The following is a 115343-nucleotide window of genomic DNA, read 5'->3' as shown; positions in this document are numbered from 1 at the left end:
GAGTTCCGGGGGCTCGGGCGACCGTAGCCTCGCGACGAGCTGTGGGTGCGCGATCTCGTGCCGGTGCCGGGCCCCGTCCGGCAGGTCGACGCCGCCCGGCCGGATGCCACCGATACGATGACCGCATGACGAACCGGGCCCTCATCGCCATGCTGACCGCCGGGGCCCTGGCCCTCACCCTCTCCGCGTGCACGAGCGGCGACGACGACCCGACGCCGACGGTGTCGAGCTTCAGCCCGACGTCGACCGCATCACCGTCGGCTCCCGACACGGGGGCCGAGACGGTCGCCCCCACGGCGCCGACGGACGACCCGAACGACACCGTCGAGACGCCTGTCCCCGTGCCGTCCGACCAGGCGGACGGCTGGACCGACGCCCGCGCCTACGACGCCTGTCGGAACGAGGCCACGAGGTCGCAGGGCGCGGACTACACCTGGAACGACCGTTCGTCGCAGACCCTCGTGCAGGGGCCCGGGGGGCGCACCATCGACGTCGCCGGGCTCTACACAGGAGGCGACGTCGGTGTCGCCAACGTCACGTACCGGTGCACGGTCGGTGGAACTCCGGACTCACCGCAGTTGAGCGGGACGGTCGTCCGATGACGGCTCTTCGTGTCGGCGTGATCGGTGGCGGCCAGCTCGCCCGCATGATGATCCCGCCCGCCGTCCACCTCGGCATCGAGATCAGCGTCCTCGCCGAGGCCGAGGGCAGTTCGGCCAGGCTGGCGGCGACACAGGTGGGTGACTACCACGACGTCGACGTCGTCCTCGATTTCGCCCGCACGGTCGACGTGGTCACCTTCGACCACGAGCACGTCCCCCAGCAGGTCCTGGCCGCCCTCGTCGACGCGGGTGTGCCCGTGCACCCCGGGCCGTCCGCGCTGGCCGTCGCGCAGGACAAGATCGTCATGCGTCAGCGGCTCACCGAGCTCGGGCTGCCCGTCCCGGACTGGGCGGCCGTCCACGATGCCTCCGAGCTCGAGGCGTTCCTCGCCGACCACGGAGGCCGGGCGGTCGTCAAGACCGCGCGGGGCGGTTACGACGGCAAAGGCGTGCGCGTGGTCTCGGCCGCGCACGAAGCCGACGACTGGTTCGGAGCCCTGGCCGAGGACGGCAACGGAGGCGCGCTCCTCGTCGAGGAGCTCGTCGAGTTCCGGCGTGAGCTGTCGCAGCTCGTGGCCCGTCGGCCGAGCGGCGACATCGTCCCGTGGCCTCTCGTCGAGACCGTCCAACGCGACGGGGTCTGCTCCGAGGTCTTCGCCCCGGCGCCCTCGAGTGCCGGTCGCCTGGCCGACCTGGCCGACGAGATCGCCCGGACGGTGGCCGAGCGGCTCGACGTCACCGGGGTCCTGGCCGTCGAGCTCTTCGAGACGACCGACGAGCGCCTGCTGATCAACGAACTCGCCATGCGGCCGCACAACACCGGCCACTGGACGATCGACGGGGCGACCACCAGCCAGTTCGAACAGCACCTCCGGGCCGTGCTCGACCTGCCCCTGGGCGACACGGGCTGCCACCGCCCGTGGAGCGTCATGCTGAACGTGCTCGGCGGACCGGCGACCGGGTCGATGGCCGACCGACTCCCCGCTCTCATGGCCGACCAGCCGGCGGTCAAGGTCCACGACTACGGCAAGGAGCCGCGGCCCGGGCGGAAGGTCGGTCACGTCACCGTGGTCGGCGACGACCTCGACGAGGCCGTCTTCCGGGCGCGCGCCGCTGTCGAGTTCTTCACCGACTGACGGCTATCCTCTAGTCCGTGTCCGACCCGAAGAGCACCGACGTGCGCCCGAACGACCCCGCCGTACCCGCGAAGGTCGCCATCGTCATGGGCTCCGACAGCGACTGGCCCACCATGCAGGGCGCGTCGACGATCTTGTCCGAGCTGGGCATCCCGCACGAGGTCGAGGTCGTCTCGGCGCACCGCACGCCCGACAAGATGATCGCCTTCGGTCGAGACGCCGCCGGTCGAGGACTGTCCGTCGTCATCGCCGGGGCCGGGGGAGCAGCGCACCTGCCCGGCATGATCGCCTCGGTGACGACCCTTCCCGTGGTCGGCGTGCCGGTCGCGCTGGCCAAGCTCGACGGTCTGGACTCGTTGCTCTCGATCGTGCAGATGCCGGCGGGCATCCCTGTCGCGACCGTGTCGATCGGTGGCTCGGTCAACGCCGGCCTGCTCGCGGCCCGCATCATCGGCACGCACGACCCGGCCGTCGCCGAGCGCTTGGCCCGCCACGCCGAGTCCCTCGCCGGTCTGGTCGAGCAGAAGAACGCCGACCTGCGCCGATCACTGTGAGCACGTCCCTGCCCGTGCGTCACCCCGACGCCACCTCCGAGCCCTTCATGACGAAGCGAGCGTGGGTGCTCGTCCTGTTGAACGTGGTCGTGCCCGGCTCGGCCCAGGTGCTCGCGGGCAACCGCCGACTCGGGCGATGGGGGCTCGCCTCCACCCTCGTCTTCTGGGCGGTCGCGGTCGTCGTCATCGTCCTGGCGTTCGCCTTCCGCTCGCCCCTGATCGAGATCGCGACCAACGTCGTCGCCCTGACGATCGTCCAGGTCTTCCTCGCGTACTACGCGGTGTTGTGGGTGGTGCTGACCGTCGACACGTTGCGCTTGGCCCGCATCGTCCGGACGGCCCCCTCGGCGCGGGGATTCCTCGCCGGAGCGATGGTGCTCTTGATGGTGCTGACCGTCGGGCCCGCCGCCTACGGGGCCTACCTCGCCGGGGTGCAGCACGGTCTGCTGAACAGTCTCTTCACCTCGAGGGCCGACGCCGCACCTCCTGTGGACGGTCGCTACAACATCATGTTGCTCGGCGGTGATGCGGGGGCCGACCGCACGGGGCTGCGTCCCGACAGCATCTCGGTCGCCAGCATCGACGCCGAGACCGGTGCGACCACCATCGTGGGAATCCCGCGGAACCTGTACGACGCGCCCTTCGTCGCGGGATCACCGCTGTACGGCGACTACCCCGACGGCTACGACTGCGGCGACGACTGCCTCGTGAGCTTCCTGTACACCTACGGGGAAGAGCATCCCGACCTCTACCCCGATGCCGAGTCGAGGGGCAGCAACGCCGGGGTCGAGGCGATGCGCGACGCCGTCGAGGGCATCACGGGCCTGACGGTGCAGTACTACGCCCTCATCGACATGCAGGGCTTCGTCGACCTCATTGACGCGCTCGGTGGCATCCAGGTCGACGTGCAGCAGCGCATCCCGATCAACGGAGGCGTCGACGGCAACGGTCAGCCGATCAACGTCGACGGCTGGATCGAGCCCGGTGATCAGAAGCTCGACGGGTACCACGCCCTCTGGTACGCCAGGGCACGGCACGGTACCAGCGACTACGACCGCATGGCTCGTCAGCGCGAGGTGCAGCAGGCGCTCCTGTCCCAGTTCCAGCCGGCGACGGTGCTGTCGAAGTTCCAGGCGGTCGCGTCGGCCGGTGTGCAGACCGTCGACACCGACATCCCGCAGGGTGCCCTGGCCGCCTTCGTCGACCTGGCCGTCGAGGCGAAGTCGCAGCAGATCACGAGCCTCGAACTCGTGCCGCCCACCTACGACAACGTCTACCCGGACTACGACGCGATGCGCACCGCGGTGGCGCAGGCCACGACGTCCGTCACCGCACCCTGACGACCCGTCTCAGGCCGTGCGTCGAGGCCGATCGGCGGAAGCCGACCGGGTGAGGAGGCGCCCACCTGCGGCGCGGGTCACGCGCGTCGTGACCCGGGCCTCAGGGTTGCTCAGAGGTCGGCGTGCAGCTGCCACACCTTGTCGGCCGAGTCCCGCCAGCTGAAGGCGCGCGCTCGGTCGATCCCGGCGATGCCGAGACGGGTCGACAGTTCGACGTCGGAGACGACCTGGAACATGGCCTGGGCGAGACGCTCCGGGTAGCCGGCGGAGTCTTCCCGCGGCACGCTGACTGCCGCGTCCGCTGCGACCTCGAGGAGGGCGGGGGCATCCGAGACGATGGTGGGCGTGCCCAGGCTGAACGCCTCGACGACGGGCAGCCCGAACCCCTCGGCGAGACTGGGGAACACGAAGACGGACGCGCGCTGCAACAGGACGGCGAGCTGCTCGTCCGACACGAAGCCCATCGTGCGGACCTTGTCGGCGGGGAGCCCTGCCGCGGCGACCAGGTCGGCCACCTTGACGTCTCCCCATCCTTCGGGGCCGACGATCAGCAGAGGCAGGTCGGGGGCGTCGGGGTGTGCGAGGGCCCGGATGAGGGGCTCGAGGCCCTTGCGCGGTTCGAGGGTGCCGACGCTGAGGGCGTACCGTTCGGGAAGGTCCAGGGCATCGGCGACCTCGTCGGCGTCCGCGGGGACGGCGAGCTTGGGGCTCACGGCGCCGCCGATGACGCGCAGGCGGTCGCCGAAGGGGAACAGCTCGGAGAGCTCGCGAGCGACGCTGTGCGTCGGTACGACGACGCCGTCGGCGTGCTTGAAGGCCCGCTTGGTCATCGCCTTGTGCCAGCGGACGCCACGAGGGGTGAGGGTCTCGGGGTGGGTCCACGGCACCGTGTCGTGGATCGTGACGACGGTCTGCGTTCCCGGGTCGAGTGCGCGGTCGTGACGGTAGAGGGGAGCGAGCAGGCTGGTCGCGTGGACCATCCCCCGGCCGGGAAGGCCGACGACGCCGCCCTGCCACGCCAGCGACAACTCACGGCGACCGAGTGGCGACTTGGCGACACGGGACAGCCCCGGGAGCAGATCCGTCAACCGGTCGTAGTCGGTCTGTGGGTGGGCCGCCACGACACCCTCGACGTCGCAGCCGCGGGGGGCCGTCTCGACGAGGGCTCGGGTCAACTCTTCCGTGTAGCGCCCGATGCCTCCGGGGATGGGAGCCAGGATCTGGTCAACGACTACTCGCAGCGTGGTCATCGGTCTGCAACACTCCCCTGCTCGCGGCCTCGGCCAGCGCTTCTCTCCACGGACGCATGGGCGTCAAGCCGGCCCGTGCCCACGCGTCGTGGCCGAGGACGCTGTAGCTCGGTCTCGGTGCGGGACGGACGAAGGTGGAGCTGTCCGTCGGCAGGACCCTGGCCGGATCGAGTCCGGCTTCGTCGAAGACGGCCCGGGCGAACTCGAACCAGCTCGTACTGCCGGAGTTGGTGCCGTGGTACACGCCGGCCGGAGCGTCGGAGTCGAGCAGCGCGACGATCTGGGCCGCGAGGTCGGCCGTCCAGGTCGGCTGGCCGAGTTGGTCGTCGACGACCTTGACGGTGTCGTGTGAGCCCGCGAGCTTGACCATCGTCTTCGCGAAGTTGCCCCCGTGGGCACCGTACAGCCACGCCGTGCGCACGATGAAGGTGCCCTCCGGGTTGGCGGCGAGGGCGAGCTTCTCTCCCTCGGCCTTGGTGCGGCCGTAGGCGCTGACCGGCGCGATCGTGGCGTCCTCGGCATAGGGCGATGCGGCGTCGCCGTCGAAGACGTAGTCGGTCGAGACCTGGACGAGCTTCGCCCCGACGGATGCCGTCGCCTCGGCCAACAGACCGGCGGCGGTGCCGTTGACGGCCAATGCGGTTTCTTCGTCGGTCTCGGCCGCGTCCACGGCGGTGTACGCGGCGGCGTTGATGACGACGTCGTGTCCCTGGACGGCGGCGAAGACGGCATCCCGGTCGGTCACGTCGAGGTCGGCACGGCCGAGGACCGTGACGTCTCGCCCGAAGAGCGCTTCGAGCAGGTCGGTGCCGAGCATGCCCCGGGCCCCGGTGACGAGGTACTTGGAGTTCTGGGCGGCGGCCATCAGAGAGCGGCGCGCTCTTTGAGCGGCTGCCACCACTCGCGGTTGTCGCGGTACCACTGGACGACCTCGGCGAGACCCTTCTCGAAGGGCACCTGGGGCTCGTAGCCGAGCTCGTCGCGGATCTTCGAGATGTCGACGGAGTACCTCAGGTCGTGGCCCAGACGGTCCTGGACGCGGTCGACGTAGGACCAGTCCTTGCCGGTTGCCTCGAGCAGCATCTCGGTGAGTTCTTTGTTGGTGAGCTCGGTGCCGCCGCCGATGTTGTAGATCTCTCCGGCGCGACCACCGACGAGCACCATGGCGATGCCACGGGTGTGGTCGTCGACGTGCAGCCAGTCGCGGATGTTGTTGCCCTCGCCGTAGAGCGGCACGTGGACGTCGTCGATCAGGTTCGTGACGAAGAGCGGGATGACCTTCTCGGGGAAGTGGTACGGGCCGTAGTTGTTGCTGCAGCGCGTGATGGAGACGTTGAGGCCGTGGGTGCGGTGGTAGCTGCGGGCGAGCAGGTCGCTCCCGGCCTTCGAGGCGGAGTAGGGCGAGTTGGGTTCGAGCGGACGGTCCTCGGCCCAGGAGCCCTCGGCGATGGAGCCGTAGACCTCGTCGGTCGAGACGTGCACGAAGCGCTTCAGGTCGTTGCGCAGGGCGGCGTCGAGCAGCTGCTGCGTTCCCAGCACGTTCGTCTCGACGAAGATCGAGGCGTCGCGGACCGAGCGGTCGACGTGGGATTCTGCGGCGAAGTGGACGACGGCGTCGACCTCGGGGAAGAGCGTGTCGAGCAGGGCGCCGTCACGGATGTCGCCCTTGACGAACGTGTAACGGGGGGAGTCGGCGACACTCACCAGGTTGGCCTCGTTGCCCGAGTAGGTGAGCGCGTCGAGGACGACGACCTCGGCCCCTTCGAGGCCCGGGTAGGCGTCTTCGAGCGTGCGGCGGACGAAGTTGGAGCCGATGAAGCCGGCTCCGCCGGTGACGAGGATTTTCACAGGTGTTCCTTGCAGGTCGGTCGCGGAAGAGTCGGTCGATCTTAGCCGACGGGGACGGCTGACCGAGTGGTCCGGAGGCCCTCGACGCGGACGTGCCCCCTGCCTCTGGGGGTAGACCGATGGCAGGCCGGCGTGCAAACGTCGTTCCATGCGCCCTGAAACCTCTGTGCCCTCGGCACGTGACCTGGGCCCCGTCCTCGGCCGCCGGGGGCTCCTGAGCCTCGCGGCCGTCGCCGGTGCGGGTGCCTCGGGACTGCTCTCGACCCAGTCCGGTCGGGCCGCCACGACGCTCGGCGAGACGTCCGACGGCGTCCAGACGATCGAGTCGGCTCTCGCGCAGGCCGCGACCCAGGCGTGGGGAGGCCAGGCCAACGGCCGCATCCCGTCGGGCCTCCTGGTCCCCGTGCCCGCGTCGGTAGGCGGATCGGGCTTCCTGCGGGACGACGCCGCTCGGCAGTACTTCGCGATGGGCCTCGCCTTCCAGGCGGCCGTCGGCCGTCCCCTGCAGATCACCGAGGGCTACCGCTCGTACGACCGTCAGGTCGACTACTGGAACCGCTACCAGGCGGGCACCGGCAACCTGGCCGCCTATCCGGGCACCTCGAACCACGGTTGGGGCATCTCCTGCGACTTCGGCGCCGGGGTCGACGCGGCGGGGTCGTCGGCGAAGCGGTGGATGGACGCGAACTGCGGGCGATACGGCTGGGCGCCGACGGGCAACACGTTCTCCCGGCCCGAGGCCTGGCACTTCGACTACGTGGCGGCGTACCCGGGTCCTGCATCGGCGGTCCGCGACACGTCCGGGCTCGTCGCGGTCCGCGTCCCGGAGTCCATGCCCGGGGTCGGGACGAGCTACACGGCTCTCCTGGGCATGCGGTCCTTGCGTCACTTCACCACGATCGGGCAGGTGAACGCCGTCCGAGCCGTCGGCATCCCCTACTTCGACGTGGTCTCCCGACGAGACTTCGAGGGCTTGCTCGACGCGATGTCCATCCCACGTTCTGCGCTCACGACCAACGCCGACTACTGGCGTCCCTGACCTCTAGGAGAAAACATGCTCGTCCTGCACTGCTACGACAACCTGCCCGAGGTCGGCCGGGGCTACGTCTGCGTCGTGGCGCCACGCATGCTGCGGCACGTGACCACCGAGTCGACGGTCACCGCCCTGCGTGCCGTCGGCATGGCACCACGAGACATCAACGGCCAGGGGTTCTACGACATCCTCGCGTCGTTGTCCATCCCACGCTCCGAGCTCAAGACCAACGCGGACTACTCGCGGCGGTGACCGGGGCTGCAGTGCGCGAGCCGCGATCGGCGCTTCCGTGCCCCGCGCCGGCTCTTGGTAAGCTGCCCCGGTGCAGATCCGCGAACTGAAGATCCCAGACAGCTACGAGATCACCCCGAAGCAGTTCGGTGACGACCGGGGCGTCTTCCTCGAGTGGTACCGCTTCGACAAGCTCGCCGAGGTGGTCGGGCACCCCGTCCAGCTTCGTCAAGCCAACACCTCCGTCTCGAAGCGCGGTGTCGTCCGAGGCATCCACTTCGCCGACGTCCCGCTCGGCCAGGCCAAGTACGTCACCGCGACGCATGGTGCGGTCCTCGACTACGTGATCGACATCCGGGTGGGCTCCGCCACCTACGGCCAATGGGACTCCGTGCTCCTCGACGACGTCGACCGGCGCGCCATCTACCTGTCCGAGGGCCTGGGGCACGCGTTCGTCGCGCTGACCGACGATGCGACGGTCAGCTACCTGGTCTCCGACACGTTCCACGCCGAGCGCGAACACGGGATCGACCCCCTCGACCCCGAGATCGGCCTCGTCTTCCCCGAGGGTGCCGGTGAGCCCCTGCTCTCACCGAAGGACACCTCTGCGCCGACGCTGGCCGAGGCGGCGGTCGCCGGGCTCCTGCCGACGTGGGACGACATGCGCGCCTACTATGCGTCCTTGGATGCGGCACACGCCGCCGGAGAGGGCGAATGACATGAAGGGCATCATCCTCGCCGGCGGGTCCGGCACGCGTCTCTGGCCGATCACCAAGGGCATCTCCAAGCAGCTCATGCCCATCTACGACAAGCCGATGGTCTACTACCCCTTGTCGACCCTGATGATGGCAGGCATCCACGAGGTGCTCGTCATCACCACGCCCGAGTACAACGACCAGTTCCGGGCACTGCTCGGCGACGGGTCGCAGCTGGGCATGACCATCGAGTACGCCGTTCAGCCATCGCCCGACGGCCTGGCCCAGGCATTCGTCATCGGCGAGGACTTCATCGGCGACGACAGCGTCGCCCTGGTCCTCGGCGACAACATCTTCCACGGCGTCGGACTCGGCTCGAACCTCAAGAAGAACGCCGACGTCCAGGGCGCGACGATCTTCGCCTACCACGTCGCCGATCCCAAGGCCTATGGGGTCGTCGAGTTCGACGAGGCGTTCAAGGCCGTCTCCATCGAGGAGAAGCCCCTGGCACCGAAGAGCAACTTCGCCGTCCCCGGTCTCTACTTCTACGACAACGCCGTCGTCGGGATCGCGAAGACCATCGAGCCGAGTGCTCGGGGAGAGCTCGAGATCTCGACCGTCAACGAGCGTTACCTCGAGGCCGGCGAACTGCAGGTACAGGTCCTCGACCGCGGCACCGCGTGGCTCGACACCGGCACCTTCGAGTCGATGATGCAGGCGTCCGAATACGTCAGGGTGATCGAGGATCGCCAGGGTCACAAGATCGGCTGCATCGAGGAGATCGCCTGGCGCAACGGGTGGATCGACGACGAGCACCTGGCCGCGTTGGCTGCTCCGCTCGCCAAGAGCGGATACGGTCTCTACTTGCAGAAGCTCCTCGCCGACTGACGTCGGCTCGCCGACCACCGACGACACGAGACCGACCGGAGGGTTCCGGTCGGTCTCGTGTCGTCGGTCGTCGTGTGGCCGGCCTCACGCCTCAGCTGGCTCGAGACGGAGCCGCTCCACCTGACCGGAGCCGACCGTCGCCCCAGCCGGACCGACGGACGCTGCCCACGACGTAGGCCGGTCCCACCTGTCGTTGGAAATGGTAGAAGACGTCCTTCAAGGGTTTGAGGGCGTGGTACTGGTTCAACTCCTCGGACACGAGGCTGATGTCGGTACGCGCCTTGACGACACGCCAGCCCTTGGCGTGTGCGAAGAACGACATCCACTGATCCTCGAGGAACGCGAACCGGCGGGGGAGGCGAGCGAAGAACGCGTCGTCCGACACCAGTTCGCAGTCGTACACCGTGCCGCCCGTGCCGGCGTGGTCGGCGGGGGAGCCCGGAGCGATCTCGGCGCGGGCCCAGTACGATCCGTGCTGACTGAAGGCCCACCAGGAGACCACGGATCGGGACTCGTAGTCCGCCAGGAGATCCGTGACGAAACGGGATGAGACGTCCTGGTCGTCGTCCAACATCACGACCGGTCCGCGGTACCCGGCGTTCCACAACAGACGGGCGGCGACGAAGCGGGCGAGACCGCCGATGTTCACCGGGCTCTGGACCAGATCCACGCTGACCAGGCTCCCAGTCGCGGCGCCACGGACGGCTTCTGCGTAGCGAGCCGCGTCGGCCGCGTTGTTGTTCCACAGGAGGAGGCGGACCGGACGCTCGGCGTCGAGTGCCGCGAGCATGTCGAGCACGTGAGGCAGCCGGTCCGGTCGGTTCCACAGGCACATGACCATCGGGATGCCGGCCGAGTCGGGGCGGCCCCAGGCGCCACTGGTCGACACCGAGACGCCCGTTCGCAGGAACTCGCCGATGACGGCCTGCCAACGGCTGTCCCGTCGTCGTTCGGCCGCCACGCGTGCGGATCGGAGGCCACGGTCGTAGACGCGCTCGACGCGCAGCATCCGGGCGACCGCTCGGGACGCGCGGCGGAACCGACGGTTCATCTCGTGCGTCGGGTTCGTTCGCGGACTCCGTCGACGAGCTTGACGATCCGGCGGTTCTTCATCGCCCCGACCTCCGCACGCGTGCGAGCGAGCTCGTCCTCCAACCCGGCGGCGTGTCGACGGAGTCGAGCGGCCTCGTCCTCGGCGTCCGAGAGGGCCTGCGCGGCCTGGTCGAGCCGCGCCTCCTGCCGGGAGATCTGTTCGTCGCGGCCGACGAGCGAACGGCCGAGCCCGCCGAGGTACCGGTCGACCGGCTCGGTGAACGGGACGTCGGGCGGGTAGGGGCCGGAGGGCGGCACCACCGCGAGGAACTCGACGAGCGAGCGATCGAGGCGGAACGGACCCTCGGCGGCCTCGGCATCCGTCACGTGCCGGGCGGCGTAGTAGGACAGGAGCGTGCCGTCGAGCAGGCGACGGTAGTCGCGCATGCCGTGGTGATTGGGACTGGGGGTCAGATGAGGGCTGGCGAGGTACCCGAGTCCTGCGCTCTCGACCTTGCGCCGGAACTGCGTCCAGGAGCGCCACGGAAGGTGGAGCACCTCGAGTTCGAGCCCCTGCGCAGGTGCACCTGTGCTGGCGATGCTCACCACGTGGTTGCCCTGTGCGACGGTGACGTCGGCGTCGGCGACGTGGACCGCGTTGGTGGTCGGCTGGGCGAGCACGCCGACCGCCCGGAGTTCGTCGTTGGTGCGTTCGTCACGCCACACGAGCCGGTCGATGCCGGGACCGTCGAGCGCGACGGGCCCGACCATGTTGACGACCGGCACCGAGAACGAGCCCAGGCCGGTGTCGAGTCGCGCGAACACGTCGGCCAACCGCAGCGAGCGGTCCCGGGGGATCAGGAACTCGTCGGCGTCGGCGTTGACGACCCAGTCGGCACCGTGGACGGTCGCGGCTTCTCGGGCCATGCGCGTCACGACGGCACCCTGTTGTTTCCGGTGCTCGGGGTCGTGGTGCAGGACGATCGTTCCTGCGGCCTCGAATTCGGTGAGGATCTCTGTGGTGCCGTCGGTCGAGGCGTTGTCGGTGACGATGATCACGTCGACGCCCTGAGCCACGTGGTAATCGACCCATCGGCGGATGATGTCCGCCTCGTCGCGGACCATGGCGGTGACTGCCAGCGTCATCGTTTTCCCGTCGGGTTCGGGGTGGACGCCCGGCGGGGGAGCCCGCCGAGCCGGAAGCGAGCCTCGAGAGCGACGCGGAGTGCGGCGCGGACGGGCCAGAGGTACCACGCGCGGTACTTCGACGCGAGGAAACGGTAGGCGCTGCGGTGGTGCTCACGTCGCATCGCGTCCGACGACTCGCGCGTCGAGTGGGCGCCGACGTGGACGACGGTGGCGGCGGGCTCGTAGACGCTCCGGCGGCCGGAGAGGCCGATGCGATAGCCCAGGTCGACGTCTTCGAAGTACATGAAGTAGCGCTCGTCGAACCCTCCCAACTCGTCGAACACGTCGCGACGCACGAGTAGGCAGGCACCGGAGAGCCAGCCGGTGTCGCGCCGGGCCTCGTGCTCGCCTTCGCGCCGGTACGAGCGAGACCAGGGGTTCGTCGGCCAGAGGTTCGCGAACAGCGCGTGACCGAGGCCTGTTCGCAACGAGGGGATCTGTCGAGCGGAGGGGTAGGGCTCACCGTCGGCTTCGACGATCGCCGGGCCGACCGCGGCGATGTCGTCGCCGGAGCGGAGGGTGTCGAGCAGGACGTCGACGACGCCGGGGGCGAGGACGACGTCGGGATTCGAGATCAGGACGTGGTGGACCGAACTCGGCAGGTGGGTGACGGCCCGGTTGACCGCCGTGCCGTAGCCGCGATTCGCCCCGACCTCGACGAAACGACCACCGGCGCCCTCGGTCGTCGTCCGGGCCGCTTCGACGTCGTTCGACGCGTTGTCGGCGACGACCAGACGGGTCGGCTCCGCCGAGGCGGACTCGGTCGACGCGAGGAAAGCGCTCAGGTAGCGGCCGGAGTTGTAGCTGACCGTGACGATCGCCACGGTGGGCTCGTCGGAACGGGTGGGGGTGGTCATGGTGTCGTGTAGGCCTCGTCGTGCGCGAGCGCGCACCGCGCCCAGGTGAAGAGTGTGGCACGTTCTCGTGCCAGGGCACCGAGGCGGGACCGCTCGTCGGGTGAGGAGAGCAACGCCGACAACGCCGTCCTGAGCGAGGTGACGGTCGCCTCGGCGTAGGCGACGGCGTCGCCACCGACCTCGGGCAGAGCCGTCGACCGCGTCGTCAGGACGGCAGCGCCCGTAGCCATCGCCTCGAGCACGGGCAACCCGAACCCTTCGCCCGTGCTGGGGTACGCCACGACGCTCGCCCCGCCCAGGAAGGCGGAGAGGTCGTCGAGGGGGAGGTAGCCGAGGTGCCGGAGCGCTGCTCCGGGACGGTTGCCCGCCTCGGTCAAGGTCCGCGCGGCGTCCGCGTCCCAGCCCAGACCACCGGCGACGAGGAGCGGAGGAGCGTCGGGCCCGAGGAGGCGGTGGGCCTCGATGAGGGACGGCACGCTCTTGCGGGGTTCCACCGTCCCGAGGAAGGCGATCCACCCCGGGTCGGTCGTCAGCCCGTTCACCTCGGCGAACGCCCGGACCTGGTCGGTCGACGGAGCGTGGAAGACCGCCCGGTCGACCCCGTGGTGCGCGACGACGACGGGTGCCCTCGACGGGCCGACGTGACGGTCGAGTTCGGCCGCCGTGCTGGCGCTGGGCACGACGACCGCACGTGCCCGACGTCGAGCAGCCTTCGTCCACACGGAGAAGAAACGCCGCTTGCCCATGGAGTGGTCGCCGGGGCTGCTGAAGAAGGTCGCGTCGTGCAGGGTGACCACCGTGCGTCGGCTGAGGACAATCGGGAACGTGTAGTGGGGCGAGTGGAGGGTCTGGACGCCGAGGCGGTGGGCCAGGACCGGGAGGGCGATCTGTTCCCAGGCGAGCCGCATCGGCCGACGGGACACCAGCGACGGAGCCGCGACGTAGCGGTGGGTCGGTGCCTGCTCGCGGAGCCAGTCGAGATCGTCGGGCTTGACCACGACCGTGACGACCGTTCCCGTCTCGCCGAGACCCGTCAGGAGCCCGGCGATGTATCGCGCGACGCCGCCCTTGGTCGGAGGGATGGACGTCGCGTCGAGCAGGACCGTCCCCGGGCCGCGTCCGCTCAGGATTCGAGCTCTCGGACGGTGGCCGGGATGCGGACGACTCCGGCCGCGTACTCGTCGTCGGCCATGACGAACCGCGCGGCCTGACGCTGGATGGCGATGTGTGACCCGTCGGCCGCGGCGAGGAAGCTGTGGACGAAGTAGGGCCCGCCTCCGAACTGGATGTCGTCGAGGCGGTACTCGACGCTGGCCGTCCCGTCGAGGGGGGCGTGTCGGAGACCCATCCGACGACTGTCGGTTCCGTAGACCTGCGTGCCCAGGTTCGTCTCGATCTTGAACCCCGAATGCCACGTCTGCAGGGGCGTGCTGTGGCTGTAGTGCATGCGGACCACGAGGGTGTCTCCGGGCTGAAGCTCTTCGCCGGCGGCGCGTCCCTCGACGAAGACCTCGGTCGCGGTGACGCGGCCGGGCGCCGCCTCGACCTCGGGTTCGGCGGCTTCTGCCTCGGCGATTCGCCGACCCTCGAGGATGTCGCGGAAGTTCTTGACCGCGTCCGCTGCCGACCCGGCGAACTTGACCTCACCTCGGGAGAGGACGACCGCCCGGTCGCAGAGCTCTTGCACCTGCCCGAGCGAGTGGCTGACGAGGATGATCGTGCGGCCCTGTCGCTGGAACTCGCGGATCTTGTCGAGGCATTTGCGTTGGAAGGCTTCGTCACCGACGGCCAGCACCTCGTCGACGAGCAGGACGTCGGGATCGGTGTGGATGGCGACCGCGAAGGCCAGCCGCACGTACATGCCCGACGAATAGAACTTGACCTGGGTGTCGATGAAGTCGCCGATGCCCGAGAAGGCGAGGATGTCGTCGAAGCGGTCCTCGGTCTCGGCCTGGCTGAGACCCAGGATGGAGGCGTTCAGGAAGACGTTCTCCCGGCCGGTCAGGTCGGGGTGGAAGCCGGCGCCCAACTCGAGCAGGGCGGCGAGTCGACCACGACGTTTGATCGACCCGGACGTGGGCTCGATGATGCCGCCGATGGCTTTCAGCAGGGTGCTCTTGCCGGAGCCGTTGGGGCCGAGGAGACCGATGGTGCTGCCGGCGGGGATCTCGAGCGAGACGTCCTTCAACGCCCAGAACTCCTCGCTGTGCCGACGACCGGCGCGTCCGAGGGTGACGAGACGCTCTTTCAGCGAGTTGTCCTTGCGGATGACGAACTTCTTCGACACGTTCTCGATCGACACCACGGTGGGCGAGCCGGCGGGGGAATCGGGTGAGGCCAGAGGGGTCGACAACTGATCGGTGCTCATGGGTGCGGGACGTCCGTTCGGGTCTAGAGCTCTTGGGCGAAGTTGCCCTGCAGGCGGGCGAAGACGCGGTGGAACGCGTACACGAGCACCAGCCCGATCAAGGCGGCGACGCCCATGCGCAGCAACAGGTCGGCCGGGTACGACGAGTCGTCGCCGGCGATCCAGAAGGCACGGTGGAATCCGAGCACCGCGAGGGTGATCGGATTGTCGGTGTAGAGACCGAGCAGCCATTCACGGCCACCCGTCAGGGCGTTCGAGACCATCGTCCAGGCGTAGACGATGGGTGATGCCCACATCGCGAGCATCAACAACACCTCGACCAGGTACTGCATGTCGCGCAGGTAGACGTTCAACGCGGCGAGCAGGAGTCCGAACGCCGTGCCATAGATCAGGATGAGGAGCACCGACGGGAAGAAGTACAGGATGTCGAGGTGCGCCGGGAAGCTGCCCGTGACGATCGTGGCCCCGACCAGTACCACCATCTGGATGCCGAAGTTGAAGAGGGCCGAGCCGATGCTCGCCAGGGGGTAGATCTCTCGAGGCGTGTAGACCTTCTTGATCAGGCCACCGTTGCTGACGATCGACGACGTCGAGCCCGCGATGATCTCACTGAACAACCCGTAGATCGTGAGGCCAGAGAAGATGTAGACCGCGAATTCGGGGATGTTGCGCGCGGCGCCGAGGATCTGCCCGAGGACGACGTAGTAGATGATCAGCTGGGTGATGGGGCGGATGAGGGTCCAGAGGAACCCCAGCGCGCTGTCCTTGTAGCGCGACTTGAGGTCGCGTCGGATCAGCAGGTCGAGGAGCTGCCGGTGCGAGTAGATCTCACGCACGATGCCGAAGGTGCCGCCGAAGACCTTCGACGGCTGGCCCGCGACGACCATGGGCTCTTTCGCGAGGCGCTCGAAGCGCTCGCCCGACGTACTGCTCGGTGTCGTGGTGGTCATGGGCGTGGACCCCTTCGTGGTCAAAACTGAAGCACTATACCCCGGTCGGCTGAGGCGGACCGGTTCACGGGAGGGCGGGAGCCTACTTGCCGTACTTGCTGGCGCGCATGGTCGCCAGACGGTTCTGCACCTTGCTGCGCAGCACCTCGATGCCGCCTCCGTCGGTCACGTAGTGGCGGGCGAGCGCGATGTCGCGCGCGACGCCGTGACGGCGGTTGGCGATCTCGTGGAACTTCTCCTCGCTCGACCTGGCGACCTTGCCGCGCAGCGCCTTGACGGTCGTGACCGCCGTGCTCTCGAGGGCACGGTCCGGTGCGACGTGCGGGTCACGGCAGAACTCCACGAGCGGGGAGAGCGCTTTCTCCCAGGTGAAGTCCTCGCGAACCCGGGACACCGCGTCCCGGGTCGCCGCCGTCACCTCGGGATCGTAAAGAACGGACTCGAGCGCGTCGGCGAGTGCTTCGACGTCACGCTCGGGGACGGCCACACCCATCCCCTCGGCGCCGACGAGATCGCCGAAGCTGTCACCCCGGGTCGTGACGATGGGCAGGTTCGCCCACATGTAGTCGAGGATGCGCGTCCGGAAGGAGAACGTCGTCTCGATGTGGTCGTAGTGCGTGCTGACGCCGGCGTCGGCCTCGAGCAGGTAGTTGGCGCGGTCGTCGAGGGCGACCCACTGCTCGTTGAAGAACACGTTCTTGCCGGCGACTCCCAGCTCGGCGGCGAGCTGGCGGGTCCGCGCGACGATGGCCATCTCGGGCACGTCGGGGTTGGGGTGGGCCACCCCGAGGAAGAACAGGCGGACGTCCGGGCGCCGTTCGGCGAGCAGGGCGATGGCACGGATCAGGGTGAGCGTGTCGAACCAGTTGTAGATCCCGCCGCCCCAGATGACGACCTTGTCGTCTTCGCCGATGCCCGGGACGACGCCCCGGATGGCCTTGCGCGTGTGCGCAGGGGGAGTGGAGTCCATGCCGAACGGGGCGATCGCGATGAGCTTCTCGAGGTTTTCGTCAGCCGCGTAGTTCTCGGGGTTGATGCGCCCGAGGCCGGCCAGCTGCCCGAGCCAGAAGAGACGCTGACGCTCGGAGGCGCAGAGGAAGAAGTCGGCTCGGAGCAGCTGCTCGTTGAGGACGTCGGTGGCCGAGGCGACCTGGTTCTTCCACTGCGCGAGGCCCCACTCTCGGCCCTGTTCGAGCTGTTCGAGGTGCATCGGGTCGTAGAGGTCCGCGACCATGATCTTCTTCGACCTCTTGAGGGTCGTGAAGTGGTGCAGGGCGTGGCCCTGGAAGACGATGACGTCGGCCCACTCTTCGTGCGCCTTCATCTCGTGCTCGTTCTGGAGGCGGACGCGATCCACCTCGAAGAGGTCGGACTTGCGGGCCGCGACGTTCCAGGTGAGGAGCCGGACGTCGCTGTGCTCGGAGAGGGCCTCGCTGATCTTCCAGGCCCGCATGGCCGGCCCGGCCATCTTGTCGCCGATGGCATCACCCGTGATGACGAGCACCTTCGTCCGCTGGGTGTGCTCGCGGATGTCGAAGGCGTCGACGATGGAGCGGAAACCCTCGAGGTAGTAGGGGTCGCCGAAGAGCGGCTTGAAGATGTCGCCGAAGAGCCGGAAGACTTCTCCGTCGGTCTTGGTCCGGCGTGCCTGCAGGTCGTCTCGCGCGGCCTGCAGATCGGGCAGCTCGGCGACGAACTGGTCGAGTGCGAAGAGGCCCGCCATGGTGTCCTTCGACACGGGGGTCTCGGGGTCGAACTCGTCGGCCGCCCCGACGAAGCGGCGGATGTCGAACATCTCGGAGTCGAGGCCGCTCTTGGCCACGGCGCGGCGGGCGAGCAACGCGAGGGCGCCGGGCAGGAATTTCGCGAGGCTCTCGTCCGAGAGGTTCTTGAAGAGCAGCATCAGGGCGTTGCGCTCGAGCAGGTACATCTCTCGGTGCTCGCCGAAGCTCTTCATCGAGCCGTGGTGCTTGTGGAAGACGATCGACTGCGGTGCGAATCGGACCCGGTAGCCCAGGATGTTCAGTCGCCAGCCGAGGTCGACGTCGTCGTAGAACATGAACAGCTTCTCGTCGAAGCCACCGACTTGCTCGAAGACGGACTTGCGCACGAACAAGGCGGAGCCCGTGCCGAAGAGCAGGTCTTTCGGGGTGTCGAACTGGCCGTCGTCGACCTCGGTGACGCGGTCCTTATAACCCATGCCGAACCAGGTGAGGCTGCCCTGGACGAAGTCGATGGCCTTGCCGTCCCAGTCCAGGACCTTGCTGCCGACTGCCGCGACCCGAGGACTGACGTTGAACTGGTCGAGCGCCTCACGGATCCATCCGGGGTGGGGCTTGGCATCGTTGTTCAGGAACGCCACGAACTCGCCCTTGGCCTTCTTGGCGCCGAGGTTGCTGCCACCGGTGAACCCGAGGTTGTCCTTCGAGACGACGATCTTGACGTTGGCGTGGCCACCGAGCTCGGCCTCGAGACGCTGACGGCTGTCGTCGCCCGAACCGTTCTCGACCACGACGATCTCGAGCTGGTCGGTCGGCCAATCCACCTCGGTGAGGCGGGCGACGCACTCGAGGGTGTCGTCCGTCCCGCGGAAATTGACGATGACGACCGAGACGACGCTCGACGTGGAAACAGGCACGGTGGGTACTCCCAAGGACGGTGGTGCGGGCCGGTGGGCCCCGCGAGTGCGCTCCCACTATACGAGGGCGTCACCGGCACCCGCCCCCGGCGCTGTCAGAATGGTCGGATGGACGCATCCGTGATCGTCGTCAACTGGCGTCAACCCGAACTCACGCTGCGCTGCCTCGAGTCGCTCGTCGGCCAGCGAGCGAGCGCCTCGTTCGAGATCGTCCTCGTCGAGAACGAGGCGTCGCCTGGCGGCACCGAACCGTTCCGGCGCCTCGTTCCCGATCTCGTCGTGGTGGAAGAGGCGACCAACGCCGGCTTCGCGGGTGGGGTGCGTCGAGGCATCGAGGCCTCGCGCGGTGACGTCGTCGTGCTGCTGAACAACGACGCGGTCGCCGAACCCGGCTTCGTGGAGGCGGGCCTCGCAGCCCTGCGCGCCGGCGGACCTCGGGTGGCCGCCGCCTCGGCCACCGTGACGCTCGAGGGCGGTTTCGTACGCGCCACCGCTCGGGACGAGGGTGCGCTGGTCGACGGCCGCGGGACGGCGTGGCTCCGGTCGTCGGCTCCCGAGGCCGTCGGCCTGCTGAACGGAACCGGTGTCGAACTCGCCCCCGACGGCAACGGTCGCGATCGAGACTGGCTGCGGCCCTCCGACGACGTCGTCGACCATCCTGCCGACCCCTTCGGATTCTCGGGAGGGGCGGCCTTCGTCCGGCGGACGGCCCTCGAGGCCGTCGGGGGCTTCGATGAGGGGCTCTTCATGTACTACGAGGACCTCGACGTCTCGTGGCGGCTCCGGCTCGCGGGCCTCGAGATCGTGCACGCCGCCTCGGCCCGGACGATCCATCGACACGCGGCGAGCTCGGCCGGTAGCGGTGCCCTCGTGCGGCGACAGAGCATGCGGAACCGCCTGCTCGTCGTCGTCCGCAACGGTTCGGCAGGGTTCGTGGCGCGGGTGACGCTGCGGACCCTCGCGCGCCTCCTGATCGATCTGGCCCGCCCCCGCGGGGCCCAGCTGTCACGTCGGGACTGGGGCTCGGTGTGCCGTGGGCTGCCGTCGGCGGTCGCCGGGGCGCTCGTCTCGCGTCGGCGCTCGGGCGTGACGAGGGGTGAGCGTCGGCGTGTCGAGCAGTCGCTGAGGTCGATCGACCACTGACCCGTCTTCGGGGGACAGGGCCTTCCGGTCGGGGTACGGGAGGCTAAAGTCGGAGGACTGGTCGGGCTTCGCATCCGGTCTCCCGCTCGAACGACGAGGTACGCCGCCAGGGGGCGGCGGTGGGGAGGCGCCTCGACCGCGTGCCCCAGGGAGGCCACCCGTGTCCAGAAGGATCATCGCGATGGCTGCGGCCGTCGCCGTCGCCGCCGGTCTGTTGACCGGCTTGTCATGGGGGGCGTCCTCGCCGCCGGCCCAGGCTCTCTCGGGGGCGGACTTCGACCCGGGCAACATCATCACGGACCAGGTGTTCTTCAATTCGGGGGCGATGTCCGAATCGCAGGTGCAGTCCTTCCTCGCGTCCCGGATCGGCAGCTGCTCGAACTCGAACTGCCTCAACGTGAAGCGCCTCGACACGGCGTCGCGTCCGGCCGACGCCATGTGCAACGCCTATCAGGGGGCGAGCCAGGAGCCGGTCTCGCGGATCATCGCCAAGGTCGCCCAGGCCTGCGGCATCAACCCGCAGGTGTTGCTGGTGACGCTGCAGAAGGAGCAGAGCCTGGTCTCGGGTTCGATCGCCAGGGCCCCGTCCGATGCCCGGCTCGAGCGTGCCATGGGGTACGCCTGCCCGGACAGTGCCAACGGTGGCTGCGATCCGTCGTTCGCCGGGGTCTACAACCAGCTCTACAAGGCGTCGTGGCAGTTCAAGCGGTACGCCAACCCGGCCGGGACGAGCAACTACTTCACGCAGTACGCACCCGGTGGCAATCGGACCGTGCTCTACAACCCCAACGCCGCCTGCGGATCGAAGTCCGTCTTCATCAAGAACCAGGCGACCGCCAACCTGTACTACTACACGCCCTACACGCCCAATGCCCCGGCGCTTGCGAACCTCAACGGGACGGGCGACTCGTGCTCCGCCTACGGCAACCGCAACTTCTGGGTGTACTTCACCGACTGGTTCGGCTCGACGACCGGCGGCAACGGTCCGCAGGGCGCGCTCGACTCGCTGACGACCGGTCTCGAGTCCGTCTCGGTCAACGGGTGGGCCTTCGACCGCGACCTGCCCGCGCCCATCGGGGTGCACGTGTACGTCGACAAGACCGGGTACCCCTTGACGGCGGACCGGTCGCGACCCGACGTGGGTGCTGCGTACCCGTCCAAGGGCAACAACCACGGCTTCCAGGGCACCGTCCCGGCGTCCCCCGGCGTCCACGAGGTCTGCGTCTACGCCATCGGCCTGCGCGGCAACGGCAACACGACCCTCGGTTGCCGGACCGTCACGATCGCGTCGGCGTCCCCGGTCGGTGCCGTCGACTCGGTCGTCGCCGCTCCTGGCGGAGTCCGCGTCAACGGATGGGCCCTCGACCCCGAGAGCACCGCCTCCATCGCCGTCCACGCCTACGTCGACGGCGTCGGGTACCCCCTACGCGCCTCCGGGCAACGACCCGACATCGGGCGCGCGTACCCGGCGAACGGGGCGGCACACGGTTTCACGGCTGATCTGCCCGCCTCGGCGGGCGCGCGCTCGGTGTGCTTCTTCGCCATCAACCAGGGCGCGGGGGGCAACTCGAACCTCGGCTGCAAGACGGTCACGGCGGTCGGCTCGACACCGGTGGGAGCGCTCGACGTCGTCTCGACCTCGGCGAACGCCATCACGGTCGCCGGATGGGCCCTCGACGGTGACACCACTGCGTCGATCCCCGTCCACGTGTACGTCGACGGCGTCGGACGCGTCACGACCGCGTCGAACGCTCGCCCGGACATCGCCCGGAACTACCCCGCCTACGGAGCAGCGCACGGTTTCAGCTCGACCGTGACGGCGTCGGCCGGGTCCCACTCGGTCTGCGTCTACGCCATCAACCAGGGCGCGGGCACGAGCAACACGACGTTGGGATGCCGGACCGTCGTGGTCGGCGGCGCGCTGCCGGTCGGCAACTTCGAGTCGGCCGTCGGGACGACCGGAGGGGTCCGGGTGAACGGTTGGGTGGTCGATCCCGACACGGCTGCGCCGTTGCCCGTCGCGTTCACCGTGGATGGTGCCGCCGCCGCCACGGTCGTCGCCGACCAGAGCCGTCCCGACGTCGCGCGGTCGTACCCGACCTCGGGTCCGTTGCACGGCTTCGGGGTGGTCGTCCCCGCCGCTCCCGGTTCTCGGACCGTGTGCGGCACGGCCAAGGACTCGTCGGGCGTGGGGCAGCTGAACCTCGGCTGCCGGACGGTGACCGTTCCCTGACCGTCTGAGGCCCCCTGGGGCGAGACCACGAACGGGTGGCAGCCGACGAGGCTGCCACCCGTTCGTGCTTCCACCCGGCCGGGGTGGATCGCCTCGCGGCGTCAGGCGGAGGGGGGCCCCACCGAGGAGGCGCGATCATCGACGGCGGGTTCCGCCAGCCGCGTGTCGGCACGATCCGAGGCTCCGAGCGACGGGGCGTCGGTCGCTGGAACGTCGTCCATCGGCGAGAACGCCGCCCGGCCGAGGAGCACGGCACCGCCTACGAGGGTCACGAGCAGGACCGCAGCCCAGATGTACCACCCGCCCGGTGGCAGCCACTCGGGATCGGTGAACATGCGCGACCAGCCATCGGGCATTCCCAGCACGTAGCGCTGGAGATTCCAGACGTAGGTGTGGAACTGCATGATGGCGAGGATGACCAGGACGAAGCCCGCGAGGCGGCGGGCACCAGGCAGGGTGAACGCAGTCGGGAAGGCGTCGTCGAGGGCGATTCCTCCGGCGATGACGAGAGGGCAGACGATCGCCAGCAGGTAGCGTGCCTGCCAGATGTAGCCGTAGTCGGCCGCTGCGTAGCCCTGCATGAGCGGCGGGATGAACAGGAACGCCAGGATGAGCAGCAGGACGGTGCGACGCGGTCGGCCCCGGCCGAGGAACAGCCCGGCGACGGCCAAGGCGAACATCAGCCCGCCCCAGATGGCCACGGTGGTGAAGGGTGCGGGGACCTCTTGCCAACCGAAGATGCCGACGTAGCCGGTCAGGTTCTCGAACGTCAGGAAGGCCATGGTCCGGAAGGCGAGACCGAAGCCCGTGCCTGTGCCCGCGCTCTCGGTCGACACGCTGAGGCTCGCCGAGAGGACCGTCCAGGCGAGGCTGAAGGCGGTCCCGACGCCGATCGCGACGACGCCGACCCAGAAGGCGCGGGATCGGAGGAGGCGCTTGACGAGTTCGAGGTCGAACAGGGTCGCCAGGACGATGATCAGGACGTAGAGCGGGCCGATGCTGCGGCTGTTCGCGAGGGCGACGGCCGCGACGGCGACCATGGCGATGCGCACCGGGGGGACGCCGTCCTCACGCCATCTCTGGGCCAGCAGGCTCAGCCAGGAGAACAGCATGACGGCCGAGGCGATCTCGAGACTGTTGGGATTGATGCCGCTCGCCAGGAAGAGGACCTTGGGGGTGATCGCGACGGCGAGGGCGAGGAGGGCGAACCCCCGTCGCCTGAGCTGTGACAGGGCGACGACGGCGAGGGCCAGGAACGCGGAGACGAGCATCACGCTCACGCCCCTCATGCCGTAGTAGGAGGCCTTCCCGTCGAGGACGAGAGACGGGAGGCCCACGACGGCGTAGTAAGCGGGGTCGTAGGAACCCGCCGAGGTCGTCACGGTGGTCTCGACCTCGGAGTCCGGGACGAGCATCTGGCACTGGGCCGACTCGGCGTTGCGGAAGGCGAAGCACGGCAGGTCGTGGGCTATCGCGATGTACTCGGGGACTTCGACGTCTGTCCATCCACCCTTGCCGGTGGGCGTGCCGGACCATTCACCCCGAACGACGGCTGCGGCGTGGATGGTGTGCGCCGGCTCGTCGGGGAGCGACATCAGGGGGTTGGCCATGGCCCAGGTACCGCCGAGCAGGCAGAACGCCACGAAGGAGAGCAGGAAGGTGGTGAGGGGGCGCCGGGACCTGCCCTTCGAACGGGAGGGCTGTGAGGCGGTGCGGGTGTCGACGTTCATGTGGTCCTCAGATCGCGGGATCGGCAGGCACCCCGAGGGCGTGAACTGCACGGGCGGCCCCGACGATGATATCGATGGTGGGCGCTACCTCGATCTGGCTGACCGTAGGCTGACGCCATGAGTGTGAAGGGCGCGACCGCGACGACGGTGGAGCGGAAGAACGGTGCGATGGCCTCGGCGGCCCTTCTCTCGACCGTCGGGATCGGCGCTCAGGGCGTCAGCCGTCTCGTCTACACGGTGTTGATCGGACGTACCTTCGGCACGGAAGCACTCGGGCACGCCTCGACCCTCTTGTCCCTGTCGATCTTCGTCGCCCTGCTCTGGCCGACGGCGGCCGGGAACACCGCCTCGCGCTTCCTCGCCCTCGCCCTGCACCGCCGCGTCTCCGATGCCGCCCTCGTCCGTGTCCTCGGACGGACCATGCTCGCCTCGTCGTTGCTCCTGGGCGCGGCCACCGTGCCCGTCGCCATGGCTCTCGGCAACTCTCCTCTCGTGGCCGTGTCCGCCGCCGGGCTCGTCGTCGGCTACGGGCTCTACGCCTACGCCCGCGGCGGTCGGCTGGGGCGTCACGGCGCCGCCCGTGTCGCGCTCTGGGACTCCGTCTCGGCCGCAGGCGCGCTCGGCTTGTTGATCGTGGTCTGCCTCACCGGTCAGGGCACCTGGGTGCTCGTCCCCCTGACCGTCGGCTACCTCGTCTTCGCCGTCGCCTGCCTGCCCCGTGGCAACCGTCTGGCGGGACCCGAGCTCGAGGTCTCGCCCGTCCTCGGTTTCGCCCGATGGAACGTGGTGGCCGGGTTGACGACCAACGGCCTGCTCCAACTGGCCATGATCTCGGCCCAGGTCTGGGCTCCGGGCGACGCGGCCGGGTTCTTCGCAGCAGCCTTCACGCTGGCCACTCCCGCGTCCATGCTCGGCCAGGCCGTCAGTCAGATCGTGATCCCCGCGTTCGCCCACCGGGCGACGAGTTCGTCGCTCCGCCACCGTGGGCCGTTGTCGTTGTTCCTGGCATTCGCGGGGGGGTCGGCTCTCCTCTTCGGAGCGATGGTCCTGCTCGCTCCGTGGTACCTGCCGCTGTTCTACCCGACCGAGGGCGACGCGGCGGTACCCCTGTTGCGATTCCTGATGCTGGGTGTCTACGTCTTCACCGTCGCGCTCATCCCGGCGGCCCTCATGCTCGCCGCCGGTCGGTCCCGCGAGGTGGCCCTCAGTTCGGTGGCCGGGTTCGTCGCGGGCGTCACGGTGATGGTCGCGTCGGGCCCGACGGCGGGAGTGTCGTCCGGCAGCATCGGCTTCTTGGTCGGCTCGACGGTCAACCTCGTGGTCGTCGTCCTGTTGTCGGTCGGCCGTCGCCCGTCGGCGTCGTCACCGGACGTGGATCAGAGCAGCGAGCGCGCAACCCTCCAGTAGAGGCGCATCGACGCCTGCAGGAGGCCGGCGCCGGCGGGGAGCGGGAACACCTGCTGGTCCAGGGTGGCCGAGAGCAGCGGGGCCAGGTCTCGGTCGGACACGACCCTCCGGCTCTGCACCCACCGACGTCGTTGTCGTATCCACGCGGCGTTGTCACGTACCCAGGCATCGGCCCGCTTCTTCTCGGCAGCCCACCCCTGGCTCCGGGCCACCAGGGTCATGACGAGTCCGAGGGCGGTGACGGGCAGCCAGGTCACGACGCGCAGGCGTCGACCGTAGGCGGTCCGCAGGAAGATCTGTCGGTTCTTCTCGAGCAGGAACATCTTGAGGGGGTTCCGGCTGAACTCGTAGTGGTGGATCACCACGGCGTCAGGGACGTAGACGACGGTCAGTCCCGCCTGCCAGGTGCGCCAGCTGAGATCGACGTCCTCGTGGTAGGCGAAGTACTCGTCGGCGAATCCCTCCAGGCGCGTCCAGAGGTCGCGACGCAGGGCGAGGCCTGCACCGGAGGCGGAGGCCACGAGGGTCTGGGCGGCGTGGTCACTCGCCGGTTCGTTCATGCCGCCGGCCCAGCTGAGGCCGACGACGTGGACGGGGTTGCCTGCCGAGTTCATGCGTCCGGGATCGGATGCCAGCCGGATGCTGCCCGTCGCGATGCCCACGCCGGGGCGGGAGGCCACCGCCACGAGCTTGGCGAGGGCGTCCGGTGCGACCTCGGCGTCCGAGTTGACCAGGGCCAGGAACTCGCCCTCCGCGAAGCGGGCACCGTGGTTGACACCGCCTGCGAAGCCGAGGTTCTCGTGGGGGGTCACGATCCGCAGCCGTGGATCATCGGGCAGGTCGCGGACGGCGTCGCTCGTGCACCCGTTGTCGACCAACACGAGGTCGACGTCGACGCCGGTCGAGTCGAGCACCGAACGGACGGCTCGGTCCAGCACGGCCTCGTCACCATAGGCGAGCGTCACCACCGTGACGCGGGGCGACGCGGTCATGAGCGGCCGGCCCGGTCGGTGGGCTCGTCGGTCCGCAGGCCCGCGTCGGGTTCGTGCCCGGTGGCATCGCCCTCGGGGTGCGACGTCGTCACGCCACGGCCGGTGGCACCCACGTCGTCCGCCGAGGCCTTCCTGTCCGCAGCGCGGTCGAGACGGGAGACGCGCTCGTCGAGGAGGGCCACGTGTTCGGCCAGGGTGCGCGACTTCTCTTCGAGGATGGTCAGCTCGGCGCTGTGTTGCACCGAGACGAGGAAGAGGACGACCACGCAGACGAAGAACCCGAGGTTCGTGGGCACGGCGATGCCGAGCAGTCCGGCCAGGCCCGTCAGGACGTGCGGGAAGACGGCGATGAGCAGCGCGAGGGTGCCCGCGACCATCCACCACAGGGCGTGGCGCTCGCGGACGCGGCGACGACGCAACAACTCGAAGACGACGACGAGCACCAAGAGGGCCGAGACGATGCCGAAGACGTAGGTCGTGACGCTCACGCGGCGACCCCCGCGTCGCTGCGCAGGGACAGGGGCGGCCGCCACAGCGCGATGACGAGGGCGAGGCACGCTCGTCCGAGGTACACGGCGGCCTTGGCGGGATCGTGTGACGGGATGCCGCCGGCCCGGACCCGCATGGACACCGGCACCTGGGTGAGGCGGCAGCCGGCCCGGGCGGCGAGCACGAGTGATTCGACGGTGTCACCGAGGTACTCGGCAGGGTAGTGCTCGGCGAAGATCTCGACGGCCCGCGGGCCGGCCCCCCGGAATCCGGAGGTGGTGTCGGTCAAGGGCGTGTGGGCGATGCGGCTCACGACCGTGGCGAGCACGACCATCGCCCAGCGGCGCGGCCCGCGCGCCTCGTAGTCGCCCTCGCCCGCGAACCGGGCGCCGATGGCGACGTCGTGGGACTCCAGGGCCTTCAGCAGCAGCGGGACCCCTGCCGGATCGTGCTGCCCGTCCGAGTCCACCTGCACGACGTTCTCGAAGCCGTTGGCCCGCGCGAACTTGAACCCGGCACGCATGGCCCCCCCCGACACCGAGGTTGAAGGGCAGATCGAGGACGGTCGCGCCCGCGGCACGGGCCACCTCGACGGTGCGATCCCGCGATCCGTCGTTCACGACGAGCACGCTGATGCCGGGCAGGGCGCCGAACACCTCTCGGACGACGTCTCCGACCGCGGCCTCTTCGTTGAAGGCGGGCATGACGATGAGCGTCTTCTCCAACGAGACCATGCAGTGATGCTAACAGTCGACCCGGCCGGCACCCGGCGCGCCGGGGGAGCGCGCCCGGACGGGGATGCAGGAGAATCGTCCGGTGACCCGAGCGCTTCCGAACACCACGACCGACCGGTCGGCGGACTTCGTCGACGACGATGCCGCCGACGCGCGACGAGCGCCCCGCCTCGTCCTTGACGTCGGCACGGCTGCCGCGCTGGGTGTCGTGGCGGCCCTCGTGTCGTGGTGGCGCCTCCCCGAGGCGGCGAGGTCGACCCTCTGGGCGGAGGACGGCCCGATCTTCCTCTCGCAGCGGCTCGACCTGGGCCCCTGGGAGTCCCTCGTGACCCCCTACGCCGGCTATCAGCACCTCGGCGCGCGCCTGGCGACCGACCTGGCGGTTCTCGTGGGCGATCTCGGGGACGTGGCCCACGTGATCGCTGCGGTCTGCTGCGGGGTGGTCGGCCTCGTGACCGCGCTCGTCTTCGTCCTCAGTCGTCAGTACGTCGTGTCCTCGGCCGCCCGGGTGGCGATCGCCGCCGCGACCGTGCTCGCCCCGATCGCCCCGATCGAGGTGTCCGGCAACCTGGCCAACCTGCACTGGTACCTGCTCTGGCTCTTGTTCTGGGCGGTGCTGCACGTGCCGCGCACCTGGTGGGGCAGCGGCCTGCAGGCGGGCGTCGTCCTCGTCTGCGCGCTCACCGAGGTCCAGTCGCTCCTGCTGGTTCCCCTCGTCCTCGTCACCGTCCGGCACCGACGCTCGTGGCCGGTGTCCGGTGCCCTGCTCGTGGGGGTGGCGGTGCAGCTGTGGACCTCGTGGGCCTTCCCCCGTCCGGCGTCGACCTACCCCGCACCCGATCTGACCGACCTCGTCCTCAGCTTCCTGGCTCAGCCGGTCATGTCGACCTTCGTCGCGTCATCCGGAACGGCCTCCGACCTGCTCGTCGAGACGTCCTGGGGCATCGCGGTACTCGTGCTGGCGGGCATCGTCCTCTGCGCCGGCTGGGCCGCCGTGGCGGGGCGGCGTCGACGTCTCTGGCTGGTCCTGGGTCTCGTCGTCTACGCACCGCTCCTCTGGGCCGCCGGCATCGTCGCGAACGCGAGCGGGCTCACCGAATACGGTCTGAACGGCCCGGGCTGGCTGGCGACGTCCGGCTACCTGAGGTACGCGCTCGTGCCGTCGATGCTGCTCCTGACCGCCGTCGCCCTCGCCGCGGACGCGTTCCTCGCGCGGCGCCGCGCCGTGACGACGGTCGCGGGCGCCGTCCTCCTCGCCGCCTTCGCCGGGGCCGTCCTGTGGCACCCACAGCTCGACCACGTGCTCCGCAGCGACTACGGCCCGTGGCAGTCGAACTACGACCAGGTCGTCGACCAGTGCCGCAGCGGGGACGTCGTGCTCGACGACGGCAAGGCCCTCGTGCCGATCGCCCCGACCGGCTGGTTCGTGGCAGCCGACTGCTCGACGCTCGACGAGCGCGGATGAGGCCCTGGCGCAGCCGTGGAATGATGGACGCACCCTGCCGCCCCCGTACCGAAAGCCACCCGATCGCATGACCTCCTCCGCGCACACCGGCGCCGGCGCCCTCGTCGTCCTCCCCACCTACGACGAGGTCGAGAACCTCCCGCTCATCCTGGGGCGCCTGTTCGCCGCGGCCCCCGAGATCGACGTGCTCGTGGTCGACGACGGCAGCCCCGACGGCACCGGTGAGTTGGCCGAGACGATGGCCGCCACCGATCCCCGCATCCACGTGATGCACCGCACGGGCAAGCTCGGGCTCGGTTCCGCTTACGTCATGGGCTTCGGCTGGGGCCTCGAGCGGGGCTACGACGTCGTCGTCGAGATGGATGCCGACGGCTCGCACCCGCCCGAGAAGCTGCCCGAGATGATCGCCCTGGTCAGCGCGTCCGGCCCCGGCACGCCGAGCCTCGCGATCGGCTCGCGGTGGGTTCCCGGCGGCTCGGTCATCAACTGGCCGGTGTCGCGCCAGGTCCTGAGCCGCGGCGGCAACCTCTACGCCCGCCTGGCCCTCGGGTTGCAGCTCAAGGACGTCACCGCCGGTTTCCGGGCCTACACGCGTGAGGCCCTCGAGGCGATGGACCTCACGGGCATCGACTCGAAGGGGTACTGCTTCCAGGTCGACATGACCCTCCGCGTCCTCGACGGCGGGGGGCGCGTCGTCGAGGTGCCCATCGAGTTCCGCGAACGCGAGCTCGGCGAGTCCAAGATGAGCCAGGCCATCGTCGTCGAGGCCATGCTGCGCGTCACGCAGTGGGGCTTCCGACGCCGCCTGCAGACCCTGCTCGGCAACCGCCCCGGGCCGCGCTGGGTCGTCGAGGACTGAAGCGGCGCGCCGGGTCGCGACCGGCGACCGACGTCCGCGACGGCACCCGACCGAGCCGCGCCTCCTACCGGCGGTTCGCCTGCGGCAGCCGTGACCGCCACGACCGCTTGCGGGCGGCGATCGTCGCGATGGCGACGAAGGTCATCAGGGTTCCCTCGAACAACACGAAGCTCTCGGCGACGGCGGTGACCCCGATCAGCACCAGGACGAGCGCCGGCCAGACGTACGCCACGATCGGGTGACCCGACGCCGTGATCCAGCTGCGCACGAACGCCAGGGTGCCGGCCACGACGAGGAGCAACCCGCCGACCAGGCCCAGTTGCAGCCAGATGTCGAAGAACGCGTTGAGCCCCGTCTCGTGCGGTCGGCCGCTCGGCGCGATGATCGTCGAGTACGGGAAGATCCCGGTCGGCCACTGCCCGACGAAGCCCCACCCGACGATGTCGTGAACCGTGGCCAGTTCGCGGATGCGCGCCCAGAGCAGCGACCGCACCGACAGGTCGTTGGTCGCGTCCACCGCGTCCAGGAGGCGCGAGCGACCCGCGTAGGCCAGCGCACCACCCAGCACCACGATCACCGCGAAGACCGATTGCAGGAGCGACCGTCTCGACTCGGGGGCCCGGCGCAGCGCGTCGAGCGCCACTCCCGCCACGATCAGGACGATGACCGCGATCGCCGTCGCGGGGGAGCGGGCGAAACCGAGCGCCGTGAGGGCGAGCACGCCCGAGGCGACGGCCTGCCGCCGAGGGACCGACCGGGTGAGGAACTCGACGGCGAACGTGATGACCGCGAGCGTCGCCAGGAAGCCCAGGTAGTTGCGGGTGCCCGAGATGCCCTGGATCGGACCGCCCGCGGCGAGGTTGCCCTGGATTCCGAGGAACGCGATCGGTTGGTCGATCAGCAGCCCGCTCAGCACCTCGAGCGACAGCGACACGACGAGCAGGATGCGGAGCGCGTCCCCGAAGGCCCGCACCACCTGGACCAGGTCGCGGCCCAGGGCCAGGTACAGCCCGAGGGCGCCGAACCCGACCGCGTAGGCCACACCGCCGACGGTGACCCAGGTGTACTCGCTCCAGAAGACGCTGAGGGCCATGAAGCCGAACAGGGCGATGAGCGACACCGGCAGGATGCCGTGCCACTCGATGTGGTGTCGGCCACCGACCAGGGAGAGGGTCGCGAGCACCACGAGGGTGCCCAGGACGGCGAGCGAGCCCGGCCACCCCATCAGGGCGCGGACCGACTGGGTCGAGAACGCGTAGAGCACGATGGCGACCGAGAGTGCCTGCGAGAAGTGCCCGCCCGCCGAGAAGCCGATCCAGGCCGAGAGGTACCGGCGCAGGGGATCGCGGCTGCGGTCGAACCCGTGGCCGTGGCCGGACGTCACCGGTCGTGGCCCGTCCAGCCGAAGGGGTCGCGGCGCGTCACGAGCACGACGACCACGAACGTGGCCCAGCCCCACTCGACGATCAGCCGGGACTCGGTCAACCCATGGACGAGCAGGGCCGTCACGAGCAGCAAGGGCAACAGGTCGAGGGCCGACCACGGCGCCGCGACCCCGCGCGAGAGCATGCGGCGGTCGACGGCCCACCACCACGATCTCAGGACGACGCCGACGATCGTGAGCCCGAACAACGCGAGGCCGATCCAGCCCAGCTGGAACCAGACGTCGAGGTACGCGTCGTGCGCCTGCAGGTAGACCACGCCGTTGCGCTCGGCGAGGTCGGTGAACGGTTCGACGAACGGGAACCAGTAGCTGACCCAACCCCAGCCCACGACGGGGTGCTGGACGCCGAGGTCGTAGACGGCCGACCAGATGTCGGTGCGACCCGTCAGGTCGCCGCTCTTCCCCAGCAGCGCGAGCAGCGGGCCGCGGGCGAGGACGACCACCGTGACGGCCGCCAGCACGACGAGCGCCGCCACGCCGAAGACGGGACCCCGGCGGCCGGGCTCACGGCGTCGGGTCGCCACCACCAGCAGCGACACGAGGCCGACGGCCACCGCGACCACCGCGACGGTCGCCGACCGGGTCAGCACCAGCGCGAGCAGCGAGGTGACGAGACCGACCACCGCCGTGCCGCGACCGATGGACCGGTCCGCCGCCTGGACCGCCGTGACGATCAGGGCGAACAGGGCGATGATCGCGAAGATGTTGCTGTTGCCCTGCAGCCCCTGGATGCGACCGCCTTCGAAGAGCACGTCGCGCGACCAGAACCACGCCGCGGGCCGATCCGTGCAGTCCAGGTACACCGGGCAGACCGGCTGGCGGACGACGAGTCCGACGACGACCTCGAAGAGCAGGGAGGCCACGACGTGGATGCGCAAGGCCCGTCCGAGGGCGGTCACGATGGTCGGCCACGAGGCGACGACGGTGACCGCCAGGGCGCCCACGCTCGTCATCAGCGTGAGGACGATGCCGATCGCGGAGCCGGCGGGGTACTGCGACCACGCGATCGAGACGACCGCGAAGAGCAGGAAGAGCACGAGGAGGCGCGGGAGGGTCCGTACCCGGGGTGGATGCCGCACGACGAGGACGACGGCGGCGACGACCATCGCCACGCAGGCCGCCCCCCAGCCCCACCAGCCGGTGCCGTTGCGGAGGACGTCGCCACCGAACAACACGAGGAACGCCAGCGTCGCGAACGTCGTGGCTCCGCGCGTCGGCGCCGTCCGGGCGGGCCGCGCGGGCAACGTCGTGGTCATGGGCACCAGGCTAGACGACGGGGGAGGCGCGGAGGAGCGACCGGGGGCCGCCCCTCCCGGATCAGACGAACGCCGCCTGGCCCGTGATGCTGCGGCCCACGATGAGGGTGTTCATCTCGCGGGTGCCCTCGTAGCTGTACAGCGCCTCGGCGTCGGCGAAGAACCGGGCCACGTCGTACTCGAGCACGATGCCGTTGCCGCCCATGACCTCGCGGGCGTACCCCACCGTCTCGCGCATGCGGGCCGTGGTGAACGCCTTGGCGAGCGAGGCGTGCTCGTCGCGCTGGGTGCCCTCGTCGAGCATCTGCGAGCACCGCACCACCATGCCGATCGAGGCGGTGATGTTGCCGATGCACTTCACCAGCAGGTCCTGGATCAGCTGGTGCTTGGCGATGGGCTTGCCGAACTGCACGCGCTCGTTGGCGTACGCCAGGGCGGCCTCGTAGGCGCCGATCGAGTTGCCCACGGCCGCCCAGGCGACCTCGGCCCGCGTCAGGCGCAGCACGGCCGCCGTGCTGCGGAACGAATCGGCCTGCTGCAGTCGGTGGCTCTCGGGCACGCGCACGTCCTCGAGGGTGATGTCGGCGTTCTGGACGATGCGGAGGCTCTGCTTGTCCTCGATCTTGGTCGCCGTGTAGCCGGCGGTGTCGGTCGGGACGATGAAGCCCTTGACCTGGCCGTCCTCGGCGCTCTTGGCCCAGATGATCGTGATGTCGCTGAACGTGGCGTTGCCGATCCACCGCTTGGAGCCGTTCAGCACCCAGTCGTCGCCGTCGCGGGTGGCGATCGTGCGGAGTCCCTGGGCCGAGTCGGACCCCGACAGCGGTTCGGTCAGGCCGAAGGCGCCCACCAGGTCACCGCTCGCCATGCGGGGCAGCCACTCGGCACGCTGTTCGGGCGAGCCGCCGACGCCGATCGAGCCCATCGCGAGTCCGTTCTGCACGCCGACGAAGGTCGCGACGGACGCGTCCACGCGCGCGAGCTCGAGCGCGACCCAGCCGCGGAAGACGGCGGAGTTCTCGAACGGGCGCGTCTCCTCCCACGGCATGCCGAAGAGGCCCAGGCCGGCGAGGCCCTTCACGATCTCGTGCGGGAAGGTCGCGTCGGCCCAGTGGCGGTTCACCCCGGGCTTGACCTCGGTCTCGAGGTAGTGGCGAAGGTCGGCCAGGACGCCCTTCTCGCGGTCCGAGAGGAGGTCCTCGTAACCGTAGAAGTCGCTGACGAGGGAGGTGAACGAGGTGAGGGTCGCTGATGACATCCGTGCTCCATTGCTTCGTGTCGGGACGACAGGAGCCTAGGCAGCGCCCCAGCCGCCGCCAAGGGGTTGGTAGCTTTGATCAACGCCCCGGCGTCGTCGACCTCACCGCTTTGTAGGGGGCGACCAAGCACGACCTCCGACAAGCAGGTAAAGCCATGTTCCTCGCCATCACCAACACGCCCCGCGACTACGCCTGGGGCTCGACGACGGCCATCGCCGACCTGCTCGGTCGTCGACCGAGCGGCCGCCCCGAGGCCGAGCTGTGGCTCGGTGCGCACCCGGGTTCGCCGAGCGTCGTCGTCGCCCCGGCGGTCGTGGGTGGTGCCGACACCCTCGCCGACTGGTTCGCCGCCGAGCCGGGCAGGGCGCTCGGCCGCGACCGGGACCACCTGCCGTTCCTGCTGAAGTTGCTCGCGGCCGACGGCCCGCTGTCCATCCAGGCGCACCCCACCCCCGAGCAGGCCCGCGAGGGCTTCGCGCGCGAGGACGCCGCGGGCATCCCGCTCGACGCCCCCGAGCGCAACTACAAGGACTCCTCGGCCAAGCCCGAGATCATCGTGGCGTTGAGCGACACCTTCGACGCCCTCTGCGGGTTCCGCGAGCCGGCCCGGACCCTGGCCGACCTCGACCTCCTCGACGACGGCTCGGGGCGCCTCGACCTGCTCCGCCGACACCTGGCCGAGTCCCTGCGGTCGACCCTGGCCTTCCTCTTCCAGGGCGACGACGACTCGTCCGCGGCCATCGCGGCGGTGAGCGAACTCGCCGCCGCCCACCGGGCGGACGGCGCGGGCATCGCCACGGTCGTCGACCTGGCCGAGCGCTACCCCGGCGACCCCGGCGTGGTCGTCTCGCTGTTGCTCAACCGGGTGACGCTGCGTGCCGGGGAGGCGCTGTTCCTGCCCGCCGGCAACGTGCACGCCTACCTGGGCGGCTTCGGCGTCGAGCTCATGGCGCCCTCCGACAACGTGCTGCGCGGCGGCTTGACCCCCAAGCACGTGGACGTCCCCGAGCTGCTGAAGGTGCTCGACTTCGAACCACTGCCCGTCCCCCGTCTCGACCCGACCACGGTCGCCCGGGGGGTCGAGCGCTTCGCGCCTCCCGGCACGGGCTTCGCCATGCTGCGGGTCGACGCCGAGGGTCCGGGGGCCGTCGTCGAGATCGGCGGTCCGAGCATCGTCCTGGTCACCGCCGGAGAGGTCCACGTCAAGGGTCAGGACGGCACCATCCGGCTCGGTCGTGGCGAGTCCGCGTTCGTCACCCCCGACGAGGTCCGACTCGCGATGACCGGCGGCGGCACCGCCTACGTGGCGACGCCGGCCTGAGCCGGGCCGAGCGGCCGGGTGGAGCCGTCCGCTCCGCGTGACGTCCGGCTCCGCGCGCCCCACCCGGCGCTCGTGCTGGCACCCGTGACCCGTCGGGCACCCGATAGGTTGGCCCCATGTCATGGTTGGTCACCGGCGGTGCCGGGTACATCGGTTCTCACGTCGTCCGCGAGCTCACGGGGGCGGGCATCGACGCGGTCGTCCTGGACGACCTCTCGTCCGGCCTCGAGGCCTTCGTGCCCGCCGACGTCCCGTTCGTCCGGGGTTCCCTCCTCGACCGCGAGCTGATCGAGCAGACCATCGACCGGCACGGCGTGACCGGCGTCGTCCACGTCGCGGGCTACAAGTACGCCGGGGTCTCGGTCCAGCGGCCGTTGCACACCTACGACCAGAACGTCACGGGGACCGCCCGCCTCCTCGAGGCCATGTCGAGCCGGGGCGTCGACCGGATCGTGTTCTCGTCCAGCGCGGCCGTCTACGGCACGCCGCCGACCGAGCTCGTCACCGAGGACACGCCCAAGGCACCCGCGTCCCCCTACGGCGAGAGCAAGCTGATCGGCGAGTGGCTGCTGCGCGACCAGGGGGTGGCCGAAGGCCTGCGCCACACCAGCCTGCGCTACTTCAACGTCGTGGGTTCGGGTCGGCCCGACCTCTGGGACGCCAGCCCGCACAACCTCTTCCCGCTCGTCTTCGCCGCGCTCGCCGAGGGCCGCGTCCCGCGCATCAACGGCGACGACTACGACACCCCCGACGGGACGTGCGTCCGCGACTACGTCCACGTCGCCGACCTGGCGGTCTCGCACGTCGCGGCGGCCCGCCGACTGGACGCGGGCGAGCCGGTCGAGCCGGCCTACAACCTCGGTTCGGGCGGCGGCGTCTCGGTCGCCGAGATCATGACCGCGATGCGCGAGGGCACCGGCATCGACTTCACGCCCGAGATCGCCCCGCGTCGTCCCGGCGACCCCGACCGCATCGTCGCCGACGGCAGCCTGGCGGCGCGCGACCTCGACTGGGAGATGCGGCACACGCTGCTCGAGATGGTCACCAGCGCCTGGCAGGCCGCGCCTCGCGGTTGACCGTCCGCCACGTACCCGACATCACCCGTTCCCGTCGAAACGTCCCCCGACACGCCGGGGCTCCCTTGCCCCTGATCGGGGGGTGGAGGGTTTATTGGCCCTCGACTTGACGGATGGGTAATGACACCGGTGTAATTACCTTGTCGCGTACATTCACGGGCGATCGACACGAGGGGAGATGCGCTGTGGGCATCCACGAGAACCGCGCCGGCGTCCCGGACAACTGGCACGTCGACCCGATCCAGCTGGGCGTCCCCGGCATCGGATCGTCGTCGCGCACCATCGTCGCCGACGACGAGAACCAGCTGGCCTGGCAGGCGGACTCGCTCTGCGCCCAGACCGATCCCGAGGCGTTCTTCCCCGAGAAGGGCGGCTCCACGCGCGACGCCAAGAAGATCTGCGCCTCCTGCGACGTCCGGGCCCAGTGCCTCGAGTACGCCCTGCAGAACGACGAGCGCTTCGGCATCTGGGGCGGGCTGTCCGAGCGCGAGCGTCGCAAGCTCCGCAAGCGGGCCTGACCCGCGCCTCCTCGGCTTCCGACGGCATCGACCCCTCCGGGTCGGTGCCGTTCCGTCGTGATGGCCCGAGGCCGCGGGGACCAGGAGGCGCGGGTCGGCACGTCTCGCCCGTCGCGTCGGCGCGCCGAGCCGGTGCCCGCGCCGGTGCGACCTAGGCTGCACGAGTCATGCAGCCGAGAGTCACAGCGATCCTCGTCGCCCCTGGTGGAGCGACCTACCTCGACCGAACCCTCGACGGACTGTCGCGTCAGACGCGGCCCCCCGAGGCATTGGTGGTGGTCGACACGGGCGGCAAGGACTCGGCCGCGGGTCGGCTGTCGCTGAGCGGCGCCGCCCAGTTGGCCTCGCTTCCCGACGCGAAGACGTTCGGTGCCGCCGCCGCGCACGGCGTGCGACTCTCCGACCCGGGCGACGGAGATCCCGACGAGTGGGTCTGGCTGCTCGGGCACGACAACGCACCCGCGCCCGAGGCGCTCGAGCGCCTCATGACGACCGTCGAGGTGTCGCCCTCCGTCGCGGTCGCGGGCCCCAAGCTGATGCGGTGGGGCCAGCCCGGTGTCATCGCCGAGTTCGGCGAGACCGTCACCCGGTACGGCGCCTCGCTCGCCCGCGTCGAGAACGAACTCGACCAGGGCCAGCACGACGTCACGGACGACGTGCTCGGCGTCGCGGCGGGGGGCATGCTCGTCCGTCGCACGGTCTGGACCGCCCTGGGCGGCTTCGACCCCGCGCTGCCGCACGTCGACGCCGCACTCGACTTCTCGATCCGTGCCCGCCTCGCCGGTCACCGGGTGGTCCTCGTCCCCGACGCGAAGGTCGACAGTGCTGGGCCGCCGGAGGAGTTCGGCCACGGGCCCGTCGGGCACGCCCGCCGGGCGCGCCTGCACCGTGCCGCCCAACTGCACCGGCGCCTCGTCTACTCGGCGGCCGCCCTGTTGCCGCTGCACTGGCTCAGCCTGGTGCCGCTGGCGGTCGTGCGCAGCGTCTGGCACCTGCTCACCAAGAACCCGGGAGCCGTGGTGGGCGAGTTCGCCAGCGCGTTCCGGGCTGCCTTCGGCGGCTCGCACGTGCGATCGGCTCGTCGGGCCCTCGCCCGGACCAAGAGCGTCGGCTGGAGCTCGGTGGAGCCCTTGCGCGCGTCCCGCGCGATGCTCCGAGAACGACGGGTCACCGAACGTGACGCACAGGTCGCCGGCGTCGAGGACGCACCCGACCCCCGGGCGAGCTTCGTCCACTCGGGCGGCCTCTGGGTCGTGCTGGTCGCCGCCGTCGTCGGTGTGGTGGCGTTCCTGCCGCTGCTCGGCAACCCGGCCGTCACGGGTGGGGGACTCCTGCCGCTCAGCACCTCGGTGGGTCAGCTCTGGTCGTCGGTGGGCTACGGCTGGCGCGAGATCGGCACCGGGTTCCTCGGCCCCTCGGACCCGTTCGCCGCGCTCGTCGCGGTCCTCGGCAGCCTGACGCCCTGGTCGCCGTCGACCGCGGTCCTCGGGGTCTACCTCGTGGCCCTGCCGCTCTCCGCGCTGGGCGCGTGGTTCGCCACCCGCCGCGTGACCCGCCGCACCTGGGTGCCGGCCGTCGCCGCGGCGCTCTATGCCCTCTCGTCCCCGCTGCTCTCGGGTCTGCAGTCCGGTCACCTCGGTGCCGTCCTCGCGCACGTGGCGCTGCCGTTCCTCGTCTGGGCCATGATCGGGGCCGCGAGGTCGTGGACGGCCGGGGCCACCGCCTCCTTGCTGTTCGCCGTCGTCGCGGCGGCCGCTCCCTCGCTCGTGCCGGCCCTCCTCGTCGGTTGGCTCGGGTCGATCGTCAGCCGCCCCCGCGGCACCCATCGCCTCGTCGCGGTGCCGCTGCCCGCGCTGGCCCTCTTCGCGCCCCTCGTCGTCGCCCAGCTGCAGCGGGGCACGTGGTGGGCCGTGTTCGCCGACCCCGGTGTCCCCACGAGGTCGGACCCGGCCTCACCGCTGCAGCTGCTGCTCGCGTCCCCCGAGACGGGCCTCAACGGCTGGACGGCGCTGATCGCCGGGACGGGTTTCTCGTCCGCCACGCTCGCCGTCCTGGTCGCCGTCGCGATCGCCCCGTTGGCGCTGCTCGCCGTGGCCTCGCCGTTCGTCGGCTCGCAGCGCCGCGCTGTCCCCGCCCTCTCGCTCGCCCTGCTCGGCTACCTGACGGCCGTCGCCGCGACCCACGTGTCCGTCACGGGCGTCGGCAGCGACACGACCACGATCTGGGCCGGCAGCGGACTGAGCCTCTACCTGTTGGGGCTCGTCGGCGCCGCGGCCGTGACCCTCGACCGGCTGCCCCGGGTCGCCCCGCCGGCCGGCGCCCTGGTCGCCGTGCTGGCGGTCGCCGCTGCGGCCCCCACGGTGATCGCGTCGTTCGGCCCCGTGGCCGACGTCCGTCCGAGCTCGGGGCGCATCCTGTCGGCCTACGTCACCGCCGAGGCCGAGGCGACACCCGACGTCGGGACGCTCGTCCTCACGCCCCAGCCGGACGGCTCGCTCGCCGTGTCGCTCGAGCACGGTCAAGGAGCGACGCTCGACGACCAGTCGACGCTCGACTCGACCGCCCCACGCCTCACCTCGGTCAACGAGGACCTCACCGTCCTGGCCGGCAACCTCGTCAGCCGCAGCGGTTTCGACCCGACCGACGACCTGCGTCGGCTGGGCGTCGGGTTCGTGTTGCTGACGGCCACCGACGACGACGGCGACGCCGACCGGCTCGGCCAGCGCGCGGGCGAGGCGCTCGACGCCGACGCCGACTTCCTGCCGGTGGGCGACACGTCCAACGGCCTCCTCTGGCGTTACGTGGAGGCGCAGGACGAGCGCGAGGCGCGTCCGGCTGCGGGACCGCTGCGACCGATCGTCCTGATCAGCTGGGGACTCGTCTTCGGTTCCGCCCTGTTGCTCGCCATCCCGACGTCGCCGCGACGACGTCGATCCCGGGCCGGGACGCCCGAGGCCGAGCAGCCCGCCACGACCTTCGACGAGGAGCGAGATGAATAAGCGATCGGTCTTCTCCACGACGGGACGCGTCGCGGTCGGCGTCGTCGGTCTGGCCGTCGCCGCCGCGGTAGTCGGCGGTGCCACGGTCGTCCGCCTCCCCTCCTTCGAGACGGTGCCGGCGGGGCAGCTCGTGACGCCCGTGCCCGTCGACCAGCAGCGGGTCTGCACCGGTGCCCTGTTGCAGCTCTCGGACGCCGAGGGGCAGCAGGCCACGACCGCCAGTTCGGTGGGTCGAGCGGCCGTGGCCCGGGAGTCGAGCGAGGGCGACGTCGACGTCGACGAGCTCGCCGGTGCCGACGGCAGCGACTCGCGACCGTCCGTGGTCACGGCACCCGTCGAGGGCACCGACGTGCCCCTCGTCGCGGCCGCCCAGAGCCAGTCGGTCGATGAGGGCGACCTGCGCGGCTTCGCCTCGGCACCCTGCACCGAGCCCACCAGCTCGACCTGGCTGATCGGCGGTTCGACCGAGACGGGACGCGTGTCGCTCATCAGCCTCGTCAACCCCAGCGACGTCAACGCCACCGTCGACCTCGACATCCGTTCCGAGACCGGCGAGGTGAGGGGCCCCGGAATCGACGGGATCGTCGTCGCGCCCCGCAGCCAGAAGGTGGTCCCGCTCTCGGGCTTCGCGACCGGACTCGTCTCGCCGGCCGTCCACGTGTCGAGTCGCGGCGGGCAGATCGTCGCCACGCTCCAGCAGAGCGTCGTCCGCACCCTCGAACCGGGTGGGGTGGACATCGTGACGGGCTCGGCCGCGCCGTCTCGCGAGTCGGTCGTCACGGGGATCGTCGTCCGCGACTCCGCCAACCTCGAGGGAGCACTCGCCGACCCGTCGTCCTCCGACCTCCAGTCGGTGCTGCGCGTCCTCGTCCCGGGCCAGGGTCCCTCGCAGCTGAGCGTCTCGTTGGCCACCGACGACGGCACCGGCACCTCGTTCGAGACCAGGGTCGAAGGCGGGCGCGTCACCGACGTCCCGATCGACGGGCTCGAGGACGGCGTCTACACGGCCACCGTCCGGTCGTCGACGGCCGTGGCCGTGGCCGCCCGGACCTCCACGGTCGCCGCGGACGCGGGAGGCGTCGACCTCAGCTGGGCCGCCTCGTCGCCCCGTCTCTCCGGTGACACCGAGGTGGTCGTGCCCGACGGCGAGGGCGGACGCCTCTGGCTCGCCAACCCGGGCCAGGACGCCGTCACGGCCGAGGTCACGGTGGGCGACGGCGACGAGCGGGACGTCGAGGTACCCGGTGGGTCGACGGTCGGCGTCGACGTGCAACGGGGCGACGCCGTCCGGCTCGGGAACGCCGACGACCTGCGCGCGGGCGTCAGCTTCTCGGCCCCCGGAGCCGTCGCCGCCTGGCCGGTGACCTCGCCGCTGCCGGCGTCCACCCCGGTGACCGTCTACCCCTGACGTCGGGGGCACACGCCCCGACGACCTCGACGACCCCGTCGCGCGTCAGCCGTCGCGCCAGCGGTCGGGAGCGAGCTCCCACGGGTCCTTGCCGAGGAGGTCCGCGACGGCCCGGAACACGTAGCCCTCGACGAGCACCCGGTGGTTCCATTCGTCCTCGGCGGCCCCCCGCCGGTCGTGCGAGGGGGCGAGCCGTTCGATCGGCAGGCGGTACAGCACGACCCGGCCGGCGGCCCGGTCGACGGACCACCGTTCGACCCGGGTGCGGTCCGGTTCGGCGGGGAGGCCGGCGACCTCGAACGACGTGTCGGCGAGCTCGTCGGGCCACGCCTCGCGGAGGTAGTCGGCGGTGGCGGCGACGATGTCGTCGAAGAGGTCGACCCTCGTCCGCAGGAAGGGCAGGTGGGGCCCGGCGGCGGACGACCGCAGCCCGCGTCCATGGCGGTCGCGCCGACGGGAACGGTCGGTGACGCGTGCGCGGCGGGGCCTGCTCATCAACCCATCGTAGGCCCGCCCAGGAGGCGCGGGTCGGCCCCCGAGGACCCTCGCGATAGTCTGTCGGGCAGATGAACGGTCGACCCTGCAGCAAGGTGACGTGCCACGACGAGGCCGTCGCCACGCTGACCTACGTGTACGCCGACTCGATGGTCGTGGTCGGGCCCTTGAGCGACCGCGTCGAGCCGCACGGCTACGACCTGTGCGCCCGCCACGCGGGCTCGTTGTCGGTCCCGCAGGGCTGGGAGGTCCTGCGCCGGGTAGTTTTGGGTCATGACCTCTGAGAACGCCCCCGTCGACCTGACCGCCTTCGTCAAGACCTACGACGTCCGGGGACTGGTGGGCACCCAGCTCACCGACGAGGTGGTCGAGGCCTTCGGTGCGGCCTTCGCCGACGAGATCGACGGCGCCGGCCACGACCTGGTCGTGGGTCACGACATGCGGGACTCCTCGCCGGGCTTCGCCGAGGCCTTCGCCCGCGGGGCCCGGGCCCGGGGTGCGAACGTGGTCGCCCTCGGCCTGTGCTCGACCGACGAGTCGTACTTCGCCTCCGGCTCGCTCGACGCCCCGGCGGCCATGTTCACCGCGAGCCACAACCCGGCCACCTACAACGGCATCAAGATGAGCAGGGCCGGCGCCCAGGGCATCAGCCTCGACACGGGGCTGTCCTCGATCCGTGACCGCGCCTCCTCGTTCCTGGCCGACGGCATCGAGGCCGTCGCCGAGCCGGGCGCCGTGCGGGAGCACGACGCGTTGCCGGGCTACGCCGCGTACCTCCGCGGTCTCGTGGACCTCGCGGGCATCCGGCCCATCAAGGTCGTCGTCGACGCCGGCAACGGCATGGGCGGGCTCACCGTCCCGGCCGTGCTGGGCGAGGCCGCCGGGCTGCCTGAGCTGCCGATCGAGATCGTCCCGCTGTACTTCGAACTCGACGGCACCTTCCCGAACCACGAGGCCAACCCCCTCGACCCGGCCAACCTCGTCGACCTGCAGAAGGCCGTCCTCGAGCACGGGGCCGACCTGGGCCTCGCGTTCGACGGCGACGCCGACCGCTGCTTCGTCGTCGACGAGAAGGGTGACGCCGTGACCCCGTCGGCCGTGGCGGCGATCGTCGCCGTCCGCGAGATCGCGCGCGTCCGGGCCGCCGAGCCCGACGTCGAGATCTCGGTGATCCACAACCTCATCACGTCCCGCGCGGTGCCCGAGGCCATCGAGGCGGCCGGCGCGACGCCGGTGCGCACCCGCGTCGGCCACTCGCTCATCAAGGACGAGATGCGGGCGACCGGGGCGATCTTCGGGGGCGAGCACTCGGCGCACTACTACTTCCGTGACTTCTGGAGCGCCGACAACGGCATGTTGGCCGCCATGCACGTCCTGGCCGAGTTCGGGTCGCAGGCCGAGCCCCTCTCGACCCTGACCGACCGGTACACGCCCTACGCGGCGAGCGGCGAGATCAACTCGACCGTCACCGACGTGCCGGCGGCGTACGCCCGCATCGTCGAGGCCTACACCGGGGTCGGCGAGTTCGACGAGCTCGACGGCCTCACGGTCAGTGGTTCGTCCGACGACGGGTTCTGGTGGTTCAACGTCCGGCCGTCGAACACCGAGCCGCTGCTGCGCCTCAACGCCGAGGCGGCGACGCCCGCCGGCATGGAGCGCGTCCGCGACGACGTGCTCGGGCTGATCCGCGGCTGACGGTCGGCCGGGTGCGGCCGGGCGGGCGGAGCGGTTACCCCCTGGGGGTATCCTGGCGGGACCGGTCGACACGGCGTGACCGGACGACACACGAGGAGGCGCGGGTGGCGCAGCAGGGTGAGCACGCGACGGCGACGCACGTCGGCTACAGCGGCGACAAGGAACAGATCGTCAAGCGTCTCCGCCGCGCCGAGGGCCAGGTCCGGGGCATCCAGCGCATGGTCGAGGACGACACGTACTGCATCGACGTCCTGACGCAGGTCAGTGCGGCGACCCGTGCCCTCGAGACCGTGGCGCTCCAGTTGCTCGAGGACCACCTCGCCCACTGCGTCGCCCAGGCGGCCCGAGAGGGAGGCGACGTCGCGGACGCCAAGGTCCGCGAGGCCTCGGCGGCGATCGCGAGGCTCGTCCGGTCCTGACGCGGAGGCCGGGGTCGGCGGCGACGCGGGTCAGCGCCGGGGGAAGCCCCGGACCGTCTCGGTCAGCGCCGGGGTGAGGCGATCGAGCAACGCGGACTCGCGAGCCAGGGCGGCGGACTCACGCCGACGCCGGAGCGCCGAGACGCCGGCCAGGAGGAACTCCGGGTCGCCGGACGGCACGGGCGAGACGTAGGGCGTGGTCTCGGCCGCCAACTCGTCGGCGACGCGTCGCCGACTGGCCGGGGAGAGCTGCGGCGCCTGCTGCAGGAACGACGCGATGCGACGGGCCAGGCCGTCGGGCAGGCGCCCCACGTCCGCGATCTCGGCCCACCCCTGCAGGTGCGCCGGCACGCCGTAGACCACGTGAGCGGCCTTGGGCACGCGTTCGTTGCGACTGTACGTGCCGGCCATGAGGTCGCCGAGACGCCGCGACGAGCCGTTCAGCAGGGCGACGACGACGGCCAGGCCGCCACTGGTGAACACGATCTCGAGCAGCCCCACCAGCGCTCGGGTGAGGGCGTGGCGCAGGCCGATCGCCCCTCCGTCGGTGCGGACGATGCGCGCGCCCACGGCGAGTCTGCCCAGGGACCGCCCGTGGCTCGCGGTCTCGACCACCGTCGGCACGACGATGAAGCAGATGGCGATCGACGCCACGAGGAACGCCTGTGACAGGGCGTCGTCGAGCACCCCGCCGTCGTTCAGCAACGAGACGAGCACCAACGCACCGACGAGCAGCAGGGCGTAGGCCAGGTAGTCGATGAGCACCCCGGCCGCGCGCAACACGAAGCTCGTCGGTCGGAGGTCGAGAGCGACCGCCTCGCCCGTGACCAGTTCGTCCCCACCCGCCGTGAAGGCCTCGACCTGGTCGGGTCGCAGCACCACCGGGGAGGCGCCTCGTGCCTTCGTGCGGGACATGCCTAGTATCTAAGCAGAATGGACATCGACGCCTACGCCGCCGCTCACGGCCACGACTGGGCCGAGCTCGAGCGCCTCGCCCGGCGCGGGCGACTGAGCGGGCCCGAGGCAGACGAGCTCGTCCGCCTGTACCAGTCGGGGGCCGGGCAACTGTCGGCGCTGAAGACCGCCACCGGCGACTCGGTCGTGGCCGACCGGCTCTCCATGACCCTGTCGCGAGCACGCCTGCGGTTCACGGGCGCGGGTCGCAACCTGTTCAGCCAATTGCCGACCTTCTTCGTCGTGCAGCTGCCAGCCGCCCTCTACCGCGTGCGGTGGCTGTCGCTCGTGTTGACGCTCGTGACGGTGGTCGTCGCGGCCGTGTTCGCGACCTGGGCCGCGAACACACCCGCGCTGCTGGCCTCGTTCGGCAGCGAGGAGTTCCGCCGGCAGTTCGCCGAGCAGGACTTCGTGAACTACTACTCCGAGAGCGCCTCGACGTCGTTCACCGGCCAGGTGTGGACGAACAACGCCTACATCGCCGCGCAGTGCGTGGCGTTCGGCATCACCGGGGTCTGGGTTCCCTACGCGATCCTCAGCAACGCCATGAACGTCGGGATCTCGGCCGGGCTCATGGCCGACCAGGGGCGGCTGGACCAGTTCTTCCTGTACATCGCTCCGCACGGTCAGCTCGAGCTCTACAGCATCTTCGTCGCCGGGGCCGCCGGTCTGATGATCTTCTGGTCCTGGGTGGCACCCGGTGCCCGCACCCGGGGGCAGGCGTTGGCCCAGGACGGACGCGCGCTCGTGACCATCGCGGTCGGGTTGATGCTCTCGTTGTTGGTCTCGGGCGTCATCGAGGGGTTCGTCACCCGGCAGGCCTGGCCCTGGCCGATCAAGATCGGCATCGGCACCGTGGCCCTCCTGGGGTTCCTGGCCTATCAGTGGCTGCTCGGCGGACGGGCCCACCGGGCGGGACAGACCGGCGACCTCGACGAGTTCGAGGCCGGGGCCACACAACTCGTGGCCGACTGATCCCGCGTCGTCGGCCACCGAGCCTGCGTCAGAGGCGGCCGGCCGCCTTGAGCGCGAGGTAGCGGTCGGCGAGGGCGGGGGGCAGGTCGGCCGGCGCTCCGGTCACGACGTCGGCGCCGACCTGACGCAGGGCGGCGGCGACCCGGCCCTGGTCGAGTCGGGCCCGCTCGGCCGAGGCGGCCCGGTAGACCTCGTCGCGGGTGCCCCGTCGCACCACCGTCTCGTCGAGGGCCGGATCGGTGACCGACGCGACGACCACGAGGTGCTGGCGGGTCAGTTGGGGGATCGCCGCCAGCAAGGAGCGGGAGGCGCCGGGGCTGTCGACGGTGGTCGCGAGGACGACGAGCGCCCGACGGGACGTGACCGAGCGGACGAGGGCCGGCACGGCGGCCCAGTCGGTCTCGACCAGTTCGGGCTCGACGGGGGCCATGGTCTCGACCATCGACGAGAGCAGGGCGGGCCCCGTCGCGCCCTGCACCCGACCCCTGACCCGTCGGTCGAAGAGGACGACGTCGACCCGGTCGCCCGCCCGCGAGGCCAACGCCCCGAGCAGCAGTGCCGACTCGAAGGCCGTGTCGAGCCGCGGTTCGTCGTCGATGCGGGCCGCGGAGGTCCGCCCCGTGTCGACCACGACGACCACCCGACGGTCGCGCTCGGGCCGCCAGGTGCGCACGACGAGGTCGTCGCGGCGTGCGGTCGCCCGCCAGTCGATCGAGCGGACGTCGTCCCCTCGCACGTACTCGCGCAGGCTGTCGAACTCGGTGCCCTGGCCGCGGATCATCACGCTCGTGCGCCCGTCGAGTTCTCGGAGACGGGCCAGACGGGACGGCAGGTGCTTGCGCGACGAGAACCGCGGGAGCACGCGGACCGCGCCCGGCACCTCGTGCGTCGCCTGACGACCGGCGAGCCTCAGGGGACCGATCGTGCGGACGGTGACGCCGCCGGCGCGGCGTTCGCCCCGGCGGAACGGGGTCAGCGTGACGGTGAGCGTCGCGGCCCGCCCCGGTCGCAGGGACAGGCGACGGCGGGTCGGGGTCGCTCCGGCCGACGGCTGCCATGCGTCGCGCACGAGTCCGCGCAGCGTGCGTCGGCCGTCGTTCACCACGGTCAGCCGGGCGGGTGCGCTCTCGCCGAGACGGATCGCCCCCGGCAGTTCGCGCCGGATGGTGAGCGACCGGGGCGACGCCGTGAGGGCCACGTCGAGCACCGTCAGCGCGGCGACGACGCCGAGCCAGCCGACGATCGCCCACCCGCTGCCCGTCAGGACGACGGGCACGACGCCGAGCGCGACGAGCACCACGAACCAACCGGTGATCGCCATGGCTAGAGCGGGACCCGGACCTGCTGCAGCACCGAGCGGACGATGGCGTCGGCGTCGACGCCCTCGAGCTCGGCTTCGGGCCGCAGCTGCAGGCGGTGTCGCAGCACGGGCAGGGCCATGGCCTGGACGTGGTCGGGCGTGACGTGGTCGAAGCCGGTCAGCCACGCCCAGGCCTTCGAGGCGGCGAGGAGGGCCGTCGACCCTCGGGGGCTCACGCCGATCTTGACCGACGGGCTCTCGCGCGTGGCCCGGGCCAGGTCGACCATGTAGGCGAGCACGTCGGGGGAGGCACCGACCCGGGCCACCTCCGCTTGGGCGCGGGCGAGGTCGTCGGGCCCGAGGACCGGGGTCACGCCCGCGGCTCGCAGGTCGCGGGGCGAGAAGCCGGCGGCGTGACGGCCGAGCACCTCGACCTCGGCCTCGCGCGGCGGCAGGTCGAGCGTGAGCTTCATCAGGAAGCGGTCGAGCTGGGCCTCGGGCAGCGTGTAGGTGCCCTCGTACTCGACGGGGTTCATGGTGGCCGCGACCAGGAACGGGGTCGGCAACGCGCGACTGACGCCGTCGACCGAGACCTGGCGCTCCTCCATGGCCTCGAGCAGCGCCGACTGCGTCTTGGGAGGCGTGCGGTTGATCTCGTCCGCGAGCAGGACGTTGGTGAACACCGGCCCCGCCCGGAACTCGAACTCGCCCGACTTCGCGTCGTACACGAGCGATCCGGTGATGTCGCCGGGCATCAGGTCGGGCGTGAACTGCACGCGGGCGGTGTCGAGCGAGAGCGAGTGGCTGAGGGCGCGCACGAGAAGGGTCTTGGCCACGCCGGGGACGCCTTCGAGCAGGGCGTGACCCTGGGCCAGCAGGGTCACGATCAGGCCCGTCACGGCACCGTCCTGGGCGACGACGGCCTTGCCCACCTCGGTTCGGACTCGGGCGAAGGTCTGCTGCAGTTCTGAGCTCATCTGGTGGTCTTCTCCGGGGTGGGGGTCGATGCGGGGGCGATCGGACGAGGCAGGGGAGGCGCGGGGCGGGTCACGACGGAGTCGTCGCCCGTCGGACCGCACCCTCGAGGTCGAGCAGGCTGTCGCTCAGCGCGACGAGCTCGCGGTCGTCGACCGGGTCGGCGTCGACGAGCACGTGCCGCAGGCCCCGGGGGTCGGCCGAGATCAGTGCGGCCACCCGGGCGACGATCTCGTCGACCGACGCGGTCGAGGACAGGCCCGTCGTGCGCGCGAGTCGCCCGAGCGTGCCGATGCGGAGCTGGTCGAGGGCATGGCGGCGCTGCCCGGAGCGCTCGTAGAGGCGGGCGCGCCCCTCGGTGGTCTCGGAGGCCTTGACGGTGACCGGCAGCCGCTCGACGACGAGAGCTCCGAGGCGTCGACCCCGCCACACCATCGCGGCCACTCCGGCCAGGAGGAGCACGACCAGCGACGGCGTCACCCATGACGGCGTCAGCGTGGCGAGAGTGCCCTCGCCCTCGGGCAGGTCGCCGGCCGAGGGCAGGTACCAGGTCAGCTCGGAGGACCCGCCGAGCAGCGCGAGTGCGAAGGCCGCGTCGTCGTGCGTCCCGATCGAGCCGTTGGTCAGGGCGTCCGTGGCTCCCAGGACGGACACGCGCGTGTCGCCGTCCTCCAGCTCGACGAGCCCGTAGCCGTCGTCGGTCGGCAGGCAGCGGACGGCGCCGGGGGCGTCGACGTCGTACGCGACGCCCGCGACGTCGACCCGGGACGTCTGCGCGAGGGCCGGTGACGAGCAGGCGGGCCCGGCCGTGCCCTCGTCGACCGGGCCGGTCGACGCGACGCCCGCGGCCACGGCGTCGAGCGCGGCGGGCCCCGGGGCGGGGAGCACGAGGTGGGAGGTCGCCGTGACGAGACGCCCCCACTGGTCGCCGACCAGGAACCCCGAGGCGTCGTCGACGAGGAGCGTGCCGCCACCGGACCCGAGTCGGTCCAGGGTCTCGTCGAGGGTGGTCGTGACGGTCACGTCGACGCCCTGGCGGCCGAGCACCTCGACGAGTGCCTTGGCCCCGCCGGGGGCGGCGTTCGCGGGGCCGAGGGCGCGGCCTTCTCCCGAGCCCGAGCCCACGAGGAGAGCCGCCCCGACGCCGAGGGCCAGGACGAGGGCGAGTGCGACCCAGAACCGGGCACGTCGGACCGACACCGCGACGGTGGGGGTCGAGACGGAGGTGGGCGCCTCGGACGGTGCGGCGGCGGTCACGCGGGCACCCGCCGGGACGAGGTGACGCGCCGGTCGAGCTCCGTGACGGCCCGGTAGTCCTCGTCGGTGCCCGGGCGGTCGAGGTAGCGGACGCCGTCGAAGGCCGTGGCGGCGTCCGCGAAGTCGGCCCGGAGGTCGGGGAAGACGTCGCCCGCCCGGCGGGCCACGTCGCGTGCGGTGGTGCCGGGGGAGACCGCGACGTCGCCCCGCTCGGCCAGCGAACGGGCGATCGCCCGGAAGGCCTCGGCGACGGCGAGCGTCAGATCACCCCGGGAGGCCGCCTCCCGGGCCGCGGCACGCATGGCGTCGGCGTCACGGACGTCGTCGTCGCCGAAGAGGGCGAGGTCACGCGCGGACCGGCGGTTGAGTCGCGGCACCCCGTAGACGAGCAGCACGACCAGGACGACCACCACGACGACCGCGAGCAGCACGATCAACGCGACCGCCGGCGCCCCCTCTGTCCCTCCGAACCGGATCGACCCCAGCCAGTCCCAGAACGCCTGCGCCGCACGGTCGAGCCAGGACGGCTGCGCCGCCACGTACTCGGGCCCGGTGAGCTCGCGCAGGACCTCGCGCCGGGCGTCGTCGGCGTCAGGGGTCAGGGGCGGCCCGGCGGCGAAGGGCAGCGGGCTCACCAGCGCGGTGCTCCCGGGTGCGTCGTCGGCGGGACCGGGGCCTCGGGCGTGCGGTACGGGTCGGGCTGTCCTCCGACCGCCCGCCCGCCGCGCTCGACGTAGCGCACGAGTTCGAGGTCGAGCCCTTCGGTGCGGATGCGTCGGTCGACGTAGACGAGGCCGGCCGACGCCGCCTGCAGCACGGACCCGATCGCGCCGATGACGGCCGTGATGCCGAGGGTGACGGCGTAGGTGCCCGCCGTGAGGGCCAGGAAGGTCGGGTCGGTCACGTCCCCCGTCGGCGCGAGCGTGCCCGTCAACACGCTGAACAGCACCGAGAACGGCGTCGCGACGACCTGCGACGCGACCTGGACCATGAGGAACACCAGGGCGATCACGCCGAAGGTCCGCCAGAAGGAGGCGCGGGTCAGCGACCACGAGCGCCGCACGGCCGCGCCCAGCGTCAGCCGTTCGAGCATGATGGCGCTCGGCACGAGGGCAGTCTTCACGGTCAGCCACACGCCGAGGACGAGGAGGCCCAGGCCGAGGAGGACCGCGAGCACGACGCCGACGGCGATGCTCGGCCCGGAGCCGACGGCCACGCCGACGACGACGACGCCGGCCACGAGCGCCAGCGCCACGACGTAGGCGACCGTGAGCAGGGCGGACCACCCGACGAGCGTGCCGACGCGGCCCTTGGCCATCGCCCAGAGGCCGCCGAGTCGGAGCTTCTCCCCGAGCGTCTGCCGCGAGGTCTCGAGCACGAAGAGCCCCTGCAACAGGGCCGTGACGATCACCTGCAGGGCGATCGGCACGAGGGCCGACGCGGCGACGACGGCGACGGCGCCGGCCAGGACCGCGTCACGGTCCCGGGGGAGGGCCTGCTCGACGCGTCCGAAGGCGAGGAAGGCGCTGCCGCCGGTGATCACCACGGTCACCACGAGCAGGACGACCTGCGACAGCAGGGCCGTGCCGAACGTGGTCCGTGGGTTGCGGCGGAAGACCTGGAACGAGGCACCCAGGATCTCGCCGAAGGTGAGGGGGCGCAGCGGGACGAGGCCCGGCTTCGGCGGCGGAGCCCAGCCGGGTGCCGGCGGGGTGGTGCCGCCCGGGGCGGCCCCCGGGACGGGCCCCGCGGAGAGGGGGCCGGGTGACGTGGGGTCGACGCGCTCGCCCCAGCGCGGCGGGGACGTGTCGCCCCCCGGTGTGCTCCAGGCGTTCGGATCGCTCATGGTCCCCCTGGTCGTCCTGACCGTGAGGTCGTCCTCACGAGTGTGTTCATGTTTCCACACCGGACCGGGCGCTGCCAGCCGACGAGCGCCTCCTGCACTAATCTGTCCTGACGTGCCGCCTCCCGAGCGGCCCAGCCCAGACGGAGAACATGAACCCGCGCATCCTCGTGGTCGACGACGACCCGGCGCTCGCCGAGATGATCGGCATCGTCCTTCGCGCCGACGAGTTCGACCCCCACTTCTGCGGCGACGGCGCGGCCGCCCTCGAGGCGTTCCACGAGGCCTCACCCGACCTCGTCCTGCTCGACCTGATGCTGCCCGGCCTCGACGGCATCGAGGTCTGTCGCCTCATCCGGGCCGAGAGCGGCGTGCCGATCATCATGCTGACGGCGAAGGGCGACACGGCCGACGTGGTCCGCGGTCTCGAGAGCGGGGCCGACGACTACGTGGTCAAGCCGTTCAACCCGAAAGAACTCGTCGCGCGCATCCGCACCCGGCTCCGCCCGGCCACCGAGCCCACGAACGACGTGCTCACGGTGGGTGACCTCCGCCTGGACGTCGCCGCGCACGAGGTGCGGCGCGGTGACACCCCGATCGCCCTGACCCCGCTCGAGTTCGAGCTGCTGCTCGCGCTCGCCTCGAAGCCGCAGCAGGTCTTCACGCGCGAGATGCTGCTCGAACAGGTCTGGGGTTACCACTACAAAGCCGACACCCGTCTGGTGAACGTGCACGTGCAGCGGCTTCGCGCCAAGGTGGAGCACGATCCGGACGCGCCCCGCATCGTCACGACCGTGCGCGGCGTCGGGTACCGCGCCGGCGCGGGTTCGTAGCCCGGTCGGGTGGCGCTCGTGTCGACGGTCGCGGGGCCCGACCAGGGCGGGCCCGTCCGCTCGGGCGGACCGTGGTCGTGGCGGGCACCGGCGTGGCGCACGTGGCCGACCCGGGTGGTCGGCTTCTGGCGGTCGTCGTTGTCGTTCCGCACCGTCGCGCTCACGGTGGTGCTGTCGACCGTCGCCGTGACCGTGATCGGCACGCTCATCTCGGTGACGATCGGCACGAGCCTCTACGACCAGCGCCGGGAGCAGGTCGAGGCCGAGAGCGTCCGGGCGACGCTCCTCGCGCAGAACATCTTCGACTCGGCCACCGCCACCGAGGACGCCAACCAGGTCGAGCTCGACGCGCTGCAGAACGAGGCCCAGACCGCCATCCTGGGTTCGACCTCGAGCCCGGGCGGGACGAGCATCGCGATCCTCCGGACGCCGGGGCAGAACAGCCCGCAGACCATCCAGAACATCGCCAGCCCCGACTTCCCCGACTCCGTGATCTCGCCGGCCCTCCGCGAGGCGGTGGCGGCGGACGACGAGCGTCTCTCGATGCAGTCGGTGTCTCTCCCTCCGACCTCGCAGGGCGGGGGCTCGCCGGGCATCGCGGTCGGCTCGACCCTGCAGGTGCCCACCGCGGGCCAGTACGAGCTCTACCTCGTCTACGACCTCAGCGACGCGCAGGCCACGCTCGACCTCATGCAACGGACCCTCGGCATCGGCTCGCTGGCACTCGTGCTGTTGATCGCGGCGATCACTTACCTCGTCGTCCGCCTGGTCGTGGGGCCGATCCGCACGGCGGCCGAGACCAGCCAGAAGATCGCGGCCGGCCACCTGGAAGAACGCATCCCCGAGAAGGGGCAGGACGTCGTGGCCACGCTCGGGCGCTCCTTCAACGGGATGGCCGACGCCATGCAGCGCCAGATCTCGCAGCTGGCCGAGCTGTCGCGCGTCCAGCAACGCTTCGTGAGCGACGTCTCGCACGAGTTGCGCACGCCGCTGACCACGATCCGGCTGGCCGGCGACGTCCTCTACGACCAGCGCACGTCGTTCACGCCCTCGGCCGCCCGGACGGCCGAGCTGCTGCACACCCAGGTCGACCGGTTCGAGCTGCTCCTCGCCGATCTGCTCGAGATCTCGCGGTTCGACGCCGGTGCCGTCGAGCTGGACACCGAGCCCGTCACGGTCGTCCGTCTCGTCGAGGACGGTGTCGACGAGTTCGGGCCGCTCGCCGCCGGGTCCGGCAGCGTCGTCTCGGTCGTCGCCCGGGGCGGGTACTTCGAGGCCGAGATCGACCCGCGGCGGCTGCGCCGCATCCTGCGCAACCTGCTGGGCAACGCCATCGAACACGGCGAGGGGCGGCCGATCGAGGTCGAGGTCGACAGCGACGCCACGGCCGTCGCGGTGGCCGTCCGCGACCACGGTGTGGGCATGAGCCCGGCCGATGCCTCGCGCGTGTTCGACCGGTTCTGGCGGGCCGATCCCTCTCGCAAGCGCACCATCGGGGGCACCGGGTTGGGCCTGGCGATCAGCCTCGAGGACGCGGCCCTGCACGGCGGCCGGCTCGAGGTCTGGTCCGAGCCGGGCTCGGGCAGCCGGTTCGTCGTCACCCTGCCCCGCGTGGCGGGCGGTCGCATCGAGGGGGCGCCCCTGCCGGTCGTGCCGCCGGACCGTCGGGGCGAGACGACCGTGCCGGTGACGGGCGAACCGTGGTCGGGTTCGGTCCCGGTGGCCGAGACGCCGGGCGTGCCGATCCCGTCGCGGTCGGCGGGGGGTGCCGACGATGACTGACCCACGACGGAACGCCCGGCGGGGCCGCTGGTCCGTGGTGCTGGCGGTCCTCGTGGGCGCCGCGATCACCCTGACCGGGTGCGTCGGCATCCCGGACGCCGGTCAGGTGCAGCAGGGCGACACCGTCAGCGACGACGTGGTCAGCGACTTCGTGTTCCGGCCCAACGGGCCGGTCGCCGGCAGTTCGCAAGAGAGACTGCTGCGCGATTTCCTCTCGGCGGGCACCGGGTCCCAGGACAACTACGGGGTGGCCCGGCAGTTCCTCAGCGCCGGCTTCGCCGACGAGTGGGAGCCGCGGGCCAGCGTCACCATCAGGCCCGGGGTCGGGTCGACCTCGCGGGTCGGCGGGTCGACGCTCGACTACGCGTTCGTGGGCTCGGCGACGGTCGACTCGGCGGGGCACTACACGCCGGCCACGTCCTCCACGACGACGTCCCTGGCGTTCTCCTTCGTCCGCGAGGGCGGCGAGTGGCGCATCAGCGACGCCCCCGACGGCATCGTCCTCTCGCCGGCCACGTTCGACTCGGTCTTCCGGTCGCACGCCGCCTACTTCTACGACCCCACCTTCACCTATCTCGTGCCCGACGAGCGGTGGTTCCTCGCACGGTCGTCGACGAGCACGCGCCTCGCGACGGCCCTGCTCGACGGACCGTCGGACTGGCTGCAGGGTGCCGTCGTCTCGGCCTTCCCCGAGGGCACCCAGCTGTCGTTGACGGCCATCACGGTCGACGACGGGACGGCCCGCGTCGACCTCACCGCCGACGCCCTCGAGGCGACCCCCGCCGCCCGGGCCCGGATGCAGGCGCAGCTGCTGGCGAGCTTCTCGACCCTCGCGACCGTGACCGCCGTCGAGCTCAGCGTCGAGGGCGCGCCTCTGACCGTGCCGGCCATGCAGCAGCCCGTGCCGGTGCGCGACCCCGCGGTCGACGCCCGGCCCCTCGTGCTGGCCGACGGCGTGCTGGGATTCGCCACCACGAGCGCCACGAGCCAGCTCCCGGGCCTCTCGGACGCGGTGGAGGCGCTCCGCCCCCGGTCGGTCGAGCTGTCCGCAGACCAGACGGCCGCCGCCGTCGGCACCTCGTCGGGCGCGTACGCGGTCACCTCTCAGGGAGGAGCCCGGCTGGTCGACGCCCGGACCGGACTCGTCGCCCCCTCGCTCGACGACGCGGGATTCGTCTGGTCGCTCGTCGCCGACGACCCGACGAGCCTCACGGCGTACGCCCTCGACGGCACGCCCCACCCCGTGGTGACGTCGCTCCCCGCGGGGCCGAGCGTCACGACCTTCCGCATCTCGCGCGACGGCACCCGCGCGTTGCTGCTGCTCGACGACCAGGGCGAGTCGCGCCTCCTCGTGGCCGCCGTCGTGCGGGACGCCGACGGGGTCCCGCTCCGGCTGGGCCCGACCCTCGAACTGTCGGCTCCGGACGGCGCCCCCGTCGACGCGACCTGGGCGGACCAACTGACCGTCGCCGTCCTGACCACCGTCGGGGAGTCGTCACGGGTGACGATGTCCGAGGTCGGCGGGGACTCCTCGAGCGCCGGCCGTCCGTCGGGCGAGGCGGTCGCGATCGTCGGGGGCAACGGCTTCGACCGACTGCTGCTGCTGGGTGCCGACGGCGACGTGCTCGAACCCCGGGGCAGCAGCTGGCAGGCCACGGGGTTGACGGCCGACCTGGTGGCGACCCAGCGCTGACGCCCCGGGTCGCCTCCTCCCCAGGGCAGGTGGGGGGTAGGTCGTCCTCCTCCGACGACGGAGGCGCGGCGTGCGCACCCGGGGGAGTCCACGCTGTCGGTGTGCCCCGGTCGCCTCGTCCCCGTCCCGCCGTCGATGCGCGGGACGCCCTGGTGCGGGCCGTCCGCGAGGCGCTGTCCGTCGTGTCGCCCGTCTCGTGCGCGGGCTGCCACGCCCCGGACGTCGGCCTGTGCCGCGACTGCCGGGGCCGGCTCGTCCCCGAGGTCGTCCGGATCGACCTCCCCGACGGGCTGACCGTCTTCGCCGGACTCGTCTACGCCTTCGAGGCGCGGGGCGTCGTGTTGGCCTTCAAGAACGGCGGACGCGTGCGCCTGGCCGAGGTGCTCGCCCCGGCTCTCGGTGCCGCTCTCCGGTCCTGCGCCGGTCAGGTGGCGGCCGAGGGGGCACCCGACGGGGACGCGCGCCCGGGCGATCGGTCGCTGCTGGTCGTCCCGGTGCCGGCGTCACGACGGGGGCGGCGTCGGCGGGGCTACGACCCGGTCGACCTGGTGCTGCGTCGGCTCGGTCTCGTGGTGGGCTCGCGCGTCCTCGTGCCGACGGCGCGGGCCGGCGGCGGACAGAAGGGCCGCGACCGACAGCAGCGTCTGAGGGACCGCGAGGGCAGCCTCCGCGCCACCCGCGATCTCACGGGGTCGCAGGTGGTCCTCGTCGACGACGTCGTGACGACCGGGGGCACCCTCCAGGAGGCGCGTCGTGCGCTGGTCGCCCGGGGCGCGATCGTGGTCGGTGCGGCGTGCGTGGCCGCCACCCCGTCGGGCTCGGGCGCCGGTCGCCCCTGAGCGAACGGTGAACGGTGCGTGACACGGGGGTGTCCGGGTGGCTACGGTGGGGCGAAAGGCGTGAAAGGACATCCGCCTGGCTGACAGGCGGCACGTCGATAGCCACAGGAGGTCGTCATGGAAATTTCCGTCACGGGTCGAAACGTCGGCATCACCGATCGTTTCCGCGAGTACGCCACCGAGAAGGCAGACAAGGTCGCCGCGCTGGCCACGAAGGCCCTCGCCCTCGAGGTCAAGGTGTCGCGGCACCACGAGAAGTCCGGTGGGCAGGCGGGCGACGACCGGGTCGAGATCACGCTGATCGGCCCCGGCCCCCTCGTGCGGGCCGAGTCCACGGCCGCCGACAAGTACGCGGCGTTCGACCTCGCGATCGGTCGGCTCCTCGAACGGGTGCGCCGGGCGAAGGACCGGCAGAAGATCCATCGCGGGCAACACCGACCGACGTCGCTGCGCGAGGCGGCCACGGCCGACTTCAGCGGCGTGGGTGTCACCCCCGCCGCGGCGGAGACGCTCGACCAGGTCCGCACCGGGGCCGTGACGGTGGTGGGCGACGAGGCCCCCGCCGACGAACTCGAAGAGGAGTACTGCCCCGTGGTCATCCGCGAGAAGGTCTTCGCGTCGACGCCCATGTCGGTCGACGACGCGCTCTACTACATGGAGCTCGTCGGCCACGACTTCTACCTCTTCATCGACGCCGAGACCGAGCGTCCGAGCGTCGTGTACCGCCGCAAGGGCTGGGACTACGGCGTGATCGGGCTCGACCAGGACTCGCCCGACCTGCAAGAGACGGCGACGGCCCTGCGGGCGGGTCTGGCGAGCTGACCTCCTGACCCACCGGGTGGCCGACACCCCGGGAGGCGCGGGCACGTCCCTGTCGCCTCCCAGGGGGTCGGCCACTACGCTTGCTACGATCGTGGGCCGGTCCAGGACGGACCTTCGACACCTCGGTGCTCCGATGCGGATCACCTCAGCGAGACCGCGGAGCGTTCCGCGGGTTCGACCGAACACATGGGAGCACACCAGTGGCCAACGTCCTCGAGAAGGTCCTCCGCGTCGGCGAGGGCCGCACGCTGCGCAAGCTGAAGGCCTACGCCAAGGCGGTCAACGAGCTCGAGGACGACTTCACGACCCTCACCGACGACGAGCTGCGCAACGAGACCGTCGAGCTGCGCGAGCGGTACGCGTCGGGTGAGTCGCTCGACGACCTCCTGCCCGAGGCCTTCGCCGCCGTCCGCGAGGCGTCCAAGCGCACCCTGGGCCTCCGGCACTTCGACGTGCAGCTGATGGGTGGCGCGGCCCTGCACCTCGGCAACATCGCCGAGATGAAGACCGGTGAGGGCAAGACGCTCGTCGCCACCACGGCGGCGTACCTGAACGCCATCGCGTCGCGCGGCGTGCACGTCATCACGGTCAACGACTTCCTCGCCAGCTACCAGTCCGAGCTCATGGGGCGCGTCTTCCGGGCGCTCGGCATGACGACCGGGTGCATCCTGTCGGGCCAGACCCCGGCCGAGCGTCGCGAGATGTACGCCGCCGACATCACGTACGGCACCAACAACGAGTTCGGCTTCGACTACCTCCGCGACAACATGGCCTGGCAGGCGCAGGACATGGTGCAGCGTGGCCACTTCTTCGCGATCGTCGACGAGGTCGACTCGATCCTGATCGACGAGGCCCGCACGCCGCTGATCATCTCGGGCCCGTCGTCGGGCGAGGCCAACCGGTGGTTCACCGAGTTCGCCACGGTCGCTCGGCGCCTCGTCGCGGGCACCGACTACGAGGTCGACGAGAAGAAGCGCACCGTCGGGGTCCTCGAACCCGGCATCGAGAAGGTCGAGGACTACCTCGGCATCGACAACCTGTACGAGTCGGCGAACACCCCGCTCATCTCGTTCCTCAACAACGCCATCAAGGCCGACGCGCTGTTCAAGCGCGACAAGGACTACGTCGTCATCAACGGCGAGGTCCTGATCGTCGACGAGCACACGGGTCGCATCCTCAGCGGTCGCCGCTACAACGAGGGCATCCACCAGGCCATCGAGGCGAAGGAGGGCGTGACGGTCAAGGCCGAGAACCAGACCCTCGCGACGGTCACCCTCCAGAACTACTTCCGCCTCTACAAGAAGCTCTCCGGCATGACCGGTACGGCCGAGACCGAGGCCGCCGAGTTCATGAGCACCTACAAGCTCGGTGTCGTGCCCATCCCGACGAACCGTCCGATGCAGCGCATCGACCAGACCGACCTCGTCTACAAGAACGAGACGAGCAAGTTCGACCAGGTCGTCGAAGACATCGTCGAGCGGCACGAGAAGGGCCAGCCCGTGCTGGTCGGCACGACCAGCGTCGAGAAGAGCGAGTACCTCTCGCGACTGCTCGCCAAGAAGGGCGTCAAACACGAGGTGCTCAACGCCAAGAACCACGCTCGAGAGGCCGCCATCGTGGCCCAGGCCGGTCGCGCCGGCGCCGTGACCGTCGCCACCAACATGGCCGGTCGCGGGACGGACATCATGCTCGGCGGCAACGCCGAGTTCCTCGCCGTCGCCGAGATGAACGCCAAGGGTCTCAGCCCGGTGGACACCCCCGACGAGTACGAGGCCGCGTGGGACGACGTCTTCGCCGCCCAGAAGGCCGCCGTGCAAGAAGAGGCCGACAAGGTCATCGACGCCGGTGGGTTGTACGTCCTCGGCACCGAGCGCCACGAGTCGCGTCGCATCGACAACCAGCTGCGCGGTCGGTCGGGTCGTCAGGGCGACCCCGGTGAGAGCCGTTTCTACCTGTCGCTGACCGACGACCTGATGCGCCTGTTCAACTCGGGCGCCGCCGAGTCGTTGATGGGTCGCGGCAACGTGCCCGACGACCTCGCCATCGAGAACAAGATCGTGGGGCGGGCCATCCGCTCGGCCCAGTCGCAGGTCGAGTCGCGCAACGCCGAGATCCGCAAGAACGTCCTCAAGTACGACGACGTCCTCAACCGTCAGCGCGAGGCCATCTACGGGGACCGTCGCCACATCCTCGAGGGCGACGACCTGAAGGACCGCAGCCAGAAGTTTCTCGAGGACGTCGTCAACGAGGTCATCGACCAGCACACGGGTGACGGCAGCCCCGACGACTGGGACCTCGACGCCCTCTGGACCGAACTCGGCACCCTGTACCCGATCTCGATCACCATCGACGAGGTCATCACCGAGGCCGGCTCGAAGGGCAAGGCGACCCGGGCGTTCCTCGGGCAGGAGATCCTCTCCGACGCCAAGGTCGCCTACGAGGCGCGCACCGAGACCCTCGGCGAGCCCGCCATGCGCGAACTCGAGCGTCGGGTCGTGCTGTCGGTCATCGACCGTCGCTGGCGCGACCACCTCTACGAGATGGACTACCTGAAGGACGGCATCGGTCTCCGCGCGATGGCCCAGCGAGACCCGCTCGTCGAGTACCAGCGCGAGGGCTACGCCCTGTTCCAGAGCATGATGGGCCAGATCCGCGAAGAGACCGTGGGCTTCCTGTTCAACCTCGAGGTCGAGGTGCAGGGCCAGGTCGGCGCCACCGAGGCACCGGTCATCGCGGCCAAGGGGCTCGAGGCCGAGAAGCAACCGCAGGCCCAGCTGGCCTACTCGGCTCCCAACATCGACGGCGAGGTCGAGGTACGCAACCAGCGCGGTCAGCTCGAGAAGGGTGCGACCGCGAAGGCCCAGAAGGCTCAGGACGAAGCCGAGCGTTCCGATTCGCCCGAGATCGCGGCGGCTCGCGCCTCCGGTGGCCCGGCGGCACGGCAGGCCGACGACGGCAAGGTCGGCGCCTTCGGCCAGAAGACCGGCGACGGCGAGGCTCCGGTGAACCGGGCCGAGCGTCGGGCGGCCGGTAAGAAGACCCGCTGATCCCGTCGTCCGAACGACGATCGACGCGCCTCCGAGCCTGGCTCGGGGGCGCGTCGTCCGTCGGCGGTGACCGGGCCGACCGTCAGAGCACGTGCACGGCCGCTGCTCTCCACCGGCTGTCGTAGGTCTCGAGTCGGACGGCGACCGCTCGGCTCCGAGCGCGGCCGTGCACGACGACGACGGATTCGATCACCCCGTCGGCGGGCGAACTCGACCGGATGCCGCCGATCGTGAACACCGGTCGCCGAGCACGCATGCCGTGTGCGGACCGGGCCCGGGCGGCCAGGACGACCCGCTTGTGCAGGGTCCGGAAGACGTCCTCGGTGACCCACCGCGAGACCTGGTCGAGTTCTCGTGCCCCGGCCAGGATCTCGAGGACGCAGCGGACCAGGTTCTCGACGATCAGGTCCGGATCGTCCGGGAAGGGGGACCCGGACGAGGTGCCGGCCGGAGGGACGGTCCGGACGAGGGGTCGGGGACCGGACGGTCGACCCTCCGCAGGCCCAGCGCCGGGGCCGGGGACGGTCGGGCCCGGGTCCGCGAGCGGCGGAACGGGTCTCAGGTGCGGCCGAGGTGGTGCGGTGGGCCCCTGGGGCTCGACGAGGGCGAGGGCGTGGTGGTTCGAGGGCATGGGCAGTCTTCCTGTTCACGTGCGTCCGGGCATGACTAGAAGATATGACATGTGAGATTGCAAAACCAGACCGACTCGACGGTCTGTGGAGAAGCGGTGGTCGGGTCCTCCCGCCGGGGAGTGGCCGACGTCGCCGGACGGACCGTCGACCTAGACTGGGCGGGTGTCGACGCTCAGTGATCTCGTTCTCGCCCAGGGCCTCTCGAGCGAGGTGGACGTCGAGTGGTTGCACCTGCTGGTGGGGGACTGGCAGCTGCTCGCCGACCTCGCCTTCGCGGACATCGTCCTCTGGGTCCCCACGAAGGCCGACGGCTTCGTCGCCGTCGCCCACGCCCGGCCCTCGAGTTCGGCCACGCTCTTCTACCGCGACTTCGTCGGACAAGAGGTGCGGCCCGAGTGGCGCGAGCAGATCGAGCAGGCGTTCACGACGACCCGCATCGTCGACTCGGCCGCACCCGACTGGTACGAAGAGACGCCCACGCGCGTCCGGGCCGTGCCCGTGCTCCGCCGCCTGGGGGCCAGCCGGCCCGACGTCACCGACGCACCGATCGCGATCATCACGAGGCACACGAACCTCAGCGAGGCGCGCACCCCGAGCCGTCAAGAACTGACCTTCAACCAGTGCTCCAACGACCTCTTCGCCATGATCGCCGCCGGCGACTTCCCCGACCTGGGGGCGCCGACGGGTCCGCGACGGGGCGCACCCCGCGCCTCCGACGGGCTGCTGCGCCTCGACGTCGACGGCATGGTCACGTTCGCCAGCCCCAACGGCCTGTCGGCCTTCAACCGCATGGGGTTCGCCGGCGAACTCGAAGGCGAGTCGCTGGCCGAGGTCACCACCGGCCTGCTCGCGGGCAAGCTCGTGATCGACGAGTCCCTGCCGTTGGTCGTCACGGGCCGGGCGCCCTGGCGCACCGACATCGAGGCGCGAGGGGTCACGGTGTCGTTGCGCGCGATCCCGCTGCGTGACCGCGGTGAGCGCGTCGGGGCGATCGTCCTCTGTCGCGACGTGACCGAGCTGCGTCACCAAGAGCGCGAGCTGATCACCAAGGACGCCACGATCCGCGAGATCCACCACCGGGTCAAGAACAACCTGCAGACGGTCGCCTCGCTGCTGCGCATCCAGGCACGTCGCACCCACACCGACGTCGCCCGCGAGGCACTGACCCAGGCCATGCGCCGAGTGCAGTCGATCGCCGTCGTGCACGACACGCTGTCCGAGGGGCTCAGCCAGAACGTCGACTTCGACACCGTCTTCGACCGGGTCCTCATGCTGATCGCCGAGGTCGCGTCGAGTCACAACACGACGGTCCGCCCCACCATGACGGGCAGTTTCGGTGCCCTGCCGAGCGAGTACGCGACGCCCCTGGCCCTCGCTCTGACCGAACTCGTGACGAACGCCGTCGAGCACGGCCTCGACGGTCGCGACGGCGAGGTCGAGATCGTCGCCGACCGTCGGGCGGAAGAGTTGACGGTCAAGGTGCGCGACAACGGGGTCGGGCTGCCCGAGGGCAAGGTCGGCTCGGGGCTCGGCACCCAGATCGTCCGCACGCTGATCCAGGGCGAACTCGGTGGCACCATCGACTGGCACACCCTCGTCGGCAACGGCACCGAGGTCACCATCGAGATCCCGTTCCGCTGGCTCACCCAGCCCTGAGCCACAGCGGAGGCCGGCGACGACCCCGCCCCGGACGCGACGAAGCCCGGCACCTGCGATCAGGTGCCGGGCTTCGTCATCGGCCCCGAGGGCCGGAGGTCGACCGCAGCGGGCGGTCGACGGTCGATCAGCTGGCGCGGCGGGCGCGGGCCGCGCGGCGCTTGAGCGCGCGACGCTCGTCTTCGCTCAGGCCGCCCCAGACGCCGGAGTCCTGCGAGGTCTCGAGCGCGTACTGCAGGCAGGTCTCGGTCACGGTGCAGCGGCCGCACACGGCCTTGGCCTTGTCGATCTGGTCGACGGCGGGACCCGTGTTGCCGACGGGGAAGAAGAGCTCCGGGTCAGCCTGCAGGCAAGCGGCTTTGTCGCGCCAATCCATCGATGGGTACTCCTTAAAAGTGCAGAACCAGGCACGTCGAAGCGCCTGGTTCGGGATGGGGAAAGAGAAGAATTCGGGAGGCGCGCACCGCAATGTGCGCGTCACTTCGACCTCGAATATGGTCGCATACTGGTACGGCCAAATCAAGGATTTTTCGGAGGCTCACACGTGACCACAGCAGGCCCGGACGGCGCCCGAGACGAGACCGGTCGGTCTGCCGAGACCCGTCGACCCGCGCTGCTCTGGGTCGTGATCGTCCTGCTCTCGGCCGAGTTCCTGCTGGTCGCCGCCACGGCGGCGTTCCTGCTCGTCGAGCTGCTCGTCGCCCGTCCCGACTCGTACCCGTCGGCCGTCGCGATCTTCGTCCTGACCCTGCTGGCGACCGCCTGGCTCGGGTCCATCGTGATCGGCGCCCTGCGCGGCCGGGCCTGGATCAGGGGAGCGGCGATCGTGTGGCAGGTGCTGCAGTTCGCGGTGGGCATCGGCAGCCTGCAGGGTGTCTTCGCCAACCCGACCATCGGCCTCGCGCTCCTCGTGCCGGCCGTCGCCGTCGTGGTCCTGCTGCTCGTGCCGTCGGTCGTCGCGGCCACCTCGGCCCGCGACTCGGACCCCCACGTCTACTGACCGACCCGCCCGCCGCCGTCGCGAGGCGACACGCAGGAGGCGCGGTGCCGGTCCTCGAGACCGGCGCCGCGCCTCCTGCGCTCCTCGTCGCCGAAGGGGTCAGTCGAGGCCGAGCTTCTTGCGGAGCGACGCCACGTGCCCCGTCGCCTTCACGTTGTAGAGCGGCAGCTCGACGGCGCCCTGCTCGTCGACCACGAAGGTGGACCGGATCGTGCCCGTCACGATGCGCCCGTAGTTGTTCTTCTCGCCGTAGGCGCCGTACGCCTGGTGCACCGTCAGCTCGGGGTCGCTGAGCAGCGGGAAGTTCAGCCCCTGCTCGTCCTTGAACTCCTGCAGGGCGGCCGGCTCGTCCTTCGAGACGCCCAGCACCTGGTAGCCCGACGACTTCAGCGAGTTGATGTTGTCGCGGAAGTCACACGCCTCCGTCGTGCAGCCCGGCGTCGACGCCGCCGGGTAGAAGTACACGATGACCTTCTGCCCCGAGTAATCCGCCAGCGAGACGGGCGAACCGCTCTCGTCGTCGAGGGTGAACGTCGGCGCCGCAGCGCCCTTCTCGAGCTTCGTGGACATGGTGCTCCGATCTGCGGGCGCCGCGGACGGCGCCGATGGTTCTGAGTGGGTCGGATCTCATGCTAGTGTTGACCGTCGTTGCGAGAGATCGCAGCACGCACCTCTAGCTCAATTGGCAGAGCAACTGACTCTTAATCAGTGGGTTCTCGGTTCAAGTCCGAGGGGGTGCACGAAAGAATTGGGTCCCCCGTGTTCTGCAGTCGCAGAAGCGGGGGATTCTTTCGTCGTATGGGTCTGGTCCGCTCCGCGGACCGCGGCCCACCTCGCACGGGGAACAAGCCGGGCCCGCCAGGTCGCCGTTGCTCGGGGGTGACGTCGCTTCGCTCGTCACGGACGGGGAGCAAGCCGGGCCCGCCAGGTCGCCGTTGCTCGGGGGTGACGTCGCTTCGCTCGCCACGGGGGAGTGACGTCGCTTTGCTCGTCTCGGGGGTGACGTTGCTTCGCTCGTCACGGGGGGAGTGAGGTTGCTTGGGTCGTCAGCGGGGGGAGACGGCAGGAGGCGCGGGCGGGGCGGCCCGCGCCTCCTGCGTCGGTGGGGTGGGGGGGCTACTGGCCGTCGCGGGGGAGCTGCGAGGCGGCGTCGCGGCCGGTCACGGGGTACGGGCCCGTCATGCCCTCACGGAGGCGGGCGGCAGCCAGGATGCGGTCGCGCTGCAGGTGCCACCCGAGCATCAACAGAGGGATGATCACGACGAGCGACATCACCGTGAACGACCCGATCGGCCAGTCGATCGCCATCAGGACGACGACCGCGGCCAGGAAGGCCAGCGTCAGGTAGCTCGTGACCGGCGCCCCCGGCAACCTGAACGAGGGCTCCTTCGCCTTGCCCTGCTTCGCCCACTGACGCAGTCGCATCTGGCAGAGGATAATCGTGCCCCACGCCGTCAGGATGCCCAGAGACGCGATGTTCAACACGATCTCGAACGCCGTGTTCGCCCCCACGATCGCGTTCAGCACGACGCCCAGCAGGGTGATGCTCGCGGTCAACAGGATGCCGCCGAACGGCACCCCGCCCTTCGACATCTTCGTCGTGAACTTCGGGGCCGAGCCGTTCATGCCCATCGAGTGCAATACGCGGCCGGTCGAGTACAGCCCGGCGTTGAGACTCGACAGCGCGGCCGTCACGACCACGAAGTTCATGATCGACCCCGCGACGTCGCCCACCTCGGGGCTGCCGATGCTGCCGAAGAACGTGACGAACGGGCTCTCGCCCGCCTTGTAGGCCGTGTACGGCAGCAGCAGCGAGAGCAGCACCAGCGACCCGACGTAGAAGACCGCGATACGGATGATGACCGTGTTGATCGCGCGCGGCACGACCTTCTCGGGGTTCTGGGTCTCGCCCGACGCCGTGCCCACCAGCTCGATCGCGGCATAGGCGAAGACGACGCCCTGCACCACGATCACGGCCGGCAGCAGGCCGTTCGGCAGGATGCCCGACGACGCCACGAGGCCCCAGCCGGTGTCGACCGCGGCACCGTCGTGCGTCACGGGGAACGCCGCCGCGAGCCACACGACGCCGACCACGAGGAACACCACGAGAGCGGCGACCTTGATGATCGCGAACCAGAACTCCATCTCGCCGAAGACCTTCACGGCCAGCAGGTTGACCGAGAGCACCACGGCGAGGGCCACCAGGGCCAGCAGCCAGTCGGGTGCTGCGGTGAACGCGGACCAGTAGTGCAGGTACAGGGCGACCGCGGTGACGTCGACGATGGCCGTCATCGCCCAGTTCAGGAAGTACATCCACCCGGCCGCGTAGGCGAACTTCTCGCCGAAGAACTCGCGGGCGTACGAGACGAACGACCCCGAGGAGGGGCGGTGCAGCACCAGCTCGCCGAGGGCACGCAGGATGAAGAACGCGAAGACGCCACAGATCGCGAACACGATCGCGAGAGCCGGACCGGCCGAGGCCAGTCGACCGCCGGCACCGAGGAAGAGCCCCGTGCCGATCGCCCCGCCGATGGCGATCATCTGCAGCTGACGCGGCTTGAGCCCGTGCTGAAAACCCTCTTGCTCGTGCGAGAAGTCTTGCGGGAGGTGCGTCTCGGTGGAGGCGTCGCCGCCCCCGTTCGTGGGACTCGTCATCGGTCGACCGTAGCCCCTATCGCTTTCGCCCGCATCACCGCCGCGAGACGGGCGAACCCCCAGGAGGCGCGGTGCCGATTCACATGCGGGTAACGAATGGGTGACGATCACCAGGCCCACAGGCATGGGCGACACGCCGGGACACAGGGTGGCCGGGGTACACCCGCGGCGCCGTCGGGCCGGTTCGCAATTCGGATGGACGACGGATGTCGGCTACGGTCGTGGAGGCCCGGGAGACCGGGCCCGTCATCATCAGGACGCGCCGACCGATGGTCCGATCAGTTCGGGTTCCGGTCGTCGTACGGTCTGGTGGCGCGAGGGTCCGGTCCCATGACCGACCCGGCGGAGGACAGGTTCGCCCCGTGGTTCCACGGTGGGCTTGAGCCGACACGGTCCGCACGCGTCGTCGACCCGTTCGCCCGACCCGATCGCCGCCGACGGCGAACCGGCCCGAGCGGCCGGTGCCCCCTCGGCGCGCCTGGAGACACCCGTGACCACTACGCCTGCCGTGCGTGCCCGGAACCTGTACAAGGTGTTCGGCCGCCGACCCAAGGACGCCGTCGCCCGACTCGAGGCCGGCGCCTCCCGCTCCGAGGCCGCGGGCCTCGGCACCGCTGCCGTCATCGACGCCTCGTTCGACGTCCGGCCCGGCGAGATCTTCGTCGTGATGGGGCTCTCCGGCTCGGGCAAGTCGACCCTCATCCGCATGCTGAACGGCCTGCTCGAGCCCACGTCCGGCTCCGTCGAGATCGCGGGCTCCGCGATCTCGGACGTCCCGGCCAAGCGGCTCCGCGAGGTGCGTCGGCAGAACGTGTCGATGGTGTTCCAGCACTTCGCGCTGCTGCCGCACCGCACCGTCATCGACAACGTCGCCTACGGCCTCGAGGTGCAGGGGGTCGCGAAGGCGGCTCGTCTGGCCAAGGCTCGGGAGGTCACCGAGATCGTCGGCCTCGCGGGTTGGGAGGACGAGCTGCCGAGCCAGCTCTCGGGCGGCATGCAGCAGCGCGTCGGCCTCGCCCGCGCCCTCGCCGCCGAGACCGACATCCTGCTGATGGACGAGGCGTTCTCGGCCCTCGACCCGCTGATCCGCCGCGAGATGCAGGAGCAGCTCGTCGAGCTGCAGGCGAAGCTCGGCAAGACGATCGTCTTCATCACCCACGACCTGAACGAGGCGATGTTCCTCGGGGACCGCATCGCCGTGATGCGCGACGGCCGCATCGTGCAGATCGGCACGCCCGAGGACATCCTCACCGACCCCGCCAACGACTACGTCGCCCAGTTCGTGCAGGACGTCGACCGCGCGCGGGTCCTCACGGCGGCCAGCGTCATGGAGCCCGCCCGGGCGGTCGTCCCGCTCACGGTCGGCCCCCGGGGCGCCCTGCGTTCCCTGCGCGACCTCCAGACCGCCGCCCTGTTCGTCACCGGCCGTGACCGCAAGCTCCTCGGCTGGGTGCGCGACCGGCACGTCATGCGCCAGGTCAAGGCGAACGACACCGACCTCGCCGCCATCGTCAACGCGGAGTTCTCGAAGGTCGGGCCCGAGGCCGCGCTGGTCGACCTCTTCGAGTTGGCGGTCGAGAGTCCGCTGCCGATCGCCGTCGTGGACGACGCCGACCGCCTGCTCGGCGTCATCCCGCGCGTGACCCTGCTCGCGGCGCTCGGCAACGTCGACACGACCACCTCGCCCATCCCCGTGCTCGAGCCCGTCACCCGCATCTCGGACGTCGAGCTCGACGCCACCCTCGAAGGAGCCACCCGATGAACGAGTACCTCCGCATCCCCTTCGGCTCCTGGGTCTCGGACGTCGTCGACTGGATCACCACCCACCTGGGCGGCTTCTTCGACGTCGTCCGCCTGGTCTTCACGTTCTTCTACGAGTGGGTCGCGTACTTCCTCGGCGCACCTCCCTTCTGGGCGGTCGTGATCGTGATCGCCGCCCTCGCCTTCGTCGCGAAGGGCTGGAAGTTCTCGGTCGGCACGGCCGTCGGCCTGCTGTTCATCGGAACGGTCAACCAGTGGGACAACGCGATGTCGAGCCTCGCCCTCGTGCTCGTCGCCAGCACGCTCGCCATCGCGCTGAGCATCCCGCTCGGCGTGCTCGCGGCGAAGTCGGGCGTCGCGTCGCAGATCATCCGGCCCGTGCTGGACTTCATGCAGACGACGCCCGCGTTCGTCTACCTCATCCCCGCCCTGCTGCTGTTCCGCGTCGGCGTCGTGCCCGGCATCGTCGCCACCATCGTCTTCGCCATGGCCCCCGGCGTCCGCCTGACCGAGCTCGGCATCCGCGGCGTCGACAAGGAGGTGGTCGAGGCCGGCCAGGCGTTCGGCTCGTCACCGTGGCGCATCCTGCGTCAGATCCAGCTGCCCCTCGCGAAGCCCAGCATCATGGCCGGCGTCAACCAGGTGATCATGCTCTCGCTCTCGATGGTCGTCATCGCCGGCATGGTCGGCGCGGGGGGACTGGGCGGCGACATCGTCGCGAGCCTCAACCGCATCGACGTCGGGCTGGGTGCCGAGGCCGGCATCTCGGTGGTCATCCTGGCGATCGTCCTCGACCGCATGACGGCGGCCCTCGGGTCCGACCGTCACGCCCGACGGCTGGCCCGGGCGCAGAACCGCCGGTCCGTTCCGCCGACCCCGGCTCCCGACCGCGCCGAGGCCGAGCAGCCCCTGCCCCCGGCCGACCGCCGCGAACCCGCGACGGCCTCGGCCTAGACCCCGACCACCTGCGGGACGGGAGCAGCACGTACCCACCGGACCCGCGCCTCCTGCACCACCCGAAAGGAACACATGAAGAAGCGCACCATCGCCGCATCGATCGCCCTCGGCACCACCGCCGTCCTCGGACTGGCCGCCTGCTCGCCTCCCGGCAGCGGCTCGTCGGCCGAGGGCGAGACCCTCGACAACGGCGACCAGGCCGTCGTCGACCTCGCCGTGTTCAACGGCTGGGACGAGGGCATCGCGGCCTCCTGGCTGTGGAAGACCGTCCTCGAGGACGAGGGCTACACGGTCAACCTCGAGCCGGCCGACGTGGCCCCCGTCTACAGCGGGCTCACCACCGACGACTACGACGTCGTGCTCGACACCTGGCTGCCCACCACCCACGCCTCGTACATCGAGCAGTACGGCGACGACCTGACCGATCTCGGCGCCTGGAACGACGGCGCCAAGCTCGCGGTCGCCGTGAACGAGGACGCCCCGATCGACTCGCTCGACGAGCTGGCGGCCAACGCGGACCTGTTCGGCGGCAAGATCGTCGGCATCGAACCGGGTGCAGGTCTCACGGCCGCCGTCCAGGACGAGACCATCCCCACCTACGGCCTCAGCGACCTGCAGCTGCAGACCTCGTCGACCGCCGCCATGCTGACCGAGCTCAAGAGCGCGACCGACGCGGGCGAGAACATCGCGGTGACGCTGTGGAGCCCGCACTGGGCCTACGACGCGTTCCCCATCAAGGACCTCGCCGACCCCGAGGGCACCCTGGGCGACGCCGAGGGCATCCACTCGTTCGGCGGCAAGAGCTTCACGGCGGACTTCCCGCAGTTGACCGAGTGGCTGCAGGGCTTCGAGATGGACACCGAGACCCTGTCCTCGCTCGAGAACGCCATGTTCAACGGTGACGAGGTCGACGGCGACGACTACGCCCCCGTCGTCGAGAAGTGGATCTCCGAGAACCAGGACTACGTCGACGGCCTCACCAGCTGATCCGATCCGCCTAGGACGTCGCCCCGGCCGAGCCCCGCTCGCCCGGGGCGACGTCGTACCGGGCGCCCGGCGGGGTGCCGGGGCGGGGCCCGGTGGGTGGGTGACGGAGCCGGGTGAAACCACAGCCGGACGACACCCGACGCACAGCGAACCCCGAGGTCACACCCCGGGAGGCGCGGGTAGCGTCGTCGACGGACGTCACCGAGACGTCGTCGCACCACCCGCACGAGCACCACGAGAGGCACCACCCGTGAGCACCACCGCACCGACCGACGTCCTGAGGAGAATGGCCCGCGTCATCACGCGCACCGTCTCGTCCGACCTCGTCCAGGTGTCGACCCCGGACCGCGTGCTCGGCCACGTCCGGGCCGAGCAGGGCGCCTTCGTCGCGCTCCGCGGCGCCGACCCCCGCTGGGGCGAGGTCGTCGGGCGGTACCCCTCCGAGGGGCTCGCCCTCGAGGCCCTGCGGCAGCGCAAGCGTTCGATCTGAACCGCCGCCGGGCCCGCCCGTCCGTGCGGCGCCGCCGGTAGGAGGCCCTCGGGGGCCTAGACGCCGACGCCCGCGAAGAACGACGTGAGCTGGCGCGTGATGCGCTCGCGCGCCTCCTCGTCCGAGATCGTGGCCGAACCGTCTCCGGACTGCGCGCCGTAGCTGCCGAACTGGGCGTGGTTCGACCCGTCGATCTCGACCATCGACGCGCTGCCCGGCAGCATGTCGCGGTAGGTCGCGATCTTCGCCGGGGTGCTGAGGCCGTCCTCGGAACCACCGAGGCTGAGGACGGCCAACTCGTCGTCGTCCGAGAGGTCGGTCGTCGCGCAGTACGAGCCGAGGAGCACCAGGGCGTCCACCGACCTGTCGTCGGCGGCGTACTGACAGGCACGCACCCCGCCGAGCGAGTGACCGCCCACCGCCCACGCGTCGACCTCGGGGGCGAGGTCGGTGAAGGTCGACAGCGGGCGGGGGTCCAGGATGCCGAACCCGAGCGTGGGTCGTTCGACGACGACGGTGACGCCGGTGGCGACGAGACCCGCGAAGGTCTGCTCGTAGGCCTGCGGGTCGACCCGGGCACCGGCGACGAAGACGAGACCCTGGCCGGTGGCGGCCGTCTCGGTCGGTCGCATCACGACCGTGTCGGGTCTGCTCGTCACCTCGACCCGTTCGTCGGCGGACACCGAGGCGAGCGAGGACGCCGTCGCCGACATCGGCGTCTTGGCCCAGACGAAGAACCCCGTGGCGGCGAGCACGACGACGGCGAACAGTCCGAGGGCCACGCCCTTGAGCACGCGTCGTCGCCGGGAGGCGTGACGCCGGGGAGGAGCGGGCGGGGCGGACTCGCGACGGGAAGCTGTGGATCGTCTCACCGTTCCATCGTCCCAGGGGCCAGCCGGGACGGAGCCGTGCGTCATGCGACAGGCTCGGGGGATGCCCTGGATACAACTCGTCATCTCGCTCGTCGCCGCCGTCGTCCTCACCTTCGTCATCTCGGCCGTCGTCGGCCTGGTCGTCGGCGTGGTCGCCAAGCGCAAGGAGTGGGCGCAGGCCTTCGTGACGCGCATGCGCCGCCCCTTCCGCGCCACGCTGCTCGTCGTGCTGCTCGTCGTCGCGCTGACCACGTCGTTCGACGCCCTGCTCCCCGCCGACTACCCGGGGGAGGGGTGGGTGTCACAGGCCTTCCGCTGCGCCGTCATCGTCGTCGTCGCCTGGTTCGTGGGTGCCCTCGCGATCTTCTTCGAGGACCTCGGCCTGTCGCGCTACCGGGTCGACACCCCCGACAACCGGGTGGCGCGTCGGGTCCGCACCCAGGTGCTCATCCTCCGACGGCTGACCGTGGCCCTGATCGTGATCCTGGCCGCGGGCACCGTGCTGCTCGGGTTCCCGGGGGTCGAGGCGGTCGGTGCGAGCGTCCTCGCGAGTGCGGGGCTGGTCTCGGTCGTCGCGGGCCTCGCGGCGCAGTCGACCCTGGCGAACGTCTTCGCGGGCATCCAACTGGCCTTCAGCGACGCCATCCGCATCGACGACGTCGTCGTGGTCGAGGGGCAATGGGGCCTGATCGAGGAGATCACCCTGTCGTACGTCGTCGTCCACGTCTGGGACGACCGGCGTCTCGTGCTGCCGTCGACCTACTTCACGACCACCCCGTTCGAGAACTGGACTCGGCGCAACAGCGAGCTGCTCGGAGCGGTCGAGTTCGACCTGGACTGGCGGGTCGACCCGGGGGCCATGCGGAAGGAGCTCGACGTGATCCTCGCGGGGACGGACCTCTGGGACGGACGCACCAAGGTGCTCCAGGTCACCGACGCCCAGGCCGGCTACGTGCGGGTGAGGGTGCTCGTCACGGCCAAGGACGCACCGACCCTGTTCGACCTGCGCTGCCTCGTCCGAGAGGACCTGATCGCCTGGCTGCACGCGAAGAGCCCGCAGTCGATCCCGCGGACGCGGGTGCAGATGGTCGAGGCCGAACCGGCGCCGAAGGGACGGGCCCACCGGTCGACGTCGGAGGCCTCCGCCCTGTTCAGCGGCGACAACGCCGACTCCGAACGCACGGCGCTCTTCACGGCGGCCATCCCGATCCACGACGTCGCCGAGTACCAGGCCTCGCTCGGCGCCGAGGCGGAACACGACCCGCACGTCGCGGGACGACCCGGTGGCCTGCCGACCGGCCGTCCCGACGGCGATCCGGCCGGGCCGACGCCCGGCGTCGACGGGCGTCGCTGACGCGACCACACGGACGAGGAGGCGCGCCCCGCCAGAGCGGGACGCGCCTCCTCGGTGTCTCGGCAGACGTCAGTCGTCGTCGTTCGCGGCCTCGATGACGTTGCCCACGGCGATCGCGGTCGAGGCCGCCCAGCTGATCGCCATGAGGGCGAGGCGCCAGTCACGAGGGCCGGCGCTCAGGCTCTTGAGGAGGCTGATGCCGGAGAAGATCGCGCTGATGATCGCGCCGTTGAAGAGGAATTTGCGCACGGTGGGGCTCCCAGGGGTCGTTTCGACCACGGTACCGCGTGACGTGGCACGAGTCCGGGTGGGGGTAGGTTGAGCTGCCCGGCGTCCCGTGCCGGTGCGTCCTGCGGTCGAAGGAGAATGCCGTGCGCACTGCCCTGCTCGGAGGCGTGTTCGTGTTGCTCGGCCTCGTGGCCGTGTTCACCGGCGTCCTGACCGGTGACGAACTGCTCGCGCTCGTCGAACGGGTCGCGCCCGTGCTCGGCTTCGTCGTCGGCCTGACGATCGTCGCGGAGCTCGCGGCAGAGGCCGGACTCTTCTCGTGGCTGGCGTCCGCCTCGGCCCGGCTGGCCGGAGGGCGGGTGCTCGTGCTGTGGCTCCTGGTCGTGGCGCTCGCGGTGCTCTGCACGGTGTTCCTCTCGCTCGACACGACGGCGGTGCTGCTCACGCCGGTGGTCGTGATCGTGGCCCGGCATGCCGGCCTGCCGCCGATGCCGTTCGCGTTGACGACGGTGTGGCTCGCGAACTGCGCCTCGATGCTGTTGCCGGTCTCGAACCTCACCAACCTGCTCGCGCTGCACGAGCTCGGATCACCGGCCCCGGTGCAATTCGCCGCCTTGGTCGCACCGGCCGCCGTGGTGGGCGTCGTCGTCCCCGTCGTGGCCATCGGACTGCGCTACCGCCGTCAGCTGGTCGGCCGGTTCGAGGCGCCGGCGTCCGAGCCCGTGGCCGACCGCGTGCTCTTCGGCGTCGCCGCGGTCGCGACGGGGCTGCTCGTGCCGGCCCTGGTCTCGGGCGTCGAGGTCTGGATCCCCGCCGCCGTCGCGGCGCTCGTGCTCGTCGTCACCACGGCCGTCCGCCGCCGCGGCGTCCTCCGACTCGGGCTGGTGCCGTGGGGCACGCTGCTCTTCGCCGGCGGGCTGTTCCTCGTCGTCGAGGCCGCTCACTCGCTCGGCCTGGCGGACCTGCTCGGAGCCGTCGTGGGCACCGGCGACCAATTGCCCGACCTGCTTCGACTGGCGGGCGGCAGCGCGGTGGCCGCGAACGTGGCCAACAACCTCCCGGCCTACCTCGCCCTCGAGCCGGTGGCCGGGTCGCCGCTGCGGCTCGTCGCCGTACTCGTCGGGGTCAACATCGGCTGCCTCGTGACGCCGTGGGCCTCGCTCGCCACGCTGCTCTGGCACTCGCGCTTGTCGTCGATGGGCGTCGAGGTCGCCTGGGGGCGGTTCGTGCTCGCCGGCCTCGGGGTGGCGGCGGTCGCCGTGCCGCTCGCGGTCGTCGCGACGGTGCTGTTCGTCTGAGGGTCCCGGGCGCTCGGGCCCGACGCGGGTGCGGTCGCGAGGTGACGGCGCGCGAAGGCGAGCGTCCGCCGGAGCTGGCCGAGCCGCGCCTCCTCGTCCCCGTCGGTGTGCACCTCGGCGGCGACGGTGCCGGCCCACCCCGACCGGGCCAGGTGGGTGAGCACCTCGGCGACCGGCTGCGTGCCGCGACCCGGCACCCGGTGCTGGTCGTGCAGCCCGCCGGGGCGGGACGAGACGACGCCGTCGGTCAGGTGGACGTGGCGCAACCTCGGCCCGAGCGCCAGGGCGAGGTCGAGCGCGTCGCGCCCGGCGACGGCGGCGTGCGAGAAGTCGAGGGTGGCCGCCTCCACGTCGAGGGACGAGGGGTCGTGTCCCGGGCGGTAGGGGTCGAACCCGGCCGGTCCGAACCTCACGGGGAACATGTTCTCGACGGCGAGGGTGACGCCCGTCTCGGTCGCGATCTCGCGGACGACGTCGACGAAGCGCGCCGCGTAGGACCGCTGCCAGACGAACGGCGGATGGACGACGACGGTCGTGGCGCCCAGCTCGCGGGCCAGTCCGGCCGAGCGCCGCAGCTTGTCGACCTGGTCACGACCGAAGGCGAAGTGCGCGACGGGCAGGACGGGGGCGTGCACCGAGAGAACGGGCAGCCCCCACCGGGCGGTCGCCGCACGGAGCAGCTCGGGTCGTCGGGTCGCCCGATCGGCCGTCACCATCACCTCGACCCCGTCGAAGCCGGTGAGCCGCGCGAGCCGGAAGGCCTCGTCGGTCGTCAGCGGGAAGACGCAGGACGTGCTCATTCCGACCGTGATCACGCGGCCAGGCTACGACCGGGGCGTCGCGGCGGCGTCGACACCGCGGTGAACAGTGCGGGAACGGCGGGCTACAGCCAGTCGCGGCGCTTGAACTGCCACCAGAGCAGGCCGCCGATCGCCACGATCAGCACGCACGAGGTGACGAAGCCGGCGGCGGACTGGAACCCCGGATACGGCACGTTCTGCCCGTAGAACCCGGTGATCGCCGTGGGGACCGCGATGATGGCCGCCCAGCTCGTCACCTTCTTCATGATGAGGTTCATGCGGTTGGACTGCAGGTTGAGGTTCGTGTCGAGGATGGTCGAGACGAGGTCGCGCAGGGAGTCGTTCTGCTCGGCCACGCGCAGCACGTGGTCGTAGACGTCCTGGAAGTACGGGTGCATGGCGGAGTCGACCTCCTTCAGGTCGCGGCGCAGCAGCGTGTTCAGCACCTCGCGCATCGGCGACGCGACCCGCCGCAGCTGGACGAGGCTCTTCCGCAGGGCGAACGAGCGCTTCTGCACGTCGATGGTCCGGGGCGCGGGGTCGAAGAGGTCGTCGGCGATGCCCTCGATCTCGTCGTCCAGCGCATCCGTGGCGTCGAAGTGCCGGTCCACGACGCAGTCGAGCAGACCCCAGAGGAAGTACGAGACGCCGTGCGACGCCAGGTCGCGGTTCTGGTCGAAGGTCGCCTGCAGCCGGGTGACGTCGAACTCCGGATGGTGGATCGTCACGAGGGCGCGCTCCGTGATGAACGCCTTCACCTCGCTCGTGTCGAGCACGCCGCTGGCCCGGTCGAAGCGCACGTCGTAGAGAGCGGTGAACAGATGGTTGTCGTAACGGTCGACCTTGGGCCGCTGTCCGTCCTGCAGCGCGTCCTCGACGGCGAGCTCGTGCAGTCCGAGTTCGTCCTCGAGCGAGGCGAGGTCGCCGGCGGTCGGGTCGGTGAGGTCGATCCACACGTGGCAGCCGTCCGTCTCCAGGTGGTCGCTCACCTCGTGCAGCGGGAAGTCGTGGGCGATCAGCTGGCCCCCTCGGTAGGCGCGCGTGACGATGGTCGTGTCGGGACGGGCACCGTCGTCGGCGGGGCCGCGGGGCCCCTCGGTGCGCGGGGGACGGGTGTCGGTCATGGGGCGCATGCTATTCCCGTGACCTCCTACACGAAGCAGCGTGCCGACGCCCCCGCCGGGTTCTTCGAGGCCGAGGCGGCCGGTCTCGCCTGGCTCGCCGAGGCCACGCCCCGAGGAGGCGCGCGCACGGTCGGCGTCCAGGCCGCGTCCCCGGGGCGCATCGACCTCGATCCCGTGCACGAGGTCCGTCCCACGGCGGAGGCCGCACGGGCCTTCGGCGAGGCCCTCGCGGTGACCCACGCGAGCGGCGCGGAGGCGTTCGGTGCGCCTCCTCGGGGGTGGGCGGGGCCGTGCTTCATCGGCAGCCGTCCGATGACGGTGCGACCGAAGGCGACCTGGGGGGTCTTCTACGCCGAGCAGCGGGTCCTGCCCTACGCCCGCGTCGCCGTCCGGGCGGGCGGTCTCGACCGGGCGGGCCTCGAGGTCGTCGAGCGAGCCTGCCGCCTCGTCGCCGAGGGCGCGTTCGACGACGACCTGCCCCCGGCCCGCCTCCACGGGGACCTGTGGGCCGGCAACGTGCTCTTCGACGCCGGGGGAGTCGTGCTCATCGACCCGGCCGCCCACGGCGGTCATCCCGAGACCGACCTGGCGATGCTGGCCCTGTTCGGCTGCCCGCACCTCGAGGACGTGCTGGCGGGCTACCAGGCGCGCTCGCCGCTGGGCGAGGGGTGGCGGGGTCGCGTGCCACTGCACCAGCTCCACCCGTTGGCCGTGCACGCCGCCGGACACGGACCGAGCTACGGGGCGTCCCTCGTGCGGGCCGCCGAGGCGACCCTGCGCCTCGTCTGACGATCGTCCGGGTGGGGTACGCCGGTCGCCAGGAGCCGTCTGGGGCACCGCTGATAATCTGGCCGTCCCGCGTCCGTGCGGGCGATGCGACAGGAGCCGACCCACCCCATGCCCGACACCCCCGAACGTTACGGCTTCGTCGTCGTCTCCAACCGCCTCCCCGTCGACCGGGTCATCGCCGACGACGGGTCGGCGTCGTGGCAGCACTCGCCCGGGGGTCTCGTCACCGCCCTCGAACCCGTCATGAAGGCCAACGACGGGGCGTGGGTGGGCTGGGCGGGCCAACCCGACCTCGAGTTCGAGCCCTTCGAGTCCGACGGCATCGAGATCGTCCCCGTGCCGCTCAGCGCCGACGAGGTGCAGCGCTACTACGAGGGCTTCAGCAACGACACGCTCTGGCCGCTCTACCACGACGTCATCGCCGCCCCGACCTACCACCGGGTCTGGTGGGAGTCCTACGTGCAGGTCAACCAGCGCTTCGCCGACCGCGCGGCCGAGATCACCGAAGAGGGCGGCACCATCTGGGTGCAGGACTACCAGCTGCAACTCGTGCCCAAGATGCTGCGCGAGGCCCGGCCCGACGTCACCATCGGGTTCTTCAACCACATCCCGTTCCCGCCGCTCGGCATCTTCTCGCAGCTGCCCTGGCGGCAGCAGATCGTCGAGGGCCTGCTCGGTGCCGACGTCATCGGCTTCCAGCGGGCGGACGACGCGTCGAACTTCTCCCGCGCCGTCCGCCACCTGCTCGGGTACTCGACGACGCGCCCCTACATCGAGGTCCCGGTCGACGACGAGTCCGCGCCGGTCTCGCGCCGGGGCACCAAGGTCCGTCGGGTGCTGGCGAAGCACTTCCCGATCTCGATCGACGCCGCCAGCTACGAAGAGCTCGCCGCGCGCCCGGACGTGCAGGCCAGGGCGCGCGAGATCCGCGAGGGCCTCGGCAACCCCAAGACGATCATGCTCGGCGTCGACCGTCTCGACTACACGAAGGGCATCCGGCACCGCATGAAGGCGTTCGGCGAGCTGCTCGCCGACGGTCGGCTCAGCGTCGAGGACGCCACGCTCGTGCAGGTCGCGAGCCCGAGCCGTGAGCGGGTCGAGACGTACAAGCTGCTGCGCGACGAGATCGAGCTCTCCGTCGGCCGCGTGAACGGCGACTACGGCACCATGAGCCACACGGCCATCAGCTACCACCACCACGGCTACCCGCGCGAAGAGATGGTGGCGTTGTACCTCGCCGCCGACATCATGCTGGTCACGGCCCTCCGCGACGGCATGAACCTGGTCGCGAAAGAGTACGTGGCGGTGCGGCGCGACAACGACGGCGTGCTCGTGCTGAGCGAGTTCGCCGGCGCGGCCGACGAGCTCAAGAGCGCCCTGCTGATCAACCCGCACGACATCGGCGGCCTCAAGAACACCATCATGCGCGCCGTCGAGATGCCCAAGCGCGACCGCACCACCCGCATGCGGGCCCTGCGCCGTCGCGTCCTCGAGAACGACGTGGCCAAGTGGTCGGCGTCCTTCCTGCAGGCCCTCGAGAACGTGCGACCCGGGCAGCAGATCACGCCCGCCCCGGCCTCGGCGACGACGGACGGTGACGTCTCGTGACCGGTTCCGACCCCCTGGCCCTGAGCGACGCGCTCGGTCGTCTCGCGACGACCCCGCGCCTCCTCGTCGCGCTCGACTTCGACGGCACCCTGGCGCCCGAGGTCGACGCGCCCCTGCGGGCCCGGGCGTTGCCCGCGGCCCTGGACGCGATCATGCGCCTGTCGGCACTCGACCAGACCACCGTCGCCCTCGTGTCCGGGCGCGACCTCGCCTCGTTAATCGAGGTCAGCCAGACCCCCGACGAGGTGCTGTTGGTCGGCTCGCACGGCATCGAGGTGCGGGTCGACGGTCACGAGACCTCGTTGAGCGACGACGAGAAGGCCGGCCGTGCGCGCTTGTCCGATGCCGTCCACGGTGTGGCCGAGGGGCGTGAGGGCGTCTTCGTCGAAGAGAAACCCGCAGGCCTCGCCCTGCACACGCGGCTCGCGGACGCCGCGACCACCGAGGCCGTCCACGCGGCGGCCCGCGAGGCCGTCGAGGCGCTCGGCGGCATGCACGAGCGCGTCGGCAAGAACGTCCTCGAGTTCGCCGTCCGGGCGACCGGCAAGAACGACGGCATCGACCGACTCCGGGAGGCCGTCCAGGCCACGGGCGTCCTCTACGCCGGGGACGACGTCACCGACGAGGACGGCTTCCGGGCACTCGGCGAGGGCGACCTGTCGATCAAGGTCGGCCCGGGCGAGACGGGGGCGATGCATCGCGTCGCCGACCCCGCCGCCGTGGCGGACCTGCTCGTCGAACTGGCCGGCCTGCGTGGGCATCTCGGTCATGCCTGACAGCGCATGCCTTGAACGGGTGTGATGGCCGGGTCTGAGCATTCCCAGGTGACTGCAAGGTAGTCTGGACACCCCGCCGCGACTCCCCGCCGCCGCTCAGCCGAGCCGGTCCGACGAGGTCGCCAGCCGACGGAGGTCCTCGTGATCGTAGTCCTGACAGCGTTCGCCGTGGCGGCCGTCGTCGTGGCCTGCGTCGGCGGACGACTCGGCCGTTCGCTCTTCCTCTGGGCGTCCGTCGTCCCCTTCGCCGCCTTCGCCTTCACGGCCCTCCAGGGGCCCGCCGTGTTGTCGGGCGAGGTGCCCACCGAGGCCGTGCCGTGGATTCCGCAGCTCGCCATCTCGCTCACCCTGCGCATGGACGTCCTCGCCTGGGTCCTCGCGCTCGTCGTCACGGGCATCGGCGGCCTCGTGCTCGTCTACTGTGCGCGCTACTTCGAGCGGGACGAGGCCGGTCGGGCACGCTTCGCCGCCGTGCTGGTGGCCTTCGCCGGAGCGATGTACGGCCTCGTCACGAGCGACGACGTGTTCGTCCTGTTCGTCTTCTGGGAGGCCACGAGCGTCTTCTCGTACCTGTTGATCGGGCACTACACGGCGAAGCAGGCCAGCCGCGGGGCCGCGTTGCAGGCGCTCATCGTGACGACCGCGGGCGGGCTCGCGATGCTCGTCGGCCTCGTGATCCTCGCCGTCCAGGGCGGCACGAGCTCGTTGTCCCAGCTCGTCGAGCAGCCACCCACCGGGACGGTCGTCACGGTCGCCGTCGTGCTCGTACTCGTCGGGGCGCTGTCGAAGTCGGCACTCGTGCCGTTCCACTTCTGGCTCCCGGCCGCGATGGCGGCTCCGACGCCGGTCAGTGCCTACCTGCACGCCGCCGCGATGGTCAAGGCCGGCATCTACCTCGTCGCCCGTCTCGCCCCCGGCTACCACGACCAGCCCGGCTGGCAAGAGATCGTCGTCACCGTCGGGGTGGTCACGATGGTCCTCGGCGGGTACCGCGCGCTCCGTCAGCACGACCTCAAGCTCGTCCTGGCCTACGGCACGGTGAGCCAACTCGGCTTCCTGACGATCGTGGTGGGGTTCGGCACCCGCGACGCGGCCCTCGCCGGGCTCGCCCTGCTGGTCGCCCACGCCCTGTTCAAGTCGACGCTCTTCCTCGTGGTGGGGGTCATCGACCACCGGGCGGGCACGCGAGACCTGCGCAAGCTCTGCGGGCTCGGTCGTCAGGCTCCCGTCCTCCTCGTGGTGACGCTCCTCGCCCTCGCCTCGATGGCCGGCGTGCCGCCGACCTTCGGCTTCGTCGCGAAGGAGGCCGTGCTCACGGCCCTCTACGACGACGCCGTGACCGGGTCGGCCTGGGGCGTCGTCGCCCTGGTCGGCGTCGTCGTCGGGTCGATCCTGACCACCGCCTACAGCCTGCGCTTCCTCTGGGGGGCCTTCGGTCGCAAGAAGGGCGTCGAGCCGGTCGACTTCGTCCGTGAGCACGTCGACTTCCTGGCGTCGCCGATCGTCCTGGCCGTCGCCGGCCTGGTGCTCGGCCTCGTCTCGTACCAGGTCGGTCCGGTCTTCGCTCGTTATGCCGACACGCTCCCCTCGGCCCCGGGCGAGCACGGCCCCTACTACCTGGCGCTCTGGCACGGTCTCGAGCCCGCGCTCGGCTTCACGGCGGTCTCGCTCGGGGTCGGGGCCCTCCTCTTCTGGCAGCGCGACCGGGTGTCGCAGGTGCAGAAGGCCGTCTCGTTCCTGCCCCGCGCCTCCGACGGGTACGTGCGGATCATGGCGACCATCGACCGGACGGCGTCGCGGACGACCGCGACGACGCAGCGCGGTTCGTTGCCCTTCTACCTCGCCACCATCCTCGTCGTGTTCATCGCCTCGTCGGTGGTGACGCTGGCGCTCAACAGCGATTGGCCGACCACCGCCGTGCTCTGGGACTACCCGGCGCAGCTGGCCATCGGCGGGTTGATGATCATCGGCGCCATCGCGTCGGCGCTCTCCAACAAGAGATTCCAGGCCGTCGTCCTGGTCGGGGTGACCGGCTACGGCATGGCCGCGCTCTTCGCGCTGCACGGGGCCCCCGACCTGGCCCTGACGCAGGCGCTGATCGAGACCATCACACTCATCGCGTTCGTCCTCGTGCTGCGTCGGCTGCCGGCCCGTCTGGGCGAGCGAAACGGCCGCACCCACCGGGCGATCCGGGCCGTCATCGGCATCTCGGTCGGGTCCGTCATGGCCGCCATCGCCGTGGTCGCCCTGGGGGCACGCTCGATCCCCACGGTCTCCGGCGCCTTCCCCGACCTCGCCGTCGACGGCGGTCACGGCCGCAACGTCGTCAACGTGACGCTCGTCGACATCCGCGGATGGGACACCATGGGCGAGATCGCGGTCCTCATCGTCGCCGCGACCGGTGTCGCGAGCCTGGTCTTCCTGACCTCCCGCGCCGACGTCCTGCCCCGGCCCGAGCGGCGCACGCGTGCCCAGCGGTTCCTGGCACGGGTCCGGCCCGTGCGCGAGCCGGCACCCGTCGTGCCCGTCGGTGGGGCGACGGCGCAGATCGGCGACAGCACCGAGGGCGACCGCCGCGCCTGGTTGCTGGCCGGGCGCAAACTCGCCCCGCAGAACCGGTCGATCCTGCTCGAGGTGGTCGTGCGCCTGATCTTCCACGCCATCATCGTCGTCTCGATCTACCTGCTCTTCGCCGGTCACAACCTGCCCGGCGGCGGCTTCGCCGGCGGTCTGGTGGCGGGTTTCGCCTTCGTGGCCCGGTACCTCGCGGGCGGTCGGTACGAACTCGGTGCGGCCGCACCCCTCGATGCCGGCAAGCTCCTCGGTGCCGGTCTCCTGACGGTCGCCGCGACGGCACTCGTCCCGCTCTTCTTCGGCGTCGACGCCCTGACCTCGACCTGGGTCGAGGCCGAGGTGCCGTTGCTCGGCCACGTCGAGTTCGTCACGTCGACCTTCTTCGACGTCGGCGTCTACCTGGTCGTCGTCGGGCTCGTCCTCGACGTGCTCCGGAGCCTCGGAGCCGAGGTCGACCGTCAAGAAGAAGAGGACGCGTTCGGCCACCCGAACGAGGTGTCCGAACCCGAAGAGGAGGCGCTCCCCGTGTCCGTCGCCGGTACGCCCCCGACCGAGCGGGGCCGCGCATGAGCGTCTCCCTCGTCCTGATCGTCGTCATGGCCGCGCTGTACGCCTGCGGCGTCTACCTGCTGCTCGAGCGCAGCATGACCCGTGTGCTGCTGGGTTTCCTGCTCGTCGGGAACGCCACCAACATCCTCATCCTCCTCATGTCCGGCCGACGCGGCGCGGCCCCCGTGGTCGACGGCCAGGCCGATCCGACCGACTTCGCCGACCCGCTGCCGCAGGCGTTCGTGCTGACGGCCATCGTCATCACCTTCGGCATCTCGGCCTTCATGCTCGCGTTGATCTACCGGTCGTGGCGGCTGGCCCAGGGCGACACCCTCGCGGACGACGCCGAAGACCTCGAGATCGGGCGTCGCGGCGTCCCGGCCGAAGAAGAGTCCGAACAGGGCGACGGTGACGACGAGGCGGGTGGCGACAGCGAGTTCGGCAGCCGTGCCGAAGCGGCCGTGCCGACGGACGACCGGCCGCTGCGCGACGACCGGCCTCACCACGACGAGAAAGGGCACCGAGCATGAACCCCAGCTACCTCGTGCCGCTCGTCGTCCTCATCCCGCTGCTCGGAGCCGCGGCGGCCCTGATCGCCGGTCGGCGGCCCCGCTCGCAGGCCGTGGTCTCGATCGTCGCCCTGGCGCTCGTCGTCGTCATCAGCCTGGTGCTGCTCGTGGTCGTCGACACGCACGGAGCGATCGCCGTGCAGGTGGGCGGTTGGCAGGCGCCGTTCGGCATCACGCTCGTCGTCGACCGACTCGCGGCGCTCATGCTCAGCATCTCGTCGATCGTCCTGCTGGCCGTCTTCGTGTTCTCTGTCGGGCAGGGCCAGGCCGACGGCGACGGCGAGGCCCCGGTCTCGATCTACAACCCGACCTACCTCATCCTCGCCACGGGCGTGTTCAACGCCTTCATCGCGGGTGACCTCTTCAACCTCTACGTGGGCTTCGAGATCCTCCTGGTGGCCAGCTACGTGCTGATCACCCTCGGCGGCACCGAGCAGCGCATCCGGGCCGGCGTGGTCTACATCGTCGTCAGCCTGGTGTCGTCCGTCCTGTTCCTCGCCTCCATCGCGATGATCTACGGAGCGCTCGGCACGGTCAACATCGCCGACATCGCCCAGAAGATGGACACCATCCCGCCCGACGTGCAGACGATCATCCACGTCATGCTGCTCACGGCGTTCGGCATCAAGGCGGCGATCTTCCCGCTGTCGTTCTGGCTGCCCGACTCGTACCCGACCGCTCCCGCCCCCGTCACCGCCGTGTTCGCCGGCCTGCTGACCAAGGTGGGCGTCTACGCCATCATCCGCACCGAGACGGTGCTGTTCGTCGAGAGCAACGTCAACGTCTACCTGCTGATCATCGCGTTGCTGACGATGATCGTGGGCATCCTCGGGGCCGTGGCCCAGGCCGACATCAAGCGTCTGCTCTCGTTCACCCTGGTCAGCCACATCGGCTACATGATCTTCGGCATCGCACTCGGGACCGTCGAGGGCCTGGCCGCCACGATCTACTACGTCGTGCACCACATCACGGTCCAGACCACGCTCTTCCTCGGGGCGGGCCTGATCGAACGGCGAGGCGGCACGGCGTCGATCACCCGCCTGGGCGGTCTCCTCAAGGCGGCACCGATCGTCGCCGTCCTCTTCTTCATCCCGGCCCTCAACCTGGGCGGCATCCCGCCGTTCTCCGGTTTCATCGGCAAGGTCGCGCTCTTCGAGGCCGGTGCCCGGCTCGACGATCCCCTCGTGTACGTCCTCATCGGAGCCGGGGCCCTCACGTCGCTGCTGACGCTCTACGCGCTCATGCGTGCCTGGAACCTCGCGTTCTGGCGCCCGAAGGCCGATGTCGACGACCACGAGTCGCCCTTCACCGAGCACCTCGAGGAGGCCCCGGGTCGGGTGGCCGTCCAGCGACGTCGCACCAACCCCCGCACCATGGTGGGCGCGACCGCGGGCATGGTGCTCGTCTCGCTCGCCCTGACCTTCGCTGCCGGCCCGCTCTACGGCGTCGCCGAACGTGCGGCCGGCCGGGTCTACGGCTCGAACGACTACGTGCAGACGGTCTTCCCGGGCGGTCAGGGCGAGACGACGTCCGACCCGTCGTCGCCCGAGCCCGAACCCGCCTCGGACTCCGCAGACGAGGGGAGCACCCCGTGACCGGCCGTCCCACCCGCGGCGAGGTCGGCCGCAGCCTCGCCCGGCAGCTCCCCCTGCTCGTCGGACTGGTCGTCCTCTGGATGGCCTTGTGGAACCAGTTCACCGTCCTGGCCTTCGTCACCGGCGTCGCCGTGGCGCTGCTCGTGACCCGGGTGTTCTTCCTGCCCCCGGTCGAACTGAGCGGCCGGTTCAACCTCTGGTACGCCGTGGTCTTCCTGGCGCACTTCGTGGTCGACCTGGTGCGCGCCTCCGTCATCGTCGCCTGGCAGGCCGTCCGACCTCGCGGCGTGACCTCGAACGCGATCGTCGCGGTGCAGCTGCACACGAGGTCGGACTTCATCATGACCCTCGTCGCCGAGGCGATCTCGCTCGTCCCCGGGTCGCTCGTGGTCGAGGCCGACCGCGAGCGGTCGATCCTCTACCTGCACGCGCTCGCGGTCGAGGACCTCGCCGGTGTCGAGGGCGTCCGCGACGGCGTCCTGGTCGTCGAGGCCCGCCTCGTCCGGGTGCTCGGCAGCGACGACGACCGCCGTCGCATCGCGGAGGGCACCCCGGCCGCGGCCGAGGTCCACGAAGCGGTCAGCCGTTCCTCGTCCCACGAAGGAGGTCCCTCGTGACCGTCGTCGCCTACGTCGTCGGAGCGCTCTTCGCGTTCGCCGGCCTCGCGTCGGTCATCCGCATCGTGCGGGGGCCGTCCATCCTCGACCGCATGATCGCGTCCGACATGCTGCTGACCACCCTGATCTGCGTCCTCGCCGCCGACATGGTGTTCAACGGCCACACCCGGACCATCCCGGTCATCCTCGCCCTCGCGCTGACGGCCGTCCTCGGCTCCATCACGGTCGCGCGCTACGTCTCGAAGCAGGATCCCTCGTGATCCCCGAGACGGTCTACGACGTGGCGGCCTCGGTCATGCTCATCGGCGGGGCACTGCTCTCGGTCGCGGCGGGCATCGGCCTCCTGAGGTTCCCCGACGCCCTGTCGCGCATGCACGCCGCGACCAAGCCGCAGATCTTCGGCCTCATCCTGGTCCTGGCGGCGATCGCGCTCGACCAGCACACCGTGGGGACGATCGCGTCCCTGCTCGTCGTCCTCGTCTTCCAGATGCTCACCGCACCCATCTCGGCGCACATGATCGGTCGGGCGGGGTACCGCAACGGCGACCTCCTGCGCGATCGGTTGGTCGTGGACGAACTCGACGACGCCGTGGCCCGGGCGGCCGGCGAGATCGCCGAGACGACCGAGGGCGACGTCGCCGATCTCGACGTGTCCGACCTGCCCGTCGGGTCGGCCGACGCGTTGGCCGTCGAGATGGACCGGGTCGGGGACTCGTCCGGGCTCGACGACAGGGAGGGTGACGACGACGCCCGCGACCACGAGGGTCGGCGGACGCGGTCGACCGGAGACGCCGCGGGGGAGCCGGGCGAGCTCTGAGGCCGTCGGCGACGGTGGACGGCACGAGCGCGGTCACGCCCTAAACTCGACCCATGCCAGAGAAGCCCACCCCGGACGGGATCGACATCAAACCCCGCAGCCGCGTCGTCACCGACGGCGTCGAGGCCACCACGTCGCGAGGCATGCTCCGTGCCGTCGGCATGGGCGACGAGGACTGGAGCAAGCCCCAGATCGGCATCGCCAGCAGCTGGAACGAGATCACCCCCTGCAACCTGTCGCTCGACCGTCTGGCCCAGGGTGCCAAGGAAGGCGTCCACGCCGGGGGAGGGTACCCGCTCCAGTTCGGCACCGTCTCGGTGTCCGACGGCATCTCGATGGGCCACGAGGGCATGCACTTTTCGCTGGTCTCACGCGAGGTGATCGCCGACAGCGTCGAGGTCGTCATGAACGCCGAGCGGCTCGACGGGTCGGTGTTGCTCGCCGGTTGCGACAAGTCGCTGCCCGGCATGCTGATGGCCGCCGCCCGGCTCGACCTCGCCAGCGTCTTCCTCTACGCCGGCAGCGTCGCCCCCGGTTGGGTCAAGCTCAGCGACGGCACCGAGAAGAACGTCACGATCATCGACTCGTTCGAGGCCGTGGGCGCCTACAAGGCCGGCAACATGAGCGACGACGACCTGAAGGCGATCGAGTGCGCCATCGTGCCGGGCGAGGGCGCCTGTGGCGGGATGTACACGGCCAACACCATGGCCAGCGTCGCCGAGGCCCTCGGCATGAGCCTCCCCGGTTCGGCGGCCCCGCCGTCGGCCGACCGCCGCCGCGACTACTTCGCCCACCGTTCGGGCGAGGCCGTCGTCGAGATGCTCCGTCAGGGCATCACGACGCGCGACATCCTCACCAAGAAGGCGTTCGAGAACGCCATCGCCGTGGCCATGGCCTTCGGTGGCTCGACCAACGTCGTGTTGCACCTGCTCGCCATCGCGTACGAGGCCGAGGTCGACCTGACCATCGACGACTTCAACCGCATCGGCGACAAGGTGCCGCACATCGGCGACCTCAAGCCCTTCGGCAAGTACGTCATGAACGACGTCGACCGCATGGGTGGCGTCCCCGTCGTCATGAAGGCGCTGCTCGACGCGGGTCTGCTGCACGGCGACTGCCTCACCGTCACCGGCAAGACCGTCGCCGAGAACCTCGAGTCCATCAAGCCGAAGCCGCTCGACGGCGAGGTGCTGCGGACGCTCGACAACCCGATCCACGCGACCGGCGGCCTCACCGTCCTCAGCGGCTCGATGGCCCCCGAGGGCGCCGTCGTCAAGACGGCGGGCTTCGACGCGTCGGTGTTCGAGGGGCCGGCGAAGGTCTTCGAACGCGAACGTGGCGCCATGGACGCCCTCACCGAGGGGCGCATCGAGTCCGGCGACGTGGTCGTCATCCGCTACGAGGGCCCCAAGGGCGGCCCGGGCATGCGCGAGATGCTCGCCATCACCGCGGCCATCAAGGGCGCAGGGCTCGGCAAAGATGTACTACTGTTGACGGACGGACGATTCTCAGGCGGCACAACCGGCCTGTGCATCGGCCACATAGCACCCGAAGCGGTCGACTCCGGTCCGATCGCCTTCGTGCGCGATGGTGACTTGATTCGGGTCGACATCGCCGCTCGCTCGATCGACCTACTCGTCGACGCCGCAGAGCTGGAAGCCCGCCGAGACGGCTGGGCACCGCTTCCCCCGCGCTACACCCGCGGTGTCCTCGCGAAGTACGCACGCCAGGTCCGCTCCGCGGCCGAGGGCGCCGTCACCTACTGACGCGTCCCACCGCCGGTCGAGCCGTCGCGACGTCGCACCCCGTGCACGGCCGCGTCCCGCACCGTCACCATCGATCACCGACCACGAACAGGGAACCGGCACTGATGCCTGCAGAGTCCACCCCCACGCCCGGCACCGCGACGCGGACGGCCCGGCCGAGCGCCGGCGCGTCCGTCGGGGCGCCGACCGCGCCTCCCGTGCTGACCGGGTCGGGCGCCATCCTCAAGTCGCTCGAGCACCTGGGCGTCACCGACGTCTTCGGGTTGCCCGGCGGAGCCATCATCCCGTTCTACGACGAGTTGATGGCCTCGACGGCGATCCGACACATCCTGGTCCGCCACGAGCAGGGCGCCGGGCACGCCGCCGAGGGCTACGCCGCCGCGTCCGGTCGCGTCGGCGTCGCGATCGCGACGTCCGGCCCCGGCGCGACGAACCTCGTCACGGCGATCGCGGACGCCTACATGGACAGCATGCCGCTGCTGGCCATCACCGGGCAGGTCTTCTCGACCCTCATGGGCACCGACGCCTTCCAGGAGGCCGACATCGTCGGCATCACGATGCCGATCACGAAGCACTCGTTCCTGGTGACCAAGCCCGAGGACATCCCGGCGACGCTCGCCGCCGCGTACCAGATCGCGAGCACGGGGCGTCCCGGCCCGGTGCTCGTCGACATCACGAAGGACGCGCAGCAGAACAGCGCACCCTTCATCTGGCCGCCCGTCGTCGACCTGCCGGGCTACCGACCGGTGACGAGGGCGCACGGCAAGCAGATCACCGCCGCGGCCCAGATGATCGCCGACGCCAAGCAACCCGTCTTCTACGTCGGCGGCGGCGTGATCCGCGCCGGGGCGTCGGCCGAGCTCAAGGCCCTCGTCGAGCTCACCGGGGCTCCCGTCGTCACCACCCTGATGGCCCGCGGTGCGTTCCCCGACACCCACCCGCAACACCTCGGGATGCCCGGCATGCACGGCACGGTGCCGGCCGTGCTGGGACTCCAGGAGAGCGACCTCATCATCGCCCTCGGCGCGCGCTTCGACGACCGGGTGACCGGCAAGGCCGAGCTCTTCGCGCCCGGTGCCAAGGTCGTCCACGTCGACATCGACCCCGCCGAGATCTCGAAGATCCGCATCGCCGACGTGCCCATCGTGGGTGACGCCAAGGTCGTCATCCCCGACCTCACGAGCGCGTTCGCCGAGGTCACGGGTGGGGTCAAGCCCGACATCGCGGCGTGGTGGGAGCACCTCGAGGGTCTTCGCGAACAGTTCCCGCTCGGCTACACCCAGCCCGACGACGGCCTGCTGTCACCCCAGGCGATCATCCAGCGCATCGGGCAGCTCTCCGGCCCCGAGGCGATCTACGCCTCCGGCGTCGGCCAGCACCAGATGTGGGCGGCCCAGTTCATCGAGTACGAGCGCCCGCACGCCTGGCTCAACTCCGGAGGCGCGGGCACGATGGGCTATTCGGTCCCGGCCGCCATGGGGGCCAAGGTCGCCCAGCCCGACCGCGTGGTGTGGGCCATCGACGGCGACGGCTGCTTCCAGATGACCAACCAGGAGTTGGCCACCTGCGTCATCAACGACATCCCGATCAAGGTCGCGATCATCAACAACTCGTCGCTCGGCATGGTGCGGCAGTGGCAGACGCTCTTCTACGAGGGGCGCCACTCGTTCACCGACCTCAACACGGGTCACGAGACGCGCATGGTGCCGGACTTCGTCAAGCTCGCCGACGCCTACGGCGCCCTGGGCATCCGGGTCCGCACCGAGGACGAGGTCGACGCGGCCATCGAGCTCGCCCTCGCGACCAACGACCGCCCGGTCGTCATCGACTTCGTCGTCAGCCGCGACGCGATGGTCTGGCCGATGGTGCCGCAGGGGGTCTCGAACTCCGAGATCCAGCACGCCCGCGCCCTCGCTCCCGAGTGGGACGACGAGGCGCCGGGCACGAGCGCCTCCGACACCACCCGCGACGGCGACATGACCGGAGAACACGCATGAGCCACGTCCTGTCCCTGCTCGTCGAAGACAAGCCGGGTCTGCTGACCCGTGTCGCCGGCCTCTTCGCCCGGCGCGGCTTCAACATCGAGAGCCTCGCCGTCGGCAAGAGCGAGGTCGAGGGGCTGAGCCGCATCACGGTCGTCGTCGACGTCGAAGAACTGCCGCTCGAGCAGGTCACCAAGCAGCTGAACAAGCTCATCAACGTGATCAAGATCGTCGAGCTGGACTACTCGCAGTCCGTGCAGCGCGAGCACCTGCTGATCAAGGTGCGCGTCGACAACACGACCCGCTCGCAGGTGCTCGAGGCCGTCACCCTCTTCCGCGCCTCGGTGGTCGACGTGTCGACCGACGCCCTCGTCATCGAGGTCACGGGCGACACCGGCAAGACGACGGCGCTGCTCCGCGTGCTCGAGCCCTACGGCATCAAGGAGATCTCGCAGTCGGGCCTGTTGGCCATCGGCCGCGGCGCGAAGTCGATCACCGACCGCGTCTTCAAGAACTGAACCCGCGAGGGGTCGCGCACCGCGCCTCCTCGCCCCGACACCCCACCGTCACCACCCAAGGAGAACCACACCGTGACTGAAATCGTCTACGACAACGACGCCGACCTGTCGATCATCCAGGGCAAGAAGGTCGCCGTCATCGGCTACGGCTCGCAGGGCCACGCCCACGCGCTGAACCTCCGCGACTCGGGCGTCGAGGTCGTCGTCGGCCTCAAGGAGGGCTCGAAGAGCCGCGCCAAGGCCGAGGAGGCCGGCTTCACGGTGCAGACGCCCGCCGAGGCCTCGGCCTGGGGCGACGTCATCGTGATCCTCGCGCCCGACCAGGTCCAGCGTCACGTGTACGCCGACGACATCGCGCCGAACCTCGCCGACGGCAAGGCCCTGGTCTTCGGCCACGGCTTCAACATCCGGTTCGGCTACATCGAGGCGCCCGAGGGCGTCGACGTGGTCCTCGTCGCCCCCAAGGGCCCCGGCCACACCGTCCGTCGCGAGTTCGAGGCCGGCCGCGGCGTGCCCGTCATCGTCGCCGTCGAGAAGGACGCCTCCGGCGCCGCGTGGGATCTCGCCTGGTCGTACTCCAAGGGCATCGGCGGCCTGCGTGCCGGCGGCATCAAGACCACCTTCACCGAAGAGACCGAGACCGACCTCTTCGGCGAGCAGGCCGTGCTCTGCGGCGGGACCTCGCAGCTGATCCAGTACGGCTTCGAGACCCTGACCGAGGCCGGCTACCAGCCGCAGATCGCCTACTTCGAGGTGCTGCACGAGCTCAAGCTGATCGTCGACCTGATCTGGGAGGGCGGCCTGGCCAAGCAGCGCTGGAGCGTCTCCGACACGGCCGAGTACGGCGACTACGTCTCGGGCCCTCGCGTCATCACCCCCGACGTCAAGGACAACATGAAGGCCGTGCTCGCCGACATCCAGTCGGGCGCCTTCGCGAAGCGCTTCATCGAGGACCAGGACGCCGGCGCGCCCGAGTTCACGGAGCTCCGCAAGAAGGGCGAGGAGCACCCGATCGAGGCCACCGGCCAAGAGCTGCGTGCCCTGTTCGCCTGGAAGCAGCAGGACTCCGACTACGTCGACGGCAGCGCTGCGCGCTGACCTCGACGCAGCACCGGAACCACCCGAGAGGGCCCCGCACCACCCGGTGCGGGGCCCTCTCGCCGTCCGCCGGCGCGGTGACGTCGTGGCATGATCTATGGCATGGCTCACAGCAAGAAGGCCGTGCACTTCGGCGCCGGCAACATCGGTCGGGGCTTCGTCGCCCAGTTCCTCCACGCGAGTGGTTACGAGGTCGTCTTCGCCGACGTGAACGACGACCTGATCGGGGCGCTGCAGTCGCAGTCGTCGTTCGAGGTGCACGAGGTCGGTGAAGACAGCCGTACGACCGTCGTCGACGGTTATCGCGCCATCAACAGCCGCACCGACGAGGCGGCCCTCGTCGCCGAGATCGCGACCGCCGACGTCGTGACCACCGCGGTCGGTGCCCGCATCCTGCCGTTCGTCGCACCGGTCATCGCCAAGGGGCTGGCCCAGCGGTCCGCCGATCGGGCGTCGCTCTCCGTCATCGCGTGCGAGAACGCCATCAACGCCACCGACTCGTTGGCGGCCGCGGTGCGCGAGCACGATCCGGCCGAGAACGCCGTCTTCGCGAACTGTGCCATCGACCGGATCGTGCCCGAGCAGGCCGGCGGCACGCTCGACGTCACCATCGAGTCGTTCTTCGAATGGGTCGTCGAGAGCACGCCGTTCGGCGAGCACCGCCCCGACATCGAGGGCGTCACCTGGGTCGCCGACCTCGAGCCCTTCATCGAGCGCAAGCTCTTCACGGTCAACACCGCCCACGCCGCGGCCGCTTATCATGGGTTCCGCAAGGGGCTCACGAGCATCCGTGAGGCCCTGGACGACGCCGAGGTCATGGCCGAGGTCCGCGGCGTCCTCGCCGAGACGAAGGGCCTGCTCGTGGCCAAGCACGAGCTCGACGCCGACGAGCAGCAGTCCTACATCGAGAAGAACCTCGTCCGCATCGCCAACCCGCACCTCCCCGACACGACCGAACGCGTCGGCCGCAACCCCCTCCGCAAGCTCAGCCGCCACGAGCGGTTCGTGGGTCCCGCGGCCCAGGCCGCCGAGCGGGGGCTGCCCTACGACGCACTCGTCCGCGCCGTGCGTGCCGCCCTCGACTTCTCCGTGCCGGACGACGTCGAGAGCGTCGAGCTGCAGTCGCTGCTGAGCTCGGGCCTCGCCGCCGACGAGCTGACGCGCACGCTGACGGGCGTCCAGGACGACCACCCGCTGTTCCCCGCGTTGCTCGCGGCGGTCTCGTCCAAGCTCACCGCATGACGCCAGCCGACCCGCGGGTGCCGACCGGCGGCGACGCCGATGACGCCCTGACCTGGGGTGACGAGGCCGACAGCAGCCACGTCGAGGGGCCTGCGCCGACGGGTCGTCCGCGTCGTGCCCGGCGGTCGGACGGTGCAGGCGACGAGCCCGTCGACGAGCCCGTCGACCCGGACGAAGAAGACGAGGACGACGTCGACGACGGCCCCGCGGTGATGAGTTCGGCGTCGCTCGTGGTCCACGGCGTCCTCGGCGGCGTGTTCCTCCTCTGGGCCGCGGGCTGGATCGTCGCCGTCGGCGACTTCACCAACCCGTTCACCGATGCGATCTCGTCGCTCATGTGGAACCTCGGCGAACTGTTCGCCGTGGTGGCCCCGATCGCGTGGTTCGTGGCCGTCATCGTCCTCGTCCCCGTCGATCGCACGGGCCGTCGCCTCGCGTGGATGGCCCTCGGCGCGCTCCTCGTGGCCCCCTGGCCCCTCGTGACGGGAGGCTCCGCATGAACGACCACGGCCACGAGCACGAGCACGAGCACGACCACGACCACGGCGACAACCACGAGCACGACGCCGTCTCGGTGACGGCAGGCGACGCGAGCGAACCGGGCCGCGCCTCCTTCTTCTTCTACCTCGCCGTGGCGATCGTCTTCGCCGTCTTCTTCGCCTTCGACCTGTTCGAGGCCGTCTCGAACCTCGTGCTCGTGCCGCAGGTCTTCACGCAGAACAACGAGTTCTACCGTGAGAACGGCCTCGACGGCCTGGTGGTCTCACCCCCGTGGGTGCCGCTCATCGTGGGTGTCGTCGTGCCGCCGCTGGCCTTCGTCGGGGCGATCGTGGTGGGGCGCCGTCGTGAACTGTGGAAGTTCACGCTGGCGCTGTTCGCGGCTCTGGGTGTCGTGGCGGCCGTGTCGCTGACCCTGACGGCCTACGTCACGACCGTCTGAGCGAGCCCAGGAGGCGCGGGCCGCGTCCGTGACGCCGCCCGCCGGGGACGTCGTCATGCGGACGTAACGATCCGCGCGAGTCGATAGAGTCGTCATCAGCCGCGCCCACGGCGCGTCGCGGCCCCTCACCGAACATCACCCAGAGAAGGACGTCCGCCCCGTGGCCAAGCCCGTCGTGTTGATCGCAGAAGAACTGTCACCCGCAACCGTCGACGCCCTCGGGCCCGACTTCGACGTGCGATCGGTGGACGGCACCGACCGCCCCGCACTGCTCGCCGCCCTGGCCGACGCCGACGCGATCCTCGTGCGGTCGGCGACGCAGGTCGACGCCGAGGCCATCGCTGCCGCCCCGTCGCTCAAGGTCGTCGCGCGCGCCGGCGTCGGGCTCGACAACGTCGACATCAAGGCGGCCACCACGGCCGGCGTCATGGTCGTCAACGCACCGACGTCGAACATCATCTCCGCCGCCGAGCTGACGGTCGGGCACATCCTCAGCCTCGCGCGTCACATCCCGGCAGCGCACTCCGCCCTGGCCCAGGGGCAGTGGAAGCGGTCGAAGTACACCGGCGTCGAACTCTACGAGAAGACGGTCGGCATCGTCGGCCTCGGCCGCATCGGCGCCCTCATCACCGCGCGCCTGCAGGCCTTCGGCGTGAACGTCGTCGCCTACGACCCCTACGTCACTCCGGCCCGCGCCCAGCAGCTCGGGGTCACGCTGCTGTCGCTCGACGAGCTGCTCGCCACGAGCGACTTCGTGACGATCCACATGCCCAAGACCCCCGAGACGACCGGCATGATCGGCCTCGAGCAGATGAAGGCGATGAAGAAGTCGGCCTTCGTCGTCAACGTCGCACGCGGCGGCCTCATCGACGAGGACGGCCTGTACGAGGCCCTGACCACCGGCGAGATCGCCGGTGCCGGACTCGACGTGTTCGTGAAGGAGCCCCCGGTCGACCAGAAGCTGTTGGGTCTCGAGAACGTCGTGGTGACCCCGCACCTCGGTGCCTCGACGGACGAGGCGCAGGAGAAGGCCGGCGTCTCGGTGGCCCGCTCGGTGCGGCTCGCGCTCGGCGGCGAGCTCGTCCCCGACGCGGTCAACGTGGCCGGCGGCGTCATCGACCCCTACGTGCGACCCGGCATCCCCCTGGTCGAGAAGATCGGTCAGGTGTTCTCCGGCCTCGCCGACAGCCCGTTGACGAGCGTCGACGTCGAGGTGCGCGGCGACCTGGTCGAGTACGACGTCAGCGTGTTGAAGCTGGCGGCCCTGAAGGGCATCTTCACGAACATCGTCAGCGAGTCGGTGAGCTACGTGAACGCGCCGTTGCTGGCCGAGCAGCGCGGCATCACCGTTCGTCTGCTCACCGACCCGACCAGCGACGAGTACCGCAACGTCATCACCCTGCGCGGCTCGCTCAGCGACGGCTCGCAGATCTCGGTCTCGGGCACCCTGACCGGCACGAAGCAGGTCGAGAAGATCGTCGAGATCAACGGCTACGACGTCGAGGTCCCCCTCGCGGCCCACCACCTCGTGATGGTCTACACCGATCGCCCCGGCATCGTGGCGGTCTACGGTCGCGAGTTCGGTGACGCCGGCATCAACATCGCGGGCATGCAGATCGCCCGGCAGAGCGCCGGTGGTCAGGCCCTGAGCGTCCTGACCATCGACAGCCCCGCGCCCGACGAACTCGTCGAGAAGGTGCGCGTGGCCATCGACGCGAAGACGCTGCGCGAGATCGACGTCACGCTGTAGCCCCGGCGGCCGACGACGAACCGCCCCTCATCCGGTCACGCCGGAGGGGGGCGGTTCGTCGTCGGGGGAGTGCCCCTCGCGGGTGGGGCTAGAGGTCGATCGACTCGTGCGCCTCGAGCTTCACGGCGTCGCCACCGATCGACTGCGCGGACGCCTTCATGCGGTCGAAGTGCATGGCGAGCCCGGGGCCGGAGAGGGTCTGCTCGTGGGTGGGGAAGGCCAGTCGGGGCGCGACCGCCGCGACGTAGTCGATCACCTCGGCCACCTTGAGCCAGGGCGCCCCGACGGGCGTCGCGAGGACGTCGACCGGCACCGGCGGGACCGTGAACTGGTCACCCGGGTAGAACAGCGATCCGTCGACGAGCACGCCGACGTTGTCGACGACCGGGATGCTCTCGTGGATGACCGCGTGGCGCGAGCCGTGGAACGCCAGCGTGAAGGGGCCGACCTCGACCGTGTCTCCGTCGCCGACCACGTGCACGTCGAAGCCCTCGGCGGCCGTGGCCACACCCGCGGGGCCGTAGACCGTCGCGCCGGGGTTCGTGGCGAGCAGGTGGGTCAGCTGGTCGGGCGTCCAGTGGTCGGCGTGCTCGTGGGTGACCACGACGGCGTCGACGTCGTGCAGGTCGATGAGGGGAGCCGTGAACGACCCGGGGTCGACGACGAGCTTGCGCCCGTCCTTCTCGAGGATCAGGCAGGCGTGTTCGAGCTTCGTGAGGCGCATGACAGCGACTGTACGCGCGTCGGGCGGGTCGATCTCGACGCGCCGGTGCCTCGATTTGTGACGGGCTCGCGCGGTGTGGCATACTCGACGAGTTGCAAATACGGCCCCATCGTATAGCGGCCTAGTACGTCGCCCTCTCACGGCGGTAACACGGGTTCGAATCCCGTTGGGGTCACCAGCACCGACAGAAACCGCCAGGCTCTCGCCTGGCGGTTTTTTCGTTTCCGGTACGTGGTCCGGCACGGCACGGCCCCGCATGGTCCGACCCGACACGGTCCGACAAGGCCCGGCCCGGCGCAAGACCGGACGACATGACGAGAGACCGCCGGGCGATCGCCCGGCGGTCTCTCATGCTGCGACGGGGTCAGCCCTTCGTGGCGCCGGCCAGCAGGCCGCGGACGAAGAACCGCTGCAGGGCGAAGAAGACGATCAGCGGCACGATGATCGAGATGAACGCCCCGGCCGTGAGCAGCTCCCACGACTGGCCGTACGACCCCGAGAGGTCCTGCAGCGCCTTCGTGATCGGCAAACCCTGACCGGACGTGAAGACCGTGGCCACGAGGAGGTCGTTCCAGACCCACAAGAACTGGAAGATGCCGAACGAGGCGATCGCGGGCATCGACAGCGGCAGCACGATGCGGAAGAACACCTGTCCGTGACCGGCGCCGTCCATGCGGGCGGCCTCGATCACCTCGGCCGGGATCTCCGAGATGAAGTTGTGCAGCATGAAGATGGCCAGCGGCAGGGCGAAGATCGTGTGGGCGATCCAGACCTTCGCGAACGAACCGTCGAGACCGTTCACCCCGAGCCCCGGCAGGATGTACAGACCGCCGATGCGCAGACCGTCCGAGAACAGGCGCAGCAGGGGCACGAGAGCCATCTGGATGGGGACGATCTGCAGGGCGAACACCAGGACGAACATCGTGTTGCGTCCCTTGAAGTCGATCCAGGCGAACGCGTACGCCGCGAGACTGGCGATCGTGATCGGGATCAGCGCCGCCGGCAACGTGATCACCAGCGAGTTCAGGAACGCCTTCCCGAGCGTGAGGCTGTCGCCCGAGTTGAGGGCGTTCACGTAGTTGTCGAGCGTGAACCCCGGGTTGGCGAAGACGGTCCACCATCCGGTGGTCTTGATGTCGTTCGCGGGCCGGAACGACGAGATGAACAGCCCGGCCGTGGGCAGGGTCCAGATCACGGCGATGATCAACGCGGCGATGGTGGCGCCGCGGCTGGTCGTGCCCTTCTTCAGCTTGCCGCTCGAGGTCTCGATCTTCGCGATTCCTCGCTTGAGCTGTCTCTCGGTGCCCGAGCCGACGGCGACCCCGACGGGGGTGGGTGTGGCAGTCATCGGATCTCCCTCTGCTTCTGGATCTGGCGGGCGTTGTAGATGACGATCGGCAGCACGAGCACGAAGAGGATGACCGCCAGCGCCGAGCTGTAGCCGGTACGGCTGCCGAGCTGGAACTGCCGGACCATCTCGAACGCGAGGATCGTCGTGTCGTTGCGTCCGCCGGTCATGGCCGAGACGATGTCGTAGACCTTCAGCGAGGCGATCGAGATGGTCGTCAGCACGACGATGATGGTCGTGCGGATGCCGGGGACGGTGATGTGCCGGAACGCCTGGAACCCGTTGGTGCCGTCGAGCGACGCCGCCTCGAGTTGCTCGGCGGGGACGCCCTTGATCGCTGCCGACAGCACCGTCATGGCGAATCCGGCCTGCGTCCAGATCAGCACGATCACGAGCAGCAGCGTGTTCCACGGTTCGAGCCCCAGCCAGTCGACCGGCTGGCCGCCGAAGGCGACGAGGATGCCGTTGAGCAGGCCGATCTGTTCTCCCTGGCGGATGTCGTAGAAGAACTTGAAGATGATCGAGGCGCCGACGAACGAGATGGCCATCGGCATGAACACGAGCAGCTTGAGGAACTTCTCGCCCCGGCTCTTGTCGATGAAGACGGCGTAGGCGAGACCGATCGCGGTCGCGGTGATCGGTGCGAGCAGCACCCAGACGAGGGTGTTGCCGAAGGCGGTCAGGCCGTCGGGGCTCGTGAACACCCAGACGAAGTTGTCGAGCCCGGCGAAGCCCGATCCGTCGTTCTTCATGAAGGCCTGGCCGGCGGTCGTGATGGTCGGGTAGATCAGGCCGATGACGAGGAAGAACACGGCCGGGGTCATGAAGGCGATCAGCTGCAGCGAGTAGCCGGCACCGCGTTTCGAGCGGTAGTCGAGCAGGAACAGTCCGCCTCCCAGGACGGCCGCGACGGCGGCGACCCAGATGACCGAGTTGTAGAGGCCGAACGCCAGCAGCACGACGACCGGGACGACCACGCAGACGGCCAGTCGGATGATCGTGTACTGCGTGCCTCGGCGGGGGGCGAACTCGACGAAGACGAGCACCACGGCCACGAGGGCGGTGAAGGCGATGAGGATCAAGGGGATCTGCGCCAGGGGCGGGATTCCCGCCAGCCACTGGAAGAAACTGGACATCTCTGTCCTTTCACGTTCGGGTCCGAGCAGGACGCGGCCCGTCGCCGCTGCCGCTCGGAGCGGCGAGCGGGGCGGCGAGCGGGCGCGGGGTCAGGGGCCACCGACGTGCGGTGGCCCCTGTGGCGCGGGTGTTACGAGGTGTAGCCGGCCTGGATCTCGTCGAGCACCGTGTCGGTGTCGGTGCCGTCGATCCAGTCGACCATGCCCTTCCAGAAGCTGTCGGAGCCGACCGACTTGGGCATCAGGTCGGAACCGTCGAAGCGGAAGGTGGTGTCGGTGCCCTGCAGGATCTCGACGGCGCCCTTCAGCAGGTCGCTACCGGCGTTCTCGGGGTCGAGTCCCTTGTTGGCCGAGATGACTCCGCCGAGCGAGACGCGGCTGTTCGCCCAGTCGGCGCTGGCGAGGTAGGCCTGCACCTTGGCGGTGTCGTCGTCGTTCGAGAACGCCGCGACGAACTCGCCACCGCCGGTGACGGCTGCGGGGTCGCCCTCCTTCATGGGCGGGGTGAGGAAGGCCCAGACGTCGCCGTCCTCGGCGACCGTCGCCGGCTGTCCGCTGGCGTTGTTCGCCGCCGTCAGGAAGCCCTCGAAGAACGAGGCCTGGTGGGTCAGGGCGCAGCTGCCGTTCGCCACGTTGGTCGCGACGTCTCCGAAGGCCGTCGAGTTGATCGACTTCACGTCGCCGTAGCCGGCGTTGACGAGGGTCGGGTCGAGCAGGATGTCGCCGACCGAGTCGAACGCGGCCTTGATCTCGGGGTCGGTGAACTCGGTGTCTCCCGCGACCCACGAGTCGTAGGCGTCAGGTCCGGCCTCGCGCAGGACGAGGTCCTCGACCCAGTCGGTGCCGGGCCAGCCGCTGGCCTCGCCCGAGTTGAAGCCGGCGCACCACGACGGGCCGCCGGTCTTCTCCTGGATGGTCTTGGACAGGGCGACGAGTTCGTCGTAGGTCTTCGGGACCTCGACGCCCCACTCCTCGAACTTGGCGGGGGAGTACCAGACGTAGCCCTTGACGCTCGCCATCAACGGGGCCCCGTACTGCTTGCCGTCGACCTGACCGTACTTCTGCCAGTCCTCGGACCAGCCCTCCTTGACGTTGGCCAGGGCGTCGGCCGGCAGCTCTTGTACCTTGCCCGAGGCGACCGTGTCGGCCAGCAGGCCGGGCTGGGGGAAGATCGCGAGATCGGGGGTGTCGCCACCCTGCACCTTGATGCCGATCTGCTTCTCGAACTCCTTGTCGCCCGTGTACTTGATCTCGATGTCGTTGGCCTTCTCCCAGTCGGCCCACGACTGCTCGAGCAGGGTCGCCTCGTCGCCGTTGATCGTGCCGTAGACGTTGACCACGCCGTCGGCGGTTCCGACGTCACCGGCACCCGCGCCTCCGGCGTTCGGGTCGTTGGGGTCGGCCGTGCCGGAGCATCCGGCCAACAGGAAGCTCGACGCCGCCAGGATGGCCAGGGGGCCCGTGAAGCGGCGGTGCAGGGATGCTCGCATTGGTGTCTCCTCATTGAGTCGCAAGAACGGACGGCCCGTGCTGTCGGGGTGATCGTCCGCCGCACGTCGTCGTCGACGCGCGTCGACGATGAGTGTCACATACTCGCAGGAGGCGCGCAACCGCGTCTGCTAGCGAGTCCGTTCCGACGGGGCGGCGGCCGACGTGCCCCGCACGACGAGACGGGGGGCGACGAGGACGTGGGGGGCGTCGTGGCGTCGACCCTCGATGCGGTCGACGAGGTCGTCGACCGCGGCGGCGGCGATGTCGGCTCCGGGAGGGTTGACGGTCGTGAGCGGCGGCGAGGTCATCTCGGCGGCGAGGTCGCCGATGCTCAGCGCGACGACCGTGAGGTCGTCCGGGATGGACCGGCCTGCCGCCGCCGCGGCCTGCACGAAGCCGGCGAGGGCCATCTCGTTGAACGCCAGCACGGCCGTGGGGCGGGCCGTCGAGGCGGCGAACGCGTCGAAGGCCCGGCGGCCGCCCGGGACGGAGTCGGTGGCGGCGTGCGTCTCGAGCGTCAGGCCCCGCTCGTCGGCCGGGCCGCGCAACGCCCTCGTCGTGCGGTCGAGCGGACCCGATCCGCGCTCGGGGGCCCGGATGCTCTGACCCAGGAAGAACACGCGTCGGTGGCCGAGGTCGGCGAGGTGGTCGACGGCCTGTCGGGCCAGCGAGTCGTAGTCGGCGTCGACGAACCAGAGTCCCTCGACGTCGTCGGGGCGACCGATGTTCGTGAACGGCAGGCGCGACCGCGACAGCACGGCGACGCGGTCGTCGCGCGCGGTGAGCTCCATGAGGATCACACCGTCGACGAGGCCTTCGCTGACGAGGCTGCCGAGTCCTTCGACGTCGTCGATGGGGTTCGACCACAGCAGCAGGTGGTAGCCGCGCTCCCTCGCCCGGTCGGTGGCCGCCGCCACGTACTCGAACTCGGACGACGTGACGCCGCGGCGTCCGTAGGGGTAATGCAGGGCGAGGATGCCGCCCCGTGCGCCGGCGAGACCCCGGGCGAACGCGTTGGGCGTGTAGTTCAGCTCGGCCATCGCCGCCTCGACCCGGCGGCGGGTGGCGACGGAGATGGTCCGTCGCCCGCTGATGGCGTACGACACGGTGCTCGACGAGACGCCTGCCAGACGCGCCACGTCGTCACGGGTTGCCGGCATACTCGTCCACCTCGTCGTCGATCGTGTGCACAGCATACGAGCGACGGCCCCGTGGTCCGCGCGGCCGACCGGTCCGTCAGGGGCGGGCTAGGTGGGCCACACCGGTCGGAACTGCACGCTGATGCGTGGGCCGACGGCCTTCTTGGTCTTGGCGATGGCGTGCTCGTGGGTCCGCTGGCAGCTGCCGCCCATCACCAGCAGGTCGCCGTGGCCGAGCGGGAACCGCCGGGTCGTGCCGGTCGAGCGGGACCGCACCGCGAGCGTGCGTGGTGCCCCGAGCGAGAGGATGCCCACCATCGTGTCGCGGTCGATCGTGCGCCCCACGTGGTCGCCGTGCCAGGCGATGCTGTCGTCGCCCGTCCGGTAGAAACACAGCCCCGCCCGGTCGAAGCGCTGCTCGACGGGGGCGCCACGCTCGAGCGCGTAGTACGCGTTGAGGTCGTCTCGAGCCTGGGCGAGCACGGGATCGGGGAGCGCGTCGCCCGCGTCGTAGGAGGAGACGAGCCGGGGCACCTCGACCACCCGGTCGTACATCTGGCGGCGGTCGGCTCGCCACGGCACGTCGGTCACGAGACGTTCGAACAGGGCGTCGGAATTCGACGCCCAGCCCGGGACGACGTCCAGCCAGGCGCCCTCGCCGAGGTCGAGGTGGTCGACTCGCCCGACGAGCGGCGCGAGGTCGGGGCCGTCGGACAGGCCGTCCAGCAGCGAGGCGGTGAAGGGGAGGCTCATGCCGACACCCTACGCCCGATTCGAACACGTGTTCGAACGGAGCGGGCGAAGCGTCACCCCCCGGAGGAGCCCGTCGGGACGGCGAGGCGCTCGGGGGAGACCAGCACCCGCGCGACCCCCTCGACGTCCACGTCCACCAGCCGCCCCGCCCAGGCGTAGACCTGCAGCTCCGCGGCGTGCTCCCAGAGGGCGCGCCCGCTCGAGAGGTCGAACGCGACGAGGGTCGACCGCCCGCCCGAGGTGCCGTAGGCCAGGGCGTAGCCGACCGTCCGGCCCGCCGCCGCGAGGACGGCTCCGTCGGGCAGCGACAGGCGGGCGCCGGCCGAGCCGCTGGAGCCGTCGAGCGCACGGACCACCACGGGCCCCGGGCCTGCGGCGGTCGCCGTCGCGAAGACGCGGTCGTCGGTCTGGCCGGGCAGGCCGTCGACGGCGGACGAGCTCGACGCCGGGTCGGTCCACCGCACGTCTCCCGTCGCGAGGTCGAGGCAGGTCACCGTCTGCGCGCGCACGTCGGTGACGGCGAGACAGGAACGCGTCACCGAGTAGCCGCCCCGGACGTCCCGGTCCGAGCTCCAGAGGCGCTCGCCGTCGGCGGTCAACGCGACGAAGCCGGCGTCCCCTCGTCCCGTGGCCGCGCCTCCTCGGGGGGCGTAGACGACGTCGTCGTGGACGACGTAGCCGATGAGGCGGTCGAGCCGTGCCGCCCAGGGGCGCTCGGTACCGGTGGCGAGGTCGACCTGGACCGAGCCGTCGGCCCGCGCGACGACCAACCGGTCGCTCAGCGCGAGGGCGACGCCCGTGGTCGAGGCGGGTCCGCTCCACGTCACGCGGTCGAGGTCGCGGGCGTCGCGCAGGTCGTAGCGGTAGACGCCGCCGACGCCCTGCTGCCGACCGGTCACCACGACGGCCCCCACGGTCTGGAACTGGTCCCCGTCACCCGCCGAACCGGTCTCGACCACCTCGACGGGTCGCCCGGTCTCGACGGACAACGTCATCAGCACCTGCTCGCCGTCGACCGACGCCCGGACGAGCACGAGTCCCGTCTCGTGCACCGCCGTCACGGACGAGACGAGGGCCGGGCCGGTCAGGCCGAGCCCGGCGAGGTCGTCGGCGACGTCGTGCACCCAGCGGAAGGTGCCGCGGTCGACGTCGAGCGCTCCGATGCGCGTGCCGACCCCCTGGGTCGGGGTGGCGCAGTCGCCGTCGTTGGCGAATCCGTAGGTCCAGGCCCCGGCCGCGCTCACGAGTGCGAGCCCCTGCGCGACGGGCGTCGCCCGGTAGCGGAGGCACTCGGCGGGGGCCCCGGGGGCGAGAGCGGCACGGAGGTCGACGCGCCACCCGGTGGTGCCGGGTTCCTGCCGGAGGTCGTCGACGGCGATGCCCTGCCACGGCGGGTCCGACCCGTACTCGGGCTGCGTCGGCGCGACCAGCACCGTGGTCGCCAGCGTCGCCAGGACCACGGCGGCGTAGGCCACGGCGAGACGACGCCCTGCCCTCACGACGTCGCCCCGACGCGGGCGGTGTCCACGAGTCGTCGGGCGACCCCCTGGTCGTCGATGCGCACGAGATGACCGCCCCAGAACACCACGGTGCCCGAGGACGAGGTCGCCCACAGCGGCCGACCGTCGTCCAGGTCGAGGGCCGCGACCTCCCGCCCCGACGAGCGACCGTCCTCCGTCTGCAGGTAGAGCACCGACCGGCCCGCCGCCGCGAGGTCGTCGAGCAGCCCCACGGACGAGCTGAAGCGGGTGTGCCCGTCGGCGCCGTCGAGGGCGAGCAGGCGCGACCCGCCCGACCGCTGCACGACGACGAAGACGTCGGTCGCGCGCTGACCCGGCACGGCCTCGACCGCGAACGGGGCGCCGAGGTCGGTCCTCCAGCGGACCGAGCCGTCGCGGGGATCGAGGCATTCCGCGGCCGTGTCGCCGTCGGTGACGACGACCACGCAGGACGGCGTGACGGCCAGGCGGCGCCCGGAGGTGGGTCGGCTCCAGACGGCCTCCCCGTCCTCGTCGAGCGCCTCGACGGTGCCGTTGGCCCTGGTCCTCTCGATGCCGAAGGCGACGATGCGGCGCCCGTCCCCGGTCGTCACGGGCGAGCCGACGGGCGGCACGGCGATCTCGTCCGGTGAGGCTGCGAAGGGACGTTCCCGGCCCGTGGCGGCGTCGACGAACACGGTCTCACCGCCCCGTGACACGAGGGCGCCGTCGTTCAGCAGCGCCGGAGAACTGCCCGAGTCGACCCCGCCCTCCCACACCGGGTCGGCCAGACGCGAGGCCTCGACGAGTTGGTACCGATCGCCCGACCCGGCGATGCCCGAGAAGGTGCGCAACTGCAGGGGTCCCCGTGAGTCGACGCTCACGCTCGGCAGGTCGCGCCGGCCGCGGGTCGACTCGACGAGCGAGCCGTCGCGCAGGTCGAGGGCGGCCAGCACGGTCGCCCCCGTCGTCTGCGTCTGCACCAGCACGCGACCGGCCGAGGGGACGACCTGCGTCGCGGGGATGCTCAGGGCGTCGGTGTCGGGGACGTCTCGGGCCAGGTCGTGCACCCAGCGGACCGTGCCCGTGGCCGTCTCGACCAGCCCGACGAGGCTCGTGCTCGCCTCGGACGCGTACGAGCGGCAGGCCGGCGCCCCCAGGGCGTCCCCGAAGTCCAGGTCGACCGAGGTGCCGACCGCCACGAGTCCGTCGACCGCGGGGGACGTCCAGAAGTTCAGGCACCGCCGCGGTGCGTCGGGCGCGAGCGTCGCCGCCAGGTCGAGCGTCCAACCGGTCGCGTCCGGCGACCGTCGGAGGTCGTCGACCGCGAGCCCCGTCCACGGGCGGCCGTCCCCGTAGTGCGGAGCCACCGAGACCGCCCCGGCGGCCACGAGCGTGGACGCCGCCACCAGGGCACCGAGCACGGCGGCGACGCGACGACCCGGGGAGGCGCGGTGCCAGCGACCGACGACCCGCGCCTCCCCGGGGTGGTCGCGTGCGCGCTCGGGGTGGCTCATGGTCGGCCTCCTCGTCGAGCGCAGCCGTCGTCCGCCCGACGGGTGTCGTCATGCTATTCGGAGCCCTCGTCCCACGCGCTCGCCGCAGCCCCCGGGTGCGCCGGGAATGGCCGTCCTCGGGGCGGGGTTCACCCCACGACCGTCGAGAAACGCGCCGGAGGCACTGGCGTAGACTCCACGGATCATCTTTCCGTCGATACAGGAGAAGGGGCGTGCCCGTGGGTAGGACGCTGGCCGAGAAAGTGTGGGACGACCACGTCGTCGTCAAGGGCGAAGACGGCGCCCCCGACCTTCTCTACATCGACCTCCACCTCGTGCACGAGGTCACCAGCCCCCAGGCGTTCGACGGACTGCGCCAGGCCGATCGGCCGCTGCGTCGCACCGACCTGACGATCGCCACCGAAGACCACAACACGCCCACCCTGGCGATCGACAAGCCGATCGCCGACCTCACCAGTCGCACGCAGATCGAGACGCTCCGTCGCAACACGGCCGAGTTCGGCGTCCGCCTGCACCCGTTGGGCGACGCCGAGCAGGGCATCGTGCACGTCGTCGGCCCGCAGCTCGGACTGACCATGCCGGGCATCACCGTCGTCTGCGGCGACTCGCACACCTCGACCCACGGGGCCTTCGGCGCCATGGCCTTCGGCATCGGCACCAGCGAGGTCGAGCACGTCATGGCGACGCAGACCCTGCCGCTGAAGCCGTTCAAGACGATGGCGGTCACCGTCGAGGGCACGCTGCGCCCCGGCGTCACCGCGAAGGACATCATCCTCGCCGTCATCGCGCAGATCGGCACCGGCGGCGGCCAGGGCTACGTGCTCGAGTACCGCGGCAGCGCGATCCGCGCCCTCTCGATGGAGGGGCGCATGACGATCTGCAACATGTCGATCGAGGCGGGTGCCCGGGCCGGCATGGTCGCTCCCGACCAGATCACGTACGACTACCTGCAGGGTCGTCCGCACGCCCCCACGGGTGCCGACTGGGACGAGGCGATCGCCTACTGGGACACCCTGCCGACCGACGACGACGCGGTGTTCGACGCCGAGATCTTCCTCGACGCCGACACGCTCGAGCCCTTCGTCACGTGGGGCACCAACCCGGGCCAGGGCGTGTCGCTCAGCGACTCCGTGCCCGACCCCGAGACCGTCGTCGACCCCAACGAGAAGGCCGCGGCGACGCGGGCGCTCGAGTACATGGCCCTCGAGGCCGGCACGCCGATGAAGGCCATCCCGGTCGACGCGGTGTTCATGGGGTCGTGCACCAACAGCCGCATCGAAGACCTCCGTGCGTTCGCGTCGATCATCCGCGGGCGCACCAAGGCCGAGGGCGTGCGCGTCATGGTCGTGCCGGGGTCGGCTCGCGTCCGCCTCGAGGCCGAGGCCGAGGGGCTCGACGAGGTCTTCACCGCCTTCGGTGCCGAGTGGCGCTTCGCCGGGTGCTCGATGTGCCTGGGCATGAACCCCGACCAGCTCGCACCGGGCGAGCGATGCGCGTCGACCTCGAACCGCAACTTCGAGGGTCGCCAGGGCAAGGGCGGTCGGACGCACCTCGTGTCGCCCCTCGTCGCCGCGGCCACCGCGGTGCGCGGGACGCTGTCCTCGCCGTGGGACCTCCAGGCCGACGACGACGCGGCGGCCTCCACGGCCGTCCGCACGTCCGACGAACCCGTCCTCGCCGACGGCACCGATCGGGCAGGGGTCCGCTGATGCAGAAGTTCACCACCGTCACCGGTGTCGCCGCGCCGCTGAAGCGCTCGAACGTCGACACCGACCAGATCATCCCGGCTCAGTTCCTCAAGCGGGTCACCAAGACCGGCTTCGAGGACGCCCTCTTCTTCGGGTGGCGCAACGACCCCGAGTTCGTGTTGAACCGACCCGAGTTCCAGGGCGCGCGCGTCCTCGTCGCGGGTCCCGACTTCGGCACCGGCTCGAGCCGTGAGCACGCCGTCTGGGCGCTGCGCGACTTCGGCTTCGACGTGATCATCAGCTCGCGGTTCGGCGACATCTTCCGAGGCAACTCCGGCAAACAGGGGCTCCTCGCGGCGGCCGTCGCCGAGGACGACGTCGAGCGCATCTGGGCCGAGATCGACCGGCAGCCGGGCGTCGAGATCACGGTCGACCTCGTGGCGCAGACCGCCACGGTCGGCAGCCTCACCGTCGGATTCGAAGTCGATGCCTACACTAAGTGGCGACTCCTCGAAGGCCTCGACGACATCGGCCTGACCCTCCGCGACGAAGCGGCCATCACAGAATTCGAATCCCGCCGCGCCGCCTGGCGCCCGAAGACATTGCCGGTGAAGTAAGTGAACTCTCTCGTCCAAGACGCAGCAGCAGCAGGTGCCCGTGTGGGGCTCACCTCCGATGAGATCGTCATCCGGGGCGGCAAACCGCTGATCGGTCGCATCGAGGTGCGCGGTGCCAAGAACCTCGCCACGAAGGCCATGGTCGCCGCCCTCCTGGGAGACACCCCCAGCATCCTCAAGGACGTCCCTGACATCAGCGACGTCAACGTCGTCCGCGGCCTCCTCTCGGTCCACGGGGTGCGCATCACCGACCCGGCCCGCGGCGAGATGATCCTCGACCCGTCCAACGTCGAGTCCGCCCACTTCGCCGAGATCGACGCCCACGCCGGGTCGAGCCGCATCCCGATCCTCTTCTGCGGGCCGCTGTTGCACCGCCTGGGCGAGGCGTTCATCCCCGACCTCGGCGGCTGCCGCATCGGCGACCGGCCCATCGACTTCCACCTCGACGCCCTCCGCGCCTTCGGCGCCGTCGTCGACAAGTCGTACAACGGCATCCACCTCACCGCGCCCGACGGGCTCACCGGTGCCAACATCGAGCTGCCCTACCCGAGCGTCGGGGCCACCGAGCAGGTGCTGCTGACCGCGGTCCTCGCCAAGGGCGTCACCGAGTTGCGCAACGCCGCCATCGAGCCCGAGATCATGGACCTCATCGCGATCCTGCAGAAGATGGGCGCCGTCGTCTCGGTCGAGCCGAACCGCGTGATCTTCATCGAGGGCGTCGAGAAGCTCCGCGGCTACACGCACCGGGCGATCAACGACCGCAACGAGGCCGCGAGCTGGGCCTCGGCCGCACTCGCGACCAAGGGCGACATCTTCGTCGAGGGCGCCGACCAGAAAGACCTGATGACGTTCCTCAACGTCTTCCGCAAGGTCGGCGGCGACTTCGACGTCCACGAGGACGGCATCCGCTTCTTCCACCCCGGTGGCGAGCTCAAGCCCGTCGTCGTCGAGACCGACGTCCACCCCGGGTTCATGACCGACTGGCAGCAGCCGCTCATCGTCGCCCTGACGCAGGCGCAGGGCACCTCGGTCGTGCACGAGACGGTCTACGAGAACCGCTTCCAGTTCACCGAGGCCCTCAACGACATGGGCGCCGACATCACGGTGCACAAGGACGGACTGCCCGACCACGACCGTCGCGTCGCGCGTCGCGAGTTCGAGCAGGCCGCGGTCATCAACGGACCGACGGCCCTGCACGGTGCCGACATCCGCGTTCCCGACCTGCGGGGCGGCTTCAGCCACCTCATCGCGGCCCTGACCGCCGAGGGCGAGTCCAAGATCAGCAACGTCGGCATCATCAGCCGCGGCTACGAGCACTTCATCGCGAAGCTGCGCAAGCTGGGCGCCGACTTCGACTTCAAGGGCTGATCGGCCGGTGTCGACAGCCGACCCCGACGCTCCCGTCGTCCCGGTCCCGGCGCGGAGGCGTCGCAAGGAGAAGGGTGCGTTCTTCCGCGTCCTCGCGACTCCGGCGGCACCGCTCTTCGACCTGATGGCCCGGATCGACATCGTCGACGGCGACAAGCTGCCGGCCGAGGGTGCGTTCGTGCTGACCCCGAACCACTACACGAACATCGACCCGGTGGTCGTGGGCCGTGTGATGTGGTCCCTCGGGCGGGTGCCGCGCTTCCTCGCGAAGGCGTCCCTCTTCCGGGTTCCCGTCTTCGGTCGCATGATGCACGCGATGGGGCACATCCCCGTCGAGCGGGCGGGTCGCACCCACGACCACGACCCCCTGGCGGCCGGGCGTCTGCTCGTCGCCCGGGGCGGTGGCGTGATCGTCTACCCCGAGGGCACCCTCACCCGCGACCCCGACCTCTGGCCCATGAAGGGCAAGAGCGGTGCCGTGCGCCTCGCCCTCGTCGCCGGGGTGCCGCTCGTCCCGATGGCGCACTGGGGCAGTCAGCACCTCATGGGTCGCTACTCGAGTCGGCTGCACGCCTTCCCGCGGAAGCGCATCACCGTCGTGATCGGCGACCCCGTCGACCTCTCGGCCTTCCGCGATCGTCCCCTCGACCAGGCCTCGGTCACGGCCGCCACCGCCCTGGTGATGGACGCCGTCACCGAGCTGGTCGAGCGGCTGCGGGGCGAGAAGGCACCCGCCGAACGCTGGAACCCCACCAAGAACCACCAGAAGGAGACAGGCCGCTTTGAGTAGCTCCGAGTCACGCGAAGGCGCCATCGAGGCCCTCGGAGAAGGGGCGGTCACGACCGAGGCGATCTCGATCGTCATGCGCGACTCGATCCCGCGCCGGGTCGCCGTCCTGGGGTCGGGCAGCTGGGGCACGACCTTCGCCAAGGTCCTCGCCGAGGGGGGCGCGGACGTCACGCTCTGGGCCCGCCGTCCCGAGGTGGCCCGCGAGATCACCGAGAGCAAGCGCAACAGCGACTACCTGCCGGGCATCAACCTGCCCCGCACCCTCGTCGCCACCCCCTCGGTTGAACAGGCCCTGGCGGGTGCCGAGCAGGTCTACCTGTCGGTCCCCAGCCAGACGCTTCGCGACAACCTGACCGCCATCCGCGGCATGGTCCCGTCCGGCGTGCCGGTCGTCAGCCTGATGAAGGGCGTCGAGAAGGCCACCGGGTTGCGCATGAGCGAGGTGATCGAGGCCGAGCTCGGCATCGACCGCGACCTGATCGCCGTCGCGTCGGGGCCCAACCTCGCCCTCGAGATCGCGAAGCGGCAGCCCACGGCCGCGGTCGTGTCGTCGTACAGCCTCGACACGGCGACCCTGGTCGCGGCCACCGCCACCAACCCGTACTTCCGTTCGTTCGTCAACACCGACGTGATCGGCACCGAGTTCGGCGGGGTCCTCAAGAACCTGATCGCCGTCGCCATCGGTATCGTCGACGGCGTGGGGTACGGCGAGAACACCAAGGCCTCGATCATCACGCGCGGGCTGGCCGAGATGACCGCGTTCGCGGTGTCGTTCGGGGCCAAGGCCGAGACCCTCGCCGGCCTCGCTGGCCTGGGCGACCTCATCGCCACGTGCGAGTCGCCCCTCTCGCGCAACAACACCGCGGGTCGACTTCTCGGTCAGGGTTACGCTTTCGGCGACGTCGTGCGCCAGATGAACCAGACCGCCGAGGGACTGGCCTCGGTCGCTCCGATCCTCGAACTCGCGCGGTCCCGCGGCGTCGACATGCCCATCGTCCAGCAGGTGGCCGAGGTGCTCGCCGGTACACTCGACCCGCGCAACATCGCCCCGCACCTGACCGAGACGGACGAGCCGCAGGGCGAGTGACCGCTGGTCGGCCGTGCCGGGGCGCGTGACGACCAGAGCCCGCCCACCGCGGGTCGGCCCGCGGGCCGTGACACCGACGAAAGGCCCCTCATGGCGAGCACCGAGCCCACCAAGACCCCGCGCGTCGCCGCGACCGATGCCTCGTCGGTCGGCGCCTCGGCACCCGGGGTGGCGAAGACCGTCGTGGTCGTCCTCTTCGGCGGCCGCTCGAGCGAGCACTCGATCAGCTGCGCGACGGCCGGGGGAGTCCTCTCGGCGATCGACCGCTCCCGCTACGACGTGGTGCCCGTGGGCATCACCGTCGAGGGGGCGTTCACGCTTCAGCCCGACGACGCCGCACGGTTCGAGCTCGACGCCGAGACGCTGCCGACCGTCGTCGACAACGGCACCCGCGTCCACTGGCCCGAGTCGTCCACCACCCGCGAGCTGACCGTCACCGAGCCCGACGGCACGACGCGCCTGCTGGGCGAGGTGGACGTGGTGTTCCCGATCCTGCACGGTCCGTTCGGCGAGGACGGCACGGTGCAGGGCCTGCTCGAGCTGACCGGGCTGCCCTACGTCGGCGCGGGCGTGCTCGCCTCGTCGCTCGGCATGGACAAGCACTTCACCAAGACCGTGCTGCAGGCCGCCGGCGTGGTCGTCGCCCCCTGGCGCACCGTGCGTCGTCGGGACTGGGACGCCGCGCCCGAGCGAGTGGCCGCCGACGTCGAGGCGCTCGGTTACCCGATGTTCGTCAAGCCCGCCCGAGCCGGGTCGAGCGTGGGGGTGTCGCGCGTCGACTCGCCCGCCGGCCTCCCGGCGGCCATGCGGAAGGCCTTCGCCGAGGACCACAAGGTGCTCGTCGAGTCCGCGGTCGTCGGCCGCGAGATCGAGTGCGCCGTGCTCGGCGGACGCGACGGCGCGCCTCCCCGCACCTCGGTCGCGGGCGAGATCGTCCTCGCGGGCGACACGTTCTACGACTTCGAGTCGAAGTACCTCGGCGCCCCCGGGGCCGACCTGGTCTGCCCCGCCGACCTCGCACCCGGCGACCTGACCGAGATGCAGCGTCTCGCCGCTCTGGCCTTCGAGGCCATCGACGGCACGGGCCTCGCCCGCGTCGACTTCTTCTTGACCGACGACGGCTGGGTCGTCAACGAGGTCAACACGATGCCCGGCTTCACGCCCATCTCGATGTTCCCCGCCTGCTGGCTCGCGAGCGGCCTCAGCTACCCCGAGCTGATCGACGAGCTCATCGCCCTCGGCCTCGAGACCGAGCGCTGACGGAGCCCGTCCGTCCCGGCCACCGGGCCTACGGCGTGGGTGTCGCGGACGGGTCGTCGGCCGATCCGGCCGAGCCCGGCAGGTCGCCCGCGCCGACGCACTCCTTGCCGTCGTTCGGCAGGTAGCCGACCGAGTCGGCCAGGTCGCGCAGCACGTTGCCGCCGTTGGCCTTGGTGGTGTCGACGATCACCTGCACGCCCGGCTCACGGCCGTACGTGGTGAGGATCGAGGTCTCGGCGTCGTCGGGGTCCTGGTCGACGAGCCAGTCCACGCCCTGGATGTCGTAGCAGGGCAGGTCGGACACGGCGGGCGTCTCGACGCCGCAGTGCAGCAGCACGCTCGTCGGCGAACCCCAGGCGCCGGTCGCCTGCGCGTCGGTCTCGCGGCGGTCCTGACCGTCGTCGACGACCTCGGGCAGGTGGACGGTGACCTGCGCGCAGGCCGGGTCGTTCGCCCCCGCGGCGGGCTGCATCGGGACCGCTTGCGAGCAGCCGACGAGCGTCGTCGCGAGACCGGCCCCGACGAGCACGAGGGCCGGGACGCGAAGGCGGGGACGGAGGCGCGCGGTGAGGCGCGAGGACGGGTTCGACATCGCATCCAGGCTACCGTTCAGCACATGGAACGACGCTCCACGGACCCCCGCCCGGACGACGCCGACACCGTCGAGGGCGTCGGCGAGCTCGCCACCCTCGCCCGCATCCTGCCCCGTCTGCCCCGCGGCGACGACACGCTGCTCGGTCCCGGTGACGACGCCGCCGTCGTCGCGGCGCCCGATGGTCGGTTCGTCGTGACGACCGACCTCATGGTGCACGGCCCCGACTTCCGGCGCGCGTGGTCGACGTCGTACGACCTCGGTTGGAAGGCCGCGGCGTCGAACCTGTCCGACGTCGCGGCGATGGGCGCTCGGCCCACGGCGCTGGTGGTCGCCCTCGCGGTGCCCGGCGACACGGGCGTCACCGAACTCGAGGCCTTCGCGGACGGTCTGCGCGCGGGTTGTTCCGTGATGGCCCCGGGCGCGGGGGTCGTCGGCGGCGACCTCTCGGTGTCGCCGACCTTCACGGTCGCGGTGACGGCGTTCGGTGACCTCGAGGGGCGCACGCCCGTGCGGCGGGACGGGGCACGCGTCGGCGACGTCGTCGCCGTGTCGGGCGCGCTCGGCCGCTCGGCGCGGGGGCTCGACCTGCTGTTCCGTCTCGGCGTCGACCACGACGGGTCGCCCGACACCGCCGCGGCCGCCGCCCTGCGCGAGCGCGACCCGGACGTCGGCTGGCACCTCGCCCCGACCCCGCCCGTGGCCGACGGCCGCTCGGCGGCGCTGGCAGGGGCGACCGCCATGCTCGACCTGTCGGACGGCCTCGCCCTCGACGCCGGCCGGGTGGCCCGCGCCAGCGGTGTCGTGGTCGACCTGTGGGGCCCTGCCGTCGGCGACGACCCACGGCTCGCGCTCTCGGGTGGTGAGGACCACTCCCTGTTCGCCACGTTCCCGCCCGACGTGGCGTTGCCCGGTGGTTTCCGCGCCGTCGGCACGGTCCGTGACCCGGCAGGAGGCGCGCCCCGCGTCACCGTCGACGGTTCCGAACCCGGCGAGGCCGGCGGGTGGGACCCGTACCGCCTGTGGTCGGGGGCGCAGGGCTGATGAGCCGACCCGCGCCTCCTGCGGGGGGTCAGTCGCGCAGCGCGAACCAGACGGTCGTGTCGCCGTACTGCTTCTTCACGTCGAGGGTGAGGCCCTCGGGCCAGCCCGGTTCGCCGTCGCGCGAGGCGCGCTCGACCACGACGAGGGCCTGATCGTCGAGCGAGGGCAGCAGGGCCGTGAGGTCGGCGGTGAGGTCGGCGGCCGACAACTCGTAGGGCGGGTCGAAGAAGACGAGGTCGACGAGAGCCGAGCCGCCCTCGAGGTAGGACCGCACGGGCTGGGTCACGACGTCGACGCGCGGGGGAGTGCCGCGCGGCGGGCGGGGAGCCCGGGCCAGCACCGACTCGACGTTGCGACGCAGCACCTTCGCGGCGCCGGGGGCCTTCTCGACCAGCACGACCGAGGCGGCTCCTCGCGACGCCGCCTCGAGCCCGAGGCCGCCCGTCCCGGCGTAGAGGTCGAGGACGCGCCGGCCCCGGATCTCGTCGCGCGCGTCCAGCGACGAGAACAGCGCCTCGCGGACCCGGTCGCTCGTGGGCCGCGTCCCGACCTTGGGTACGACGAGCGAGAGGTTGTCGGCGAAGCCGGAGATGATGCGGGACATGGGGTCAACCTTGCCAGGTCGACGCCCGCCACCCGTCGCCCGTCGGGTTCGAGCATCCCGACAACGCGCGACCGTCGACTCCCGCGCCCGGTCGTCGGACCTGCACAACCGAGTTGTCGCCGCCCGCCCGCGTCGGCAGCATCGGGTCCCATGACCAGCGTCGATCGCACCGTGAGGCCCTCGTTCACCAAGTCGCTGTTCGCGGGGCGCATCGCCTCCGAACTCGCCTTCCCGTACCCGCACATGACGGCGGCCGAGAAGTCCCGGGTCGAGACGGTGTCCGCGTCCGCCCGCGAGGTGCTCGCCGGCTACGACCCGCTGAAGGCGGAACGCGAGGGGTGGATCGGCGACGACCTGGTGCGCGAGCTGGGCGAGCGGGGCCTGATGGGACTCTTCGTCGCCGAGGAGTACGGCGGCCTCGGGCTCGGCCAGAGCGCCTACTGCCGCGTGTACGAGGAGTTCGGTCGGGTCGACGGCACCCTGGCCACGGTGATGGGGGTGCACCAGTCGATCGGCACCAAGCCGCTGCACCTCTTCGGCACCGACGACCAGAAGGCCCGCTGGCTGCCCGACCTGGCGAGCGGCCGCAAGCTCGCGGCGTTCGTGCTCACCGAGCCGAACGTGGGCAGCGACGCCTACGCGCTCGAGACCCGCGCCGAGAGGCAGAGCGACGGCAGCTGGCTCCTGAACGGCGAGAAGCGGTGGATCGGCAACGGCGACAAGGACGTCCTGACGGTCTTCGCGCAGAGCGACCTCGGGCACGTCGCGCTCATCGTCGAGAAGGGCATGGAGGGGCTGAGCACCGGCCCGCGGTTCGAGACGCACGGCCTCAAGGCCAACCACCTGCAGCGCGTGCACTTCAAGGACGTCCGCGTGCCCGCCGAGAACCTGCTCGGCGAACCCGGTGACGGCTTCCGCATCGCGGTCAACACGCTCAACAACGGTCGCATGTCGATGGGCACGGCCATCGCGGGCGGCATGAAGCGGTTCCTCGAGCTGAGCCTCGAGCACACGGAGGCGCGGCACCAGTTCGGACGACCGCTCGCGGACTTCGAGATGGTCGGCGACAAGCTCGCGTGGATGACCCAGCAGATCTACGGCGTCGAATCGATGTCGTACCTGACCACGGGCCTCGTCGACCGCGGCGACACCGACTTCGCCCTGGAGTCCGCCCTGACCAAGGTCGCGGCGAGCGACACCGGCTGGTACGCCCTCAACCGGGCCGTCCAGCTGCACGGCGGCGAGGCGTACATGGAAGGTCACCCGCTGTCGAAGGCCCTGCGCGACTTCCGGATCTTCCCGATCTTCGAGGGGGCCAACGACGTCCTCCGCGCGTTCGTCGCCCTCAACGGGCTCAAGACGCTCAGCGAGGAACTGCCCGACGTGGCGTCGCTCCGCATCGGCGACCCGGGGCGGGCGCTCGGGGTGCTCGCGCCGTACGTCGCGGGCCGCGTCCAGCGTCGCATCCGGCCCGAACGGCCGGTCGGGGTCCATCCCGCGCTCGCCAAGCAGGCCGCCGAGCTCGGCGACCAGGTCTCGCGACTGCGCGAGCGCACCGAGGGCGCGCTCCGCAAGCACGGCAAGAAGGTGCAGGAGAAGCAGCTCGTGCAGAAGCGCCTCGCCGACGCGGCGAGCGGCATCTACGCGCAGACGGCCGTCCTGTCACGGGCCTCGACGGCCCTCCAGGAGGCGCGGGCCGACTCCGACGCGGAGCGTCACCTCGCCGTCGGCTTCTGCAAGCAGTCCGCGCGCGGGGTGGGGCGGCAGCTGAGGGCCCTCGAGGTCAACGACGACGGGCAGGGGGCCGACCTCGCGAAGGCGACCCGCGCCT

Annotated in this window: 102 protein-coding genes, 2 tRNA genes and 2 pseudogenes (2 of these 106 only partly in view); 64 read left to right on the top strand and 42 right to left on the bottom strand. The window is 70.9% G+C overall.

Annotation, left to right across the window (positions count from 1 at the left end; genetic code table 11):
- From ASL10_RS08600 to ASL10_RS08580, 5 genes are all read left to right on the top strand, one after another.
- Positions 1–27, top strand: the final stretch of a protein-coding gene (locus tag ASL10_RS08600) for a UDP-glucose/GDP-mannose dehydrogenase family protein (protein WP_056046373.1). The gene continues 1278 nt to the left of window position 1, outside the view; 27 of the gene's 1305 nt are visible here — the last part of the coding sequence; the start codon falls outside the window, past its left edge; the stop codon is at positions 25–27.
- Positions 28–125: 98 nt separating this feature from the next.
- A complete protein-coding gene (locus tag ASL10_RS08595) occupies positions 126–602 on the top strand; it encodes a hypothetical protein (RefSeq protein WP_056046371.1) in 477 nt (158 codons plus the stop codon).
- Positions 599–1738, top strand: a complete 1140-nt coding sequence (locus ASL10_RS08590; protein ID WP_056046370.1) for a 5-(carboxyamino)imidazole ribonucleotide synthase — start codon at positions 599–601, stop codon at positions 1736–1738. Before ASL10_RS08595 ends, ASL10_RS08590 begins: the two co-directional genes overlap by 4 nt.
- A gap of 86 nt (positions 1739–1824) precedes the next feature.
- On the top strand, positions 1825–2292 hold the full coding sequence (purE, locus tag ASL10_RS08585; RefSeq protein ID WP_200412284.1) for a 5-(carboxyamino)imidazole ribonucleotide mutase: 468 nt from the start codon (positions 1825–1827) through the stop codon (positions 2290–2292).
- Between the two features lie 47 nt (positions 2293–2339).
- Positions 2340–3632 carry an LCP family protein gene (locus ASL10_RS08580; protein WP_192123163.1) on the top strand — a complete coding sequence of 431 codons (1293 nt, stop codon included), beginning with the start codon at positions 2340–2342 and terminating at the stop codon, positions 3630–3632.
- 110 nt (positions 3633–3742) lie between these two features.
- Here the strand turns inward: ASL10_RS08580 and ASL10_RS08575 are convergent, their stop codons facing one another.
- Genes ASL10_RS08575 through rfbB form a run of 3 tightly spaced genes read right to left on the bottom strand, consistent with a single transcriptional unit; the run spans position 3743 to position 6730 of the window.
- Positions 3743–4882, bottom strand: a complete 1140-nt coding sequence (locus ASL10_RS08575) for a glycosyltransferase family 1 protein (RefSeq protein WP_056046366.1) — start codon at positions 4880–4882, stop codon at positions 3743–3745.
- Positions 4857–5747 carry a dTDP-4-dehydrorhamnose reductase gene (gene rfbD, locus ASL10_RS08570; protein ID WP_056046364.1) on the bottom strand — a complete coding sequence of 297 codons (891 nt, stop codon included), beginning with the start codon at positions 5745–5747 and terminating at the stop codon, positions 4857–4859. Before rfbD ends, ASL10_RS08575 begins: the two co-directional genes overlap by 26 nt.
- Positions 5747–6730: a dTDP-glucose 4,6-dehydratase gene (gene rfbB / locus ASL10_RS08565; protein ID WP_056046361.1), complete on the bottom strand. Its 984-nt coding sequence runs from the start codon at positions 6728–6730 to the stop codon at positions 5747–5749. Before rfbB ends, rfbD begins: the two co-directional genes overlap by 1 nt.
- 148 nt (positions 6731–6878) lie before the next feature.
- On the opposite strand from rfbB, the gene ASL10_RS08560 reads away from it, so the two are divergent.
- From ASL10_RS08560 to rfbA, 4 genes are all read left to right on the top strand, one after another.
- Positions 6879–7769: a D-alanyl-D-alanine carboxypeptidase family protein gene (locus ASL10_RS08560; protein WP_082460296.1), complete on the top strand. Its 891-nt coding sequence runs from the start codon at positions 6879–6881 to the stop codon at positions 7767–7769.
- A 15-nt stretch (positions 7770–7784) separates the two neighbouring features.
- Positions 7785–8015, top strand: a complete 231-nt coding sequence (locus tag ASL10_RS08555; RefSeq protein WP_056046357.1) for a hypothetical protein — start codon at positions 7785–7787, stop codon at positions 8013–8015.
- Positions 8016–8085: 70 nt separating this feature from the next.
- Entirely contained in the window at positions 8086–8712 is a 627-nt protein-coding gene (locus tag ASL10_RS08550) for a dTDP-4-dehydrorhamnose 3,5-epimerase family protein (protein ID WP_056046354.1), read from the top strand.
- A gap of 1 nt (position 8713) precedes the next feature.
- Complete coding sequence (gene rfbA / locus ASL10_RS08545; protein WP_056046351.1) at positions 8714–9577, top strand: glucose-1-phosphate thymidylyltransferase RfbA; 864 nt, start codon at positions 8714–8716, stop codon at positions 9575–9577.
- A gap of 91 nt (positions 9578–9668) precedes the next feature.
- On the opposite strand, the gene ASL10_RS08540 is transcribed toward rfbA, so the two are convergent.
- The 7 genes from ASL10_RS08540 to ASL10_RS08510 all read right to left on the bottom strand — a co-directional run bounded on the left by ASL10_RS08540 (position 9669) and on the right by ASL10_RS08510 (position 18610).
- Positions 9669–10628 carry a hypothetical protein gene (locus ASL10_RS08540; RefSeq protein WP_056046349.1) on the bottom strand — a complete coding sequence of 320 codons (960 nt, stop codon included), beginning with the start codon at positions 10626–10628 and terminating at the stop codon, positions 9669–9671.
- Entirely contained in the window at positions 10625–11755 is a 1131-nt protein-coding gene (locus ASL10_RS08535; RefSeq protein WP_056046347.1) for a glycosyltransferase family 2 protein, read from the bottom strand. Before ASL10_RS08535 ends, ASL10_RS08540 begins: the two co-directional genes overlap by 4 nt.
- A complete protein-coding gene (locus ASL10_RS08530; RefSeq protein ID WP_082460295.1) occupies positions 11752–12654 on the bottom strand; it encodes a glycosyltransferase family 2 protein in 903 nt (300 codons plus the stop codon). The genes ASL10_RS08535 and ASL10_RS08530 overlap by 4 nt, the downstream gene beginning before the upstream one ends.
- Entirely contained in the window at positions 12651–13736 is a 1086-nt protein-coding gene (locus ASL10_RS08525; protein WP_255350797.1) for a glycosyltransferase family 1 protein, read from the bottom strand. Before ASL10_RS08525 ends, ASL10_RS08530 begins: the two co-directional genes overlap by 4 nt.
- 41 nt (positions 13737–13777) lie before the next feature.
- Positions 13778–15022 (bottom strand): ABC transporter ATP-binding protein, encoded by a 1245-nt coding sequence (locus ASL10_RS16550; protein WP_056046345.1) that lies wholly within the window; start codon positions 15020–15022, stop codon positions 13778–13780.
- A 23-nt stretch (positions 15023–15045) separates the two neighbouring features.
- Complete coding sequence (locus ASL10_RS08515; protein WP_056046344.1) at positions 15046–15972, bottom strand: ABC transporter permease; 927 nt, start codon at positions 15970–15972, stop codon at positions 15046–15048.
- A gap of 82 nt (positions 15973–16054) precedes the next feature.
- Complete coding sequence (locus ASL10_RS08510; protein WP_056046341.1) at positions 16055–18610, bottom strand: glycosyltransferase; 2556 nt, start codon at positions 18608–18610, stop codon at positions 16055–16057.
- 108 nt (positions 18611–18718) lie between these two features.
- Here ASL10_RS08510 and ASL10_RS08505 point away from each other — a divergent pair, with 108 nt between their 5' ends.
- Both ASL10_RS08505 and ASL10_RS08500 read left to right on the top strand, forming a co-directional pair.
- Positions 18719–19753 carry a glycosyltransferase family 2 protein gene (locus tag ASL10_RS08505; RefSeq protein WP_056046340.1) on the top strand — a complete coding sequence of 345 codons (1035 nt, stop codon included), beginning with the start codon at positions 18719–18721 and terminating at the stop codon, positions 19751–19753.
- Between the two features lie 181 nt (positions 19754–19934).
- Entirely contained in the window at positions 19935–21986 is a 2052-nt protein-coding gene (locus ASL10_RS08500) for a hypothetical protein (RefSeq protein ID WP_056046337.1), read from the top strand.
- Between the two features lie 101 nt (positions 21987–22087).
- Here the strand turns inward: ASL10_RS08500 and ASL10_RS08495 are convergent, their stop codons facing one another.
- Positions 22088–23716, bottom strand: a complete 1629-nt coding sequence (locus tag ASL10_RS08495; RefSeq protein WP_056046334.1) for a DUF2142 domain-containing protein — start codon at positions 23714–23716, stop codon at positions 22088–22090.
- Positions 23717–23833: 117 nt separating this feature from the next.
- On the opposite strand from ASL10_RS08495, the gene ASL10_RS08490 reads away from it, so the two are divergent.
- The gene (locus ASL10_RS08490) at positions 23834–25123 is read left to right on the top strand and encodes a lipopolysaccharide biosynthesis protein (protein ID WP_157485340.1); all 1290 of its coding nucleotides are present in this window, start codon (positions 23834–23836) and stop codon (positions 25121–25123) included.
- Here the strand turns inward: ASL10_RS08490 and ASL10_RS08485 are convergent.
- The 3 genes and pseudogenes from ASL10_RS08485 to ASL10_RS08475 all read right to left on the bottom strand — a co-directional run bounded on the left by ASL10_RS08485 (position 25093) and on the right by ASL10_RS08475 (position 27338).
- Complete coding sequence (locus ASL10_RS08485; RefSeq protein ID WP_056046328.1) at positions 25093–26115, bottom strand: glycosyltransferase family 2 protein; 1023 nt, start codon at positions 26113–26115, stop codon at positions 25093–25095. The two genes, ASL10_RS08490 and ASL10_RS08485, sit on opposite strands and share 31 nt — an antisense overlap.
- A complete protein-coding gene (locus ASL10_RS08480; protein ID WP_082460294.1) occupies positions 26112–26603 on the bottom strand; it encodes a DUF2304 domain-containing protein in 492 nt (163 codons plus the stop codon). Before ASL10_RS08480 ends, ASL10_RS08485 begins: the two co-directional genes overlap by 4 nt.
- Positions 26600–27338: pseudogene (locus ASL10_RS08475) on the bottom strand (glycosyltransferase family 2 protein). The gene ASL10_RS08480 and the pseudogene ASL10_RS08475 overlap by 4 nt, the downstream one beginning before the upstream one ends.
- 82 nt (positions 27339–27420) lie before the next feature.
- On the opposite strand from ASL10_RS08475, the gene ASL10_RS08470 reads away from it, so the two are divergent.
- The gene (locus ASL10_RS08470) at positions 27421–28803 is read left to right on the top strand and encodes a hypothetical protein (protein ID WP_056046325.1); all 1383 of its coding nucleotides are present in this window, start codon (positions 27421–27423) and stop codon (positions 28801–28803) included.
- A 67-nt stretch (positions 28804–28870) separates the two neighbouring features.
- Entirely contained in the window at positions 28871–29662 is a 792-nt protein-coding gene (locus ASL10_RS08465; RefSeq protein ID WP_056046323.1) for a polyprenol monophosphomannose synthase, read from the top strand.
- 64 nt (positions 29663–29726) lie between these two features.
- Here the strand turns inward: ASL10_RS08465 and ASL10_RS08460 are convergent, their stop codons facing one another.
- From ASL10_RS08460 to ASL10_RS08450, 3 genes are all read right to left on the bottom strand, one after another.
- Positions 29727–31046, bottom strand: coding sequence for a hypothetical protein (locus ASL10_RS08460; protein WP_056046321.1), 1320 nt, complete (start codon positions 31044–31046; stop codon positions 29727–29729).
- Positions 31043–32362, bottom strand: coding sequence for an O-antigen ligase (locus tag ASL10_RS08455; protein WP_056046320.1), 1320 nt, complete (start codon positions 32360–32362; stop codon positions 31043–31045). Before ASL10_RS08455 ends, ASL10_RS08460 begins: the two co-directional genes overlap by 4 nt.
- Before the next feature lie 61 nt (positions 32363–32423).
- Positions 32424–33620: an acyl-CoA dehydrogenase family protein gene (locus ASL10_RS08450; RefSeq protein WP_056046317.1), complete on the bottom strand. Its 1197-nt coding sequence runs from the start codon at positions 33618–33620 to the stop codon at positions 32424–32426.
- Positions 33621–33775: 155 nt separating this feature from the next.
- Here ASL10_RS08450 and manA point away from each other — a divergent pair, with 155 nt between their 5' ends.
- From manA to ASL10_RS08425, 5 genes are all read left to right on the top strand, one after another.
- Complete coding sequence (gene manA / locus ASL10_RS08445) at positions 33776–34942, top strand: mannose-6-phosphate isomerase, class I (RefSeq protein WP_056046315.1); 1167 nt, start codon at positions 33776–33778, stop codon at positions 34940–34942.
- 116 nt (positions 34943–35058) lie between these two features.
- The gene (gene galE, locus ASL10_RS08440; protein ID WP_056046313.1) at positions 35059–36018 is read left to right on the top strand and encodes a UDP-glucose 4-epimerase GalE; all 960 of its coding nucleotides are present in this window, start codon (positions 35059–35061) and stop codon (positions 36016–36018) included.
- Positions 36019–36203: 185 nt separating this feature from the next.
- Positions 36204–36536, top strand: coding sequence for a WhiB family transcriptional regulator (locus ASL10_RS08435; protein ID WP_200922579.1), 333 nt, complete (start codon positions 36204–36206; stop codon positions 36534–36536).
- A 167-nt stretch (positions 36537–36703) separates the two neighbouring features.
- Entirely contained in the window at positions 36704–39535 is a 2832-nt protein-coding gene (locus ASL10_RS08430; RefSeq protein WP_082460292.1) for a glycosyltransferase family 2 protein, read from the top strand.
- Entirely contained in the window at positions 39528–40943 is a 1416-nt protein-coding gene (locus tag ASL10_RS08425; RefSeq protein WP_056046310.1) for a DUF5719 family protein, read from the top strand. Before ASL10_RS08430 ends, ASL10_RS08425 begins: the two co-directional genes overlap by 8 nt.
- Positions 40944–40988: 45 nt before the next feature.
- Here the strand turns inward: ASL10_RS08425 and ASL10_RS08420 are convergent, their stop codons facing one another.
- Entirely contained in the window at positions 40989–41438 is a 450-nt protein-coding gene (locus ASL10_RS08420; protein WP_056046308.1) for a metallopeptidase family protein, read from the bottom strand.
- A 71-nt stretch (positions 41439–41509) separates the two neighbouring features.
- Here ASL10_RS08420 and ASL10_RS08415 point away from each other — a divergent pair, with 71 nt between their 5' ends.
- The 3 genes from ASL10_RS08415 to ASL10_RS08405 all read left to right on the top strand — a co-directional run bounded on the left by ASL10_RS08415 (position 41510) and on the right by ASL10_RS08405 (position 43552).
- Complete coding sequence (locus tag ASL10_RS08415) at positions 41510–41722, top strand: DUF3499 family protein (RefSeq protein WP_056046306.1); 213 nt, start codon at positions 41510–41512, stop codon at positions 41720–41722.
- Positions 41712–43133 carry a phosphomannomutase/phosphoglucomutase gene (locus tag ASL10_RS08410; protein WP_056046304.1) on the top strand — a complete coding sequence of 474 codons (1422 nt, stop codon included), beginning with the start codon at positions 41712–41714 and terminating at the stop codon, positions 43131–43133. Before ASL10_RS08415 ends, ASL10_RS08410 begins: the two co-directional genes overlap by 11 nt.
- 167 nt (positions 43134–43300) lie before the next feature.
- Positions 43301–43552, top strand: coding sequence for a metal-sensitive transcriptional regulator (locus tag ASL10_RS08405; RefSeq protein ID WP_233568399.1), 252 nt, complete (start codon positions 43301–43303; stop codon positions 43550–43552).
- Positions 43553–43582: 30 nt separating this feature from the next.
- On the opposite strand, the gene ASL10_RS08400 is transcribed toward ASL10_RS08405, so the two are convergent.
- The gene (locus ASL10_RS08400; RefSeq protein ID WP_082460291.1) at positions 43583–44467 is read right to left on the bottom strand and encodes an RDD family protein; all 885 of its coding nucleotides are present in this window, start codon (positions 44465–44467) and stop codon (positions 43583–43585) included.
- Positions 44468–44485: 18 nt separating this feature from the next.
- Here ASL10_RS08400 and ASL10_RS08395 point away from each other — a divergent pair, with 18 nt between their 5' ends.
- A complete protein-coding gene (locus tag ASL10_RS08395; RefSeq protein WP_056046300.1) occupies positions 44486–45481 on the top strand; it encodes a stage II sporulation protein M in 996 nt (331 codons plus the stop codon).
- A 28-nt stretch (positions 45482–45509) separates the two neighbouring features.
- Here ASL10_RS08395 and ASL10_RS08390 read toward each other — a convergent pair whose 3' ends face one another.
- The 5 genes from ASL10_RS08390 to ASL10_RS08370 form a co-directional block, all read right to left on the bottom strand.
- Positions 45510–46802 carry a DUF58 domain-containing protein gene (locus ASL10_RS08390; RefSeq protein ID WP_056046297.1) on the bottom strand — a complete coding sequence of 431 codons (1293 nt, stop codon included), beginning with the start codon at positions 46800–46802 and terminating at the stop codon, positions 45510–45512.
- A gap of 2 nt (positions 46803–46804) precedes the next feature.
- Complete coding sequence (locus ASL10_RS08385; RefSeq protein WP_056046296.1) at positions 46805–47758, bottom strand: MoxR family ATPase; 954 nt, start codon at positions 47756–47758, stop codon at positions 46805–46807.
- A gap of 70 nt (positions 47759–47828) precedes the next feature.
- Positions 47829–49013, bottom strand: coding sequence for a DUF4350 domain-containing protein (locus tag ASL10_RS08380; protein ID WP_056046289.1), 1185 nt, complete (start codon positions 49011–49013; stop codon positions 47829–47831).
- Positions 49010–49648 carry a DUF4129 domain-containing protein gene (locus tag ASL10_RS08375; protein ID WP_056046287.1) on the bottom strand — a complete coding sequence of 213 codons (639 nt, stop codon included), beginning with the start codon at positions 49646–49648 and terminating at the stop codon, positions 49010–49012. The genes ASL10_RS08380 and ASL10_RS08375 overlap by 4 nt, the downstream gene beginning before the upstream one ends.
- Positions 49645–50859, bottom strand: coding sequence for a hypothetical protein (locus ASL10_RS08370; protein WP_056046285.1), 1215 nt, complete (start codon positions 50857–50859; stop codon positions 49645–49647). The genes ASL10_RS08375 and ASL10_RS08370 overlap by 4 nt, the downstream gene beginning before the upstream one ends.
- A 149-nt stretch (positions 50860–51008) precedes the next feature.
- On the opposite strand from ASL10_RS08370, the gene mtrA reads away from it, so the two are divergent.
- The 6 genes from mtrA (at position 51009) to secA (ending at position 59872) form a co-directional block, all read left to right on the top strand.
- On the top strand, positions 51009–51689 hold the full coding sequence (mtrA, locus tag ASL10_RS08365) for an MtrAB system response regulator MtrA (protein WP_056046282.1): 681 nt from the start codon (positions 51009–51011) through the stop codon (positions 51687–51689).
- Positions 51690–51707: 18 nt separating this feature from the next.
- Positions 51708–53471 (top strand): MtrAB system histidine kinase MtrB, encoded by a 1764-nt coding sequence (mtrB, locus tag ASL10_RS08360; protein WP_082460408.1) that lies wholly within the window; start codon positions 51708–51710, stop codon positions 53469–53471.
- Positions 53464–55164: an LpqB family beta-propeller domain-containing protein gene (locus ASL10_RS08355; protein WP_157485337.1), complete on the top strand. Its 1701-nt coding sequence runs from the start codon at positions 53464–53466 to the stop codon at positions 55162–55164. Before mtrB ends, ASL10_RS08355 begins: the two co-directional genes overlap by 8 nt.
- Positions 55165–55265: 101 nt before the next feature.
- Positions 55266–56003 (top strand): ComF family protein, encoded by a 738-nt coding sequence (locus tag ASL10_RS08350; RefSeq protein ID WP_162234604.1) that lies wholly within the window; start codon positions 55266–55268, stop codon positions 56001–56003.
- Between the two features lie 117 nt (positions 56004–56120).
- Positions 56121–56825 carry a ribosome hibernation-promoting factor, HPF/YfiA family gene (hpf, locus tag ASL10_RS08345; RefSeq protein WP_056046276.1) on the top strand — a complete coding sequence of 235 codons (705 nt, stop codon included), beginning with the start codon at positions 56121–56123 and terminating at the stop codon, positions 56823–56825.
- Positions 56826–57025: 200 nt separating this feature from the next.
- Positions 57026–59872, top strand: a complete 2847-nt coding sequence (gene secA / locus ASL10_RS08340) for a preprotein translocase subunit SecA (RefSeq protein ID WP_056046274.1) — start codon at positions 57026–57028, stop codon at positions 59870–59872.
- Between the two features lie 82 nt (positions 59873–59954).
- Here the strand turns inward: secA and ASL10_RS16545 are convergent, their stop codons facing one another.
- Positions 59955–60503, bottom strand: a complete 549-nt coding sequence (locus ASL10_RS16545) for an Rv3235 family protein (protein ID WP_235452598.1) — start codon at positions 60501–60503, stop codon at positions 59955–59957.
- Between the two features lie 163 nt (positions 60504–60666).
- On the opposite strand from ASL10_RS16545, the gene ASL10_RS08330 reads away from it, so the two are divergent.
- The gene (locus tag ASL10_RS08330) at positions 60667–62160 is read left to right on the top strand and encodes a sensor histidine kinase (RefSeq protein ID WP_056046272.1); all 1494 of its coding nucleotides are present in this window, start codon (positions 60667–60669) and stop codon (positions 62158–62160) included.
- Positions 62161–62287: 127 nt separating this feature from the next.
- On the opposite strand, the gene ASL10_RS08325 is transcribed toward ASL10_RS08330, so the two are convergent.
- Positions 62288–62536 carry a WhiB family transcriptional regulator gene (locus ASL10_RS08325; protein WP_043594001.1) on the bottom strand — a complete coding sequence of 83 codons (249 nt, stop codon included), beginning with the start codon at positions 62534–62536 and terminating at the stop codon, positions 62288–62290.
- Positions 62537–62704: 168 nt separating this feature from the next.
- On the opposite strand from ASL10_RS08325, the gene ASL10_RS08320 reads away from it, so the two are divergent.
- The gene (locus ASL10_RS08320; protein ID WP_056046270.1) at positions 62705–63160 is read left to right on the top strand and encodes a hypothetical protein; all 456 of its coding nucleotides are present in this window, start codon (positions 62705–62707) and stop codon (positions 63158–63160) included.
- Between the two features lie 99 nt (positions 63161–63259).
- On the opposite strand, the gene bcp is transcribed toward ASL10_RS08320, so the two are convergent.
- Entirely contained in the window at positions 63260–63730 is a 471-nt protein-coding gene (bcp, locus tag ASL10_RS08315; protein WP_056046268.1) for a thioredoxin-dependent thiol peroxidase, read from the bottom strand.
- Positions 63731–63827: 97 nt separating this feature from the next.
- Between bcp and ASL10_RS08310 the strand changes: the two genes are divergently transcribed.
- Positions 63828–63900 (top strand) — tRNA-Lys (locus ASL10_RS08310).
- Positions 63901–64276: 376 nt separating this feature from the next.
- Here the strand turns inward: ASL10_RS08310 and ASL10_RS08305 are convergent.
- A complete protein-coding gene (locus ASL10_RS08305) occupies positions 64277–65815 on the bottom strand; it encodes an amino acid permease (RefSeq protein ID WP_056046266.1) in 1539 nt (512 codons plus the stop codon).
- A gap of 490 nt (positions 65816–66305) precedes the next feature.
- Here ASL10_RS08305 and ASL10_RS08300 point away from each other — a divergent pair, with 490 nt between their 5' ends.
- From ASL10_RS08300 to ASL10_RS08285, 4 genes are all read left to right on the top strand, one after another.
- Positions 66306–67577, top strand: a complete 1272-nt coding sequence (locus tag ASL10_RS08300; protein WP_200922578.1) for a glycine betaine/L-proline ABC transporter ATP-binding protein — start codon at positions 66306–66308, stop codon at positions 67575–67577.
- The gene (locus ASL10_RS08295) at positions 67574–68530 is read left to right on the top strand and encodes a proline/glycine betaine ABC transporter permease (protein WP_082460290.1); all 957 of its coding nucleotides are present in this window, start codon (positions 67574–67576) and stop codon (positions 68528–68530) included. Before ASL10_RS08300 ends, ASL10_RS08295 begins: the two co-directional genes overlap by 4 nt.
- 75 nt (positions 68531–68605) lie before the next feature.
- Positions 68606–69520: a glycine betaine ABC transporter substrate-binding protein gene (locus ASL10_RS08290; RefSeq protein WP_056046265.1), complete on the top strand. Its 915-nt coding sequence runs from the start codon at positions 68606–68608 to the stop codon at positions 69518–69520.
- A gap of 250 nt (positions 69521–69770) precedes the next feature.
- Entirely contained in the window at positions 69771–70010 is a 240-nt protein-coding gene (locus tag ASL10_RS08285; protein WP_148053626.1) for a hypothetical protein, read from the top strand.
- 56 nt (positions 70011–70066) lie between these two features.
- Here ASL10_RS08285 and ASL10_RS08280 read toward each other — a convergent pair whose 3' ends face one another.
- Complete coding sequence (locus tag ASL10_RS08280; RefSeq protein WP_056046261.1) at positions 70067–70882, bottom strand: alpha/beta hydrolase; 816 nt, start codon at positions 70880–70882, stop codon at positions 70067–70069.
- Positions 70883–70943: 61 nt separating this feature from the next.
- Here ASL10_RS08280 and ASL10_RS08275 point away from each other — a divergent pair, with 61 nt between their 5' ends.
- Positions 70944–72236 carry a mechanosensitive ion channel family protein gene (locus tag ASL10_RS08275; RefSeq protein ID WP_082460288.1) on the top strand — a complete coding sequence of 431 codons (1293 nt, stop codon included), beginning with the start codon at positions 70944–70946 and terminating at the stop codon, positions 72234–72236.
- 69 nt (positions 72237–72305) lie between these two features.
- Here the strand turns inward: ASL10_RS08275 and ASL10_RS08270 are convergent, their stop codons facing one another.
- On the bottom strand, positions 72306–72485 hold the full coding sequence (locus ASL10_RS08270; protein ID WP_043593989.1) for a hypothetical protein: 180 nt from the start codon (positions 72483–72485) through the stop codon (positions 72306–72308).
- Between the two features lie 122 nt (positions 72486–72607).
- Here ASL10_RS08270 and ASL10_RS08265 point away from each other — a divergent pair, with 122 nt between their 5' ends.
- Entirely contained in the window at positions 72608–73762 is a 1155-nt protein-coding gene (locus tag ASL10_RS08265; protein WP_056046260.1) for an SLC13 family permease, read from the top strand.
- Between the two features lie 71 nt (positions 73763–73833).
- Here ASL10_RS08265 and ASL10_RS15565 read toward each other — a convergent pair.
- Both ASL10_RS15565 and ASL10_RS08260 read right to left on the bottom strand, forming a co-directional pair.
- Positions 73834–74562 (bottom strand): annotated as a pseudogene (locus ASL10_RS15565) (sugar phosphate isomerase/epimerase family protein); the annotation flags it as partial.
- An 83-nt stretch (positions 74563–74645) separates the two neighbouring features.
- Positions 74646–75686: a magnesium transporter CorA family protein gene (locus ASL10_RS08260; RefSeq protein WP_082460287.1), complete on the bottom strand. Its 1041-nt coding sequence runs from the start codon at positions 75684–75686 to the stop codon at positions 74646–74648.
- 18 nt (positions 75687–75704) lie between these two features.
- Between ASL10_RS08260 and ASL10_RS08255 the strand changes: the two genes are divergently transcribed.
- The 17 genes from ASL10_RS08255 (at position 75705) to serA (ending at position 94876) form a co-directional block, all read left to right on the top strand.
- Positions 75705–76475 (top strand): fructosamine kinase family protein, encoded by a 771-nt coding sequence (locus ASL10_RS08255; protein WP_157485335.1) that lies wholly within the window; start codon positions 75705–75707, stop codon positions 76473–76475.
- Positions 76476–76583: 108 nt separating this feature from the next.
- Positions 76584–78083, top strand: a complete 1500-nt coding sequence (gene otsA / locus ASL10_RS08250; protein ID WP_082460286.1) for an alpha,alpha-trehalose-phosphate synthase (UDP-forming) — start codon at positions 76584–76586, stop codon at positions 78081–78083.
- Positions 78080–78859 (top strand): trehalose-phosphatase, encoded by a 780-nt coding sequence (gene otsB, locus ASL10_RS08245; RefSeq protein ID WP_056046256.1) that lies wholly within the window; start codon positions 78080–78082, stop codon positions 78857–78859. The genes otsA and otsB overlap by 4 nt, the downstream gene beginning before the upstream one ends.
- A 141-nt stretch (positions 78860–79000) precedes the next feature.
- Positions 79001–82003, top strand: coding sequence for a Na+/H+ antiporter subunit A (locus ASL10_RS08240; RefSeq protein WP_082460285.1), 3003 nt, complete (start codon positions 79001–79003; stop codon positions 82001–82003).
- Complete coding sequence (locus tag ASL10_RS08235) at positions 82000–82512, top strand: Na(+)/H(+) antiporter subunit C (protein WP_082460284.1); 513 nt, start codon at positions 82000–82002, stop codon at positions 82510–82512. Before ASL10_RS08240 ends, ASL10_RS08235 begins: the two co-directional genes overlap by 4 nt.
- Entirely contained in the window at positions 82509–84146 is a 1638-nt protein-coding gene (locus ASL10_RS08230; protein ID WP_082460283.1) for a Na+/H+ antiporter subunit D, read from the top strand. Before ASL10_RS08235 ends, ASL10_RS08230 begins: the two co-directional genes overlap by 4 nt.
- Positions 84143–84763: a Na+/H+ antiporter subunit E gene (locus tag ASL10_RS08225; protein ID WP_056046254.1), complete on the top strand. Its 621-nt coding sequence runs from the start codon at positions 84143–84145 to the stop codon at positions 84761–84763. The genes ASL10_RS08230 and ASL10_RS08225 overlap by 4 nt, the downstream gene beginning before the upstream one ends.
- Positions 84760–85023: a monovalent cation/H+ antiporter complex subunit F gene (locus tag ASL10_RS08220; RefSeq protein WP_054145652.1), complete on the top strand. Its 264-nt coding sequence runs from the start codon at positions 84760–84762 to the stop codon at positions 85021–85023. The genes ASL10_RS08225 and ASL10_RS08220 overlap by 4 nt, the downstream gene beginning before the upstream one ends.
- On the top strand, positions 85020–85580 hold the full coding sequence (gene mnhG / locus ASL10_RS08215) for a monovalent cation/H(+) antiporter subunit G (RefSeq protein ID WP_235452595.1): 561 nt from the start codon (positions 85020–85022) through the stop codon (positions 85578–85580). Before ASL10_RS08220 ends, mnhG begins: the two co-directional genes overlap by 4 nt.
- Positions 85581–85633: 53 nt before the next feature.
- Positions 85634–87346, top strand: a complete 1713-nt coding sequence (gene ilvD, locus ASL10_RS08210) for a dihydroxy-acid dehydratase (protein ID WP_056046252.1) — start codon at positions 85634–85636, stop codon at positions 87344–87346.
- A 104-nt stretch (positions 87347–87450) separates the two neighbouring features.
- The gene (locus tag ASL10_RS08205) at positions 87451–89343 is read left to right on the top strand and encodes an acetolactate synthase large subunit (RefSeq protein ID WP_082460282.1); all 1893 of its coding nucleotides are present in this window, start codon (positions 87451–87453) and stop codon (positions 89341–89343) included.
- Entirely contained in the window at positions 89340–89846 is a 507-nt protein-coding gene (gene ilvN / locus ASL10_RS08200) for an acetolactate synthase small subunit (protein ID WP_043593980.1), read from the top strand. Before ASL10_RS08205 ends, ilvN begins: the two co-directional genes overlap by 4 nt.
- Before the next feature lie 72 nt (positions 89847–89918).
- The gene (gene ilvC / locus ASL10_RS08195) at positions 89919–90944 is read left to right on the top strand and encodes a ketol-acid reductoisomerase (RefSeq protein ID WP_056046250.1); all 1026 of its coding nucleotides are present in this window, start codon (positions 89919–89921) and stop codon (positions 90942–90944) included.
- A gap of 102 nt (positions 90945–91046) precedes the next feature.
- Entirely contained in the window at positions 91047–92186 is a 1140-nt protein-coding gene (locus ASL10_RS08190) for a mannitol-1-phosphate 5-dehydrogenase (RefSeq protein WP_056046248.1), read from the top strand.
- Entirely contained in the window at positions 92183–92686 is a 504-nt protein-coding gene (locus tag ASL10_RS08185) for a hypothetical protein (protein ID WP_157485333.1), read from the top strand. Before ASL10_RS08190 ends, ASL10_RS08185 begins: the two co-directional genes overlap by 4 nt.
- Positions 92683–93126: a hypothetical protein gene (locus ASL10_RS08180; protein WP_056046243.1), complete on the top strand. Its 444-nt coding sequence runs from the start codon at positions 92683–92685 to the stop codon at positions 93124–93126. Before ASL10_RS08185 ends, ASL10_RS08180 begins: the two co-directional genes overlap by 4 nt.
- A 160-nt stretch (positions 93127–93286) precedes the next feature.
- Positions 93287–94876, top strand: a complete 1590-nt coding sequence (serA, locus tag ASL10_RS08175; protein ID WP_056046242.1) for a phosphoglycerate dehydrogenase — start codon at positions 93287–93289, stop codon at positions 94874–94876.
- A gap of 88 nt (positions 94877–94964) precedes the next feature.
- On the opposite strand, the gene ASL10_RS08170 is transcribed toward serA, so the two are convergent.
- Complete coding sequence (locus ASL10_RS08170) at positions 94965–95600, bottom strand: MBL fold metallo-hydrolase (RefSeq protein WP_056046240.1); 636 nt, start codon at positions 95598–95600, stop codon at positions 94965–94967.
- Between the two features lie 102 nt (positions 95601–95702).
- Here ASL10_RS08170 and ASL10_RS08165 point away from each other — a divergent pair.
- Positions 95703–95778: transfer RNA gene (locus ASL10_RS08165), tRNA-Glu, on the top strand.
- Between the two features lie 186 nt (positions 95779–95964).
- Here ASL10_RS08165 and ASL10_RS08160 read toward each other — a convergent pair.
- From ASL10_RS08160 to ASL10_RS08130, 7 genes are all read right to left on the bottom strand, one after another.
- Positions 95965–96948: a carbohydrate ABC transporter permease gene (locus ASL10_RS08160; RefSeq protein ID WP_043593968.1), complete on the bottom strand. Its 984-nt coding sequence runs from the start codon at positions 96946–96948 to the stop codon at positions 95965–95967.
- On the bottom strand, positions 96945–98084 hold the full coding sequence (locus tag ASL10_RS08155; RefSeq protein ID WP_056046238.1) for a carbohydrate ABC transporter permease: 1140 nt from the start codon (positions 98082–98084) through the stop codon (positions 96945–96947). Before ASL10_RS08155 ends, ASL10_RS08160 begins: the two co-directional genes overlap by 4 nt.
- A 131-nt stretch (positions 98085–98215) precedes the next feature.
- A complete protein-coding gene (locus ASL10_RS08150; RefSeq protein ID WP_056046236.1) occupies positions 98216–99574 on the bottom strand; it encodes an ABC transporter substrate-binding protein in 1359 nt (452 codons plus the stop codon).
- Between the two features lie 129 nt (positions 99575–99703).
- Entirely contained in the window at positions 99704–100735 is a 1032-nt protein-coding gene (locus ASL10_RS08145; RefSeq protein ID WP_056046235.1) for a LacI family DNA-binding transcriptional regulator, read from the bottom strand.
- Positions 100736–100822: 87 nt separating this feature from the next.
- Complete coding sequence (locus tag ASL10_RS08140; protein ID WP_056046233.1) at positions 100823–101467, bottom strand: alpha-ketoglutarate-dependent dioxygenase AlkB; 645 nt, start codon at positions 101465–101467, stop codon at positions 100823–100825.
- A 53-nt stretch (positions 101468–101520) separates the two neighbouring features.
- Entirely contained in the window at positions 101521–102966 is a 1446-nt protein-coding gene (locus tag ASL10_RS08135; protein ID WP_157485331.1) for a PQQ-binding-like beta-propeller repeat protein, read from the bottom strand.
- Positions 102963–104462 carry a PQQ-binding-like beta-propeller repeat protein gene (locus ASL10_RS08130; RefSeq protein ID WP_056046230.1) on the bottom strand — a complete coding sequence of 500 codons (1500 nt, stop codon included), beginning with the start codon at positions 104460–104462 and terminating at the stop codon, positions 102963–102965. The genes ASL10_RS08135 and ASL10_RS08130 overlap by 4 nt, the downstream gene beginning before the upstream one ends.
- Positions 104463–104680: 218 nt before the next feature.
- Here ASL10_RS08130 and leuC point away from each other — a divergent pair, with 218 nt between their 5' ends.
- The 6 genes from leuC to ASL10_RS08100 all read left to right on the top strand — a co-directional run bounded on the left by leuC (position 104681) and on the right by ASL10_RS08100 (position 111272).
- Positions 104681–106171: a 3-isopropylmalate dehydratase large subunit gene (gene leuC, locus ASL10_RS08125; protein WP_056046229.1), complete on the top strand. Its 1491-nt coding sequence runs from the start codon at positions 104681–104683 to the stop codon at positions 106169–106171.
- Complete coding sequence (gene leuD, locus ASL10_RS08120; protein WP_056046227.1) at positions 106171–106767, top strand: 3-isopropylmalate dehydratase small subunit; 597 nt, start codon at positions 106171–106173, stop codon at positions 106765–106767. The genes leuC and leuD overlap by 1 nt, the downstream gene beginning before the upstream one ends.
- The gene (gene murA, locus ASL10_RS08115; RefSeq protein ID WP_043593953.1) at positions 106768–108135 is read left to right on the top strand and encodes a UDP-N-acetylglucosamine 1-carboxyvinyltransferase; all 1368 of its coding nucleotides are present in this window, start codon (positions 106768–106770) and stop codon (positions 108133–108135) included.
- A gap of 7 nt (positions 108136–108142) precedes the next feature.
- On the top strand, positions 108143–108925 hold the full coding sequence (locus tag ASL10_RS08110) for a 1-acyl-sn-glycerol-3-phosphate acyltransferase (RefSeq protein WP_056046225.1): 783 nt from the start codon (positions 108143–108145) through the stop codon (positions 108923–108925).
- A 73-nt stretch (positions 108926–108998) separates the two neighbouring features.
- A complete protein-coding gene (locus tag ASL10_RS08105) occupies positions 108999–110012 on the top strand; it encodes an NAD(P)H-dependent glycerol-3-phosphate dehydrogenase (RefSeq protein WP_043594016.1) in 1014 nt (337 codons plus the stop codon).
- A 168-nt stretch (positions 110013–110180) separates the two neighbouring features.
- On the top strand, positions 110181–111272 hold the full coding sequence (locus ASL10_RS08100; protein WP_056047669.1) for a D-alanine--D-alanine ligase family protein: 1092 nt from the start codon (positions 110181–110183) through the stop codon (positions 111270–111272).
- A gap of 28 nt (positions 111273–111300) precedes the next feature.
- Here the strand turns inward: ASL10_RS08100 and ASL10_RS08095 are convergent, their stop codons facing one another.
- Positions 111301–111864 (bottom strand): DUF3515 family protein, encoded by a 564-nt coding sequence (locus tag ASL10_RS08095; protein ID WP_056046223.1) that lies wholly within the window; start codon positions 111862–111864, stop codon positions 111301–111303.
- A 24-nt stretch (positions 111865–111888) separates the two neighbouring features.
- Between ASL10_RS08095 and thiL the strand changes: the two genes are divergently transcribed.
- Positions 111889–112908 (top strand): thiamine-phosphate kinase, encoded by a 1020-nt coding sequence (gene thiL / locus ASL10_RS08090; RefSeq protein ID WP_056046222.1) that lies wholly within the window; start codon positions 111889–111891, stop codon positions 112906–112908.
- Between the two features lie 28 nt (positions 112909–112936).
- Here the strand turns inward: thiL and rsmD are convergent, their stop codons facing one another.
- A complete protein-coding gene (gene rsmD, locus ASL10_RS08085) occupies positions 112937–113512 on the bottom strand; it encodes a 16S rRNA (guanine(966)-N(2))-methyltransferase RsmD (RefSeq protein ID WP_056046219.1) in 576 nt (191 codons plus the stop codon).
- 150 nt (positions 113513–113662) lie between these two features.
- On the opposite strand from rsmD, the gene ASL10_RS08080 reads away from it, so the two are divergent.
- On the top strand, positions 113663–115343 hold the 5' portion of the coding sequence (locus ASL10_RS08080; RefSeq protein WP_056046218.1) for an acyl-CoA dehydrogenase family protein. Its footprint extends 26 nt past the window's final position; only the first 1681 of its 1707 coding nucleotides appear in the window; its start codon is at positions 113663–113665; the stop codon falls past the right edge of the window.

The organism is Frigoribacterium sp. Leaf8 (assembly GCF_001421165.1).
Lineage (GTDB): Bacteria > Actinomycetota > Actinomycetes > Actinomycetales > Microbacteriaceae > Frigoribacterium.
The sequence above is the reverse complement of the archived record's forward strand: the minus strand, read 5'-3'. Positions and strand labels throughout refer to the sequence as shown.

Coding starts and splice junctions, on each gene's coding strand:
- ASL10_RS08595 (WP_056046371.1), top strand. CDS start 126: ATGACGAACCGGGCCCTCATCGCCATGCTGACCGCCGGGGCCCTGGCC.
- ASL10_RS08590 (WP_056046370.1), top strand. CDS start 599: ATGACGGCTCTTCGTGTCGGCGTGATCGGTGGCGGCCAGCTCGCCCGC.
- purE (WP_200412284.1), top strand. CDS start 1,825: ATGGGCTCCGACAGCGACTGGCCCACCATGCAGGGCGCGTCGACGATC.
- ASL10_RS08580 (WP_192123163.1), top strand. CDS start 2,340: ATGACGAAGCGAGCGTGGGTGCTCGTCCTGTTGAACGTGGTCGTGCCC.
- ASL10_RS08575 (WP_056046366.1), bottom strand. CDS start 4,882: ATGACCACGCTGCGAGTAGTCGTTGACCAGATCCTGGCTCCCATCCCC.
- rfbD (WP_056046364.1), bottom strand. CDS start 5,747: ATGGCCGCCGCCCAGAACTCCAAGTACCTCGTCACCGGGGCCCGGGGC.
- ASL10_RS08560 (WP_082460296.1), top strand. CDS start 6,879: ATGCGCCCTGAAACCTCTGTGCCCTCGGCACGTGACCTGGGCCCCGTC.
- ASL10_RS08555 (WP_056046357.1), top strand. CDS start 7,785: ATGCTCGTCCTGCACTGCTACGACAACCTGCCCGAGGTCGGCCGGGGC.
- rfbA (WP_056046351.1), top strand. CDS start 8,714: ATGAAGGGCATCATCCTCGCCGGCGGGTCCGGCACGCGTCTCTGGCCG.
- ASL10_RS08540 (WP_056046349.1), bottom strand. CDS start 10,628: ATGAACCGTCGGTTCCGCCGCGCGTCCCGAGCGGTCGCCCGGATGCTG.
- ASL10_RS08535 (WP_056046347.1), bottom strand. CDS start 11,755: ATGACGCTGGCAGTCACCGCCATGGTCCGCGACGAGGCGGACATCATC.
- ASL10_RS08530 (WP_082460295.1), bottom strand. CDS start 12,654: ATGACCACCCCCACCCGTTCCGACGAGCCCACCGTGGCGATCGTCACG.
- ASL10_RS16550 (WP_056046345.1), bottom strand. CDS start 15,022: ATGAGCACCGATCAGTTGTCGACCCCTCTGGCCTCACCCGATTCCCCC.
- ASL10_RS08515 (WP_056046344.1), bottom strand. CDS start 15,972: ATGACCACCACGACACCGAGCAGTACGTCGGGCGAGCGCTTCGAGCGC.
- ASL10_RS08505 (WP_056046340.1), top strand. CDS start 18,719: ATGGACGCATCCGTGATCGTCGTCAACTGGCGTCAACCCGAACTCACG.
- ASL10_RS08500 (WP_056046337.1), top strand. CDS start 19,935: ATGGCTGCGGCCGTCGCCGTCGCCGCCGGTCTGTTGACCGGCTTGTCA.
- ASL10_RS08495 (WP_056046334.1), bottom strand. CDS start 23,716: ATGAACGTCGACACCCGCACCGCCTCACAGCCCTCCCGTTCGAAGGGC.
- ASL10_RS08490 (WP_157485340.1), top strand. CDS start 23,834: ATGAGTGTGAAGGGCGCGACCGCGACGACGGTGGAGCGGAAGAACGGT.
- ASL10_RS08485 (WP_056046328.1), bottom strand. CDS start 26,115: ATGACCGCGTCGCCCCGCGTCACGGTGGTGACGCTCGCCTATGGTGAC.
- ASL10_RS08465 (WP_056046323.1), top strand. CDS start 28,871: ATGACCTCCTCCGCGCACACCGGCGCCGGCGCCCTCGTCGTCCTCCCC.
- ASL10_RS08455 (WP_056046320.1), bottom strand. CDS start 32,362: ATGACCACGACGTTGCCCGCGCGGCCCGCCCGGACGGCGCCGACGCGC.
- ASL10_RS08450 (WP_056046317.1), bottom strand. CDS start 33,620: ATGTCATCAGCGACCCTCACCTCGTTCACCTCCCTCGTCAGCGACTTC.
- manA (WP_056046315.1), top strand. CDS start 33,776: ATGTTCCTCGCCATCACCAACACGCCCCGCGACTACGCCTGGGGCTCG.
- galE (WP_056046313.1), top strand. CDS start 35,059: ATGTCATGGTTGGTCACCGGCGGTGCCGGGTACATCGGTTCTCACGTC.
- ASL10_RS08430 (WP_082460292.1), top strand. CDS start 36,704: ATGCAGCCGAGAGTCACAGCGATCCTCGTCGCCCCTGGTGGAGCGACC.
- ASL10_RS08425 (WP_056046310.1), top strand. CDS start 39,528: ATGAATAAGCGATCGGTCTTCTCCACGACGGGACGCGTCGCGGTCGGC.
- ASL10_RS08420 (WP_056046308.1), bottom strand. CDS start 41,438: ATGAGCAGGCCCCGCCGCGCACGCGTCACCGACCGTTCCCGTCGGCGC.
- ASL10_RS08415 (WP_056046306.1), top strand. CDS start 41,510: ATGAACGGTCGACCCTGCAGCAAGGTGACGTGCCACGACGAGGCCGTC.
- ASL10_RS08410 (WP_056046304.1), top strand. CDS start 41,712: ATGACCTCTGAGAACGCCCCCGTCGACCTGACCGCCTTCGTCAAGACC.
- ASL10_RS08400 (WP_082460291.1), bottom strand. CDS start 44,467: ATGTCCCGCACGAAGGCACGAGGCGCCTCCCCGGTGGTGCTGCGACCC.
- ASL10_RS08395 (WP_056046300.1), top strand. CDS start 44,486: ATGGACATCGACGCCTACGCCGCCGCTCACGGCCACGACTGGGCCGAG.
- ASL10_RS08390 (WP_056046297.1), bottom strand. CDS start 46,802: ATGGCGATCACCGGTTGGTTCGTGGTGCTCGTCGCGCTCGGCGTCGTG.
- ASL10_RS08385 (WP_056046296.1), bottom strand. CDS start 47,758: ATGAGCTCAGAACTGCAGCAGACCTTCGCCCGAGTCCGAACCGAGGTG.
- ASL10_RS08370 (WP_056046285.1), bottom strand. CDS start 50,859: ATGAGCGATCCGAACGCCTGGAGCACACCGGGGGGCGACACGTCCCCG.
- mtrA (WP_056046282.1), top strand. CDS start 51,009: ATGAACCCGCGCATCCTCGTGGTCGACGACGACCCGGCGCTCGCCGAG.
- ASL10_RS08355 (WP_157485337.1), top strand. CDS start 53,464: ATGACTGACCCACGACGGAACGCCCGGCGGGGCCGCTGGTCCGTGGTG.
- hpf (WP_056046276.1), top strand. CDS start 56,121: ATGGAAATTTCCGTCACGGGTCGAAACGTCGGCATCACCGATCGTTTC.
- ASL10_RS16545 (WP_235452598.1), bottom strand. CDS start 60,503: ATGCCCTCGAACCACCACGCCCTCGCCCTCGTCGAGCCCCAGGGGCCC.
- ASL10_RS08325 (WP_043594001.1), bottom strand. CDS start 62,536: ATGGATTGGCGCGACAAAGCCGCTTGCCTGCAGGCTGACCCGGAGCTC.
- bcp (WP_056046268.1), bottom strand. CDS start 63,730: ATGTCCACGAAGCTCGAGAAGGGCGCTGCGGCGCCGACGTTCACCCTC.
- ASL10_RS08305 (WP_056046266.1), bottom strand. CDS start 65,815: ATGACGAGTCCCACGAACGGGGGCGGCGACGCCTCCACCGAGACGCAC.
- ASL10_RS08295 (WP_082460290.1), top strand. CDS start 67,574: ATGAACGAGTACCTCCGCATCCCCTTCGGCTCCTGGGTCTCGGACGTC.
- ASL10_RS08290 (WP_056046265.1), top strand. CDS start 68,606: ATGAAGAAGCGCACCATCGCCGCATCGATCGCCCTCGGCACCACCGCC.
- ASL10_RS08275 (WP_082460288.1), top strand. CDS start 70,944: ATGCCCTGGATACAACTCGTCATCTCGCTCGTCGCCGCCGTCGTCCTC.
- ASL10_RS08260 (WP_082460287.1), bottom strand. CDS start 75,686: ATGACCGACACCCGTCCCCCGCGCACCGAGGGGCCCCGCGGCCCCGCC.
- otsA (WP_082460286.1), top strand. CDS start 76,584: ATGCCCGACACCCCCGAACGTTACGGCTTCGTCGTCGTCTCCAACCGC.
- ASL10_RS08235 (WP_082460284.1), top strand. CDS start 82,000: ATGAGCGTCTCCCTCGTCCTGATCGTCGTCATGGCCGCGCTGTACGCC.
- ASL10_RS08230 (WP_082460283.1), top strand. CDS start 82,509: ATGAACCCCAGCTACCTCGTGCCGCTCGTCGTCCTCATCCCGCTGCTC.
- ilvD (WP_056046252.1), top strand. CDS start 85,634: ATGCCAGAGAAGCCCACCCCGGACGGGATCGACATCAAACCCCGCAGC.
- ASL10_RS08205 (WP_082460282.1), top strand. CDS start 87,451: ATGCCTGCAGAGTCCACCCCCACGCCCGGCACCGCGACGCGGACGGCC.
- ilvN (WP_043593980.1), top strand. CDS start 89,340: ATGAGCCACGTCCTGTCCCTGCTCGTCGAAGACAAGCCGGGTCTGCTG.
- ASL10_RS08190 (WP_056046248.1), top strand. CDS start 91,047: ATGGCTCACAGCAAGAAGGCCGTGCACTTCGGCGCCGGCAACATCGGT.
- ASL10_RS08185 (WP_157485333.1), top strand. CDS start 92,183: ATGACGCCAGCCGACCCGCGGGTGCCGACCGGCGGCGACGCCGATGAC.
- ASL10_RS08180 (WP_056046243.1), top strand. CDS start 92,683: ATGAACGACCACGGCCACGAGCACGAGCACGAGCACGACCACGACCAC.
- ASL10_RS08170 (WP_056046240.1), bottom strand. CDS start 95,600: ATGCGCCTCACGAAGCTCGAACACGCCTGCCTGATCCTCGAGAAGGAC.
- ASL10_RS08160 (WP_043593968.1), bottom strand. CDS start 96,948: ATGACTGCCACACCCACCCCCGTCGGGGTCGCCGTCGGCTCGGGCACC.
- ASL10_RS08155 (WP_056046238.1), bottom strand. CDS start 98,084: ATGTCCAGTTTCTTCCAGTGGCTGGCGGGAATCCCGCCCCTGGCGCAG.
- ASL10_RS08150 (WP_056046236.1), bottom strand. CDS start 99,574: ATGCGAGCATCCCTGCACCGCCGCTTCACGGGCCCCCTGGCCATCCTG.
- ASL10_RS08145 (WP_056046235.1), bottom strand. CDS start 100,735: ATGCCGGCAACCCGTGACGACGTGGCGCGTCTGGCAGGCGTCTCGTCG.
- ASL10_RS08140 (WP_056046233.1), bottom strand. CDS start 101,467: ATGAGCCTCCCCTTCACCGCCTCGCTGCTGGACGGCCTGTCCGACGGC.
- ASL10_RS08130 (WP_056046230.1), bottom strand. CDS start 104,462: ATGAGCCACCCCGAGCGCGCACGCGACCACCCCGGGGAGGCGCGGGTC.
- leuD (WP_056046227.1), top strand. CDS start 106,171: ATGCAGAAGTTCACCACCGTCACCGGTGTCGCCGCGCCGCTGAAGCGC.
- ASL10_RS08105 (WP_043594016.1), top strand. CDS start 108,999: ATGCGCGACTCGATCCCGCGCCGGGTCGCCGTCCTGGGGTCGGGCAGC.
- ASL10_RS08095 (WP_056046223.1), bottom strand. CDS start 111,864: ATGTCGAACCCGTCCTCGCGCCTCACCGCGCGCCTCCGTCCCCGCCTT.
- thiL (WP_056046222.1), top strand. CDS start 111,889: ATGGAACGACGCTCCACGGACCCCCGCCCGGACGACGCCGACACCGTC.
- rsmD (WP_056046219.1), bottom strand. CDS start 113,512: ATGTCCCGCATCATCTCCGGCTTCGCCGACAACCTCTCGCTCGTCGTA.